98 protein-coding genes, 2 pseudogenes and 1 riboswitch (1 of these 101 running past the window's edge) are annotated in these 114,641 nt (G+C 73.0%); of the genes and pseudogenes, 49 read left to right on the top strand and 51 right to left on the bottom strand.

The window, feature by feature from the left end:
- Positions 1 to 913: the 3' portion of a hypothetical protein gene (locus tag ACF1BH_RS11895; RefSeq protein WP_391642311.1), read on the top strand. 29 nt of this gene lie to the left of the window's left edge; the window shows 913 of its 942 coding nt (coding positions 30-942); its start codon lies beyond the left edge, outside the window; it ends in the stop codon at positions 911 to 913.
- Positions 910 to 2,064, top strand: coding sequence for a cysteine desulfurase family protein (locus ACF1BH_RS11890; protein WP_391642310.1), 1,155 nt, complete (start codon positions 910 to 912; stop codon positions 2,062 to 2,064). Before ACF1BH_RS11895 ends, ACF1BH_RS11890 begins: the two co-directional genes overlap by 4 nt.
- Positions 2,065 to 2,126: 62 nt before the next feature.
- On the opposite strand, the gene metE is transcribed toward ACF1BH_RS11890, so the two are convergent.
- A complete protein-coding gene (gene metE / locus ACF1BH_RS11885) occupies positions 2,127 to 4,484 on the bottom strand; it encodes a 5-methyltetrahydropteroyltriglutamate--homocysteine S-methyltransferase (RefSeq protein WP_391642309.1) in 2,358 nt (785 codons plus the stop codon).
- Positions 4,485 to 4,659: 175 nt separating this feature from the next.
- Positions 4,660 to 4,806: riboswitch (cobalamin riboswitch) on the bottom strand.
- Between the two features lie 288 nt (positions 4,807 to 5,094).
- The gene (locus ACF1BH_RS11880; protein ID WP_391642308.1) at positions 5,095 to 5,463 is read right to left on the bottom strand and encodes a VOC family protein; all 369 of its coding nucleotides are present in this window, start codon (positions 5,461 to 5,463) and stop codon (positions 5,095 to 5,097) included.
- Positions 5,464 to 5,748: 285 nt separating this feature from the next.
- Here ACF1BH_RS11880 and ACF1BH_RS11875 point away from each other — a divergent pair, with 285 nt between their 5' ends.
- Complete coding sequence (locus tag ACF1BH_RS11875) at positions 5,749 to 6,852, top strand: LLM class flavin-dependent oxidoreductase (RefSeq protein WP_391642307.1); 1,104 nt, start codon at positions 5,749 to 5,751, stop codon at positions 6,850 to 6,852.
- Between the two features lie 56 nt (positions 6,853 to 6,908).
- Here ACF1BH_RS11875 and ACF1BH_RS11870 read toward each other — a convergent pair whose 3' ends face one another.
- The 7 genes from ACF1BH_RS11870 to ACF1BH_RS11840 all read right to left on the bottom strand — a co-directional run bounded on the left by ACF1BH_RS11870 (position 6,909) and on the right by ACF1BH_RS11840 (position 14,398).
- Complete coding sequence (locus tag ACF1BH_RS11870; protein WP_391642306.1) at positions 6,909 to 7,532, bottom strand: FMN reductase; 624 nt, start codon at positions 7,530 to 7,532, stop codon at positions 6,909 to 6,911.
- Positions 7,533 to 7,728: 196 nt separating this feature from the next.
- Positions 7,729 to 8,472, bottom strand: a complete 744-nt coding sequence (locus ACF1BH_RS11865; protein WP_391642305.1) for an SAM-dependent methyltransferase — start codon at positions 8,470 to 8,472, stop codon at positions 7,729 to 7,731.
- A 157-nt stretch (positions 8,473 to 8,629) separates the two neighbouring features.
- Entirely contained in the window at positions 8,630 to 9,004 is a 375-nt protein-coding gene (locus ACF1BH_RS11860; RefSeq protein ID WP_391642304.1) for a hypothetical protein, read from the bottom strand.
- A gap of 495 nt (positions 9,005 to 9,499) precedes the next feature.
- A complete protein-coding gene (locus ACF1BH_RS11855) occupies positions 9,500 to 10,198 on the bottom strand; it encodes a DUF4328 domain-containing protein (protein ID WP_391642303.1) in 699 nt (232 codons plus the stop codon).
- Between the two features lie 121 nt (positions 10,199 to 10,319).
- Entirely contained in the window at positions 10,320 to 11,822 is a 1,503-nt protein-coding gene (locus ACF1BH_RS11850; RefSeq protein ID WP_391642302.1) for a transferase, read from the bottom strand.
- Positions 11,823 to 11,939: 117 nt separating this feature from the next.
- On the bottom strand, positions 11,940 to 13,484 hold the full coding sequence (locus ACF1BH_RS11845) for a protein kinase (protein ID WP_391642301.1): 1,545 nt from the start codon (positions 13,482 to 13,484) through the stop codon (positions 11,940 to 11,942).
- A 329-nt stretch (positions 13,485 to 13,813) separates the two neighbouring features.
- A complete protein-coding gene (locus ACF1BH_RS11840; RefSeq protein ID WP_391642300.1) occupies positions 13,814 to 14,398 on the bottom strand; it encodes a helix-turn-helix domain-containing protein in 585 nt (194 codons plus the stop codon).
- Between the two features lie 153 nt (positions 14,399 to 14,551).
- On the opposite strand from ACF1BH_RS11840, the gene ACF1BH_RS11835 reads away from it, so the two are divergent.
- Both ACF1BH_RS11835 and ACF1BH_RS11830 read left to right on the top strand, forming a co-directional pair.
- A complete protein-coding gene (locus ACF1BH_RS11835; protein ID WP_391642299.1) occupies positions 14,552 to 15,388 on the top strand; it encodes an EamA family transporter in 837 nt (278 codons plus the stop codon).
- A 71-nt stretch (positions 15,389 to 15,459) separates the two neighbouring features.
- Complete coding sequence (locus tag ACF1BH_RS11830; RefSeq protein WP_391642298.1) at positions 15,460 to 16,173, top strand: B3/4 domain-containing protein; 714 nt, start codon at positions 15,460 to 15,462, stop codon at positions 16,171 to 16,173.
- 4 nt (positions 16,174 to 16,177) lie between these two features.
- Here the strand turns inward: ACF1BH_RS11830 and ACF1BH_RS11825 are convergent, their stop codons facing one another.
- Entirely contained in the window at positions 16,178 to 17,143 is a 966-nt protein-coding gene (locus tag ACF1BH_RS11825; protein WP_391642297.1) for an AraC family transcriptional regulator, read from the bottom strand.
- Positions 17,144 to 17,238: 95 nt separating this feature from the next.
- Between ACF1BH_RS11825 and ACF1BH_RS11820 the strand changes: the two genes are divergently transcribed.
- Positions 17,239 to 17,682: a pyridoxamine 5'-phosphate oxidase family protein gene (locus ACF1BH_RS11820; protein WP_391642296.1), complete on the top strand. Its 444-nt coding sequence runs from the start codon at positions 17,239 to 17,241 to the stop codon at positions 17,680 to 17,682.
- A gap of 56 nt (positions 17,683 to 17,738) precedes the next feature.
- Here ACF1BH_RS11820 and ACF1BH_RS11815 read toward each other — a convergent pair whose 3' ends face one another.
- From ACF1BH_RS11815 to ACF1BH_RS11785, 7 genes are all read right to left on the bottom strand, one after another.
- Positions 17,739 to 18,671 (bottom strand): phosphatidylserine/phosphatidylglycerophosphate/cardiolipin synthase family protein, encoded by a 933-nt coding sequence (locus ACF1BH_RS11815; protein ID WP_391642653.1) that lies wholly within the window; start codon positions 18,669 to 18,671, stop codon positions 17,739 to 17,741.
- Between the two features lie 391 nt (positions 18,672 to 19,062).
- The gene (locus tag ACF1BH_RS11810; RefSeq protein WP_391642295.1) at positions 19,063 to 19,986 is read right to left on the bottom strand and encodes an RNA polymerase sigma-70 factor; all 924 of its coding nucleotides are present in this window, start codon (positions 19,984 to 19,986) and stop codon (positions 19,063 to 19,065) included.
- A 41-nt stretch (positions 19,987 to 20,027) separates the two neighbouring features.
- Positions 20,028 to 20,501: a carboxymuconolactone decarboxylase family protein gene (locus ACF1BH_RS11805; protein ID WP_391642294.1), complete on the bottom strand. Its 474-nt coding sequence runs from the start codon at positions 20,499 to 20,501 to the stop codon at positions 20,028 to 20,030.
- A 165-nt stretch (positions 20,502 to 20,666) separates the two neighbouring features.
- A complete protein-coding gene (locus tag ACF1BH_RS11800) occupies positions 20,667 to 21,836 on the bottom strand; it encodes an amidohydrolase (RefSeq protein WP_391642293.1) in 1,170 nt (389 codons plus the stop codon).
- Positions 21,837 to 21,852: 16 nt separating this feature from the next.
- Positions 21,853 to 23,268, bottom strand: coding sequence for an MFS transporter (locus ACF1BH_RS11795; protein ID WP_391642292.1), 1,416 nt, complete (start codon positions 23,266 to 23,268; stop codon positions 21,853 to 21,855).
- Between the two features lie 42 nt (positions 23,269 to 23,310).
- Positions 23,311 to 23,883, bottom strand: a complete 573-nt coding sequence (locus tag ACF1BH_RS11790; RefSeq protein ID WP_391642291.1) for a TetR/AcrR family transcriptional regulator — start codon at positions 23,881 to 23,883, stop codon at positions 23,311 to 23,313.
- A 234-nt stretch (positions 23,884 to 24,117) separates the two neighbouring features.
- Positions 24,118 to 25,638, bottom strand: coding sequence for a ricin-type beta-trefoil lectin domain protein (locus ACF1BH_RS11785; protein WP_391642290.1), 1,521 nt, complete (start codon positions 25,636 to 25,638; stop codon positions 24,118 to 24,120).
- A 291-nt stretch (positions 25,639 to 25,929) separates the two neighbouring features.
- On the opposite strand from ACF1BH_RS11785, the gene ACF1BH_RS11780 reads away from it, so the two are divergent.
- From ACF1BH_RS11780 to ACF1BH_RS11750, 7 genes and pseudogenes are all read left to right on the top strand, one after another.
- A complete protein-coding gene (locus ACF1BH_RS11780) occupies positions 25,930 to 26,229 on the top strand; it encodes a WXG100 family type VII secretion target (RefSeq protein ID WP_030282407.1) in 300 nt (99 codons plus the stop codon).
- Between the two features lie 35 nt (positions 26,230 to 26,264).
- Positions 26,265 to 30,653 carry an FtsK/SpoIIIE domain-containing protein gene (locus ACF1BH_RS11775; RefSeq protein ID WP_391642289.1) on the top strand — a complete coding sequence of 1,463 codons (4,389 nt, stop codon included), beginning with the start codon at positions 26,265 to 26,267 and terminating at the stop codon, positions 30,651 to 30,653.
- Positions 30,653 to 30,934, top strand: a complete 282-nt coding sequence (locus tag ACF1BH_RS11770; RefSeq protein ID WP_391642288.1) for a hypothetical protein — start codon at positions 30,653 to 30,655, stop codon at positions 30,932 to 30,934. The genes ACF1BH_RS11775 and ACF1BH_RS11770 overlap by 1 nt, the downstream gene beginning before the upstream one ends.
- 9 nt (positions 30,935 to 30,943) lie before the next feature.
- Positions 30,944 to 32,338, top strand: a complete 1,395-nt coding sequence (locus tag ACF1BH_RS11765; RefSeq protein ID WP_391642287.1) for a hypothetical protein — start codon at positions 30,944 to 30,946, stop codon at positions 32,336 to 32,338.
- Positions 32,339 to 32,365: 27 nt separating this feature from the next.
- On the top strand, positions 32,366 to 33,100 hold the full coding sequence (locus tag ACF1BH_RS11760) for a hypothetical protein (protein WP_391642286.1): 735 nt from the start codon (positions 32,366 to 32,368) through the stop codon (positions 33,098 to 33,100).
- Positions 33,097 to 33,792, top strand: a complete 696-nt coding sequence (locus tag ACF1BH_RS11755) for a hypothetical protein (protein WP_391642285.1) — start codon at positions 33,097 to 33,099, stop codon at positions 33,790 to 33,792. Before ACF1BH_RS11760 ends, ACF1BH_RS11755 begins: the two co-directional genes overlap by 4 nt.
- Before the next feature lie 46 nt (positions 33,793 to 33,838).
- Positions 33,839 to 34,384: pseudogene (locus ACF1BH_RS11750) on the top strand (LuxR C-terminal-related transcriptional regulator); the annotation flags it as partial.
- A gap of 23 nt (positions 34,385 to 34,407) precedes the next feature.
- Here ACF1BH_RS11750 and ACF1BH_RS11745 read toward each other — a convergent pair.
- Positions 34,408 to 37,266, bottom strand: coding sequence for a BTAD domain-containing putative transcriptional regulator (locus ACF1BH_RS11745; protein WP_391642284.1), 2,859 nt, complete (start codon positions 37,264 to 37,266; stop codon positions 34,408 to 34,410).
- A gap of 502 nt (positions 37,267 to 37,768) precedes the next feature.
- On the opposite strand from ACF1BH_RS11745, the gene ACF1BH_RS11740 reads away from it, so the two are divergent.
- Complete coding sequence (locus ACF1BH_RS11740; protein ID WP_391642283.1) at positions 37,769 to 38,530, top strand: chitinase; 762 nt, start codon at positions 37,769 to 37,771, stop codon at positions 38,528 to 38,530.
- A gap of 79 nt (positions 38,531 to 38,609) precedes the next feature.
- Here the strand turns inward: ACF1BH_RS11740 and ACF1BH_RS11735 are convergent.
- Positions 38,610 to 39,632: pseudogene (locus ACF1BH_RS11735) on the bottom strand (chitinase); the annotation flags it as partial.
- 286 nt (positions 39,633 to 39,918) lie between these two features.
- Here ACF1BH_RS11735 and ACF1BH_RS11730 point away from each other — a divergent pair.
- From ACF1BH_RS11730 to hypE, 14 genes are all read left to right on the top strand, one after another.
- Positions 39,919 to 41,007 carry a hydrogenase expression protein HypE gene (locus tag ACF1BH_RS11730; protein WP_391642282.1) on the top strand — a complete coding sequence of 363 codons (1,089 nt, stop codon included), beginning with the start codon at positions 39,919 to 39,921 and terminating at the stop codon, positions 41,005 to 41,007.
- Positions 41,008 to 41,074: 67 nt separating this feature from the next.
- Entirely contained in the window at positions 41,075 to 42,859 is a 1,785-nt protein-coding gene (locus tag ACF1BH_RS11725; protein ID WP_391642281.1) for a nickel-dependent hydrogenase large subunit, read from the top strand.
- The gene (locus tag ACF1BH_RS11720; protein WP_391642280.1) at positions 42,856 to 43,395 is read left to right on the top strand and encodes a hypothetical protein; all 540 of its coding nucleotides are present in this window, start codon (positions 42,856 to 42,858) and stop codon (positions 43,393 to 43,395) included. The genes ACF1BH_RS11725 and ACF1BH_RS11720 overlap by 4 nt, the downstream gene beginning before the upstream one ends.
- A complete protein-coding gene (locus ACF1BH_RS11715) occupies positions 43,392 to 44,054 on the top strand; it encodes a DUF5947 family protein (RefSeq protein WP_391642279.1) in 663 nt (220 codons plus the stop codon). The genes ACF1BH_RS11720 and ACF1BH_RS11715 overlap by 4 nt, the downstream gene beginning before the upstream one ends.
- Complete coding sequence (locus tag ACF1BH_RS11710; RefSeq protein WP_391642278.1) at positions 44,051 to 44,722, top strand: DUF6084 family protein; 672 nt, start codon at positions 44,051 to 44,053, stop codon at positions 44,720 to 44,722. Before ACF1BH_RS11715 ends, ACF1BH_RS11710 begins: the two co-directional genes overlap by 4 nt.
- A complete protein-coding gene (locus tag ACF1BH_RS11705) occupies positions 44,719 to 46,152 on the top strand; it encodes a hypothetical protein (protein WP_391642277.1) in 1,434 nt (477 codons plus the stop codon). The genes ACF1BH_RS11710 and ACF1BH_RS11705 overlap by 4 nt, the downstream gene beginning before the upstream one ends.
- On the top strand, positions 46,149 to 46,691 hold the full coding sequence (locus ACF1BH_RS11700) for a hydrogenase maturation protease (RefSeq protein ID WP_391642276.1): 543 nt from the start codon (positions 46,149 to 46,151) through the stop codon (positions 46,689 to 46,691). Before ACF1BH_RS11705 ends, ACF1BH_RS11700 begins: the two co-directional genes overlap by 4 nt.
- A gap of 17 nt (positions 46,692 to 46,708) precedes the next feature.
- Positions 46,709 to 46,819: a DUF6893 family small protein gene (locus ACF1BH_RS11695; protein ID WP_391642275.1), complete on the top strand. Its 111-nt coding sequence runs from the start codon at positions 46,709 to 46,711 to the stop codon at positions 46,817 to 46,819.
- 157 nt (positions 46,820 to 46,976) lie between these two features.
- A complete protein-coding gene (locus ACF1BH_RS11690) occupies positions 46,977 to 47,366 on the top strand; it encodes a hydrogenase maturation nickel metallochaperone HypA (RefSeq protein ID WP_391642274.1) in 390 nt (129 codons plus the stop codon).
- Between the two features lie 4 nt (positions 47,367 to 47,370).
- On the top strand, positions 47,371 to 48,126 hold the full coding sequence (hypB, locus tag ACF1BH_RS11685; protein ID WP_391642273.1) for a hydrogenase nickel incorporation protein HypB: 756 nt from the start codon (positions 47,371 to 47,373) through the stop codon (positions 48,124 to 48,126).
- Positions 48,123 to 50,504: a carbamoyltransferase HypF gene (hypF, locus tag ACF1BH_RS11680; RefSeq protein ID WP_391642272.1), complete on the top strand. Its 2,382-nt coding sequence runs from the start codon at positions 48,123 to 48,125 to the stop codon at positions 50,502 to 50,504. Before hypB ends, hypF begins: the two co-directional genes overlap by 4 nt.
- A gap of 33 nt (positions 50,505 to 50,537) precedes the next feature.
- Positions 50,538 to 50,885 carry a HypC/HybG/HupF family hydrogenase formation chaperone gene (locus ACF1BH_RS11675; protein WP_391642271.1) on the top strand — a complete coding sequence of 116 codons (348 nt, stop codon included), beginning with the start codon at positions 50,538 to 50,540 and terminating at the stop codon, positions 50,883 to 50,885.
- Positions 50,882 to 52,006 carry a hydrogenase formation protein HypD gene (gene hypD, locus ACF1BH_RS11670; protein WP_391642270.1) on the top strand — a complete coding sequence of 375 codons (1,125 nt, stop codon included), beginning with the start codon at positions 50,882 to 50,884 and terminating at the stop codon, positions 52,004 to 52,006. The genes ACF1BH_RS11675 and hypD overlap by 4 nt, the downstream gene beginning before the upstream one ends.
- Complete coding sequence (hypE, locus tag ACF1BH_RS11665; protein WP_391642269.1) at positions 51,999 to 53,084, top strand: hydrogenase expression/formation protein HypE; 1,086 nt, start codon at positions 51,999 to 52,001, stop codon at positions 53,082 to 53,084. Before hypD ends, hypE begins: the two co-directional genes overlap by 8 nt.
- Positions 53,085 to 53,533: 449 nt before the next feature.
- Here hypE and ACF1BH_RS11660 read toward each other — a convergent pair whose 3' ends face one another.
- The 8 genes from ACF1BH_RS11660 to ACF1BH_RS11625 form a co-directional block, all read right to left on the bottom strand.
- Complete coding sequence (locus tag ACF1BH_RS11660) at positions 53,534 to 54,361, bottom strand: alpha/beta fold hydrolase (RefSeq protein WP_391642268.1); 828 nt, start codon at positions 54,359 to 54,361, stop codon at positions 53,534 to 53,536.
- Between the two features lie 181 nt (positions 54,362 to 54,542).
- Complete coding sequence (locus ACF1BH_RS11655) at positions 54,543 to 55,583, bottom strand: SDR family oxidoreductase (protein WP_391642267.1); 1,041 nt, start codon at positions 55,581 to 55,583, stop codon at positions 54,543 to 54,545.
- A 30-nt stretch (positions 55,584 to 55,613) separates the two neighbouring features.
- Positions 55,614 to 56,864 (bottom strand): beta-ketoacyl-[acyl-carrier-protein] synthase family protein, encoded by a 1,251-nt coding sequence (locus ACF1BH_RS11650; protein WP_391642266.1) that lies wholly within the window; start codon positions 56,862 to 56,864, stop codon positions 55,614 to 55,616.
- Positions 56,861 to 58,408, bottom strand: a complete 1,548-nt coding sequence (locus tag ACF1BH_RS11645; protein ID WP_391642265.1) for an aminotransferase class III-fold pyridoxal phosphate-dependent enzyme — start codon at positions 58,406 to 58,408, stop codon at positions 56,861 to 56,863. The genes ACF1BH_RS11650 and ACF1BH_RS11645 overlap by 4 nt, the downstream gene beginning before the upstream one ends.
- A 64-nt stretch (positions 58,409 to 58,472) precedes the next feature.
- Complete coding sequence (locus ACF1BH_RS11640; RefSeq protein ID WP_391642264.1) at positions 58,473 to 58,919, bottom strand: type II toxin-antitoxin system RatA family toxin; 447 nt, start codon at positions 58,917 to 58,919, stop codon at positions 58,473 to 58,475.
- A 58-nt stretch (positions 58,920 to 58,977) separates the two neighbouring features.
- Entirely contained in the window at positions 58,978 to 60,117 is a 1,140-nt protein-coding gene (locus tag ACF1BH_RS11635; protein WP_391642263.1) for a GNAT family N-acetyltransferase, read from the bottom strand.
- Positions 60,118 to 60,121: 4 nt separating this feature from the next.
- Positions 60,122 to 61,255, bottom strand: coding sequence for an acyl-CoA dehydrogenase family protein (locus tag ACF1BH_RS11630; RefSeq protein ID WP_391642262.1), 1,134 nt, complete (start codon positions 61,253 to 61,255; stop codon positions 60,122 to 60,124).
- Positions 61,252 to 62,520 carry a cytochrome P450 gene (locus ACF1BH_RS11625; protein WP_391642261.1) on the bottom strand — a complete coding sequence of 423 codons (1,269 nt, stop codon included), beginning with the start codon at positions 62,518 to 62,520 and terminating at the stop codon, positions 61,252 to 61,254. Before ACF1BH_RS11625 ends, ACF1BH_RS11630 begins: the two co-directional genes overlap by 4 nt.
- A 394-nt stretch (positions 62,521 to 62,914) precedes the next feature.
- On the opposite strand from ACF1BH_RS11625, the gene ACF1BH_RS11620 reads away from it, so the two are divergent.
- Complete coding sequence (locus ACF1BH_RS11620; RefSeq protein ID WP_391642260.1) at positions 62,915 to 63,472, top strand: GNAT family N-acetyltransferase; 558 nt, start codon at positions 62,915 to 62,917, stop codon at positions 63,470 to 63,472.
- Between the two features lie 54 nt (positions 63,473 to 63,526).
- Here ACF1BH_RS11620 and ACF1BH_RS11615 read toward each other — a convergent pair whose 3' ends face one another.
- Positions 63,527 to 65,248, bottom strand: coding sequence for a styrene monooxygenase/indole monooxygenase family protein (locus ACF1BH_RS11615; RefSeq protein WP_391642259.1), 1,722 nt, complete (start codon positions 65,246 to 65,248; stop codon positions 63,527 to 63,529).
- A 64-nt stretch (positions 65,249 to 65,312) separates the two neighbouring features.
- Positions 65,313 to 66,533: a styrene monooxygenase/indole monooxygenase family protein gene (locus ACF1BH_RS11610; protein ID WP_391642258.1), complete on the bottom strand. Its 1,221-nt coding sequence runs from the start codon at positions 66,531 to 66,533 to the stop codon at positions 65,313 to 65,315.
- A 511-nt stretch (positions 66,534 to 67,044) separates the two neighbouring features.
- Here ACF1BH_RS11610 and ACF1BH_RS11605 point away from each other — a divergent pair.
- Both ACF1BH_RS11605 and ACF1BH_RS11600 read left to right on the top strand, forming a co-directional pair.
- The gene (locus ACF1BH_RS11605; protein ID WP_391642257.1) at positions 67,045 to 68,043 is read left to right on the top strand and encodes an AraC family transcriptional regulator; all 999 of its coding nucleotides are present in this window, start codon (positions 67,045 to 67,047) and stop codon (positions 68,041 to 68,043) included.
- Positions 68,044 to 68,163: 120 nt separating this feature from the next.
- Positions 68,164 to 69,708 carry an FMN-binding glutamate synthase family protein gene (locus ACF1BH_RS11600; RefSeq protein WP_391642256.1) on the top strand — a complete coding sequence of 515 codons (1,545 nt, stop codon included), beginning with the start codon at positions 68,164 to 68,166 and terminating at the stop codon, positions 69,706 to 69,708.
- Between the two features lie 100 nt (positions 69,709 to 69,808).
- On the opposite strand, the gene ACF1BH_RS11595 is transcribed toward ACF1BH_RS11600, so the two are convergent.
- Positions 69,809 to 70,633, bottom strand: a complete 825-nt coding sequence (locus ACF1BH_RS11595) for an SDR family NAD(P)-dependent oxidoreductase (RefSeq protein ID WP_391642255.1) — start codon at positions 70,631 to 70,633, stop codon at positions 69,809 to 69,811.
- Positions 70,634 to 70,687: 54 nt separating this feature from the next.
- On the opposite strand from ACF1BH_RS11595, the gene ACF1BH_RS11590 reads away from it, so the two are divergent.
- Positions 70,688 to 71,539 carry a helix-turn-helix transcriptional regulator gene (locus tag ACF1BH_RS11590; RefSeq protein ID WP_391642254.1) on the top strand — a complete coding sequence of 284 codons (852 nt, stop codon included), beginning with the start codon at positions 70,688 to 70,690 and terminating at the stop codon, positions 71,537 to 71,539.
- A 33-nt stretch (positions 71,540 to 71,572) separates the two neighbouring features.
- Here ACF1BH_RS11590 and ACF1BH_RS11585 read toward each other — a convergent pair whose 3' ends face one another.
- On the bottom strand, positions 71,573 to 71,725 hold the full coding sequence (locus tag ACF1BH_RS11585; RefSeq protein ID WP_391642253.1) for a hypothetical protein: 153 nt from the start codon (positions 71,723 to 71,725) through the stop codon (positions 71,573 to 71,575).
- Between the two features lie 319 nt (positions 71,726 to 72,044).
- On the opposite strand from ACF1BH_RS11585, the gene ACF1BH_RS11580 reads away from it, so the two are divergent.
- Entirely contained in the window at positions 72,045 to 73,529 is a 1,485-nt protein-coding gene (locus ACF1BH_RS11580; protein WP_391642252.1) for a PucR family transcriptional regulator, read from the top strand.
- Positions 73,530 to 73,568: 39 nt separating this feature from the next.
- On the opposite strand, the gene ACF1BH_RS11575 is transcribed toward ACF1BH_RS11580, so the two are convergent.
- Positions 73,569 to 74,750, bottom strand: coding sequence for a CaiB/BaiF CoA transferase family protein (locus tag ACF1BH_RS11575; RefSeq protein ID WP_391642251.1), 1,182 nt, complete (start codon positions 74,748 to 74,750; stop codon positions 73,569 to 73,571).
- Between the two features lie 215 nt (positions 74,751 to 74,965).
- Here ACF1BH_RS11575 and ACF1BH_RS11570 point away from each other — a divergent pair, with 215 nt between their 5' ends.
- The 4 genes from ACF1BH_RS11570 (at position 74,966) to ACF1BH_RS11555 (ending at position 78,439) form a co-directional block, all read left to right on the top strand.
- Positions 74,966 to 76,129, top strand: a complete 1,164-nt coding sequence (locus ACF1BH_RS11570) for an acyl-CoA dehydrogenase family protein (protein ID WP_391642250.1) — start codon at positions 74,966 to 74,968, stop codon at positions 76,127 to 76,129.
- Positions 76,130 to 76,378: 249 nt separating this feature from the next.
- Positions 76,379 to 76,930 carry a hypothetical protein gene (locus tag ACF1BH_RS11565; protein WP_391642249.1) on the top strand — a complete coding sequence of 184 codons (552 nt, stop codon included), beginning with the start codon at positions 76,379 to 76,381 and terminating at the stop codon, positions 76,928 to 76,930.
- A 69-nt stretch (positions 76,931 to 76,999) separates the two neighbouring features.
- A complete protein-coding gene (locus ACF1BH_RS11560) occupies positions 77,000 to 77,854 on the top strand; it encodes a hypothetical protein (protein ID WP_391642248.1) in 855 nt (284 codons plus the stop codon).
- Positions 77,855 to 77,914: 60 nt separating this feature from the next.
- A complete protein-coding gene (locus tag ACF1BH_RS11555; protein WP_391642247.1) occupies positions 77,915 to 78,439 on the top strand; it encodes an ATP-binding protein in 525 nt (174 codons plus the stop codon).
- Positions 78,440 to 78,511: 72 nt separating this feature from the next.
- Here the strand turns inward: ACF1BH_RS11555 and ACF1BH_RS11550 are convergent, their stop codons facing one another.
- The 6 genes from ACF1BH_RS11550 to ACF1BH_RS11525 all read right to left on the bottom strand — a co-directional run bounded on the left by ACF1BH_RS11550 (position 78,512) and on the right by ACF1BH_RS11525 (position 86,454).
- Complete coding sequence (locus ACF1BH_RS11550) at positions 78,512 to 79,690, bottom strand: MBL fold metallo-hydrolase (protein ID WP_391642246.1); 1,179 nt, start codon at positions 79,688 to 79,690, stop codon at positions 78,512 to 78,514.
- Positions 79,691 to 79,816: 126 nt separating this feature from the next.
- On the bottom strand, positions 79,817 to 81,487 hold the full coding sequence (locus ACF1BH_RS11545) for an amidohydrolase (RefSeq protein WP_391642245.1): 1,671 nt from the start codon (positions 81,485 to 81,487) through the stop codon (positions 79,817 to 79,819).
- On the bottom strand, positions 81,484 to 83,070 hold the full coding sequence (locus ACF1BH_RS11540) for an AMP-binding protein (RefSeq protein WP_391642244.1): 1,587 nt from the start codon (positions 83,068 to 83,070) through the stop codon (positions 81,484 to 81,486). The genes ACF1BH_RS11545 and ACF1BH_RS11540 overlap by 4 nt, the downstream gene beginning before the upstream one ends.
- The gene (locus ACF1BH_RS11535; protein ID WP_391642243.1) at positions 83,067 to 83,909 is read right to left on the bottom strand and encodes an enoyl-CoA hydratase/isomerase family protein; all 843 of its coding nucleotides are present in this window, start codon (positions 83,907 to 83,909) and stop codon (positions 83,067 to 83,069) included. Before ACF1BH_RS11535 ends, ACF1BH_RS11540 begins: the two co-directional genes overlap by 4 nt.
- 208 nt (positions 83,910 to 84,117) lie before the next feature.
- Positions 84,118 to 84,819, bottom strand: a complete 702-nt coding sequence (locus ACF1BH_RS11530; protein ID WP_391642242.1) for a TetR/AcrR family transcriptional regulator — start codon at positions 84,817 to 84,819, stop codon at positions 84,118 to 84,120.
- A gap of 129 nt (positions 84,820 to 84,948) precedes the next feature.
- Entirely contained in the window at positions 84,949 to 86,454 is a 1,506-nt protein-coding gene (locus tag ACF1BH_RS11525; RefSeq protein ID WP_391642241.1) for an amino acid permease, read from the bottom strand.
- Positions 86,455 to 86,761: 307 nt separating this feature from the next.
- On the opposite strand from ACF1BH_RS11525, the gene ACF1BH_RS11520 reads away from it, so the two are divergent.
- Positions 86,762 to 87,202, top strand: coding sequence for an acyl-CoA thioesterase (locus ACF1BH_RS11520; RefSeq protein ID WP_391642240.1), 441 nt, complete (start codon positions 86,762 to 86,764; stop codon positions 87,200 to 87,202).
- A 183-nt stretch (positions 87,203 to 87,385) separates the two neighbouring features.
- Here the strand turns inward: ACF1BH_RS11520 and ACF1BH_RS11515 are convergent, their stop codons facing one another.
- Together ACF1BH_RS11515 and ACF1BH_RS11510 are read right to left on the bottom strand one after the other, a co-directional pair.
- On the bottom strand, positions 87,386 to 89,257 hold the full coding sequence (locus tag ACF1BH_RS11515) for an ABC transporter ATP-binding protein (RefSeq protein WP_391642239.1): 1,872 nt from the start codon (positions 89,255 to 89,257) through the stop codon (positions 87,386 to 87,388).
- 101 nt (positions 89,258 to 89,358) lie between these two features.
- Complete coding sequence (locus ACF1BH_RS11510; protein WP_391642238.1) at positions 89,359 to 89,481, bottom strand: hypothetical protein; 123 nt, start codon at positions 89,479 to 89,481, stop codon at positions 89,359 to 89,361.
- Positions 89,482 to 89,771: 290 nt separating this feature from the next.
- On the opposite strand from ACF1BH_RS11510, the gene ACF1BH_RS11505 reads away from it, so the two are divergent.
- Complete coding sequence (locus ACF1BH_RS11505; RefSeq protein ID WP_391642237.1) at positions 89,772 to 90,311, top strand: 2'-5' RNA ligase family protein; 540 nt, start codon at positions 89,772 to 89,774, stop codon at positions 90,309 to 90,311.
- Between the two features lie 50 nt (positions 90,312 to 90,361).
- On the opposite strand, the gene ACF1BH_RS11500 is transcribed toward ACF1BH_RS11505, so the two are convergent.
- The gene (locus ACF1BH_RS11500; RefSeq protein WP_391642236.1) at positions 90,362 to 93,040 is read right to left on the bottom strand and encodes an NACHT domain-containing protein; all 2,679 of its coding nucleotides are present in this window, start codon (positions 93,038 to 93,040) and stop codon (positions 90,362 to 90,364) included.
- Between the two features lie 310 nt (positions 93,041 to 93,350).
- Between ACF1BH_RS11500 and ACF1BH_RS11495 the strand changes: the two genes are divergently transcribed.
- The 4 genes from ACF1BH_RS11495 to ACF1BH_RS11480 all read left to right on the top strand — a co-directional run bounded on the left by ACF1BH_RS11495 (position 93,351) and on the right by ACF1BH_RS11480 (position 97,985).
- Entirely contained in the window at positions 93,351 to 95,408 is a 2,058-nt protein-coding gene (locus ACF1BH_RS11495; protein ID WP_391642235.1) for a phosphocholine-specific phospholipase C, read from the top strand.
- A 240-nt stretch (positions 95,409 to 95,648) separates the two neighbouring features.
- Positions 95,649 to 95,933, top strand: coding sequence for a hypothetical protein (locus ACF1BH_RS11490; RefSeq protein WP_391642234.1), 285 nt, complete (start codon positions 95,649 to 95,651; stop codon positions 95,931 to 95,933).
- 85 nt (positions 95,934 to 96,018) lie between these two features.
- Complete coding sequence (locus ACF1BH_RS11485) at positions 96,019 to 96,294, top strand: hypothetical protein (protein WP_391642233.1); 276 nt, start codon at positions 96,019 to 96,021, stop codon at positions 96,292 to 96,294.
- Positions 96,291 to 97,985 (top strand): helix-turn-helix domain-containing protein, encoded by a 1,695-nt coding sequence (locus ACF1BH_RS11480; RefSeq protein WP_391642232.1) that lies wholly within the window; start codon positions 96,291 to 96,293, stop codon positions 97,983 to 97,985. The genes ACF1BH_RS11485 and ACF1BH_RS11480 overlap by 4 nt, the downstream gene beginning before the upstream one ends.
- A 115-nt stretch (positions 97,986 to 98,100) precedes the next feature.
- On the opposite strand, the gene ACF1BH_RS11475 is transcribed toward ACF1BH_RS11480, so the two are convergent.
- A complete protein-coding gene (locus ACF1BH_RS11475; protein ID WP_391642231.1) occupies positions 98,101 to 98,694 on the bottom strand; it encodes a snapalysin family zinc-dependent metalloprotease in 594 nt (197 codons plus the stop codon).
- Between the two features lie 806 nt (positions 98,695 to 99,500).
- Here ACF1BH_RS11475 and ACF1BH_RS11470 point away from each other — a divergent pair.
- Both ACF1BH_RS11470 and ACF1BH_RS11465 read left to right on the top strand, forming a co-directional pair.
- The gene (locus ACF1BH_RS11470; RefSeq protein ID WP_391642230.1) at positions 99,501 to 100,592 is read left to right on the top strand and encodes a cytochrome P450; all 1,092 of its coding nucleotides are present in this window, start codon (positions 99,501 to 99,503) and stop codon (positions 100,590 to 100,592) included.
- 70 nt (positions 100,593 to 100,662) lie between these two features.
- Positions 100,663 to 101,625 (top strand): alpha/beta hydrolase, encoded by a 963-nt coding sequence (locus ACF1BH_RS11465; RefSeq protein ID WP_391642652.1) that lies wholly within the window; start codon positions 100,663 to 100,665, stop codon positions 101,623 to 101,625.
- 126 nt (positions 101,626 to 101,751) lie between these two features.
- Here ACF1BH_RS11465 and ACF1BH_RS11460 read toward each other — a convergent pair whose 3' ends face one another.
- The 3 genes from ACF1BH_RS11460 to ACF1BH_RS11450 form a co-directional block, all read right to left on the bottom strand.
- The gene (locus ACF1BH_RS11460; RefSeq protein ID WP_391642229.1) at positions 101,752 to 103,197 is read right to left on the bottom strand and encodes a glutamate decarboxylase; all 1,446 of its coding nucleotides are present in this window, start codon (positions 103,195 to 103,197) and stop codon (positions 101,752 to 101,754) included.
- Positions 103,198 to 103,291: 94 nt separating this feature from the next.
- Positions 103,292 to 104,263, bottom strand: a complete 972-nt coding sequence (locus tag ACF1BH_RS11455; protein ID WP_391642228.1) for a tellurite resistance/C4-dicarboxylate transporter family protein — start codon at positions 104,261 to 104,263, stop codon at positions 103,292 to 103,294.
- 146 nt (positions 104,264 to 104,409) lie between these two features.
- On the bottom strand, positions 104,410 to 105,075 hold the full coding sequence (locus ACF1BH_RS11450) for a DUF4232 domain-containing protein (RefSeq protein WP_391642227.1): 666 nt from the start codon (positions 105,073 to 105,075) through the stop codon (positions 104,410 to 104,412).
- Between the two features lie 254 nt (positions 105,076 to 105,329).
- Between ACF1BH_RS11450 and ACF1BH_RS11445 the strand changes: the two genes are divergently transcribed.
- The gene (locus ACF1BH_RS11445; protein ID WP_391642226.1) at positions 105,330 to 105,506 is read left to right on the top strand and encodes a hypothetical protein; all 177 of its coding nucleotides are present in this window, start codon (positions 105,330 to 105,332) and stop codon (positions 105,504 to 105,506) included.
- A gap of 111 nt (positions 105,507 to 105,617) precedes the next feature.
- Here ACF1BH_RS11445 and ACF1BH_RS11440 read toward each other — a convergent pair whose 3' ends face one another.
- Positions 105,618 to 106,163: a GNAT family N-acetyltransferase gene (locus ACF1BH_RS11440; RefSeq protein ID WP_391642225.1), complete on the bottom strand. Its 546-nt coding sequence runs from the start codon at positions 106,161 to 106,163 to the stop codon at positions 105,618 to 105,620.
- 84 nt (positions 106,164 to 106,247) lie between these two features.
- Positions 106,248 to 106,559: a helix-turn-helix domain-containing protein gene (locus ACF1BH_RS11435; protein ID WP_391642224.1), complete on the bottom strand. Its 312-nt coding sequence runs from the start codon at positions 106,557 to 106,559 to the stop codon at positions 106,248 to 106,250.
- Here ACF1BH_RS11435 and ACF1BH_RS11430 point away from each other — a divergent pair.
- Positions 106,525 to 106,692 (top strand): hypothetical protein, encoded by a 168-nt coding sequence (locus tag ACF1BH_RS11430; protein ID WP_391642223.1) that lies wholly within the window; start codon positions 106,525 to 106,527, stop codon positions 106,690 to 106,692. The genes ACF1BH_RS11435 and ACF1BH_RS11430 overlap by 35 nt on opposite strands.
- Before the next feature lie 91 nt (positions 106,693 to 106,783).
- Here ACF1BH_RS11430 and ACF1BH_RS11425 read toward each other — a convergent pair whose 3' ends face one another.
- The 4 genes from ACF1BH_RS11425 to ACF1BH_RS11410 form a co-directional block, all read right to left on the bottom strand.
- Positions 106,784 to 107,392, bottom strand: coding sequence for a hypothetical protein (locus ACF1BH_RS11425; RefSeq protein ID WP_391642222.1), 609 nt, complete (start codon positions 107,390 to 107,392; stop codon positions 106,784 to 106,786).
- 62 nt (positions 107,393 to 107,454) lie between these two features.
- Positions 107,455 to 107,931, bottom strand: coding sequence for a (2Fe-2S)-binding protein (locus ACF1BH_RS11420; protein ID WP_391642221.1), 477 nt, complete (start codon positions 107,929 to 107,931; stop codon positions 107,455 to 107,457).
- Between the two features lie 49 nt (positions 107,932 to 107,980).
- Entirely contained in the window at positions 107,981 to 110,314 is a 2,334-nt protein-coding gene (locus ACF1BH_RS11415) for a molybdopterin cofactor-binding domain-containing protein (RefSeq protein ID WP_391642220.1), read from the bottom strand.
- Positions 110,315 to 110,645: 331 nt separating this feature from the next.
- Positions 110,646 to 111,824: an aminotransferase class V-fold PLP-dependent enzyme gene (locus ACF1BH_RS11410; RefSeq protein WP_391642219.1), complete on the bottom strand. Its 1,179-nt coding sequence runs from the start codon at positions 111,822 to 111,824 to the stop codon at positions 110,646 to 110,648.
- 473 nt (positions 111,825 to 112,297) lie between these two features.
- Between ACF1BH_RS11410 and ACF1BH_RS11405 the strand changes: the two genes are divergently transcribed.
- Together ACF1BH_RS11405 and ACF1BH_RS11400 are read left to right on the top strand one after the other, a co-directional pair.
- On the top strand, positions 112,298 to 112,867 hold the full coding sequence (locus ACF1BH_RS11405) for a transglycosylase SLT domain-containing protein (protein WP_391642218.1): 570 nt from the start codon (positions 112,298 to 112,300) through the stop codon (positions 112,865 to 112,867).
- Between the two features lie 455 nt (positions 112,868 to 113,322).
- Positions 113,323 to 113,985, top strand: coding sequence for a hypothetical protein (locus ACF1BH_RS11400; protein WP_391642217.1), 663 nt, complete (start codon positions 113,323 to 113,325; stop codon positions 113,983 to 113,985).
- Positions 113,986 to 114,641 lie beyond the last annotated feature (656 nt).

The following is a 114,641-nucleotide window of genomic DNA, read 5'->3' as shown; positions in this document are numbered from 1 at the left end:
CACCCTGGCCTCCACCGAACTGGCCGCGGCGGCCACGGACCGGCGCTGGCCGAAATGGCAGACCATGGCCCTGCTGCGGACGCTGCGGCTACCCGTCCTCAACGCCTGCCTCCTGGAGCCCGGCCGCAGCGCACCCGAGGTCGGTGCCGCCGCCCGGGTGCTGGCCGCGGCGATCGGTACGGAACGCCTGATGATCCGCTCGGACGGGGGCGTCGAGAAGAAGCGGTACCACCGAGGCGGCAACACATTCCCCGTAGAGGAGATCCCGTCCCGCGCCGCCGGGCTGCTGGCGGACGGCCGGGCAGTGATACTCGCCGAGCCGACCAACCGCTTCACCAACCGCCTGACCGTCCTCGTCCGGATGGACCGGCCCGGCCCGCGGCGTACCGGCACCCTGACCCTGGAGGCCCTCGGTCCCGGCTACGACGTCGCGGACCTGACCCGCGGCCAGCTCCCGCCGCAGGTCACCGCCCACCTCGACGGTGTCGACTGGGCCCGCCACACACCGCCCCGCTGGCACGAGTGGCGGTTCACCGGCGACCGCTGCCCCGGTGGTGAGACGGCCCGCCGCCGACGCCGCCTCCAACGGCTGGCCACCCAGACCCTCGCCGACAGCGGGCAGCTGGACGGCCCGGCCGGACCCGCGCACGCCGAGGTATGGCTGCGGGAGCGCGGCTTCGGGCAGCTCTTCGGGCCCCAGCCGACCCGCGAGGCGCTGGCCCGCTACGCGCGGCGGCTGTTCGAGGACGCCTTCCTCCTCGCCCTGGCCCAGCCGAACCGGAACTGGCACTGCCTGGCCACCGCGTTCTCCGTCTTCGACAGCGCCCGCACCGTCTACTGGGACCTGGTCGACGGCGCACGCAAATACGCCGCGACGGCCCCGGCCGACCGGGACGAGGAGCGGATCGCGTGACCACCGAACCGATCTACCTCGACCACCAGGCGACCACGCCCCTGGATCCGCGCGTGCTGGAGGCGATGCTGCCGTTCCTCACCGGCGGGTACGGCAACCCCTCCAGCCCGCACGCCCTCGGACGCGACGCCGCGCGGGCCGTCCGCACCGCCCGCCGCCGCGTCGCCGAGTTGATCGGGGCCGGCAGCGAGCGCGAGATCGTCTTCACCTCCGGCGCCACCGAGGCCGACCACCTCGCGATCATCGGAACCGCCTTGGCCTCCCGTCCGTACGGCGGTCATGTCGTCACCACCGCGGTGGAGCACCGCGCGGTCCTCGGCGCCTGCCACCGGCTGGTCGACCACCACGGATACACGCTCACCCGCGTCGGCGTCGACCGCCACGGCCGCGTCGACCCCGCGGACATCGCGGCGGCTCTCACACGGGACACCGTCCTGGTGTCGGTGATGCATGCCAACAACGAGATCGGCACACTTCAGGACCTCACGGACATCGCCGGAATCACGGCACCGCGGCGCATCGCCCTGCACACCGACGCGGCCCAGAGCGCCGGTTGGCAGCTGCTGGACGTCACCGGCCTCGGCGTCGATCTCGCCTCGCTTTCCGCGCACAAACTCCACGGCCCCAAGGGGGGCGGAGCGCTCTACGTACGCGACGGTCTCCGCGTCACCGGCCTGCTGACCGGTGGCGGGCAGGAACGCGGGCTGCGGGCGGGCACCCCGGATGTCCCCGCACTCGTCGGTTTCGGCGCCGCGGCCCAGCTCGTCACCGCCGGTGTGCTGCCGCCTCCGTCCCATGTCCGGGCGTTGCGCGACCGCCTGCAGCGCAGCCTCCTGGAAGCGATCCCCGGCGCCGTCGTCAACGGACATCCGCACCGCAGACTCCCCGGAAACCTCAGTCTCACCCTGCCGGGCACCGAGGCCGCCGAGCTCCTCGACCGTGTACCGGGTGTCGCCGCGGCCACCGGCTCCGCCTGCAACACCGGCAGCGGCGAACCCTCCCACGTCCTCACCGCGATCGGGCTGACCCGCGAGCAGGCCCGCGCCACCCTGCGGCTCGGCGTCGGCCGCACCACGACCGGGAGCGACATCGAGCGCGCCGCCGGCCTGCTGGCCCGGGCCGCCCGCACCCCGCCCCCTCCCCTCCCGTAACCCACCAGGGCCGGGACACCCGCAAGCGTCCCGGCCCCTCGGGTTCGCTCGGGCCTGCCCGGTCAGAGGGCGTCCAGTTCACCGCGGACGGTGCGGGCCGCGGTGACCAGGTTCTCCAGGGAGGCGCGGGTCTCGGCCCAGCCGCGGGTCTTCAGGCCGCAGTCGGGGTTGACCCACAGGCGCTCGGCGGGGATCGCCTTGAGGCCGGTCCGCAGTAGTGCGGCGGCCTCCTCGGCGCTCGGTACGCGCGGGGAGTGGATGTCGTAGACACCCGGCCCCGCCTCGCGGGGGTAGCCGTGGGCGGCGAGTTCGCGGGCGACCTGCATGTGGGAGCGGGCCGCCTCCAGGCTGATGACGTCGGCGTCCAGATCGTCGATGGCCTGCACGATGTCGCCGAACTCGGCGTAGCACATGTGCGTGTGGATCTGGGTGTCCGGACGGACCCCGCCGGTGGTGAGGCGGAACGCCTCCGTGGCCCAGGACAGGTACCCGGCGCGGCCGGCGGCGCGCAGCGGCAGCGTCTCGCGCAGCGCCGGTTCGTCCACCTGGATGACCGGCGTACCGGCTGCCTCCAGGTCCCCGACCTCGTCGCGCAGCGCCAGCGCGACCTGGCGTGCGGTGTCGCCCAGCGGCTGGTCGTCGCGGACGAACGACCAGGCCAGCATGGTCACCGGACCGGTCAGCATCCCCTTGACGGGCCGCTCGGTGCAGGACTGCGCATACGTCGTCCAGCGCACCGTCATCGGCCCGGGGCGGGAGACGTCGCCGGCCAGGATCGGCGGCCGGACGTAGCGGGTGCCGTACGACTGGACCCATCCGTGCCGCGTGGCGAGGTAGCCGGTCAGCTGCTCGGCGAAGTACTGGACCATGTCGTTGCGCTCGGGCTCGCCGTGCACCAGGACGTCCAGCCCGGCCTTCTCCTGGAAGGCCAGCACCTCGCGGATCTCGGTGCGGATCCGCTCCTCGTACCCTTCGGTGCCGATCCGCCCGGCCCGCAGGTCGGCCCGCGCGGTGCGCACCTCGGTGGTCTGCGGGAACGAGCCGATGGTCGTCGTCGGCAGCAGCGGCAGTCCCAGGTGGGCGCGTTGGGCGGCGGCCCGCTCGGCGTACGGCTCCGAGCGGCGGGCGTCCGCGTCGGTGACGGCGGCGGCGCGGGCGCGGACCACCGGGTCACGGGTGAGGGGGGAGCGCGCCCGGGACGCCAGGTCGGCCTTGTTGGCGACCAGTTCGGCGGCGATCGCGCCGGTGCCGCGCGCCAGGCCCTCGGCGAGGGTGACGACCTCGGCGGCCTTCTGGCGGGCGAAGGCGAGCCAGCGCAGGACCTGCGGGTCGATGTCCCGCTCGGCGGTGGTGTCGAGGGGGACGTGCAGCAGCGAGCAGGAGGCCGCGACGTCGACCCGGTCGGCGAGCCCCAGCAGCGTGCCGAGGGTGGTCAGCGACGCGGTCAGATCGTTGACCCAGATGTTGCGGCCGTCGACGACCCCGGCCACCAGCCGCTTGCCGGGCAGCCCGCCGACGGCGGCGAGCGCGTCGAGGTTGGCGGCGGCGGGCCCGGTGAAGTCCAGTGCCAGCCCGTCCACCGGCGCCTTCGCCAGCACCGGCAGCGCGTCGCCGAGCCGGTCGAAGTAGGAGGCGACGAGGAGCTTCGGCCGGTCGGTGAGGGCGCCCAGCGCACGGTAGGCGCGGGCGGCGGCGTTCAGTTCGGCGGGCGTACGGTCCGCCACCAGCGCAGGCTCGTCCAGCTGTACCCAACCGGCACCGGCGGCCCGCAGATCGGCCAGGACCTCGGCGTAGACCGGCAGCAGCCGGTCCAGCAGCGTCAGCGGGTCGAAGTCCGCGGCCACCCCGGGGGCGGGCTTCGCCAGCAGGAGGTAGGTGACCGGGCCCACCAGCACCGGACGGGCCGTCAGCCCCAGCGCCAGGGCCTCCGTCAGCTCGCCCACCTGCTTGCCGGAGTCGGCCGTGAACACCGTGTTCGGACCCAGCTCGGGCACCAGGTAGTGGTAGTTGGTGTCGAACCACTTGGTCATCTCCAGCGGCGCGACGTCCTGCGTACCGCGCGCCATGGCGAAGTAGACGTCAAGGGGGCATCCCGGGTCCGGGCGGAGCGGGGAATGCGGGGAAGCGCCGGCGGCGACGGCCTCGCGGTGCCGCTCGGGGATCGCACCCACCATGACGGTGGTGTCGAGGACATGGTCGTAGTACGAGAAGTCGCCGGTCGGGACCGTGCCGATACCGGCGTCGGCCAGCTGCTGCCAGTGGGTGCGACGCAGCTCGGCGGCGGTGGCGCGCAGCGCGTCGGCGGTGACGCGGCCCTTCCAGTACCCCTCGACGGCCTTCTTCAGTTCCCGGTTCTGCCCCTGACGGGGGTAGCCGTACACGGTGGCCCGTGCTCCCGCGGCTGCGGACTCGGTGGTCACGGAGATCTCCTTCGCGAGATGAATCCCTGAGATCCCGGCGACGGGACGGAGCGCGAAGGGGTGACGGACCGGACGGAAACGACCGCGCGGTCCTCCGCCTGGTGTGTGTACGCCGACCCGCCCACGAGGTCACCGGGATGTCCGGGCACGCGGGGTGCGCACCCGGGCAGGTGGCAGGTCTTCGGACTCGCGGGCACGTCCTTCGGAGGAGGACACCTACTGGCCGTCGCTTCCCGGGCCCTGCGGACCCAGTGCGTATGACGGCGGTCGTTCCCGCTCACCGCTGCGGGGCAGTCCCGGATTCCCACCGGGTTCCCTCTTACGACGACCCGCCTGGCGGACGGGGCGAACCAGCTGCACCGGCCACCCTACGGGCCGACCGGCGCCGCGGTGGCGGTGCGTCCGCCCTCCGGACGGTGAGGTGGGACACGCCCCTCGCCCGCATGAAAAGCGCGAGGGCGGGGAAACCGCCCGCGCGTCTCCCGCCCCTCCGCCCCCGCCCCCCCCGTGCGGGCGCCTCCGTGCCGTGCCCGGTGGCGGGGGAGGGGCGGGGTGCGCCGGGGCTTCCCGGCGGGGCGGGCCGGTGCGGGTACCGGCCCGCCGGTCCTGCTCAGTGCCGCCCGGTGTCGATGACGCAGAAGCGGTTGCCCTCCGGGTCGGCGAGGACGACGAAGTCGGCGTCGTCCGGCGCGAGGTCCCACGCCACCCGCCGGGCGCCCAGCCCCACCAGCCGTTCGACCTCGGCGGCCTGGTCGGCGGCGTCCCCGGCGTAGAGGTCCAGATGGACCCGCGGCCGCTCCTGGACCGGCGTCACGCTCCGGCCCAGCGCCACCTGCACACCGTGCCCGGCGGCCGGTACGAGGACCGCCCAGTCGTCCTCGATCTCCTCGCGGGGGACGTATCCCAGCGCCTCGCCCCAGAACGCCGCGGCCCGGCGCACGTCCGAGACCCCCAACACCACGGAACCCACTGTCAGCATGGGCCGAGTCTCCCGCACCGCACGGCGCGCCGTGCGGGGGAGCGGACGGGAAAGCGCGCCCGGGCGCCGCGACCGGTCCGCGCTCGCCGCCCGCTCCGGCCCGGAATGCCGCCGTACGGGTGGCATGACACCCTGGCTGTGGCGTGGGCCCGGTGGCACGGAGGCCGGGACCGGCCGGGCCGAGGGCCGGTGTCCGGACGGTCCCGGAGACCGGGCGGCCGGTCGTCCCGCAGTACCGGGGCGGGCGGCCGCACCCTGAGTACGCAACCGAGCGAGGCGGTCACCATGGAGTTCGGCATCTTCACCGTCGGCGATGTGACGACCGACCCGACCACCGGCCGTACGCCGAGCGAGCACGAGCGCATCAAGGCCACGCTCGCCATCGCGGCCAAGGCCGAGGAGGTCGGTCTGGACGTGTTCGCCACCGGCGAGCACCACAATCCGCCGTTCGTACCGTCGTCGCCCACCACCCTCCTCGGGTATCTGGCGGCCCGCACCGAACGGATCGTCCTGTCCACCTCCACCACGCTGATCACCACCAACGACCCCGTGAAGATCGCCGAGGACTTCGCCTACCTCCAGCACCTAGCCGACGGCCGCGTCGACCTGATGCTGGGCCGCGGCAACACCGGGCCCGTCTACCCCTGGTTCGGCCAGGACATCCGCCAGGGCATCCCGCTCGCCATCGAGAACTACGCGCTGCTGCACCGGCTCTGGCGGGAGGACGTGGTCGACTGGGAGGGCAAGTTCCGCGGTCCGCTGCAGGGCTTCACCGCCACGCCCCGGCCGCTGGACGGCGTTCCCCCGTTCGTCTGGCACGGTTCGATCCGCTCCCCGGAGATCGCGGAACAGGCCGCGTACTACGGCGACGGCTTCTTCCACAACAACATCTTCTGGCCCATGTCCCACACCCAGCGGATGATCCGCCTCTACCGGCAGCGCTTCACCCACCACGGCCACGGCGCCCCCGACCAGGCCATCGTCGGCCTCGGCGGCCAGGCGTTCCTGCGCGCCAACTCCCAGGACGCGGTCCGTGAGTTCCGCCCGTACTTCGACAACGCGCCGGTCTACGGGCACGGTCCTTCCCTGGAGGAGTTCACGGAGCAGACGCCGCTGACCGTCGGCTCACCGCAGCAGGTCATCGAGCGGACCCTCGGCTTCCGCGACGCCGTCGGCGACTACCAGCGTCAGCTGTTCCTGATGGACCACGCCGGATTGCCGCTGAAGACCGTCCTGGAACAGCTCGATCTGCTCGGCGGTGAGGTCGTCCCCGTCCTCCGCAAGGAATTCGCGGCCCTCCGCCCGGCCGGGGTACCCGACTCGGCACCCCGCCACCCGGCCGTCGCGGCCCGGGAGGCGGACCCCGGCGCCGGCCCGGAGGCCACGTAGCGAGACCACCCGGCACGTACGGACCGGCCCCCCCCGCGCCGCGGGCGGCCGGTCCGTCAGGAAGCCGCCCCGCCGCCCAGCAACTGCTCCATCGGGACGACGTCCTCGAACTCGTCGCGCCGCACCCGCGCCCCGCAGCCCTGGACCAGCCGGGCGTAGTCCGCCGCCGCGGCCTCGACCCGGTTGCGCAGCGCCGTGCCCTGCTGGGCGGTGTCCGCGCCGAAATCGCTGGTCGCGGCGTAGACACCGCGGGGTGAGACGACGGCGTGCAGATAGGAGAACATCGGCCGCATCGCGTGCTCCAGCACCAGCGAATGCCGTTCCGTACCGCCGGTGGCGGCCATGAGCACCGGCATGTCGTCGAGCGTCCCCTCCGGCAGCACGTCGAAGAAGGACTTGAAGAGTCCGCTGAACGAGGCGTTGAAGGCGGGCGTCACCGCGATCACCCCGTCGGCCCGCGCCACCGTCTCGAACGCCTCCTCCAGCGGGCCGGTGGGGAAACCGGACAGCATCGCGTCCGTGATCGCCCGGCCCAGCGGCCGCAGCTCCACGAACGACGAGTCGACGTCCTGCCCCCGGTCCTCCAGCGCGGCGCGGACCGCGGCCTCCAGCCGGTCGGCGAGCAGCCGGGTCGAGGACGGCTCCCGCAGGCCCCCGCTGATGATCGCCAGATTCGTCATCGCGTCACGATCCTCCGTCCAGGGCGGCGTCGCACCGTGCCCGCGACGCGCACGCGGAACGCGCACGGACGGCCGCGCACTCCGCGCCGCCCGGCGCCGTTTCCCCCAGGCTACGGTTCGCCGCCGCACCCGGCAGGTCCACGGCCACCGGCCCGGCGGCGCGTTGGCACCCCGCCGGGCCGGGCGTGCCGCGGTTTCAGCGGCCGTCCGGGGTCCGCCGCAGGACCAGCGTGAGGAAACCCCAGGTGTCCCGGTAGGCGCGCAGCCACTCGGAGCGGCGGAGGTGCGCGGTGGCGAGCGCCTCCGCGCTGCCGGGGTCGTCGGGGTGGTCCAGCGCCCAGGCGGCGAGCGTGCCCCAGCAGGCCCACTCGTAGGCGTCCAGCTCCTGGCGGGTGCTGATGTGGCCGTCCACGGGCGTCCAGCCGTCGGCGACGACACGGTCCAACGTGGTCGCGAGGTCGGCGAAGTCCCCGAGCATCCCGACGGCCTCCGGGGACGGGGTGCGCTCCCAGAAGCCGTCGCCGATCACCACGCGGCCGCCGGGGGCGAGATGCTCGCGCGCCGCGGCCAGTGTGGGCAGCAGTCCGCCGAAGGCGTGTGCCGCGCCGACGCTCAGCACCAGGTCGAACGGTTCGGCGGAGACGAACTCCGCGGCCGGCTGCCGGTGCAGCGCGAGCCGTTCCGCGACGCCCCGCGCCCGCGCCCCCTCCCGGGCCTGCGCCAGCGCGTCCTCGGAGAGGTCCACGCCCGTGGCCGACGCCTCGGGCCGCGCCTCCAGGGCCCGCAGCAGCCACTCCCCGCCCCCGCACCCGAGGTCGAGCACCCGCTCGTCCCCCCGCGGCAGGCCCCTCGCCAGCAGCCGGTGGACGGAGGCGTCGTCGAGCGGCGACTTGACCGGGTGCTCGGCATGGGCGATCCGGGATATCTGTTCACGGTCCATCGGGGCAGCTTGGCAAAGGGAGGGGCGCGGCGCACCCCAATTTCCGGGCGGGAGACCCGGCCGGGCGACGGCGCCGGGGGCCCGGAGCACGCGGGCGCCCCCGGTCCGGGCCTGGGAGAGGTCCGGACCGGGGGCGCCGTTCAGCGCGGACCGGCCGTTACGGCTTGACGAGCAGGATCGAGTTGATCGGTGTCAGGTCCTTGTCGATGTAGTAGCCGGCGCCGAGGTAGCCCTGGCAGTCGCCGGTGCCGTTGTACCCGGTGCAGGTGCGGGCCGTGGCGCCGCCCGTCTGGTTGTTGAAGACGTAGTGCTGGCCGACCTGGTTACTGAGGTTGTGGGCGCCGTAGCTGTAGAACACCAGCGACGGACGGTCGTTGTTCCACCCGGCGTTCTGCGGGTAGACGCAGACGGCCCCGGACGGGCAGCCGCGCACCGTCCCCGCGATCTGGGCGGCGCTGGCGGTGGTCGCTCCCGCCGTGGCGAGGGCGCCGGCGGCAAGTGTCAGGGCGACGGCCTTGGTGATCTTTCGCATGTTCTCCCCCTTGAGGTCCGGTGGCGCGCCGCTTCACGGGCCCCGTCGGCCTGCGGCACGGCGGGCGTCTCGGCGACGCACCGGAAATGTCGCATGAACAGCCAAGTCCCCACCATCTCTTCGGTCATGAAACGAAACCACGTGTATGTCGTGATGAAGTGTGCTAAAAGGCCGTCCGTTCTCCGGCGTCTCCCGGAACGCGAGGAAGCCGCAGGACACCGGCCCGGGGCGGCGGCGGAAGGCGCCCGCGGAGGCCGGGCTTCCCGCCTGCGCGCGGAGCGGCGCCGGGGCGGGGGTACGGCGACGAAATCCGTACGCTGCGGGCCCCCGGAAGACGCTCCGGCGTAGGGGGCCCGCCCTCCGGCCCGCGGGGAGCGACCCGGACGTCCGCCTTCCGGGCCGGGCGTCCTCATCCCTCTTCGGTACGGCGGTGTCCGCCGGGGGTACGAGAGGCGTACGAGGCGTGCCACCCGCCCCGTACGCCCGGTGCCGCGCTCACCCCTTCCCCTGCCACCGCCACCGGTTCTGCCATGCGGTGATCCGGGTGAGGATGACGACGATCAGCACGGCGGCGGCCAGGTCGAGCGCCGCGCAGACGGTGGAGAGGGCCGCGGCGTCGCGCAGCCCCGACTCGGTGATCTTCTTGGCCAGGTAGTAGTGGCCCATGGAACGGCTGAGCAGCGTGTCGGCGACGAACAGCGCCCACCAGACGGCGATCGGGCCGCGCGGGGCCGGGCGGCGCGGGGCGCAGGCCCGCCACATGTCCGTCACGACCTGGTAGGGGAGCCACAGGTTGGCGACCGGCGCGAACCAGCCGCCGATCACCCAGCCACGGGCGCGGCGCTGTGCCGTACGGGCGCCGTACCGTTCGGCGTTGCACCGTGCCCGCCACAGCCAGACCAGGAACACCGCGCCGGCCGCGCAGTACAGCACCACCTGGGATATCGACACCCACAGGCCGAAGGTGTCGGCGGCCCGGAGGTCCGCGACCGTCGCCGTACCGGCTCGGTAGGCGTGGACGACGAGGTAGTCGCGCCAGTCGGAGACCGTGATCAGGGCGTTGGCCACGGTCGCCGCCGGGATGAGGAGGGCGGCGGCCCGGGCCGGGCCGGACACCGCCCGGAACCGCTGCGGTGGTCCGGCCGGGGCGGCGCCCGCCGTACCCGCTGTCCTGTCCTGCTGTGCACCGTCCACGTGCTCCCCCGAAGACTCGTGCGGCCGCCGGGCGCGGCCCGGGCCGGGAAAGCGTAGTGCGGGCACGCCCGTGGTGTCCCCGGTCCGGAACTCCCCGATGCCGTACGGACATCGGCCCCATTCAGCCGCCGAGGAAGCGCAGCGTGCGGTAGCCGAGCCAGGCCAGCAGGCCCAGGGCCGTGACCAGCGCGGCGCCCCGTCCCAGCGAGGCCTGGGTGGCGAGCGTGGCGCGCCAGGCCATCCGGCGGGTCCGGATACCGGTGCACGCCAGGGCTGCCTGCAGGGTGCGGGCCAGGTGGTGGGTGGGGGTGAGCGCGGCCGAGGTGCCCCGGAGGGCCCGCAGGACACCGGCCGCGTGGCGGGCGAGGGCGCCCCGCCGGGGCCGGGTGCCGGAGGCCGGGCCCACCGGGTGGACCCGGGGTACCCATCCGGGACCGAAGACGACGACCGCGGTGGTCCAGGGATCCTCCGGGACCACCGCGTCCAGCCCGGACGGGACGGGCAGATGCGCGTCCAGCCGTTCGCCGGTGCCCGGGTGACCCCCTGCCAGCAGCACCAGTTTTCCCGCGGGTTGGGTGGTCCGGGCCTGTTCCACCTCCCACCACAGCCCGTCGCCCGGCCCCAGCCGCAACACGATGAGCCGGGACACCTCCATCAGCCGCAGGATCGTGGGCTGCCAGTCGTCGAGCGGCAGATAGAACCGCGCGGCGCCCAGGCGCGGCAGCGGCTCCCCGGGCCTGCCGACCGTGATGACCGGGCCGACGGCGCCCAGCGCCCCCGCGAGCTGTTCCTCCCGCGAGTGCAGATTGACGAACGTCCCGTCGTCGACCTCGGCCGCATCGGCGTCATCGGCGAAGCTGCGGAGGTAGAGCACGGGACGGCGGCCGTCGGCACGTAACGCCTGCGCCGCGCCGCGCACCGCGCGCGGCCGGGCGTGACGCAGAATCAGCACCCCGGCGCCCAGCGCGGCCAGCCCCGCGCAGAGCAGCGTCAGCTGTGCCGCCAGCGGCATCTTGTAGCCCTGCTGCTGCGCCGTCTGCGCGCTCAGCGCACCCACCGCGAAGAGCACGTACCCCAGACCGCAGGCCACCACGTACACCGGCCGCCGCCACCACGGCTGCCGCGGTGCGAACCGGCCGACCACCTCGACGACCTCCGCCGCGCCCGCCCGCCGCCGTCGCCGCAGCCACAGCGCCGGTACGAGCAGCACCACGGCGGGCACCGCCCACCACAGTGTGGCGGCGCACGAGGCGGCGGCCGCCCGGGCGCGTTCCGCCCGCTCCCGCCGGACCTCCGCCGTCAGCCCGGCCGCCCGGGCCCGCGCCTCGGGGATCCGGCCCGCCCCGGCGGCGTCCGCGGCGGCCAGCACCGTGGACCGGCTCCGCCCGGCCGGGGCGTGGTCCCGGAACCAGGCGGCGCCGGTACGGATCCCGGCGGGCGGCGCGGTACCACCGGCCCGGTCCAGCGCGGCGGTGAAGGCGGCGGCCCGTGCCGGGACGTCCCGGAAGCGGTCCTGGTCCCGCAGCTCCGCGCCCGCGCCGAGCGCGAGGTGCAGCGCGACGTAACCGGCGACGACCGCGCCCGCCAGCAACAGCCGGGCCCCCATCCGCACCCGTGAAGACACCTCGGTACGCCCCCTTCGGCCCGCCTGCCGCCGGTCCGGCCCGGTGGCCGACGCGTTCGGCGTACGTACTCTCCACCACCGCGGCGGCGAGCGGAACAGGCGCGGGACGAAGGGGCGTCAGGGCAGGGTGAATCTCTGGGTGGTGGCGCCGTCACAGTCGTGGAGGCGGAGCGGGACGCCGTCGCGGAGCGGTCCGGCGGGCTCCAGGCAGCGGGCCGAGTCCGGGTGGAACAGGGAACCGTCGTCCTGCTGCTCCCACCGCTGCCCGTCGGTGCCGGTGCAGTCCTGCAGTTCGACGGCGGCGTCCCGGGTGGCGCCGTCGCCCACCGGGCCCAGACAGCGCCGCAGCGCCTCCAGCGATCCGCCGGGGCGGTGCACCCAGCGCTGACCGGCGGCCGAGGAGCGGCACTGCCACAGTGCCACGGTGGTGGGCCCGCCGGCCTCGCCCCGGACGTCGAGGCAGGTGCCGCCCGGCCCGGCGACCGGCCCCGGACCCCCGGCCGGGGCGAGCGTGGACGCGGAGACGGCGGGCGGCGGTTCGGGTGCGGCGTCGTCCTCGCCCCTTCCGGGGTGGGTGAGCAGGAACGCGCCGACGGTCAGGACGACGGTGAGCGAGGAGACCCCGGCGAGGACGACGGGCAGCCGGTTCGCGCGCCGCCCGGACGCGCCGTCGGGGGAGTGCGGCGCCTCCGGCGGGAGGGGACCGGCGGCGGGCCCAGGCGCCGTGGCGGTGACGGCTACCGTGCCGCCGGGCCGGGGGCGTTCGTCGTACACCGTCCGCGCCGTACCGGGCACCGCGCCGGTCCCGGACGTCTGGGCCGCGCCCGCACCGCGCCTCGCCGGGCGCCTGCCGGCGAGTACCGCCATGGCCACCTCGACACCGGGGCGTGCGGCCGGGTCCTTCGCCGTCAGCGCCGTGATCAGCTCCCGCAGCCCGCCGGTGGCGCGGGTCATCTCGGGGAGCGGGGCGCGCAGCACGGCGGAGAGGGTGTCGCTCCGGGAGTCGCGGCGGAACGGCGCCACGCCCTCCACCGCGTGGAACAGGGTCACCCCGAGGGAGAACAGGTCCGACGCCACCCCGCCCGCCCCGCCGTCGGCCCGCTCCGGCGAGGTGTACTCGAAGGACCCGACGAAGACACCGGGCGCCGTGATCGTCTCGTCCCCGAGCACCCGCGCGATCCCGAAGTCCGCCAGCAGCACCCGCCCGTCGTCGGCGAGCAGCACGTTGCCGGGTTTGATGTCGCGGTGCACGACGGCCGCGTCGTCCGCCGCGCGCAGCGCCGACAGCAGCGCCGCGGCGATCTGCGTCACATGGCCCGGGTCCAGCGGCCCGTGCGCCAACTCGGCCCGCAGGGAACGGCCCTGGACCAGCTGCATCACCGTCCACGGCACGCCGTCCTCGATCACCACGTCGTAGACGGTGACGACGTGGGGGTGGTCGGCGAGGGCGGCGGCGTTGCGGCCCTCACGCTGCGCGCGGGCCAGCACCTGCGCGCGCTCCTCGGCGGAGGAGTCCGGCAGCCGGACCTCCTTGACGGCCACCGGGCGGCCCAGCAGTTCGTCCCGGCCCTCCCAGACCCGCCCCATGCCGCCGGACCCGACCTCGGCCACCAGGCGGTACCGCCCCCCGACCAGCCGCCCCGGCGTGCCCTCCTGCGTCACAGCCCTCGCCCCTCGTAGCCGACGCAGCGCGCCTGCCGCCGCCGGAACTTGTCGTAAGAACCGCGACGATACCGACCGCGCGGGACGCCGGGGGCGGCGGCGACGCGTTCCCGCGCCCCCGGCGCTCCGGCAGGGGCCGCCGCACACCACCGGACGGTGCCGGGACCGCGCCCCGTCGTGCCGCTCCATGGGCGTGGCGCAGGAGGGGCGGGCAACGGACCACGGTGACCGGTGCGGTGCTGGGCGTGGGCGCGCCGGTCACCGCGGTGAACCTGGTACGAGCCCGGTGATGCGGCCCCGGTTCCGCGCCGTCCCCTCGCCTCCGTGTCTCACCCCGTTCCCCCGGCGCCGGGCGGCAGATGAACGGTCATGATCAGACGGCAGGTCCCGGTTCCGGCGCCGCGGTAGGCGTGCGGGGTGTCGGCGTCGAAGGTGGCGGTCTGGCCTGCGGCAACGGGATGTTCGGTGCCGTCGACGACCAGGACCATCCGGCCCGTGAGGACGGTGACCGTCTCGACGACCCGGGCCGGGTGCGGATGGCTCGGGTACTCCTCGCCCGGCTCCAGCCGCCAGCGCCAGACCTCGACCGGCGCGGGGCCGGAGGTCGTCAGCAGCAGCCGCGACTCGCCGCCGTGCGGGCCGGTCCACAGCGGCGCGACGGCGTCGGCGGACACCACCCGGACTCGGCCCTCGGGCTCCCCCTCCAGCAGGGCGGAGACCGGGACGCCGAGGGTGTCGGCCAGCCGGATCAGGGTGGCGAAGTTCGGATTGCCCTGCGCCTTCTCCAGCCCCACCAGGGCGCCCTTGCTCACCTGTGCCCGGCGCCCCAGCTCGTCCAGGGACAGCCCGGCCCGGGTGCGCGCCGCCCGGACGTTGTGCGCCAGCGTCCGCAGGGCAGCCGCCGTCCCGTCCATCCGATCACCCTTCTCCTGGCGGCCACCGGCCACGGCGCCCACCGCCTGTCACGAACGGAACGCCGCCGCGCACCCCGTGGTCGGTCGGTTGACACCCGTCGGTCGTTTGGCTGTACGGTTCGGTCGTTCCGCTGTAATAGTAAGGGAAGTGCCGTGATCGCTCTGCTGCTGGCCCTGGGCAGCTCCCTCGCCTACGGATGCGCCGACTTCCTCGGCGGTCTCGGCGCCCGGAAGGCCCATGTGCTGCGCACCGTGATGATCGCGGCGCCGGCCAGCCTCACCGTCGAACTGCTGCTGTGGCCGCTCCTCGGCGCCTCGTTCAGCCCCGGCGCCCTCGCCTGGGGCGCCGCCTCCGGGCTCGCCTCGGCCGTGGTGTTCGCGCTGCTCTACCGGACCCTGGCGATCGGCCCGATGAACGTGCTGTCGCCGGTGACCGCCCTGGTCTCCGCCGCGCTGCCGGTCGCGGTCGGCCTGCTCCAGGGGGAGCACCTGGGCTCCGCCGCGCCGGTGGGGCTGGTGCTCGCGCTGGTCGCGGTCGTGCTGGTCAGCGCAGGGCACGGCACCGGATCGGCCCGCCCCTCCCGGACCGCGCTGCTGCTCGCCTGCGGCGCGGGCGGCGCCATCGCCCTCCAACTGGTCTTCCTGCACCAGGCGCCGTCCGACAGCGGCGTCGCCCCGCTGATCATCGGCCGCGCGGTCTCCTCCGCCGTCACCCTGACCGCCGCGGGGCTGCTGCGCCACCGCCTCGGCACGGAGCGTCCCGCCTACGCGATGTCGGCGGGCGCGGGCGCACTCGACTCGCTGGCGAACCTGCTCTTCCTCCTCGCCGCCCGCAGCGGCGACCTCGCCGTCGTCGCCGTGCTCACCGCCCTCTACCCGGCCGGCACGGTCCTGCTGGCCCGCGGGGTGCTCGCCGAACGCATCCACCGCGGCCAACTCGTCGGCCTGGGCACCGCCGCCGTCGCCGTCGGACTCCTCGCCCTGGCCTGACGCGTCGCCGCAACCGGCCGCCCCTCGATTCCGCCCCCGGCACGTACCCCCGCCCCTGGAAGGACCCGCCCATGACCGTCATCCGCCTCGCCCCCGCCGTCGGCGACGCCTTCCCCGACACGTTCCTCGCCCTGGTCACCGCCACCGGGCTGCGCGGCCGGACGCCCTGGCCCGGCACCACCGCCGCGCTGGCGGAGCTGGAGCGGCGCTGCGCCGAGGGCAGCTGGCTGCCCGCCGACGAGAGGGACCCCCGGATCGCGGCGTGGCACACCGCCTACCGCTCCTTCGGCACCAACCCGCGCCGCATCCGCCCCAGCGTCGACGCCCTCGGCCGCCGCCTCGCCAAGAAGGGCGCGCTGCCGCGCATCAACCCGGCGGTCGACACGTACAACGCCGTCTCCGTCCGGCACGGCCTGCCCGCGGGCGCCTTCGACCTGGCGCGGGTCGCGGGCGACATCGCCATCCGGTACGCGGACGGCACCGAGAGCTTCACCCCGCTCGGCGCCCCCGACACGGTCGAGAACCCGGGCGCCGGCGAGATCGTCTACACGGACGCCACCGGTGTCCTGACCCGCCACTGGAACCACCGCGACGCCCACCGCACCCGCGTCACCGAGGACTCCACGGACGTCGTCTTCGTCCTCGAAACCGTCCTCGGTGCACGGGACGGCCACCTCGTGGAGACCGCCGCCGGGGAGCTGGCGGAGCTGCTCGCCCCGCACGCCGACCGGACCGCCGTGGACCACCTCGACACGTCCCGGCCGCAGGTCGCCGTCGGGCGCTGACCGGTCACCGGCGGGCGGCGGGCTCCGCGGCCCCGGCGCCGGTGGCGGAGCGCCGGAACGCACTCGGGCTGGTGCCCCGGACGCGTTTGAACGCCGCACTGAACCCGAACGGGTCGGCGTACCCCACGCTGCGGGCGATGTCCGCGAGGGTCGCCGACTCCCGTTCGACCAGCAGGTCCGCCGCGAGCGCCATCCGCCACCGGGTGAGATAGGTCAGCGGCGGTTCCCCGACCAGCTCGGTGAACCGCTTGGCCAGCGTGGTGCGCGAGACCCCCGCCCGCCGCGCCAGCGTCCCGACCGTCCACGGCGCCGCCGGTTCCGTGTGCAGCAGACGCAGCGCCGCACCCACCACCGGGTCCCGCTGCGCCGACCACCAGGCCGGGGGCGCGCCGCCGGGCCGGTCGAACCAGGCGCGCAGCGTGCAGACCAGCATCCAGTCCAGCAGCCGGTCCAGCACCACCTGCTGGCCCGGCGCATCGACGCGGAGCGCTGCGGCGATGTGGTCCAGCAGCCCGGCATCCCCCTCCTCGGCGGGCACCCGCAGCACGGGGGGCAGCGCCTCCAGCAGCCGGCGGCCGGTCCCACCGCGCAGCGGATGGGCGCCGACCAGCAGCGTCGTCCCGCCGTCCCCGACGGCCGCCCCGGCGTCGTACCAGCCGCGCCGGTGACGGGTGCCGCCCCGCTCGGGCGCCGCGCACCGCTCACCGACCACCACCGGCCGGGCCCGGGTGCCGACCTCGTCGACGAAGGTGAACGCCCCCGGCCCGCGCACCACCACCGTCTCCCGGGCGCGCAGCGGTACGGGCGGTGCCTCCTCCGGCACGATCCAGCCCGCCCCGTCCCGCAGGGTGCACACGGTCAGCGGCGCACCGTCCGCGAAGTGCAGCGCCCAGGGCGGGCAGAGCGTCGCGCTGCCGAACAGCGAGCCGTGGGCCCGTACTCCGCGGATCAGATCATCCAACACGTCCACACCGCCGAGGCTAAGGGCTGTCCCGTGGACGCATGGACAGGCGGTCCGGCTTCCGGCCTATGGGCTCGTCCCCGGCGGTGCGGTTCCCTCGATGTATGAGCAACGCCAGTTCACCGACCGCTTCCCTGACCGACGAAGACCTCGAACTTCTCCGCCGCCCGCTGCACGGAATCCTCTCCGTGGCCGCGGGCCCGCTCCCGCCGCAGCCCCGGCCGGTGTGGTTCGAGGCGACCGCCGAGGGCACGCTCCAGCTGTTCACCGGGGCGGAGACCCTCAAGGTCCGCCGGCTGCGCCGCGATCCCCGCGCCTCGCTCCTCGTCGCCGCCCCGGCGGGGGAGCGCGAGCGCTGGGTCGCGGTCACCGGACGCACCACGATCGAGACCGACGGCGCCCACGACCTCGCCGCCCGTCTGGCCGCCCGCTACTGGGGCCCCGACGCCCCGGCCCGGGCCGCCGAGACCGCCGCCGGGCAGACCGCGGAGCCGGACCTGGTACGCGTCGTGCTCCACCCGGAGCGCGTCCGCCGCTACCGGATGTGACCCCGCGTCCGGCCTGCCCGCCGCGGGGGAGCGGGCGGGCCGGACGCGGCCGGGCGTCAGGACTTCCCGGAACCCTTGTGGAAGTCGGCGGTGAACGCCTTCTCGATGCCGCCGACGATCGCGGGATCGCCGACGATGATGCCGAGTTCACGGTTGTGGTGGAGGGAATTGGCGGAGAAGTTCTCCGATCCGGCGAATACCTTCGCGCCGGCGGTGCCGTCGTCGACGACGATCGCCTTGGCGTGAATGTAATAGCCGGTGGAGCTGGTGTACGTGACGACCTTTCCGCCCGCCGCGGTGACCTTCTTCAACTGCTTGCTGTACTTCGACGACTGGTTCTCCGCGACGACCCGGACGGTGACACCGCGCTTCGCGTCCGCGACCAGCGCGTTGACGAGAGTGGTGTCGCCGAATTCCTCCTCCTGGACGTCCAGGCTGTGCTTGGCGCTCTTGATCAGCGCCAGCAGACGGCTCTGCGAGTCGGTCGGCGACCAGACCAGATCGGTGCCGTCGGAGGGGGTGACGGACTTCTTCGCGTAGTCGGCGGCGAAGACCTTCTCGATGGCCTTCACATCGGCCGTGTCACGGTCGAAGACGCCGTAGTCGCGGGAGGTCGGATAGTACCGGGTGTCGAAGTTGCCGGTGCTGATGTACGAGGTGGCGCCGTCGACGGTGATCGTCTTCTGGTGGGTGTAGACGTACTTCGAGGACGAGTACGTCACCCCGGCGCCGGCGGCGGACAGCTTCTTGTAGGCGGCGCCGTCGATGGCCGAGTGCTGCGAGTCGAAGACCACCCGCACCTTCACGCCCGCCTTCTCCTTCCGCGCCAGGTCGTCGACGAGCGTGGTGTCGCGCAGCTCGTAGATCGTCACGTCGACCGATTTCCGGGCCGAGTTGACGAAGGCGTAGATCGCGGATTCCTTCTGATCCGGCAGGACCACCAGGGAATGGGCGCCGGCGGCGTGGGCGGCGGGAACGAGGGAACTCACCGCGGTCAAGGCGCCTGCGGCGAGAGTGGTCGGGAGACTGCGGAGGGGAATCACCGGAACTCCTCACGTGGCCGAACGGCACGCAATGCGCGTAGCGGATCCAGTAAGGCACGGCGCCCGGGCGCGCTGAAGCCCGGTTCGGTGAACAACGAGGCAGGATTGGGCAAAAGCAGCACAAGAACTTATGCGGAGTCAATTGTCCCTAAAATTTGGCGCATTGGGCATCCGGCGTCGCGTTGCGGGTGCGTATTCCCGTTCGAACGGTTCGGGGAGTACGGGATTTCCGGGATTTCGGTTTCCGCTCTGGCGGAATTCCGTACGTGTGCCGAGTGTGACGCGAGAGGCGAGGGTGCCGGCCGCCCGTGTCCCGTACGGGCGGCCGGCCTCACCGTCAGCTCCGCCGCCGACGGGCCCGCCGGATCTCGCGGTCGACGCTCCAGGCGTCGGCGACCGGCCCGAGGTGGCCGAGCTTGTCGGGGTTGAGCACTCCGCGGACCGTCTGGATCCGCCCGTCGAGGATGTCGAGGACCAGGGTGTGGAGTACCTCGCCGTCCGCGGTGCGGAAGACCGCGCCCGGGTGGCCGTTGATCTCCTGCGGGGTGAGGACCACGCCGACCCGCGTCATCCAGGGGAAGACCGAACCGAGCAGCCGGGCCACCTTCTCGGCGCCGACCACCGCGCGCGCGAACTGCGGCGCCTTGCCGCCGCCGTCACCGACCATCGTGACATCGGCGGCCAGCAGCTCCTGGAGCCCGTCGACGTCGCCCTCGTGGAGCGCCGCGAAGAACCGGGACGCCAACTCCTCCCGCTCCGCCCGGACCGCGGCGAACCGCGGACGCCCGGCCGCCATGTGCCGCCGCGCCCGCACCAGCAGCTGACGGCAGGCGGCCGGCGACCGCTCCACCGCCTCGGCGACCTCGTCGAACTCGAAGCCGAACACCTCCCGCATCACGAACACCGCCCGCTCCAACGGGCTGAGCCGCTCCAGCAGGAGGAGCGCCGCCATCGACAGCGAGTCGGCCAGCTCCGCCGCGCGCTCCGGATCCTGGTACGGATCGCTGAGCAGCGGCTCGGGGAACCACGGGCCCACATACTCCTCCCGCCGCACCCGCGCCGACCGCAGCACGTCGATGGCGATACGTGTCACCGCCGCCGACAGATACGCCTTGACCGAAACGGGCCGGGTCGCCGAACCGTCGAAGCGCAGCCAGGTCTCCTGCACCGCGTCCTCCGCCTCCCCGACGCTGCCCAGGATCCGGTACGCCAGCGAGAACAGCAGCGGCCGCAGCTCCTCGAACTCCTCGACCTTGCTCACACCGATCCCTTCCCCTCGATTCCCCTGTGTCCCGGCGCGGTTCAGCGGAACTGGCCGGGGACGTAGTCTCCCGCCGGCTGCCGGGTGAGGATGTTCAGCCGGTTCACCATGTTCATGAAGGAGACGAGGAGGACGAGGGCCGTGAGGTGCTCCTCGTCGTAGTGGGCGGCGGCCCGGGCCCAGACCGCGTCGCTGACGCCGGTGGCCGCGTCCGCGACCCGGGTGCCCTCCTCGGCCAGTTCCAGCGCGGCGCGCTCCGCCTCGGTGAAGACCGTGGCCTCCCGCCACGCCGCCACCAGATGCAGCCGCACCGCGCTCTCCCCGGCGTCCGCGGCCTCCTTGGTGTGCATGTCGATACAGACCGCGCAGCCGTTGATCTGGCTCACCCGCAGCGCGATCAGCTCCTGCAGCCCGGCCGGCAGCGGCCCCTCCGTGAGCACCCGGCCCGCGGCCATCAGATGCTTGAAGCTCTTCGGGGCGTCCGTACCGGTGGTGAAGGTCAGCCGTGCGTCCATGGTGTGCTCCTCCGTGTTCGTCAGGGGGTTACACACCTGGGACGAGACGGCCGGGCCGCCTGTGACACGGACCGATGTGACCTGCGTCTCCCGGAAGGGGCCGGACCGGGCGGCCCGGCAGCTGCGCCACCGCCCGGTCCGGGGACGCGGACGGCGGCCGCGGACCTACGCGCTCCGCTCCCGCACCCCCGTCAGCAACCGCTCCCGCAGCGCCGGGCGGGCCGCGCACTCCACCCCCGTCCAGGCCATGGCGACCGCGCCGTCCAGGACCGCGCGGTCGGCGCCGGGGGAGGTCCCGGCGGCGGTGAACTCCGCCGTGTGCTGGCGGGCGCCGCCGGTGTCGTAGCCGAGCATCGGGTGGATGGCCGGGACGAGATGGGAGACGTTGCCCATGTCGGTGGAGGCGGTCCGGCAGGGCGTGCGGTCGACGGTGCGGCCCAGCTCCTCCGCCGCCGCGGCGTACAGCGCGCTCAACTCCCCGTCCTGGCGGAGTTCGGCGAAGTCGTGGCCGTGCGGGGTGATCGTCAGCTCGGCACCGGTGGCCACCGCGCCCGCCTCGAAGCAGGCACGGACGCGGCGCCGGATGTCGTGCAGCCGCTCCAGGGAGTCGGCGCGGACCTCGTAGCGGGCGGCGGTGTGCGCCGGGATGACGTTGGCCGCCTGCCCGCCGTCGGTGACGATGCCGTGGACCACCGCGTCCCGCGGCAGCTGCTGGCGCAGCAGACCGAGCGAGGTCTGGGCGACGGTCAGCGCGTCCAGCGCGTTGACCCCCTCCCAGGGCGCGGCCGCGGCGTGCGCGGGACGGCCGGTGTAGGCGATGTCCCAGGCGCAGATGGCCAGCGAGTCGCCGTTGACCTGGTCCCTGTCGTTGGCGTGCGCCATCATCGCCGCGCCGACACCGTCGAAGACGCCCGCCTCGATCAGATACGCCTTCCCGCCGCGGTCCTCCTCGGCGGGGGTGCCTATCAGCCGGACGGTGAGACCGAGTTCGTCGGCGACCGCGCCCAGCGCCAGCGCCGCGCCGGTGGCGGACGCCCCGTTGACGTTGTGGCCGCAGGCGTGGCCCAGCCCCGGCAGCGCGTCGTACTCCGCGCAGTAGGCGATCACCAGGTCGCCGCTGCCGATGCGCGCGTCGAAGGCGGTCGGCAGCCCGCCCACCCCGCGCTCCACCGTGAACCCGGCCCGCTCCGCCAGTGCGGTGATCGCCGCCGCGGACCGGTGCTCCTCGAACGCAGGCTCCGGCTCGGCGTGCAGCCGGTGGCTCAACCCGACCAGCTCCCCGCGCAGTTCACGGGCGCGCTCCGCCACCCGGCGGCGCAGTCCGTTCGTCGTCATGCTCGTTCGCTCCTTCTCATGTCCGTTCGGTGCGCAGCCCGATCGCCGCCACCGCGGCCACCGCGCCCACCAGCGCACAGACCGCCCAGGCGACGGTGTAGCCGCCGCCCTCCACCCGCCCGCCGGTGCCCGCATGGGCGCTCAGCACCGCACTCACCAGCGCGGCGCCCACGGCCCCGCCCAGCGAGAGCACCAGCTCGTTGACGCCCGCCGCGGTGGCCGTCTCGGAGACCGGTACGGCCTCCACCGCCAGCGCCCGGGTGGCCGACTGGAAGATGCCCATCGCCACCCCGGTCAGCGCCGACAGCACCAGATACGCCGTCAACGTCCCGTGGACGAGGGCCAGTCCGCCGAATCCGGCCAGCGCCGAGAGGCCGCCGATCGCCACCGTCGTACGGTCGCCGAGCAGCCGCAGCGCCCGCGGGGTGAGCAGTGAGGCGGCCACCCCGGTCGCGGCCTGCGGCAGCATCGCGAAGCCGATCGCCATCGACCCCAGCCCGAAGCCGTACCCGGCTGTCCGCGGATCGGCGCCCAGGAAGGTGGAGTTGGCGCCCAGCGTGCCGATGGTGACGAAGGAGAGGCAGAAGGTCACCAGGGACGCCAGCGTCACCCGCCGGTTGCGGAACATCCGGACGTCCACCACCGGCCGCTCGGCCCGCAGCTCCGCGAACGGCCAGGCCGCCGCGGCCAGGACGCCGACCCCGCCGCTCACCAGCGTGGCCGGGGAGTCCCAGCCCCAGGCCGGGCCCTGGGAGAGCGCCAGGGTGATGCCGACCAGCCCCAGCGACAGCAGCCCGAACGGCCCCAGCGGGAAGCCCTCCCCGGCGGGCGCCGACCGCTCGGCCGGGATCAGCAGACAGGCCACCAGGCCCAGGGCCGCCACGGCGACACCGGTCCACAGCCCGAGCACCGGACTGACCGCGGCCATCGCCCCGGCCGCCACGCCGGCCAGCCCGATGGCCGCCAGCAACACGCCGACCAGGGTGCCGATGCCGCGCCGGGCGCCCTCGTCGCCGGTCCGGTCCCGCAGGATCCCGATCATCAGCGGCATGAAGCCGACCACGCTGCCCTGGAGCAGCGCGCCCACCGCGATGCCGATCAGCGACGGCCACACCGCCATCAGCAGCGAGCCGGTCGCCAGCATCGCCACGGACAGCCGCAGGATCCTGCGGTAGCCGTGGTTGTCGCCCAGCCGGGACAGCAGCGGGGTGAACACCGTCATGCCGACCTGCTGGACCACGTAGATCCAGGACAGCTGGACGGTGCCGATCCCGTGCTGTGCGCCGACGGCGGGCAGCACGGGGTAGAGGTACTGCTGGGTGAAGCCGCTGACGGTCTCGACGACGGCCATGGAGGCGAGCATCGACCCGACCCCCAGCCGTATCTGACGCTTCGTTAGATCTGTGGGTGGAGCGGTGGTGATTTCGGGCATGGCGGCTCTCCTCGGAGCTCTTGGGAGGGGTGGCGGCCCGGCTCAGCGGCGCAGCCGGGGCACACCGCCGCGCAGCGCCAGGTCCACCAGCTCATCGGCCTGGGCGGCCAGAAAGACGTCCGAGCGCATCTGGCTGCGGAACTGGACGACCCCCGACCAGCCGTCGATCAGCAGGTCCACATCGGTGTCGGGGGGCAGGTCGCCGCGGACCATCGCACGCTGGACGGTGGCCCGGGCGTCCTGGCGGCGCGGCGCCAGCACCTCGCGGCGGAAGCGTTCCATCACCGCCGGTTCGCCCATGTTCGCCCAGAGGGCGGGCAGGACGAGCGTGCCCTCGTCCTGGGTGTCGCGGAGGATCAGTTCGAAAAGATGGCGCAGTTCGGCCCGGCTGTCGCCGAGCTCGGGCACGGTGTCCATCCGCGCATCCCGGATGAGGAGTTCGCCCACCAGCGCGGCCTTGTTCGGCCACCGGTGGTAGATGGTCTTCCGCGTCACCCCGGCCCGCTTCGCGACCTTGTCGACGGTCAGCTCCAGGTAGCCCAGCTCCGACAGCAGCTCGGCCACGGCGTCCAGCACCTTGCGCTGCACGTCGCCCGACGCGTTCTCCTTGCCCATGGCGGATCAACTTAGAGACGGCCGCCGGGCGCGTCAATGGGTTGAGGTAAACAAAGTGTTCCCGAGAGATCTTGGGACAGAGGCCGCTCTGACCAGGCACTAGCCACAGCAGGGAAACAGTGTGTTTACTTCCGGGGTGACCCGTCCTCCGTCTGCGCACGACGAAGGCCCCCGGCAGTGCCGGGGGCCTTCGACGGGGCGTGGCGCCGGTACGGGGATCCGCTCCCCGGTCCGTCACTTGCGCTGGAAGATCTCGCTGTCGTCCTTGGTGCACGGCTGCAGCTGGACACCGCCGTTGCCGCCCGGCTTGACGCACTTGTCGGCCTGGCTCGCGTACAGGGTGCCGTCACGCAGGGAGAACTGCTGGGCCGGGTTCCCGCTGCAGTTGGCGATCTGGACGGTGGTACCGGCCTCGGTCGCGCCCCCCGCGGCGTCCATGCACAGGCCCTTGGTGCGGATGGTGCCGTCCTGGGTGATGTCCCACTGCTGGTTGGGGAGGCCGTCGCAGGGCGCGAGGGCCAGCGGCGTCCCGTCGCTGCCGGCGGCACCGCTCAGGCACTTCTTCGTACCGGCGTGCAGCAGCGGCGACCCCGGGGCGCTCGGGTCGCTCGGCGGGCCCTGGGACTCCGGCGGAGCGGGCTGCTCGGGGGGCGAGTTGCCCGGATCGGGCGAGGCGGGCCCGGTGGTGGCGGAGGGCGCGGGACGGTCCGCCGCCGGGGCGGCCGTCGTCCCGGGCCGGGTGAGGAAGAAGACCAGCCCGGCCGCCACGACACAGACCGCGGCCACCACCGAGGCGAGGATGACGTTACGGCGGCGGTTGGACGACGGCTGGTCCGCCGGCACCCCGGGGACGGGACGCGCCGACGGTGCGGCCGGCCGGGGCGCCGGGGTGACCGTGACGTCCTTGACGTCGTCCGCGAGCGGCGGGGTGTTCAGCGCCGGGTTCAACGGGTGCAGCACCGGCTCGGCCAGCAGCCGGGTGTCGATCAGCCCCCGGGAGTCGATGGTGAACCGCCAGCGCGGACGGTCACCACGGCCCAGGACCACCACCGACCAAGGGGTCCGCGGATGGTCGGCCAGGTAGTGGACGCGCTCCCGGTCCCGCCCGCCGGGCATGCTCGCGAGGATGAGCACACCGCCGGCCGGCCGGGACAGGGCCTCCCCGGCGTCGGCCAGGTTCTGCACCTCGGTCGTCCCGACCGGGTCCGCGGTGCCGGGCTTGAAGCCGACCCGGACCACCTGGACACCCCGCGACCACGGGTTGGTCGTCAGCTCGCGCGTCCAGTCCTGGACGAGCGCGCGGGCGCGCCGGCTGTCGCCCTCCAGCGCGATGATCCCGCCGGAATTGGCGAGATTGAGCAGCGCGAAACCGTCGCTGTTGCTGCCGACGGAGACCAGATGCGGATACGGCTCCCGCGCCGCCTCCGAGACCTCCGCGGTCTGCACCCAGCGCAGCTGGGCGTACCAGGCACGGGCGTCGGGGTCGGCGGTCCAGCCCGCCGGGGGGCGCCCGTCGGGGGTCTTGAGGAGGAACCGCACGCTGTCGGCGCCCACGACGACCGCGTGGACCAGCGGTACCTCGCGGTTCTCCCGGGCACAGGCGGTGGCCAGCACGCGCATCACGCGGTCGACCGTCCACAGGCCGTGATCGGCGCGCAGGCCCCCCGCCAGAGGTTCGGTTTTCCGCTTTCCGAACAACCGGGTCAGCCAGTTGCCCTGGCGTTCTCGATCGGCGGGTCGGTTGGGCTGTGTCACCTTCAACTCCTCGACTGGGGCCTGCCGGACGGCGAGGGGGTTTCGCGCGGGTGCGCGGGCGGGGAGGCTCCGCACGGGTTCGCAGGCGTGAAAGGAACGTTGGCGCGCCGCGCGTGGGGGTGTCAACGCGGAGTGGGGGGTCAGCTTGGGCCCTTGGGCCCATCTCCGCCCGGCAGTTGTGGACCCTACCGCCTTTCCGTTCCTAGCATCGAGCGCGTCCGTGCCGGGGAGTACCGGCGAGTGCCGATGTGCCGTAAGACGGCTCAGGCGACAGCAGAAGGGATGTCTCTCATGGCGAACATGAACGTGACGTACGGCGAGATGCAGGACAGCGCGACCCGTATGCGCAACAACAAGTCCGACATCGACGCCAAGCTCAGCGAGTGCAAGAGCATCGTCGACAACCTGACCGCCAGCGGCTTCGTCACCGACCAGGCGTCCGGCAAGTTCGAAGAGGTGCACACCGAGTTCGTCACCTCGGCGAACACGGCGATGGAGACCCTCGACCAGCTGTCGCAGTGGCTCGACAAGGCGGTCACCGCGATGCAGGACATGGACACCCAGCTGTCCGGCTCGCTGAACAAGAAGTAACGCGGAAAGCCGGTCGGCAGCGAGAGGGAGCGGCCATGCCCATGATGATCACCATCGCCCGGGAACCGGACGTGTCGGCCGATCTGGTCGTGGACGCGGATCCCGGCACCGTCCTGCGCGAGGTCGTCCGCACACTGCTGGCCAGCGTAGGGGTGGCGGGCGGCGCCCAACTGCCCGAGGTCTACCTCGACGGGCAGCTGCTCGACCTCGACCAGTCCCTCTCGCAGAGCGGTATCCACGACGGCAGCGTCCTGTGGCTGGACCGGCCCGGCAAGGGCACCAGGAAACGGGCAGGACTGGTCACCGTCCGGGCGGTGGCGGGCACGGGAGCGGGCCAGGTGTGGCACCTGGACGCCGGTGAGCACGTGATCGGCTCCCGTGGCCGCGTCCGGCTGGGACGCGACCAACCGGCCCAGGTCGCCGTCATCCGGGTCTTCCTGGACGCGACGGTGCACCTCTCCGCCTCCACCGGCGACTCCCAGCTGGACCGCGTCCCGCTGCCCGGGCACGAGGTCCGCTGGGAGCCCAATGCGCAACTGCGCTGCGGGGACACCCTGCTGGAGGTGCAGCCGGTCCGGAGCCCGGACGCCATCGTCGACCCCTCTCCGGACGGCGAGTACCTGGACTACAACCGTCCGCCGCGGCTGCTGCCGCCCACCAAGCGCACCGAATTCCGGCTCCCCGCCGAGCCCAAGGCTCCGACACCGAACGCGCTGCCGTGGCTCGCCGCGTCCCTGCCCGCCGTCTTCGGCGGGGTGATCGCGCTGGTGTCGGACAACCCGATGTTCCTGCTCATGGCCGGTATGTCCCCGGTCATGATGATCGGCAACTGGATCTCCGGGCGGCGTCAGGGCAAGGTCGGCCACCGCCGCAAGATCGCCGAGTTCCAGCAGCAGCGGGCCGAGATCGAGCAGGAGATCGCCGACGCGCTGGACCAGGAGCGGCTGGACCGCCGCACCGCCAGCCCCGACCCCGGCGAGCTGCAGGTCATCGCGACCGGCCCGCACGCCAGGCTCTGGGAACGCCGCCGCGTCGACCCCGACCACCTGCTGGTCCGCGTCGGCATCGCCGACCTCCCCACCCAGGTCATGGTGGAGGAGGAGGCCGCGGGCGGCCGGCACCGCCGCGATCTGCGGGCCGCTCCGGACGTCCCGGTCGCCTTCTCCCTCGCCCACGCGGGCGTCGTCGGCGTCGCCGGACACGAGGAGTGGCCCCGGCAGATGGCCCGCTGGCTGGCCGGCCAGCTGGCCGTGCTGCAGAGCCCGCGCGACATGCAGCTGTACGTCCTGACCGACCCGGCGGGCGAACGGCTGTGGGAGTGGGCGGCCTGGCTGCCGCACACCCGCCCCCTGCTGGGGCAGCAGGCGCTGGCGCTGGTCGGCGCCGACGCCCAGACCCTCAGCCACCGCGTCGCCGAGCTGATCGAGCTGATCAACGTCCGCAAGCAGGTACGGCTCCAGGCCGGTTCGCAGGTCGTGCTGAGCGACCCGGACATCGTCGTCGTGATGGACGGCGCCCGGCGGCTGCGCGCCCTGCCCGGCGTGGTGACCATCCTGCGCGAAGGCCCCGCCGTCGGCGTCTACTGCATCTGCGTGGACGGCGACGAGCGGACCCTCCCCGAGGAGTGCGCCACCGTCGTCGTCGGCGGCGCGGGCCTGCCCGCGACCCTGCGGCAGCAGCGCGCCGACCAGATCGACGGCATCCTCGCCGACGAGGTCGTGGACAGCTGGTACGAGTCCACCGGGCGTCACCTCGCCCCGCTGCGGGACGTCAGCAAGAACCAGGGCGAATCCGCGCTCCCGGGCTCCGCGCGTCTGCTGGAGACCCTCGGCATGGAGGAGCCCGACGCCGCCTCCGTCGCCGGCGTGTGGCGCGGCGGCGGCCGCAGCACCAAGGCCGTCGTCGGCTACACGCTCGACGGACCGTTCTCCCTCGACCTGGTCAGCCACGGCCCGCACGGCCTGGTCGCCGGCACCACCGGCTCCGGTAAGTCGGAGTTCCTCCAGACGCTGGTGGCGTCCCTGGCCGTCGCCAACCGCCCGGACGCCATGACGTTCGTGCTGATCGACTACAAGGGCGGCGCCGCCTTCAAGGAGTGCGTCCATCTGCCGCACACCGTCGGGCTGGTGACCGACCTCGACCCGCACCTCGTCGAACGCGCCCTGACCTCGCTCGGCGCCGAGCTGACCCACCGTGAGCGACTCCTCGCCGCCGCCGGCGCCAAGGACCTGGAGGACTACCTCGACTACGCGACCCGCCGGCCCGAACTGAAGCCGATCCCGCGGCTGCTCATCGTCATCGACGAGTTCGCCTCCATGGCACGGGAACTGCCGGACTTCGTGACCGGTCTGGTCAACGTCGCCCAGCGGGGCCGTTCCCTCGGCATCCACCTGATCCTGGCCACCCAGCGGCCCTCCGGCGTGGTCTCCTCGGAGATCCGCGCCAACACCAACCTGCGGATCGCGCTGCGGGTGACCGACGCGGGGGAGAGCACCGACGTCATCGACGACGCCGAGGCCGCCAACATCTCCGCCTCGACCCCCGGCCGGGCCTACGCCCGCCTCGGGCACAGCTCGCTGATCCCCTTCCAGACCGGCCGGGTCGGCGGCCGCCGCCCGTCCGCGAACCGGTCCGAGCAGGTCGTCGCGCCGTTCCTCCAGCCGGTCTCCTGGCTGGACCTGGGGCTGCCGGCACCGCAGCGGCCGCGCGCCGCCGGGGAGACCGAAGAGGCGACCGACCTGTCGGTCCTGGTCAAGTCGGTACGCCAGGCGGGGGAGTTGCTGAACATCCCGCCGCAGCGCCGCCCCTGGCTCCCGCCGCTGCCGCTGTCCCCGGTGGTCGAACTGGCCAAGGAACCGGTCTACGGCTCCGGCAAGGACCCCGTGTTCTCCTGGGCGATCCAGGACCTGCCGACCCAGCAGCTCCAGGAACCGGCGACGGTGGACATGGCCACCTTCGGCCATCTGCACATCGTCGGCGCCCCCCGCTCGGGCCGCTCCGCGGCGCTGCGCACCTTCGCCGCCGCCGCGGCCAGCGCCTCCAGCGTCACCGATCTCCATCTGTACGGGCTCGACTGCGGCAACGGCGCGCTGCTCTCCCTGAGCCGGCTGCCGCACTGCGGCGCGGTGGTGCAGCGCACGGAGACCGACCGCGCGGTGCGGCTGCTCAAGCGGCTCCACGACGAGGTGCAGCGCCGTCAGCGGCTGCTCGGTGAGTCCGGGTTCGCGGACGTCGCCGAGCAGCGGGCGGCCCGGCCCGCCGAGGAGCGGCTCCCGCACATCGTGCTGCTGCTGGACCGCTGGGAGGGCTTCATGGGCACCCTCGGCGAGTACGACGGCGGCACGCTCGCCGAGACGATCCAGACCCTGCACCGTGAAGGCGGCAGCGCGGGCGTCCACCTCGTCATCGCGGGCGACCGGATGCTGCTGAGCGGCCGGATGGCGTCGCTCTGCGAGGACAAGCTCATCCTGCGGCTCTCGGACCGTACGGACGCCAGCCTGGCCGGGCTCAACCCGCGCAAGATCCCCGAGAACCTGCCGCCGGGCCGCGGCTACCGCGCGATCAACGCGGTCGAGACGCAGGTCGCGCTGGTCGCGGCCGACCCGTCGGGCCCGGCGCAGGTCGCCGCGGTGCACGCGCTGGCCGACCGGCTGATCGAGCGGGAGGCCGCGGTCCCGAAGTCGGCCCGGCCCAACCGCATCGCGGTGATGCCGACCGAGCTCTCCTTCGAGCAGGCCTGGGACATGGTCGGCACACCCGAGCCGATGTGGGCGCTGGTGGGCGTGGCCGGCGACGACCTCGAACCGGTCGGCGCCGACCTCCGTGGCGACCAGCCGACCTTCCTGGTCGCGGGGCCCTCCCGCTCCGGCCGCAGCACCGCGCTGGGTGTCATGACGGAGTCGCTGCTGCGCGGCGGCGCCGAGGTGGTGATCGGCGCGCCGATGAACTCCCCGCTGCGCGCCTTCGCCGGCCGGGCCGGGGTCCGCGGCGTCCTCACCGACGAGCAGCCCACCGAGCAGCAGTTCGCCGAACTGCTCGACCCGGGTGAGGGCCCGGTGGTGCTGGTGGTCGACGACGCCGAGGTGTGGCGCGACCTGATCTGCCGCGACTGGCTGAAGACGTTCGTCCGCAAGGCGTCCGGCAGCAACCGTGGCGTGATCATCGGCGGTGACGTCGCCACCGTGGGCGTGGGCTTCTCCGGCTGGCAGTCGGAGATCAAGAAGAACCGCCGTGGTGTCCTGCTGTCGCCGCCCAACCTGGGCGACGGCGACCTGGTGGGCGTCCGGCTCACCCGTGCCCAGGTGGCACCGAAGGTCGTGCCGGGCGCCGGCCTGCTGCACCTGGGCAGCGGCACCCTGATGACCACACAGATTCCGACGGCGGTCCCTCCCACGGCGGCCGCGGACAACCGTAGGGGGCAGTGATGGCAGACCTCGTGGTGAAGGACCTGGGCACCCTGGCCAGCGACCTGAGCGAACTGATCAGCCAGTTCGAGGGGGCGCTCGACTTCCAGAACGACGACAAGGGTCTCTGGGGACAGCTCAACGCCAATCTCTCGATGGGTGACTTCGCCGACAACTGGACCGTCCACCGTGACGACATGGTCAAGAGCATGAAGAGCTTCCGCGACAAGGTGTCCGAGCTCGACAAGGCTTTCGCCGACGGTGATCAGCAGCTGCTGGACACGTTCAAGAAGGACAGCTGAGGAGAGCCGATGTCAGTCAGGAAACTGGACTGGTCGCCACTGGACCGTAGTTCGGACCCCGTCCACAACGCGGACCCCGACCGGATCGAGAGCTCGCAGAAGCGCTACGAGTTCATCGCCGACACCATCGACGACGCCGTCGCCAAGCTGGAGAAGGTCGTCTCGTCCGGCAGCGACGGCCTGGTGGGCAAGTACGTCGAGGGGCTCAAGGACGACGCCAAGTCGATCAAGGAGAGTCTGGAGAAGGCCGGGGTCCGCTACCGCGACGTCGCGAGCGAGATCAAGAAGTACGAGCCGGATCTGGATCACGCCCTGAAGGAGACCGCGGCGGCGCGCACCGACGCGGAGGAGGCCAAGGGCGAACAGGCCAAGGCCAAGGGCATGCCGGATGCCAAGAAGGACGACGACGGCGAGATCTCCGCCGACGAGAAGGCCAAGGGCGACGCCAAGAACAAGGCCACCAAGGGCGCCGACGACAAGATGGCCGCGGCGAAGAAGCGGCTCGACGACGCCGTCAACGCGCTGAATGTGGCGGGCAAGCGCTTCGGCGACGCGGTCAACTGCAAGAAGTACGACGACGGTCTGACCGACTCCACCAAGGACAAGATCGATGCCGTGCTGGCGAAGATCGGTGAGATCTTCGGCTGGATCGGCCTGGTCCTCGGCGTCCTCGCGATCCTCATTCCAGGGGTGAACCTCCTGGTCTTTGCGGGAATCGCGGCGGGTGTGGTCTCACTCGTCGCCAGCTCCGTGCTCTACGCCCACGGCAAGGGCAGCCTCCTCGACGTCATCATGGCCTCCGTCGGTGTCGGTCTCGCCGGTCTCGGCGGTATCGCCTCGGTGGTGACAAAGGGGATCTCCAACACCGCCAAGCTCACCACCCTCGGCAAATGGGGCTTCCGCCCGATCGCCGGGGGCGGGAAGAACATCGAGATGGTCCCGCTCGGGCCGGGCGGGCGTGCGGTCGGGGGCGGCAGGCCGGTGCCGAACTTCTCCAGGCCGTTCGGCCCGAACAACCCGTTCCCGAACAACGCCGCCGCCAACTGGCGGAACCTGTCGGAGTGGTTCAACAACCCGGCCTCCGACTGGCTGCTGAAGAAGGGCGGCTTCCCCACCCCCGACAAGGGGTTCTGGGGTTCCACCGGGGCCCAGTTCAAGGATGTCGGCAAGTTCTGGGGCAACCTGGGCAAGAACCCGCTCACGTTCGGCAAGGACTTCGGCAGCACCATCGCCGGCATCCAGGGCGCGCGCGACCTGGCGAACATCGTGAACGCAGCCGGCCTCGGGAACATCAACAAGCTCTGGTACGTCTGGGGCGGTGTGAACGGCGCCGTCGGCCTCGGCGGAATGATCTACACCGGCGGACGCAACATGCAATGGATCCCCGATGTCAACCCGGCGTAGCGGCGACCTGAGGCGAGGGGAGAAACGATGAACGAGAAAATTTCGGCACTGACCGATGTCCCCTGGCACTGGGAATGGGTGCCCGGCGAGGTGCCGGGCGAGGGGGAGGAAGACCCCTGGGCCCGGCACGTGACGGAACTCTTCACCGAGTGGACGGCCGAAGGGCTGGACGCCGCCGCCCGGCAGTCCTGGGCGGAGGAGGTCCCGGACGACTTCCCCCTGACCGGGGAAGCGGTGGGACTCGCCATCGCCGCCTGGCTCCGCGAGCGCGCGGCCCAGCTGCCCGCCTGGTCCCGGCTGGCCTGGGGCGCGGCGTTCCTGGAGGAGGGCGCGCCGCGTTGGGCACCCGTCCCGGTCGTCGTGGAGTTCCACCGGCCCGAGGCCGACGACCCGAACTACCTCCTGGAGCTGATGGGCGCCGGCGGCGCCGAGGGGGACACCCGGCCGCCCACGGTGGAGTACGTGACCACCCTGAGCGGTGACGGGTTCCGGGTGTTCGCCCTGGGACGGACGGACGACGGCGCGGCCTACGGACGCATCGGGGCGGCACTGCGCCTCGACATCCCCCAGGGCGCCGACGGCACGGACATCGGTGTGGACGTCCTGCTGTCGACGCTGGTGTTCGACATGGGACTGATGGCCGTCATCGGTTCGGGAGTGGAGCAGTTGATGCAGCAGATCGCGGAGGAAAGTGTGCCGCAGCCCGACGGCGGCCGGGCCCGGCTCGCCTTCCAGGCGCCGCAGAACGAGGTGCGGTCGTGATCGACTTCGAACTGGTCCTGCCCGACGGCTGGGTGCAGATCCCCACCACCACGGACACCACCAAGCTGCGCGGCCGGGTCGTCGACGAGCTGATCCGCCATCACCTGCCCGATACGCTGCCGCGCGACAAGGCGGGCCCGTTCCGGCGGATGCTCCGCAAGGAGCTGATCGAGGCGACCGACGAGGCCGCCCGGCAGGGCGCCCGTTCGGTGCTGCTGCCGCTGCGCGAGTTCAACGGCGTCAAGCTGCCCGGGTCCCTGGTGGTCACCGTCATCGAAAGCGGTGAGGAGGACGAGGACGCCGAGGCCCTGCTGGCGTCCATCCTCGCCGACGCGGGGGACTCCGGGAGCTACCTGGAGATCGGCCAGGCACCGGCGGTCCGGCTCACCGCCGTCGTGGACAGCGCCCGCGCGGGACGCAAGGCGCCGTCCTGGCGGGTCTCGTACTACGTGTCCAATCCGGACGCGCCCGGGGTGTGGGGACTCCTGACCTACACCGTGCTGACCGACGGCGACCTGGAGGCCGAGCCGGTCAAGGCCGTCATGCTGCTCTTCGACATGATCGTGTCGACGCTGCGCTGGTCGAACCGGATCGACGCCCCGACCGAGGACGAAGTCCTCGCGGAACTCGACACGTTGGCCCCCGCGGCGGAGGCGGGACCACCGGCCGGCGAAGCCGGTGCACCCGCATGAGGCGGGTATGAAGAGAACATGAAGCCGCTTCCGGCACGCTGAGGATATGAGCGCCAGTGCCACCTCCTCCCTCCAGCAGAACATCGCCGAGCGGATACGCATCGCCATCGTCAGCCCGGACATCCTGGCTCGGATCAAGCAGGTCTTCGCCGACAAGAACCTCGACGTGGACATCGTCCAGATGCCGTACGTCGAGGTCGATGTCCGGCCGACGGGTGGCACCGCCGCTCCCCGGCCCGTGCTGGAGGCCGTGCCCGAGCGGCGGGCGGGCGGCATCGTCCGCCGCGGCCCGCAGGCGGCGCGGCGGCTGTGCGCGGAGTACCGGCTGAACGTGGTCGACCAGGCCGGCGACACCGGCCCGGCGACCGACCCGGGGGACCGGCCCGAACCCGCCCCGGCGCCGGAGACACCGGACCACGCCTCCGGGTCCGCGGAGTCCGCCCTCTCCCGGCGTCAGCACGAGGTGATGACCCTGGTCTCCCGCGGCGCCCGCAATGCCGAGATAGCCGAACGGCTGAGCCTCAGCGAGAAGACCGTGAAGAACCATCTCAACCGCATTTTCCGGCAGTTGGGCGCGGGCAGCCGGGTCGAAGCGGTGGTGCTGTGGCAGCGCGATCAGCGCAGCGGGGTGACGCCGCCCAGCGCCGTACAGCGGATCGGTGCCGCCGGGCCCGCGCCGATGGCGTCCAACGAGGCCACGAGGCCGGTGACGACGGCGGCCTCCGCGGTGCCCAGCTCCGCCACCTTCTCCCGCGCCTGGTCCGCCAGATCCTCGGCCGTCCGCTGGAACCCCGTCGGCCGCGCCATCCGGGACAGGGCGGAGAGAGCCAACGCCTCGTGATAGCGGTCGCCGTTGGCGGAGCACAGGGCGAGCGCGTCCCGGAAGTACCGGGTGGCCGTCTCGGTGTCGTCGAGCCCGTGTTCCGCCAGGCCCAGGTTGATCAGCAGATTCGCTTCCAGCAGCGGGTCCCGGGAGCGCCGTGCCGCCTCCAGACCGGGAACGCCGTAGCGCACCGATTCCTCGAACTCGCCGTGCGCGGCGTGCAGTCCGCAGAGGACGTCGAGGCAGCCGGACCGGTGGTACGCGGAGCCGGTCCGGCAGGCCAGTGTCAACGCCTGTTCCGCGTACCGGAGTGCCACCGGGTGTTCGGTGTCCCGCAGCGTGGCGGCCAGGTTGCCGAGCAGGCTGGTACGCAGCAGATCGTCGTCGAGCTCGTCGGCGAGCCGCAGCCCGCGCTCCAGCTGTTCCACGGCGGAGTCGTTCCGCGCCATCCGGGAGTGGGCCACGCCCAGGTGGTTGAGGAGCGCGGCCTCGGCGGTGCGGTTCCCGGTCAGTTCGGCGCTGCGCAGGCCGATCCGCAGCGTCTCGGCCCAGTCCTGGGCCTGTCCGGCCGTGGCGAAGTAGTCGAAGAGCAGGTAGGTCAGCTGCCAGGCCGCGTCGTGGCAGCCGATCCGGTGTGCCGTGCGGACGAGCGGACCGAGGTTCTCCCACTCCTGGGCGCACCAGGCCGTCATCTCCTGCCGGTCCGCGAACCTCGGCGGTTCACCGCCCGCGGGGTCGGCCTCGACGGCGAACGGCAGGGGCGGTTCGTCGAGGGTACGGCCGTGTGACAGCGTCTGCAGATGCCAGCGGAGCGCGCGCTCCAGCGCTCCGCGCCGCGAGGCGGCGGACTCACCGCCCCGGCACACCTCCTCCGCGTAGATGCGGGTGAGATCGTGCATGACATAGCGGCTGCCGGAGATTTCCAGCAGATTCTGGGCGGCCAGGCTCCGCAGCGCGTCCGCCGCGGCCGGCGCCGGGGCGTCCAGCAGGGCGGCGGCCGTCTCCAGCCGGATGCTGCCGCCCGGGAACAGGCCGAGGAGGCGGAAGGCGTGCGCCTCCTCGGCGGGGAGCTTGGCGTAGGAGCAGGAGAGCACCCCGCGGACGGAGGCCAGCTCGTCGCCGGGTATCTCCAGTGCGTCGAGCCGGCGCCATACGTCCTCCAGGTCGGCGACCAGGTCGGCGATCTGCGGTCGCGGGCCCGCCGACACCTGGTCGGCGACGATCCGCAGCGCCAGCGGCAGATGCCCGCACAGCTCCGCGAGGCGGCGGGCCGCCGCGGCCTCCTCGCCGACCCGGGACCCGCCGATCGCGTCGGAGAGCAGTTCCAGGGACTCCCCGGCGTCGAGCGGGGACAGCGTCACCCGGCGGGCGGAGTACCGGACCGCGAGACCGCCGAGCCGATTGCGGCTGGTGACGAGGGTGAAGGACGGGCCGCCGCCGGGCAGCAGGCTGTCCAGCTGATCGGCGGACTCGGCGTTGTCGAGGACGATGAGCAGCCGCTTGTTCCGCACGAGGCTGCGCCACAGCGCGATGCGCGCCTCCTCGCCCGCGGGGATCGCCCCGGCGCCGAGGGAGGTGAGCAGATGATGGAGCACGTCCGCCGGTGTGCCGGCCGGGCGCTTGGGGTCGAAGCCCCGCAGGTTCACGTACAACTGGCCGTCCGGGTAGGCATCGGCGAGCTGATGGCCGCAGTGCACGGCGAGCGCGGTTTTGCCGACGCCGCCGACCCCGACGATCATCGCGATACGCGACGCCCCGGGCGCGGTCTCGCGCGCCGCGTCCAGCACCTGCCGCACGGAATCGGCGCGGCCCGTGAACCTTCCCACACCTTGGGGCAGTTGGGCCGGTCTGACCGGCTCGGCGACCGCCGGGGCCGGGCTGGCCGGAGGGTCGGTGAGCAGCGAGGTGTACAGCGTCCGCAGCTCCGTCGTCGGATCGATCCCCAGATCGTCGGCGAGGCGTCTGCGCAGGCCGTGGTAGTGGGCGAGGGCGTCGGCGGTGCGGCCGCTCCGGTTGAGGGCCGTCATCAGCAGGGCGCTCAACCGTTCGTGGTACGGGTGGTCCGGGAGCTGCCGCTGCAACTGGTCGGCCACCCGCTCGGGTTCGCCGAGGTCCAGCAGGGACTCGGCGCGCTCCAGCAGCAGACTCAGCCGCAGTTCCGAGACCCGGGTCCGGTGTGCGGCGGCGAGCGGGCCGGGGAGTCCGCTGAGCGGGGAGCCCGGTTGCCAATGTGCCAGCGCCCGGTCGTAGGCGCTGACGGCGGCGGCCGGTTCCTGCCGGGCCCGGCTGCCGCGGGCCTGCTCCGCCAGCTGTTCCACCACGACGACGTCGAGGTGCGAGGGGGCGAGGCGGAGCGCGTAGCCCTGTCCGGAGCTGGTCGTCGGAAGCGGTGGGTCGCCGGGGCCGGCGAGTATCCGGCGGAGGCCGGAGACGTAGGTGTGGAGGCTGCCGACCGCGGTGGCCGGGGGCGACTCGCCCCAGAGGCCGTCGATCAATTCGTCACGGGAGACCGCCTTTCCGGCCCGCAGGGCGAGGATGGCGAACGTCGCGCGCTGCTTCGGGGGGCCGAGGGTCAGCTCCCGGTCGCCGGCGTACGCGCGAAGCGGCCCGAGGGTCTCGACCCTCAGTGTGTCGCCACGCGACACCGGCATGGGGCCTCCAACGGATAGTGCTGTGGTCTGGGTCTGTAGCGCCGCCGTGCGGGCATGCCGGGATCACCGCGTGCGGGAGGGAGCCGGGCCCGTCCAGTCTCCGGGCTTCCCACCAGGATGTTCAAGTCGGGACGGGGGCGAGCGGGCGCATTCGGGCAGCGGAGAGCGTGTGACGGTCATCGGTGTGCGCCGGTGGGGCGGGGCGCGGCACGGCGTACTGATGCGCTGTCAGATACGGGGCACGGTCGGAGAGTTCGCTCGTCCGTGACGCGGTATGGACGCACCCCGCGCGGCGCCTCTAGCCTGATGTTGGTCTAGACCGCAGCCGGTTCGCGGTCCTTTTCGCGTGCCGTGGTGTTCCACCCGGCCTGCGCGGCGATGCCGCCCGGCAGGCCTGCTCGGTAAGGCAATTCCCCCACAGCGGCCGCTTCCCGCCCGGTGGCCCGGAGCCCATGAGGCCCGGTGCTCCCGCCCGGCGGGCGGTCGCACGAAGGAGTTCCCGATGAGATCACGTATCGCCGCCCTGATCGGCGCCGCCACTCTCGCCGCGGGAGTGGCCGTACTGGCGCCCGCCGCCCCTGCGGGGGCCGCGCCCGGATGTGCCCCGACCGCTCTGACCTGTACGAAGGCCGCGACCAAGGCGGAGGGTTTCGTCGTCAGCGAGGCGCAGTTCAACCAGATGTTCCCGAACCGGAACGCGTTCTACACGTACCAGGGGCTGACCGACGCGCTCAGTGCCTACCCGGAGTTCGCGAACACCGGGAGCGACACCGTCAAGCGCCAGGAGGCCGCCGCCTTCCTCGCCAACGTCGGTCATGAGACCGGCGGTCTCGTCTACGTCGTGGAGCAGAACACCGGCAACTACCCGCACTACTGCGACGCCACCCAGCCCTACGGCTGTCCGGCGGGTCAGGCCGCGTACTACGGCCGCGGCCCGATCCAGCTGAGCTGGAACTTCAACTACAAGGCGGCCGGGGACGCGCTCGGCATCGACCTGCTGAACAACCCGTCGCTGGTCGAGCAGGATCCGGCCGTCGCCTGGAAGACCGCGCTCTGGTACTGGAACACCCAGAAGGGCCCGGGCACCATGACGCCGCACGACGCGATGGTCAACGGCGCGGGCTTCGGCGAGACGATCCGCGCCATCAACGGGACCATCGAGTGCAACGGCGGCAACCCCGGCCAGGTGCAGAGTCGGATCGACAACTACCAGAACTTCGTGAAGATCCTCGGGACCGAGCCCGGCGCCAACCTGAGCTGCTGACGACGCTCCCGGGACGGCGGGTCCGTCCGGCCGGACGGGCCCCACGGGGCCCGGCCGGCCGGACGGACCGCTCTCACCCGGTGGCCTGGGCGAACTTCACCGAGTAGGCGGTGAAGTCGTACGCGCCCTGCGGCACGCTGCTGCACGTACCGGAGGTGCGGCCGTTGTTGTCCGGCGGGGTGCACTCGCGGTCGCGGTTGACGGACCAGTTCGTCAGGCGCGCCATGTGGTGGGCGGTCGCGAAGTCCAGCACCTTCCGGAAGTCCTCCTGGGTGAAGTACTCCCCGGTGTCGCTGCGGCCGTTCATCTGGGAAATGCCCTCGTGGGCGTAGGCGGTGGCCTCGTCCCAGCCGAAGGTGGACCGCAGGACGTCCTGGAATTTCACCAGCGCAGCGGTCTGGGAATCGGCGCCGTCGAAGCCGCCGTCGAACGGCATGACGGAGAAGTTGTCCGGGGTGAAGGACTGGGACTTCGCCTCGTTCAGCATCTGCTTGCCGAACCAGCCGGTGCCGTCCGCCGTCCCCGCCGTGGTGACCGAGAGATAGAGCCCGGGGTTCCGCTGCTGGAGGATCTTGGCGGCACCGATCTCGTTGTGGATGGCGGCGGTGTTCTCGTACTCCGGCTCCTCCAGGTCGAAGTCGAGCGCCTTGAGGGCGTAGGTGTCGATCACCTTCTGGTACGCGGCGGCCGTCGCCTCGGGGGTGGAGCAGGCCTGTCCGAGCTTGGTGCCGCCGTAGCCGCCGATGGAGGCGGAGACGTCGCCGCCCTTCGCCCGGATCGCGGAGATCACCCCGGCGACCGCGGTGTCCGACTCCACCGGGGCGGTGCCGTCCCACGTCGGCGTACAGCCGCCGCCGTTCGGCGCCAGGACGAAAGCGAGCTGGAAGGCCTTGAGGCCGGTGGCGTCCATCACCGCTGCGGCGTCCGGCGGGTCGTTGTCGAGCGGCATGAGATAGGGCGCGGCCGCGTACCAGTTGCCGCCCAGGGCCTGTGGCGGCGGGGCGGTGGGGCGGCCCGCGGCGAGCGCCGTACCGGCGGCGGTGAGCGCGAGGCAGACCGCGGCGGTGACGGCGCCGAGCGCGCGGGGGTGACGGGTGGGCACATGACCTCCCGGAGAGTGGAGATGGTCCAGACCAATCGCTCCACAGCGTGGACCCCGCGCCGGGGCGCGTCAATACTCCGGACCGCACGGAGCGGGAGAGCGCCGAGGGCCCCGGCCCGCGCCCCGGCGGGCCGGTCCGCACCCCGTCCCCGGACTGCCGTACGGGCATCACTGGACTGCCCCGCTCGACGGCGTCACGCGGCGTGTCGGCTGCTATCACGGGCAGCAGGCACGTTATCTGCCTTATGCGGCCTTTCCTGCCCCGGACCCCAGAGGAGGCATCCTCATGGATGCAGCACCATCGGCTCCGAACGGCTCCACCGCCCCGCCCTCCGCCGGTACGGAGGAGGCGGCGCCGATCCACATCCTCTGGATCAACGCCGGTCTGAGCTGCGACGGCGACTCCGTGTCGCTGACCGCCGCCACCCAGCCCAGCATCGAACAGATCGCCCTCCAGGGACTCCCCGGCCTGCCGAAGATCGCCGTGCACTGGCCGCTGATCGACTTCGAATGCGGCCCGGTCCAGGGCGCGGACGCCTTCATCGAATGGTTCTTCAAGGCGGAACGCGGCGAGATCGAACCGTTCGTCCTGGTCATCGAGGGCTCCATCCCCAACGAGGCGATCAAGGCCGAGGGGTACTGGTGCGGCTTCGGCGACGACCCCGCGACCGGCCAGCCGATCACCACCAGCGAATGGATCGACCGCCTCGCCCCGAAGGCCCTCGCCGTCGTCGCCATCGGCACCTGCGCCACCTACGGCGGTATCCACGCCATGGAGGGCAACCCCACCGGCGCGATGGGCGTCCCCGACTACCTCGGCTGGGACTGGAAATCCGGCGCCGGCATCCCGATCGTCTGCGTCCCGGGCTGCCCCATCCAGCCGGACAACTTCGCCGAGACCCTGACCTACCTCCTTCACCAGGCGGCCGGTTCGGCCCCGATGATCCCGCTGGACGACAAGCTGCGCCCCACCTGGCTCTTCGGCGCCACCGTCCACGAGGGCTGCGACCGCGGCGGGTACTACGAACAGGGCGAGTTCGCCACCACCTACGACTCGCCCACCTGCCTGGTCAAACTGGGCTGCTGGGGCCCGGTCGTCCACTGCAACGTCACCAAGCGCGGCTGGATGGACGGGATCGGCGGCTGCCCCAACGTCGGCGGCATCTGCATCGCCTGCACCATGCCCGGCTTCCCCGACAAGTTCATGCCGTTCATGGACCCGCCGCCCGGCGGCATCTTCTCCACCACCGCCAGCGGCCTCTACGGCGGCGTCATCCGCAAGCTGCGCGAGATCACCCTCAAGACGGTGGACAAGGAACCGCGCTGGCGCCACACCGGCACCGAACTCACCACCGGCTACCGCGCCCCGTGGTGACACCCCCGTCGCAACCCGACCCGACCGACCTCCCCGTTTGACGAAGGTGAAGGGCACCGCAGACACGATGGCACCGACGACGAAGACCTCCGCGGACGGCAGCGGACTGACCGAGATGTCCTGGGATCCGATCACGCGGATCGTGGGCAGCCTCGGCATCCACACAAAGATCGACTTCAAGCAGAAGCGGGTGGCGGAGTGCTACAGCACCTCGTCGGTCTTCCGCGGCTACAGCGTCTTCATGCGCGGCAAGGACCCCCGCGACGCCCACTTCATCACCAGCCGCATCTGCGGCATCTGCGGGGACAACCACGCCACCTGCTCGGTGTACGCACAGAACATGGCGTACGGCGTGAAGCCGCCGCACCTCGGCGAGTGGATCATCAACCTCGGCGAAGCCGCGGAGTTCATGTTCGACCACAACATCTTCCAGGAGAACCTGGTCGGGGTGGACTACTGCGAGAAGATGGTCCGCGAGACCAACCCCGGCGTCCTCGACCTCGCCGAACGCACCGAGGCCCCGCACGCCGCCGCGCACGGCTACCGCACCATCGCCGACATCATGCGCTCCCTCAACCCGCTGGAAGGCGAGTTCTACCGCGAAGCGCTCCAGGTCAGCCGCTACACCCGGGAGATGTTCTGCCTGATGGAGGGGCGGCACGTCCACCCCTCCACGCTCTACGCCGGCGGCGTCGGCACCGTCGCCTCCGTCCAGCTCTTCACCGACTACCTCAGCCGCCTGATGCGCTACGTCGAATTCATGAAGCGCGTCGTCCCGCTCCACGACGACCTCTTCGACTTCTTCTACGAGGCGCTGCCCGGCTACGAGGAGGTCGGCCGCCGCCGCGTTCTGCTGGGCTGCTGGGGCGCGCTCAACGACCCCGACCACTGCGACTTCACCTACCGCAACATGACCGACTGGGGCCGGCGGATGTTCGTCACCCCCGGCATCGTCGTGGACGGCAAGCTCGTCACCAACGACCTCACCGAGATCAACCTGGGCATCCGCATCCTGCTCGGCAGCTCCTACTACGACGACTGGGCGGGCCGGGAGCAGTTCGTCACCCACGACCCGCTCGGCAACCCCGTCGACCCGCGCCACCCCTGGAACCAGCACACCATCCCCGCCCCGCAGAAGCGGAACTTCGAGGACAAGTACAGCTGGGTGATGTCCCCGCGCTGGTTCGACGGCAAGGACCACCTCGCCCTCGACACCGGCGGCGGGCCCCTCGCCCGCCTGTGGTCCACCGCGCTCTCCGGACTCGTCGACTGCGGCTACGTCAAGTCCACCGGCCACAGCGTCGTCATCAACCTGCCGCGCTCCCTGACCAAGCCGGAGACCAGCTTCGAGTGGCGGATCCCGAAGTGGAGCAACGCACTGGAGCGCAACCGCGCCCGCACCTACTTCCAGGCGTACACCGCCGCCGTGGCCCTGCACTTCGCCGAGAAGGCGCTCGACGAGGTCCGCGCCGGACGCACACAGACCTGGGAGAAGTTCGAGGTGCCCGACGAGTCCATCGGCTGCGGCTTCACCGAGGCGGTCCGCGGCGTCCTCTCCCACCACATGGTGATCAGGGACGGCAAGATCGCCAACTACCACCCGTACCCGCCGACCCCCTGGAACGCCAGCGTCCGCGACAGCTACGGCACCCCGGGACCCTACGAGGACGCGGTCCAGAACACCCCGATCTTCGAGGAGAACGCCCCGGAGAACTTCAAGGGCATCGACATCATGCGCGCCGTCCGCAGCTTCGACCCCTGTCTGCCGTGCGGCGTCCACATGTACGTCGGCGGCGGCCGCACCGTCCAGGAGACGCATCTGCCCACCGGACTGAGCGGACTGGCCGGATGAGCGCCGAGGAGACCGCCCGCCGCGTCGAGGAGGTGCTCGACCGCCTCGCCGCCCACGACGACCCCGAGGTCCCCGCCGCGGCGGAGGAACTCGTCCGCGACCTGATGGAGTTCTACGGCACCGGACTCACCCGCCTCCTCACCCTCGTCTCCACGGCGGACGGCACGCCCCCGCCCGCGCTGCTGGACGACGCCTGCGTCGCCGGACTGCTGGTCCTGCACGGACTGCACCCCGAGGACGCCCCCGCCCGCATCGCCCGCGCGCTGCGCACCGCGGGTGCCCCCGACGCCGTCGTCGAGGAGTTCGACGAGGCCACCGGCGCGCTGCGGCTGAGCCAGGAGGGCGGCGGCTGCGGCGGTACCGCCGACGCCACCCACCGGCGCATCGAAGCCGCCCTGGCCTGCCACGCACCGGAGGTGACCGGCGTCGACCTCCACCAGGCCGCCGCCGCACCGCCGCTGCTCCAGATCGGCACCCGCCCGCCGGAGCCCGTTCCGGCGGGCGCCGCCCCCGACGGCCGGACCGCGGCGCCGTGACCGCGCCGCACACCGCCCGGCACCGCCCGGGACCCGCGCCCCGCGGACTGCACCGCTTCACCCGGCCCCGGCCCCCCGCGCCGGAACGCTGCGAACTGTGCGGCACCGCCCTGGACACCGGCCACCGCCACCTCGTCGACACCACCCGGCGCTCCCTGGCCTGCGCCTGCCCGCCCTGCGCCCTGCTCTTCGACCGGCCCGGCGCGGGCGGCGGACGGTTTTGCACCGTGCCCGACCGGGTCCTCGCCGACCCCGGCTCCGCACCGTCCGCCGCCGCCTGGGCCGCCCTGCACATCCCCGTCGCCCTCGCCTTCTTCTTCCACCACTCCGGCCTCGGCCGCCCGGTCGCCCTCTGCCCCAGCCCCGCGGGCGCCACCGAGACCGAGATCGACCCCGCCGCCTGGGACACCGCCTTCGCGGACTCCCGCCTCGCCGCACTGCTCGCACCGGACGTCGAGGCGCTGCTGGTCCGGCGCACCGGCGACGCGGCGGACTGCTACCTCGTACCGGTCGACACCGCCTACGAACTGGTCGGCCGGATGCGGCTGCACTGGACGGGCTTCGACGGCGGAGCCGAGGCCCGCGCCGCCCTCGACACGTTCTTCACGGCGCTGGCCGAACGGGCCACCGGCATCCCGGAGGAGGCGGCCCACCCGTGAGCGACCTCGCCTTCACCTGCACCGGCGTCCGCGCCGACCCGTACGCCGCGGGCCCCACCCTCGTCTTCCGGCTGCGCATCACCGCGTCCGGACCCGAGCGGGTGCACGCCCTCGCGCTCCGCTGCCAACTGCGCATCGAACCGGCCCGGCGCCGCTACACCGACGCCGAGGCGGCACACCTCGGCGACCTCTTCGGCGAACGGGAGCGCTGGGGCTCCACCCTCCACCCGCTCCAGTTCGCCCAGGTCTCCGTGGTCGTCAACGGCTTCACCGGCGAGACCGAGGTGGATCTGCCGGTGCCCTGCACCTACGACACCGACATCGCCTCCGCCAAGTACTTCGCCGCCCTCGACACCGGCGAGATCCCGCTGCTGCTGCTCTTCTCCGGTACGGCCTTCCGCGGCGCGGGCGGCTTCCGGGTGCAGCCGGTGCCCTGGGACCGGGAGGCGGTCTGCCGGATGCCGGTGACCGTCTGGCGGGAGATGATCGAGCAGCACTTCCCCGGCTGCGGCTGGCTGCGCCTGTCCCGCACCGCCATGGACGCCCTCGGCGCCTACCGCTCCCGCCGCGCCCTGCCGTCCTGGGAGGAGACCGTCCTCACGCTCCTCTCCGAGGCGGGGCAGGGCGCGCACCCCCTGCCCGCACGCCCCCGGGAGGCCCTGTCATGACGTCCGCCGCGCCCGCGACGGAGGACCTGTTCGCCCACGCCCGCCAGATCGCCGACGCCGTCCTGCTGGAGGGCTATGTGCTCTACCCGTACCGGGCGTCGGCGGCGAAGAACCGGATGCGCTGGCAGTTCGGCGTCCTCGTCCCGCCGAAGTGGCCCGGGGCCGCCGCCGAACACACCCTCCAGCGCACCGAATGCCTGCTGGAGCCCCGCGGCAACCCGGTCCTCCACGCCCAGGTCCGCTTCCTGCACGCCCGGCGCCGCACCGTCCAGCGCGCGGTGCCCGACGGCACGTACGAGACCGTGGACGCGCTGGAGCTGCCGGACCGGGTCGTCCGGCCCTGGGACGAGGGCGTGACCGAGCAGGTGGACCTCACCGCCGAGATCTCCGCGCTCACCGGCGACGGGACGCGGCTGCCCTTCACCCTGCCGGCCCACGAGGAGAGCGAGCCGCTCCACGCCGGCGGACGCCTGGTGGGCCGTCAGCTCCGGCGCCGGGAGCGCGTGTCCGGGGAGCTTCACCTGAGCGCCACCGAACTGGACGGCCCCTGCCGCCTGCTGCGGCTCACCGCGACCGTCCGCAACACCGGCGACTGGAGCGGCGACGGCACCGCCGACCGGGAGGCGGCGCTGCCGCACTCCCTGCTCTCCGCGCATCTGCTGCTCGGCGTCACCTCCGGCGCGTTCCTCTCCCTGACCGACCCGCCCGAATGGGCGTCGGGCGCCGCCGCCACCTGCCGCAACACACACACCTGGCCGGTCCTGGCGGGCGCCGACGGCACCGCCCGCACCGTCCTGTCCTCGCCGATCATCCTGGAGGACCATCCGCGGATCGCCCCCGAGAGCCCCGGCGTCCTCTACGACGCCACGGAGATCGACGAGATCCTCGCGCTGCGCACCGCCGCCCTCACCGACCAGGAGAAACGCGAGGCCCGCGGTACCGACGACCGGGCCGCCGCCGTCATCGACCTCGCCGACTCGATGCCGCCCGAGGTGCTGGAGCGGCTGCACGGCGCGGTCCGCGCGCTGCGCGAGGTCACCGGCGGCGGACCGCCCCCGCCGCCCGACCGGGCCGCCGCCGCGCCCCCCGACCCGTTCGACGGCGACACGGGCGGCGCCCCCTGGTGGGACCCGGCCGCCGACGCCGCCGTCGACCCGGTCCGCGACCGCGTCCTCGTCGACGGCACGCCCGTCGGCGCGGGCAGCCGCGTCGCGCTCCGCCCCGGACCGCGGCGCACCGACGCCCAGGACCTGTTCCTGCACGGCCGCACCGGGGTGGTGGAGGCGGTGCTGCACGACGTGGACGGCGGGGTGCACCTCGCCGTCACCGTGGACGGCGACCCCGGCGCCGACATCCGCCGGGAACAGGGCCGCTTCCTCTACTTCCAGCCCGACGAACTCGCCCCGCTCGCCACCGTGGAGGACGGATGACCGCCGCCCCGCCCCGCGTCCTCGTGGCCGGCATCGGCAACATCTTCCTCGGCGACGACGGCTTCGGCGTGGAGACCGTCCGCCGCCTCGCCGCGCAGCCGCTGCCGCCGGGCACCGAACTCGCCGACATCGGCGTCCGCGGCGTCCATCTCGCCTACCGGATGCTCGACGGCTACGACACCGTCGTCCTGGTGGACGCGGTCCCCGGCGGCGGCCCGCCCGGCACCGTCCGCACCGTCGAACCCGACGGCGCCGGCCCGCCCGCGGGGCAGGTCGCCGTGGACGGCCACCACATGACCCCGGACGCCGTCCTCGCGCTGCTGGACCACCTGAGCGAGACCACCGGCGCTGGCCGGCCGCGCCGGATCCTCGTCGTCGGCTGCGTCCCGGCGAACCTGGACGAGGGCATCGGCCTCAGCGCCCCGGTGGAAGCCGCCGTCGACGAGGCCGTCCGGCTGCTCACCACCCTGCTGCACGAGGCCACCGACACCCCTGCCGGAGCACCCGGCCCCGCGGGCAGCCCCGCGGCCCGCACCTGACACCGAAGGAGCACCCCATGCGGAAGGTTCTGCTGGCGGCCGCGGCACTCGCCGCCGTCGCCGCCGCGGGCGGCGCCGTCGCCCTGCTGCCCGACATCCGGCGCTATCTGCGCATGCGGTCCATGTGACGCCTCGTCCGCCGCCGGTCCGCGCCGCCTGAACGGCCCACGGCGCGGCACCGGCGGCGGCGTGGCGCCCCGCCCGCCGCCGCCGCGCCCCCTGTAATGGCACCGGCCGCGCGGCCGGACGGCGGGCGCGGCCGGTACGCGATCCGGAGTGAGGCCGATGCACGAGATGTCCCTCGCCGTGGCGGTGGTGGAGCAGGTGGACGGCGCGCTGCGGGACGAGCCGCCCGGCACCGTCGAGACCGTCCGCCTCCAGGTCGGCGAACTGGCCGGGGTCGTCCCCGACGCCCTGCGCTTCTCCTTCACCCTCGCCTGCGAGGGAACCGCCCTCGAAGGCGCCGCCCTGCACATCGACGCCGTGCCCGGACGCGCCCGCTGCGCCCCGTGCGGCGCGGAATGGGCCACCGGTATGCCGCCCCGGCTGCACTGCCCGGCCTGCCGCTCCACCGCCGCCGCCCTCGTCGCGGGACGGGAGCTGCAGATCGTCAGCGTGCACCGGACCGACCACGGTGTCGTCCCCGCCCCCGTCCCCGCATCCGAGGAGAACTGAAGCCATGTGCCGCGTCGTCGACCTCCAGCAAGCCGTGCTCGCCGAGAACGACCGGCGCGCCCGGACCCTCCGCGCCGCACTCGCCGCCCGCGGCACCACCGCCGTCAACCTGCTCTCCAGCCCCGGCAGCGGCAAGACCGCGCTGCTGGAGGCCGAACTCACCCTCGCCCGCTCCCGCGGCGTCCCGGTCGCCGCCCTCACCGCCGACCTGGCCACCGAGAACGACGCCCGCCGCCTGGGCCGCTCCGGCGCACCGGTCAAGCAGGTCCTCACCGACGGGCTCTGCCACCTGGAGGCGGAGATGCTCCGCGGCCACCTCGACGGCTGGCTGCCGGACGGCACCCGCGTCCTGTTCGTCGAGAACGTCGGCAACCTCGTCTGCCCGGCCACCTACGATCTCGGCGAAACCCTGCGGGTGGCGCTCTGCTCGGTCACCGAGGGCGAGGACAAACCGCTGAAGTACCCGACCGCCTTCGGCCTCGCCCATCTGGTCCTGGTGACCAAGAGCGACCTCGCCGACGCCGTCGGCTTCGACGAGACCGCCTTCCGCGCCCATGTCCAGCAGATCAACCCGGGCGTGGAGACCGTCCTCACCTCCACCCGCACCGGGGAGGGCGCCGGTGTCCTGCTGGAGCACGCGCTCGCCGCCCACGGCAACGCCCCCGCCCACCGCCCCGTGATGTCCCGTCAGGCCCCACCACGGGAACACCCGCACCCCCCTCACCACCACCACGACGGTGCCGTGCCCAGCCACTCATGACCGTGTCCGGGGAGACGGTCGCGGCGCCGCCCGCGGCCGAGCGCCGGCGGGTCACCGTCCGCGGTGTCGTCCAGGGCGTCGGCTTCCGCCCGTTCGTCTTCACCCTCGCCGCGGAGCTGGGGCTGACCGGCCAGGTCGGCAACACCGGTGACGGCGTGGTCGCCGAGGTCGAGGGCGCGCCCGTGGCGGTCGCCGCGTTCTGCCGCCGGATCGGTACCGACGCGCCGCCCCTCGCCGTCGTCGAATCCGTCACCCACACACCGCTCCCGGCGGCCGGCGCCACCGGCTTCCGCATCGCCGCCACCTCCACCGGCGACCGCGCCCGCACCCTCATCGCGCCCGACACGGCCACCTGCGCGGACTGCCTCGCCGAACTGACCGACCCCGCCGACCGCCGCTACCGGCACCCCTTCGTCACCTGCACCCACTGCGGCCCGCGCTTCACCATCGTCACCGCCCTGCCCTACGACCGGGCCACCACCACCATGGCCGGCTTCCCGATGTGCGCGCGCTGCGCCCACGAGTACGCCGACCCCGCCGACCGCCGCTTCCACGCCCAGCCCATCGCCTGCCACGACTGCGGGCCCCGGCTGACGCTGCGCCGCCACCCGGGGACCACCGACGCCTGCGCCGACCCGGTCGCCGCGGCCCGCCGGATGCTCGCCGACGGCGCGGTCCTCGCGGTCAAGGGCCTCGGCGGCTACCACCTGGCCTGCGACGCGTCCCGGGAGGACAGCGTGCGGCTGCTGCGGGAGCGCAAGGCCCGCGGCGGCAAACCGTTCGCCGTCATGGCCCGCGACCTCGCCGCTGTCGACGGGCTCGTCCACCTCTCCGCCGCCGAACGCGACCTGCTCACCGGCGCGCGCCGCCCCATCGTCCTGCTCCGCCGACGCGACGCGGCCGACCGCCCTCCGCACGCCCCGCACGTCGCCGACGCCGTCGCCCCCGGCAGCCCCGACCTCGGCGTCATGCTGCCCTACACCCCCCTGCACCACCTGCTGTTCGGCCTGCCGGGCGACCTGCCGGGGCCCGAGTTGCTCGTCATGACCAGTGGCAACCGCGGCGGGGAGCTCATCGTCACCGACGACGCGGACGCCTTCACCACCCTCGCCCCGCTCGTCGACGGCTGGCTCACCCACGACCGCCCCATCCACGTACCCTGCGACGACTCCGTGGTCCGCATGATCGACGGGGCGCCGGTGCTGCTGCGCCGCTCCCGCGGCTACGCGCCCGCCGCGCTGCCGCTGCCCGTGCCCGTCACCCCCGCGCTCGCCGTCGGCGGTGACCTCAAGAACGTCCTCTGCCTGGGGGAGGGGCGCCGCGCCTGGCTGTCCGCGCACCTCGGCGACATGGACGACCTGGCCACCCTCACCGCCGCCGACCGCGCCACCGCCCACCTCGCGGATCTCACCGGCGTCCGCCCCCGCCACGTCGTCGCCGACCGGCACCCCGGCTACCGCTCCCTGGGCCGCGCCCGCCGCGCCGCCGGGCCCGACGGCGTACGGCGGGTCCAGCACCACCACGCCCACATCGCCTCCGCCATGGCCGAACACGGCCTCGACGGCAGCCGGAAGGTGATCGGCGTCGCCTTCGACGGCACCGGCTACGGCGACGACGGCGCGATCTGGGGCGGCGAATTCCTCCTCGCCGACTACGACGGCTACCACCGCTTCGCCCACCTCGCCCACGTCCCGCAGCCCGGCGGCGACGCGGCCGTCCGCCACCCCTACCGGATGGCCCTCGCCCATCTGCACGCCGCCGGTCTGCCCCACGACCCCGACCTGCCCTGTGTACGCGCCTGCCCGCCCGGTCAACTCCCGTTGCTGCAACGGCAGCTGACGCTCGGCCTGAACTGCGTCCCCACCTCCAGCATGGGCCGCCTCTTCGACGCCGCCGCCTCCCTGACCGGCCTCTGCCACACCGCCGGGTACGAGGCCCAGGCCGCCGTCACGCTCGAAGCGGCGGCCTCCCGCGCCGCCGAACCCGCCCCGCGCGAACCGCCGCCGGGCCACACCTTCACCCTGCGCCCCACCGCGGCGGGCGCGCTGGCCGCCGACCCCGCGCCGCTCCTCGCCGCCCTCGCCGCCGGGGTGCGCGCGGGCGTCCCCGCCGGGCGGCTCGCGGCCCGCTTCCACCACGCCGTGACCGCACTGGTCGGCCGGGTCTGCGCCGCCGCCCGCGACCGGCACGGCCCGGAAACCGTCGCCCTGACCGGCGGCGTCTTCGCCAACCGGCTGCTCGCCACGGAGTGCGCCCGGACCCTGCGCGCGGACGGCTTCACCGTGCTGCGCCACCGGCTGGTCCCGCCCGGCGACGGCGGACTGGCGCTCGGCCAGCTGATGGTCGCCGCCCGCCGCGGCGCGCCCCCCGCCCCCTGACCCACCCGATCCCGCAGAGCGAGGAGAACCCCCATGTGTCTCGCGGTACCCGGCAAGGTGCTGGAGATCCGGCAGCGCGACGGTACGCGCATGGCCACCGTCGACTTCGGCGGTGTCCACAAGGACGTCTGCCTGGAATATCTGCCGGACCTCGCGGTCGGGGAGTACGCCATCGTGCACGTCGGCTTCGCCCTCCAGCGGCTGGACGAGGAATCGGCCCGGCAGACCCTCGCCCTCTTCAACGATCTCGGCCTGCTGGAGGAGGAGTTCGGCGACCCGTGGGAAGCGGCCGCCGCCGAGCAGGGAAGTACCGGGAGCGACACCGGCACGCCGCCCGGCGGCCGGGCCACGGCGGACACGGTGCGGGAGGCGCAGCGGTGAAGTACCTGGAGGAGTTCCGCGACCCGGACCTGGCGCGGCGGCTGCTGGACGACATCCGCGCCACCGTCACCCGGCCCTGGGCCCTGATGGAGGTCTGCGGCGGCCAGACGCACACCATCATCCGCCACGGCATCGACCAACTCCTGCCCGACCAGATCGAGTTGATCCACGGCCCGGGCTGCCCGGTCTGTGTCACCCCGCTGGAGGTCATCGACAAGGCCCTGGAGATCGCCTCCCGCCCGGACGTGATCTTCTGCTCCTTCGGCGACATGCTCCGGGTCCCCGGCACCGACCGCGACCTCTTCCGCGTCCGCAGCGAGGGCGGCGACGTCCGCGTCGTCTACAGCCCGCTGGACGCCCTCAAGGTCGCCCGGGAGAACCCCGGCAAGGAAGTCGTCTTCTTCGGCATCGGCTTCGAGACCACCGCACCACCCAACGCCATGACGGTGCATCAGGCCCGGCGCCTCGGCATCCGCAACTTCAGCCTGCTCGTCTCGCACGTCCGGGTGCCCCCGGCCATCGAGGCGATCATGCGCTCCGCCGACTGCCGCGTCCAGGGCTTCCTCGCCGCCGGGCACGTGTGCAGTGTGATGGGCGTGGACGAGTACCCGGAGCTGGCCGACCGCCACCGGGTCCCCATCGTCGTCACCGGCTTCGAACCGCTCGACATCCTCGAAGGCGTCCGCCGCGCCGTACGCCAGCTGGAGCGCGGCGAACACCGCGTGGAGAACGCGTACGCCCGCGCCGTGCGGCCCCGGGGCAACCCCGCCGCCCAGGCGATGATCGCCGACATCTTCGAGGTCGCCGACCGCTCCTGGCGCGGCATCGGCACCATCCCCGACAGCGGCTGGCGGCTCTCCCCGCGCTACCGCGAGTACGACGCCGAGCACCGCTTCGCCGTCACCGGCATCACCACCGAGGAGCCCGCCGCCTGCCGCAGCGGTGAGGTGCTCCAGGGCCTGATCAAGCCCCATGAGTGCCCGGCGTTCGGCACCGACTGCACCCCGCGCACCCCGCTCGGCGCCACCATGGTCTCCAGCGAGGGCGCCTGCGCGGCCTACTACCTCTACCGCCGCCTCGGCACCCCCACCGCACCACTGGAGGCGACCCCCGTTGTCTGACACCACCCTGCACACGGCCGCGCCCCCGGCCCCGGACTTCTCCGGCTGGACCTGCCCCGCCCCGCTCCGCGACCACCCGCGGATCGTCATGGGACACGGCGGGGGAGGGGTGCTCTCCGCCGAACTCGTCGAGCATGTCTTCGCGCCCGCCTTCGGCGGCCCGGCGCTCGCCCCGCTCGCCGACTCCGCCGCGGTCACGCTGGGCGGCGCCCGGCTGGCCTTCTCCACCGACTCCTACGTGGTGCGGCCGCTGTTCTTCCCCGGCGGCAGCATCGCCGACCTCGCGGTCAACGGCACCGTCAACGACCTCGCCATGAGCGGTGCCCGCGCCGCCTACCTCTCCTGCGGCTTCATCCTGGAGGAGGGCGTGGAGACCGCGCTGGTCGCACGGGTCGCCGAGGCGCTGGGCGCCGCCGCGCGGACCGCGGGCGTGGAGATCGCCACCGGCGACACCAAGGTCGTCGAAGCCGGTCACGGCGACGGCATCTACCTCAACACCGCCGGGATCGGCCTCATCCCGGACGGCGTCGACATCCGCCCGCAGCGCGCCGCCCCCGGCGACGTCGTCCTCGTCAGCGGGCCGATCGGCGAACACGGCATCGCGGTGATGAGCGTGCGGGAGGGCCTGGAGTTCGGCGTCGGCGTGGAGAGCGACTGCGCGGCGCTGGGCGGGCTCGTCGAGGCGATGCTCGCCGTCACCCCGGACCTGCACGTCCTGCGCGACCCCACCCGCGGCGGACTGGCCACCGCCCTCGGCGAGATCGCCGCCGCCGCCTCGGTCGGCGTGGTCGTCGACGAACGGAACCTGCCGGTCCCCGACCCGGTCGCCAACGCCTGCGCGGTGCTGGGCCTCGACCCGATGTACGTGGCGAACGAGGGCAAGCTGGTCGCCTTCGTCCCCCGCGCCGCCGCCGACGCCGTACTGGCGGCGATGCGGGCCCACCCGCTGGGCGCCGGCGCCACCGTCATCGGTGAATGCGTCACCGACCACCCCGGCATGGTCGTCGCCCGCACCGGCCTCGGCGGCACCCGCGTGGTCGACCTGCCGCTGGGGGAGCAACTGCCGCGGATCTGCTGAGCGCCGGGACGCAGGGCAGGAAGGACCGGGCGGTACGGGCCGGGACACGCCTCCTGGCCCGTCCCGCCCGGCCGGGTTCCGGTACCGGCTCCTCGTCCGGATCCGGGGGCCCGGGGGGCGGAGGCATCGGACCCCGGGGGCCCGGAGGTGGCGGGCGGGGTGCGTCCGGGTCCGGCTGGAGCGGCGGTTCGCGGGGCGGGGTGGGCCACGGGGACGGCGCCGGCTGCGCCGGGTCCGCGGTGAGCAGGACGGGCAAGGTGAGGCGCATCTCTCCTCCTGTCCGGGACGGTCTGCACATGTGCGGGGCACCAAACCGCGTACGCGTCACCGGAACGGCGGCCTCCGGCGCGCCCGGGCGGGCCCACTTCCCACTGTGCGGCACCGGGTCCGGGCCCGCGACAAGGGCGCCCCGCACCGGTACCGGGCGCGGTCGGAGGCTGCGGGGCCCGTCACCTGGCGAGGAAGTCCAGCAGCTCCGCGGTGAACTTCTCCTTGTCCCCGGGGACGAGCGCGATGCCGTGCGAGCCGCCCTCGTAGACCGTGAGCGTGGCGCCGGGGATGAGCCCGGCGGTTTTGCGGCCGGTCGCGTCGAGGGGCACGATCTGGTCGTCGTCGCCGTGCACCACGAGCGTGGGGATGTCGAACCTCTTCAGGTCCTCGTGGAAGTCGGTGCCCCCGAAGGCGTCCACGCAGGCCACTCCGGCCTCGATCGTCTGCTGCATCGCCATGTACCAGAAGGCGTCCTTGTTGCCCTCGGTGACCTTGTTTCCCGGGCGGTTCGCGGAGAAGAAGCCGACCGCGGTGTCCTTCCAGAACTGCGAGCGCTCGTGGCGGATGCCGTCCTTGAGGCCGTCGAGCACATGCTGCGGGACGCCCTCGGGGTTCTCGGGCCCCTGGCGCAGCAGGGGCGGGATCGCCGACAGCAGCACGGCGGAGCGGATCCGCCCGGTGCCGTGCCGGCCGATGTAGCGGGCCAGTTCGCCGCCGCCCATCGAGTGTCCGACCAGCGTGACGTCGCGCAGGTCGAGCCGGGTGAGCAGAGCGTCGAGATCGTCGGCGAAGGTGTCGAAGTCGTAGCCGTCCCACACCGGGCTGGAGCGGCCGTGGCCCCGCCGGTCGTGGGCGATGCCCCGGAAACCGGCGTCGGCCACCGCCTTGAGCTGGTCCTGCCAGGCGTCGCCGCTGAGCGGCCAGCCGTGGAGGAAGACCACCGGGCGGCCCTGCCCCCAGTCCTTGTAGAAGATGTCGACACCGTCGCGCGTCGTGCAGACAGGCATGGTTACGTCCCCTCGGACGGACGGACGGACGGACGGACGGACCGGGCGGACCGAATGGACCGGGCGGCGTCACACCGCCGCCGCGGCTCCGCGCCGGTGCGGGCGGGAGGGCGCTCCCCTCCCTCCCCGCCATACTGCGAGCGGACCACGGCGACGGCAAGAGGAGGAGCGGAGCCCGCGGCTACGCCCCGTCCCCGCTCCCGACCAGGGTCCACGGGCTCGGACTCGCCAGCGCCTGCCGGGGCCTGCTGCGGGCCCAGTGGCGTACGGAAGCGGCCATCACCTCACCCGGGTCGCGCACCGGGCGGGTGGGGGAGAAGGGCTCGGTCATGCTGGTGTAGCTCTGGAACATCGCGAGCAGATCGACCGCCTGCTGCTGCACCGGCGAGAGCCACTGCCGCGCCATCGGCAGGAAGAAGCGGTTCCAGCTGTCGGTGGAGACCGTCGGCGGGACGGCGATCGGGACGGCGCCGTGGGCGGTCCGGACCTCGTTGACGGTGGCGCAGCTGATCCCGACCAGGTCGCTCAGCCGCAGCGCGGCCGCGCCCGCGGCGAGGGTCTCGGTGCGCGGCGCGTCCGGCGCGGGGCCCAGGGCCGCCGCCACGATCGCGTCGGCGACCTCGTCGAGCGGGCTGATCTCCGCGTAACCGTCCGGGTCGCCGACGACGACGGCGGCGAGACCGGAGACCAGGGCGGGGAAGAGGGTGTACGGGCCGGAGAAGCGGGAGATACGGCCGTCGGCGCGGTTGCCCATGATCAGCGGCGGCCGGATCAGGGTCACCGGGCCGCGGTGTTCGGTGGTGACGATCTCCTCGCAGACGGCCTTGGACCACTCGTAGCCGTTGCGGTAGCCCTCGAACTCCGGTCCGCGCAGATCCTCGGGATTGCGTACGCCCCCGACGTAGGCGGTGGAGACATGGACGACATGGGTGCCGGGCCCGGCCAGCTCCAGGACCGCGCGCAGGGGGCGGATGTTGGCGTCGGCCGCCTCGGTGCGGGAGAGCGTCCAGCGGGTCGAGGCGGCGGTGTGCACGATGACGTCCCAGGGACCGGCCAGCTCCGGCGGCACCGCTGCGGCGCCCATGTCCCAGCGGACCAGGGGCCCGGGGGCGTGGCGGCGGGCGGTGCGGACGAGGTCGGTGCCGCGGGGCGCGGTGGTGCGCAGGCGGTCGGTGACCTCGGTGCCGACTATGCCGGTCGCCCCGGTGAGGAGGATGCGCATGCCAGGTCTCCTAGGCGAGGTGATGGGCGGTCAGATCCCGGGGGTCAGTACGAGGCAGGCGTTCTGCCCGCCGAAGCCGAAGGAGTTGGAGAGCACGGGGGCGAGCTCCACCCGCCGCGGCGCCCCGGCGACCACGTCGATGCGGTCGGCCTCGGTGCAGTGGGTGAGGTTGGCGACCGGCGGTACCGTACGGCGCCCGGCGCAGACGAGGGCGACCGCCGCCTCCAACGCCCCCGAACCGCCCATGAGATGGCCGGTGACGCCCTTGATCGACGTCACCGGCGGCGCCTGCCCGGCGAAGGCGCGGTCGACGGCGGCGGCCTCGGCGCCGTCGTTGAGCCGGGTGGCGGTGCCGTGCGCGTTGACGTGCCCGATGTCGCCGGGACGCAGTCCCGCGTCGGCCATCGCACCGGCCATACAGGCGGCCGCGGCGGTCCCCTCCGGATGCGGTGCGGCGATGTGGTACGCGTCGGAGTTGGTCGCGTACCCGGCGACCTCCCCGTAGATCCGCGCACCACGGGCGAGCGCCGCCTCGCGCCGCTCCAGGACGAGGAGGGCGGCGCCCTCGCCCATCACGAAGCCGTCGCGGGCCGCGTCGAAGGGGCGGCTGGCCCGGCCGGGCGCGTCGTTGCGGAGCGACAGGGCCCGCATCCGGGCGAAGCCGCTCAGCACGACGTGGGTGATCGCCGAGTCGAAACCGCCGGTGACCACCGCGTCCAGCTCCCCGTACTGGATCCGGCGCAGCGCCTCCCCGACGGCGTTGGTGCCGCTGGCGCACGCCGTGGTGTGGGTGAGGCACGAGCCCCGGAAGCCGTACCGCATGGCGATGCGCGCCGCGGCGGAATTGGCCATGGTCCGCGGGACGGTGTGGACCGGCATCCCCATCGGATCGGCGCCGTGGTCGAGAGCGGTGGCCTCCATGGTGGGCAGCCCGCCCAGACCGGCGCCGAGGTGGACACCGACGCGGTCCGGCGGCAGCGGCGGCAGCTCCGCGTCCCGTACGGCGTCGGCCGCGGCGCACAGGGCCAGTGCGGTGGGCCGGTCGATCTGCCGCAGTTCGCGGAGGCTGAGGGAGGACTCCGGGTCGAACTCCGGCACCCGGCAGGCGAAACGCACCACCGCCCGCTGCTCGACCAGGACGCCGACGGGGGCGGCGGCGGTGCCCGCGGCCGCCATGACGGTGGAGACCACCTCGTCGAGGGTGTTCCCGGCCGGGGTCCGGACGCCGATACCGGTGACGACGGCGCGGCGGCGGCCGGAGGGATCCGGGGGAGGCGTCACCGGTCGGCCGTCCGCTCGGTCAGGAGGGCGATGGCGTGGCCGACGTTGTCGGCGCGCATCAGGTCCTCGGGCGAGATCTGCACGCCCAGGGCCCGTTCGAGCTGGGCGCCGACGGCCATCAACTCCAGGCTGTCGACGCCGTGATCGGCTTCCAGATCGGTGCTGTCGGAGATCTCGTCGGGTGTGGTGCCCAGGACGTCGGCGATGGTCGTACGGACGATGTCGGCCAGTGAGCGGCCGGGGGCGTCCGGGGTACGAGGGGCCTGCGGGTCGGTCACGTCGTTCTCCTGATCGGGTCGGTCTGCGGCGAGGATGCGGCCCGCGTCGTCGAGGGCGGAGTCGAGAATGTCCAGGGCCCGGTCCAGCTCGGCGGCCGTGGTCGTCAGCGGGGGCAGCAGCCGGACGGTCGTGGGGCGGCTCAGACAGGGCGAGACGAGCAGGTCGGCGTTGGCCAGCCCGACGACGACCTCCCCGGCGGCCTGCGGCGCGGTGAAGTCGATGCCCCACAGCAGCCCGCGGCCCCGGAACCCGCTCATCACCCGCCCGTGGCGCGCCTGGAGGACACGCAGCCCGGCGGCCAGCCGGTCGGCCAGCATCCGGCCGTGACCGGCCAGTTCCTCCACCGCGGCCAGCGCGGCGGGCAGCGCGGCGCAGCTGAGCGGGTGCCCGCCGAACGTCGCCGAGTGCAGGAACGGGTCGGCCGCCAGCGGCGCGTACAGCTCCTCCGAGCAGACCATCGCGGAGAGCGGTACGACACCGCCGCCGAGCGGCTTGCCGACGAGCACCGCATCGACGGGAAGCCCCTCGGCGAGGGCCACCGAACGCTCACCGCAGCGCCGCAGACCGCACTGGATCTCGTCGGCGATCACGAAGGAACCCTGCGCCTGCGCGTCTTGCGTCCACCGCCGCAGCACCCCGGGGGCGAGCGGCACGGCACCGTTCTCCCCCTGGACGGGTTCGAAGACCAGCGCGGCGAACGGCCCCCGGGCACCCTCCCGGCGCACCGCGTCGGGGTCGTCGGGGTCGAGGTGGACGACGTCCGTGGCGCAGCCGCGCAGCCCGGTACGGAACAGCGGGTGGTGGGTGAGCGCCAGCGCGCCGAGCGTCTTGCCGTGGAAGCCGCCGCGCACCGCCAGCACCCGGTCCCGGCCGGCGGCAAGACGGGCGAGCTTGACCGCGATCTCCACGGCGTCGGCCCCGTTGAGCCCGAAGTAGACCTTGGGCAGCGCCCCGCCGAAGTACGCGACGAGCACGGCGGCGGCCTCGGCACTCACCGGGTTGGCCAGGCTCCGGGTGGAGGTCGGCATCACCGCCAGCTGCCGCTGGACCGCGGCGACGACCTCGGGGTGGCGGTGGCCCAGCAGCGTGACCGCGTACGAGCCGAAGTCCAGGGCCGAGCGGCCGTCGGAGAGGGTGACCCGCGAGCCCGACGCGGCGGTTTCCACGGCGCCCCGGCCGGCGAACTTGCCGGTGAGGGCGAGCTTGGGGGACTGATGCCGGCGCAACCGCTCGAACACCGCGGTGGCCTGGGACGGATCGGTCATGTGCGGCCTCCTGGGCGGGGACGGGCGAGCGGGTGGTGCCGGTCGGAGGGGGCGGCGGTGCGGGTCACGCGGCGTCGGTCAGGCGGCGCTCCAGCGCCCTGAGCATCTGCTCGGCGTTCTCCCGCAGCGCGGTGGCGGCGACAGGGTTGAGCATCTCGGCGAGCAGCGGGATCCCGATGTCGAACTCGACATGGAGGGACACCAGGCTGCCGCCGTCGTCGGCCGGACGGATGGCCCAGTGGCCGACGAAATGCGCCAGATCGCCGCTGACCTGGTGGAAGTCGAAGCGGCGGGCCTCCTCGTCGATCCGCTCGGCCTCGGTCCATTCGAGGACCGACCCCTTGAGCCGTACCGACCAGGCGGTGACCCGCTCCCGCGGCCCGCGCTGCTCGACGACGGTGATGGACCGGACGCTGTCCATGCACGCGGGATAGCGCTCGACATCGACGACCGCCTCCCAGCTCCGGTCCGGCGGGGCGGCGATGTGCAGCTCTACTGCGACGCGGGGCATGAGGACCCTTTCCGGGAGAGGGAGGCGAGCGGGCGGGGCCGACGGCGCGGCGGGGCGCTCACGACCGGGGCGCGAGCGTCCGGGCGAGCGCCGAGCCGAGCGCGGCCGGGAGCAGCCGGCGCAGTACCGCGCGGGGCAGCGGACGCACATGGGTGAGGGCGTAGCGCTGCTCGACCAGCGCACAGCCCAGCTCCCGTTTGGGCTCGTAGGCGGTCTGCGCGAACCGGATGTGGCGGCACCCGCGGGCGATGGCCAGCTCGATGGCCGCGTAGTGGACGTGGTGGTAGAGATGCGCCCCGTGGGCCAGCCGGTAGTCGAGACCGATACGCGCCCCGATCGCGCCGTCCCCGCGGAAGAGGCAGAGCAGAAAGGCGACGAGACGGTCCCCCTCGAAGCAGGCCACGAGCCGCTGCTCGGGACCGTCGGGCCGGTGCAGCGCGCGGAGGAAGGACGCGTCGAGGACATCGAGTGTCTGGTCCGCCCGCGCCATCACCTGCCCGTACAGCTCCAGCATGTCGGGGACGAGGGAGACGAAGTCGGCCAGCACCTCGATCCGCAGATCGTCCCGGGCGGCGAACTTCCGCACCTTGCTGCGGACGTTACGACGCGCCTTCGCGGGGAGCGCGGCGACGTACTCCTCGAACGAGCCGTACCCCAGGGCGAGTTCGGTGTCGGGCATGCTCACCACCTCGAAGAAGCCCGCCGCCTCCAGGGCCGGCCGCAGAGGCGCCAGCTCGTCCGGGGCGAAATCCTTGAAGACGACGGTGCCGAGCCGGTGGCGCCGCGCATGGGTGAGCACCGTCCGCACCAGCAGCTCGGCGACCGGCTCCGGCAGCGGCTCCCGGCCCAGGACGTGACCCTGCCCCAGGAAGTTGCCGCAGAACAGCATCGGCACGCGCAGCAGGCCGGGGCACCACCGGCCCACCGGGGCCAGCATCCGGCGCTCCCGCTCCCCGACGATCCGGTCCAGCCGCAGCCCGTGGACCGCGGCCAGCGGCAGGACCCCGAGCGTCCGGCCCGCCTCGCGGACCACCGCGTATGCATAGCCGTCCGGGCCGATGGCCCCGCGCTCCATCGCCACGAACACCTCGCGCCCCCACATCGGGTCGTGCGGCGGGGCGAGGGCGTCCCAGGTCTCGGCGGGGACGGCGTCGACACCGGGCAGGATCTCGACGGTGGGGCCGGTCGCTGCGCTCATCGCGTCACCCCACCCGCAGGGCCTGGCCGTCCAGGGCCGCGCACAACGCCTCGGCCGTCCTGCCCCGGGACGGCGGGTGGAAGGCGAGACCGGTCGCGGCGGAGGCGAGATAGGTGCCCTCGGTGGAGCCGATGAAGGACATCCCGCCCAGCGCGCCCAGCGCGACCGGCGTGGCGCGGGCGATGGCGTCCTGTGCGGCATAGCGCGCGGTCAACGCCCTGACCAGCAGCGGCTCACCCCATTCGGTGCTCTCGCCCATCTCCCGGGCCACCGCCTCCACCGCCAGCATCGCGGCGTCGAGTTCGGTGACGAGCAGGGCCCGGTCACCGGCCGACCCCCCGCCGCGCCGCAGCGCCCGCTCCGCCAGCGCACTGGCGGTGCCCAGATACCCGGCCGTCATCAGCAGCTCGAACCAGAGGAACCCCGCGATGTGCAGGGAGTCCAGCGCGGAGCCGGCGGTCACATCGGTGGCGACCACCATCTGCGGGTCCAACGTGACCTCGGTGAGGACCACCTCCTCGCTCTCCGCGCCGGCCAGCACGGAGTTGCCCCAGAACGGCCGGACGGAGACCCCTTCGGTCCGGGCGGGCACGATGGCCACCGCCAGCCGCTCGGTGCCGTCCTTGTCGGCCATCGTCACGGAGGCGGTGAGGACGTCCATGGAGCGGGCGAGACTGCACGGCTTCTTGCTGCCGTTGAGCACGACATGGTCGCCGCGCCGTTCGGCGGTGATGGCCGGACGCAGCACGGACTGCCCGGTGCGGCCCTCCGCGAAGCCGGACGCCAGCAGCAACCGGTCACCGACGACGGCCTCCAGCAGCATCCACTCGAATCCGGCACCGTGCCTGCCGGCCTCCACCAGCCCGGCCACGGAGAAGTGGTGCATGGTGGTGGCGACGGCCAGCGACGGACAGCGCGCGCCCACCGCCCGCTGGAGCCGGACGGCCTCCAACGGGCTCGCGCCGATACCGGCATGCTCCTCGGGCACCAGCAGTCCGGTGCCCCCGGCGTCCCGGAACGCCGCGAGGGCGGGGCTGCCGCGCCGCTCCAGCTCGGCCAGCGGATGCGCGGCGAGCGCCGCATCGAGACCGGGCAGCAGGCGTGCGAGCACCTCGCGCTCGGGGTCCAGAAAATTCATGCGGCGGCCTTTCCGGAGAGCTTGACGGACGGGGCGGCGGCGGGACCGTGACCGACGGGCAGGTCCTCGAAGACGCGCAGGCTGAACGACTCCCGGCGCACCGGATCCCCGGCGGACGCCAGACGCGGAAAACGGGCCAGCAACCGGCGCAGGGCCACCGCGCCCTCCAGCCGCGCCAGGGCGGCGCCCAGGCAGTAGTGCGGCCCGCTGCTGAAGCTGAGCACCCGGGTGCCGGTGCGGGTCACATCGAAGCGGTGCGGGTCCGGGTGGAGCGCGGGGTCGCGGTTGGCGGCGGTCAGCACGGTGGTGACAACGGCGCCCGCCGGAACCGGCACCCCGCCGATGATCCCGGCCCGCCCGGCGATGCGCTCGGTCATCTGGACGGGCGAGTCCCACCGCAGCGCCTCCTCGACGGCCTGCGGTGCCAGCCCGGGGTCGGCCGCCAGCCGGGCCAGCTGCTCGGGGTGGCGGAGCAGGGCGTGCACGGCCATCCCCAGCAGCCCGGTGGTGGTTTCGAAACCCGCGACGAACACCAGCAGCAACGTGTCCACCAGTTCGTGTTCCGTCAGCGTCCCCGCGTCCTCCGAGGCCAACGCGGTGGCGAGGTCATCGGCGGGCTCCTGCCGCCGCCGCTCGGTCAACTCCAGGAAATATTCCCGGAGTTGCTCCACGGCGCTGTCGGCCCGCGCCCAGTCCTCCGGGGTGCGCACCGGCTCCAGCAACCGGCTGGCGTCACTGCCGAGCGCCCGGAACCGGTCGCTGTCGGCCTCCGGTACACCGATCAGCTCGCCGACCACGGCCATGGGGAGCGGATAGCCGACCAGCTCCTGGAAATTGGCCGTGCCGCCGTCCGAGGTGGCGTCGGCGAGGTTGTCGAGCAGGCTGTCGGTGATCCTCTCGACGGCGCCCCGCAGCGCGGTCACCCGGCGCGGGGTGAGGCCCTTTCCGGCGAGCCGGCGCAGCCGGGTGTGGTCGGCGCCGTTGGCCCGCAGCATCGAGGAGTGGAAGAAGTCGGCCGCCGGGTGCTCACGCCAGTCCGGCAGGTTCTCCTCGCACCAGGTCAGATCCTGGGTGCGGTTGGCGGTGTCGGTGAGGACGGCTTGGCAGTCGGCGAAGCTGGTCAGGAAAAAGGTGTCCAGGTCCGGGTCGTGGTACACGGGCGCGATCCGCCGCAGGGCCTCCAGCGCGGGATACGGATTCTCCCGCCCTTCCGGTGTGAACAGCGAGAAGAGCAGCGCCTGTGCCTGCGGTGCCGGGGAGTTCACGATGGCGTACCTCGGTGGTCGGTGCATACCTCGGTGGGCGGCGGACGCGGCACGGTCGGACAGCCCCCATGGCGTGGATCCACCGCCTCGGACGGGCGTGGATCTTCCCGTGTCCTCAAGTGACGCTATGGCGCTCAGTGACGGAGGGACAAGGGCGTGAAGCGGAAAGGCGCACCCCCCGGGGCGCCCGCTCCGGCGCGCCCGGCGGCGGACGCGCTCCCGTCCCGGCCGCCGGGGGCGCCGCCGCACCCCGCTGCTCGCGGCGGGCGCGCTCGGCCTGGCGACGGGCCTGGCGCTGGTGGTCACCGCGCGCCCCGCACCGGTACGGGGGCGGCCGGGCCGAGCCCGAGGGGCCGACGCCACCTCACCGACACCGCACAGGAAGGATGAGCGCATGCCACACGACACATCGGGGAATCCCCCCAGCACCTCCTCCACGCCCGACCTCCGGACGACCGCTCTTGAGCAGTACACGCCCGACGACCTGAGCGGTATCTCAGGAGGCGACCCCGACCCGTTCGAGGTCGCCCACCTGGGCCTGACCTGGCGGGCCAAGGAGCACCACCTCGGCATCACACAGGGCGAGCGCCTGGTGGCGCACGCCGGGTGGGTCTCCGTACCCGTCCGTGTCGACGGCTCCCCGATGCGGGTGGCGGGTCTGGGCGGGGTGATCGTCTCGCCCGGGCTGCGGGGGCACGGCCTGGCCCGGCGGGTCGTGGCAGCCACCGCGGCCCACGCCGCGGAACAGGGCTTCGGCTTCGCCCTCCTGTTCTGCCTACCGGACCGCGTACCTGTCTACCGGAAAATGGGGTGGACCCGGCTGGCCGCCGACGTCGAGGCCGAACAACCGGGCGGCACCCTCACCATGCCGCTGCCCGCCATGTGGCTCTCCCTCGGCGGCGACGCGCCGTGGCCTCACGGGCCGGTCAGCCTGCTCTCGTTGCCCATGTGACCGCGGGGGACGCCGTCCGGACGCCGGTGTCCGGACGGCCCCGGAGGAGCCCCGTCACAGATCCGGATGCTTCGTCGCCACGTGGTAGTAGCCCGAGTGGAAGACCAGGGGGGTGCCGCCGTCGGACTCGTACTGTTCGACCTCGCCGAGGAAGATGATGTGGTCGCCGGCGTCGAGGCGTTGGACGGTGCGGCACTGGAAGCGGGCCACCGCGCCGTCCAGCAGCGGCGTTCCGGCGATGCCGGGGGTGGTCGGCGTGCCGCGGAACTTGTCGTCGGACGGGGTCGCGAACTGGCGGGAGAGATGGTGCTGGTCGGCCGCGAGGACGTGGACGGCGAAGTGCGAGGCGTCGGTGAAGTCCGGCAGGCTCGGGCTGTTCTTGCCCGGGCACCACAGGACGAGGGGCGGGTCCAGGGAGACGGAGGTGAAGGAGTTCGCCGTCATGCCGACGTTGCGGCCGTCGGGGGCGCGGGCCGTCACCACGGTCACGCCGGTCGCGTACTGGCCCAGCGCGCGGCGCAGTTCCCGGCCGTCGAAGCGGGCGGCGTGCTGGGCGCGCTTCTCGGCGAGGAAGCGCTCCGCCTCGCCCTGCTCGAACCACCAGCGGTAGAGGGTGCGCGGGTCGTCGAAGCCGGCGGCGACGGCGCTCGCGACCGACGGGATCTCGGCCGCCGCCGCCAGGATCTCGCGGTGGTGCGGCCCCAGCTCCGTCAGCAGCGAGTTGGTCCAGCCGACGGCCCACTGGGCCCAGCCGCGCCAGAAGTTGTCGAAGGTCCGCTGCATCCACTGCGGGGTGAACTCCGCGGCGCCGTGCCGCAGGATGCTGTCGAGGTAGTGGGACGCGGCCTGGGCCGCGTTGTTCGACCCCTGCCCGGTGATCGGGTCGTTGAGGACGACGGCGTCGGCCATGCCGAGGACGTGCCGCCCGGAGGAGAGACGGGCCACGGGCTGCCGCACGGTCGGCGTGACCCGGCCGCGCAGCACACCGCCGTTGTCGGTGAGACGGGAGTCGCGGTGCCGCTCGAACTCGTCGGGGAAGAACCGGTGGAGGATCTCCAGGGACCGGGTGAGGTGGGCCTCGGGCGTGTGGACGTCGTCCCAGCAGTCCATCGGGCCACCGGGCACCCCCTCGAAGACCATGATCTCGCAGGGCCCCGTCGTGGTGAGGGCGGGGAACGAGAAGAACTCGCCGACACCGGGGACCAGCCGGTAGTGGACGGCGGCCGCCCCCTCCCGCGGTTCCGCACCCGTCACGTACGTCAGCGCCAGCGCACGGCGCGGCCGGTCGTACGGGGAGAGTTCGGAGTTGCGCGGGAAGAGGCGGCTCAGCTCGCCCTTGCCGGTGGAGACCACGACGAGATCGTGCGTACGGGCGTACCATTCCAGGTCGCCCACGCCCGCCTCGTGCAGCACGATCTCGCCGTGGCCGTCCGCGAACTGCTCGATCCAGGCCGCGCACTTGACGCGCTGGTCGACGGAGTGCGCGGGCCCCTCCAGCGGGGCGCGCCAGGTGAGGTCAGGGGTGCCGTGCGCACCGATGAGGGAGAACGCGATGCCGGAGATGTCCGGGGCCTGCTCCGCCCAGTGGTGCAGGCCGAGTTCGCGCTCGCTCTGGAGCGCGGTGTCGAACATGCACTGACTGGACATGACCGGGCCCCGGCGTATCTCGTCCGGGCTGCGGTCGGTGACCAGGGTGACGTCGTAGCCGTGCGCCTGGAGTCCCAGGGCGAGTTGGGCACCCGCCTGCCCGGCGCCGATCACCGCGATCCTTCTCATGTCCTGCTGTCCTGCTCTCGTTACCTGGCTGTCGCTGTGCTGGTGGGGTGCGCCCGGCCTGCGGTCAGGAGCTGACCGAGGCCAGGTAGTTCTGCGCGGCGACCGGGTCCATGAACCAGTGGAAGAAGTCGCGCGGGTCGTCGAAGCCGTTGACGAAACGGGAGGCGACACGGGGGTTGACGCTCGCCGCGCCGAACAGCTCCAGGACGTGCTGGGGCGGGGCGCCCAGCATCGCGTTGGTCCACGCGGTCGCGGACTGCGCGTTGTCCCAGAAGCGGCCGAAGGCCAGCTCCATGAAGGCGGCGTCGTAGGGGCGGTCGCCGTGGTCGAGGATGCTGGCGAGGTAGGAGGCCGCGCACTTCGAGGCGTTGTTGGAGCCCTGGCCGGTGACCGGGTCGTTGAGGACGAGCACGTCGGCGAGGCCGAGCACCTGCGCGCCGGAGGGCAGCGTGGCGACGGGCCTGCGGACGGTCGGCGCGAAGCGGCCCGCGAGGGTGCCGCCCGCGTCGGTGAGCGCGAGATCGGTGCAGCGCTCGGCCTCCCACGGGACGTACGTCCGCAGCAGCTCCTGGAACGTCGCCAGCTGCTGCTCCGGGGCGAGCCCGTCGAAGCGGTCGAGCGGACCGCCCGGGATGCCCTCGAAGAACATGATGTCGCAGGGGCCGGTGGTGGTGAGGCTGGGCATGGTGAAGTACTCGCCCACACCGGGGATGACGTTGAAGCTGACGCCGGTGCGGTGCGGCAGCGGCGTCATGCCGGTGACGTACGTCAGGGCCAGCGCACGCTGCGGGGCGGCGAACGGGGAGCGCTGCGCGTCCCGCTCGAACAGCCCGGCGATCGAGCCCTTGCCGGCGGCGACGATCACCAGGTCGGACTCGGCGGCGTAGCGCTCCAGGTCCGCGATTCCGGCCTCGCGGATCTCCAGCCGGCCGCCGCGGCGCGCGAACTCGCCCATCCAGAGCGGCATCTTGACGCGCTGGTCGATGGAGCGGGCGGTGGCGTCCAGACGGGCGTCGAAGGAGAGCGCGCGGCCGCCCTGACCGTCGGCGATGTTCACGCCGAGACCGGCGATGGCCGGGCAGGCGTCGCCCCAGAAGTCGAGGCCGAGGTCGCGCTCGTGGGCGAGCGCGGTGCCGAACATGGCCTGGCTGGACATGACCCGGCCCTCGCGGATCTGCTCACCGGTGCGGTTGGAGACGACGGTGACGTCGTAACCGTGGTCGATCAGGCCGATGCCGAGCTGGAGCCCGGCCTGACCGGCTCCGACGATGGTGATCTTGCGCATGAGAGGGGACCTCCGGGGGTTCGGATGTTGCGGTGGTGAGGGTGCCGTGCGAAGCCGTGCGCGGGACGGCACGGCGACGCGGCGGCGGTGGGGACAGCGGTGCGGAAGGCGGCTGCCCGCCGGCGGGGGGTCCGGCGGGCAGCCGCGGGAAGCCGGTTCACCCGTGGGACCAGGGGAGAGGTCCGGGGCACCCGGCCGGCTACAGGGTCCCGGCCGGCACGGCGGGCCGGGGCGACGGCAGGGGCGCAGCGGAGTGCGGGGGTTCGGCGTCGTCGGGGCCGTCGGCGCTCGCGCGTGGGGCGCGCGGCGTACCTGCGGCGGGCCGTCCGCCGGTCGCGGCATCACCCGTGGCGGGCACGGTCCGGCCCGGCACTCCCTGCATCGTTGTTTCCCTGGTCTCTTCTCGGGGCCGCGGCGGTCGGGGACCCACCTTGGTATGGCAAGATCGTCTGCGCTATCCGGATCACGCGGGTCGCTGTCCCGATCGCGCATCTCGGCGGGGGAGGTTTACATGTCCGCTGATGAGCCCCCGCTCGCAAATCGCCAGCTGTTTCACACAGCGGACATCTGGGAAGCCCGCGCCGAGGTCGGCCGTGCCTTCTGCCCGCACGATCTGCGCATCGTGCAGCGCTCGGCGACGCTCGACGCCCGGCTGCACGGTGCCCCCTTCGAACGGACCGGTCTGTACTACCTCGATTACGGCACGGAGGTCCGGATCACCCCGGGCGACCTGGAGAGCTTCTTCCTGGTCCAGATACCGCTCGCCGGTTACGCGGAGATCACCTGCGGCCGCGAGGAGATCATTTCCTCCCCGGAACTCGCCTCCGTCCCCTCACCGGCCGGAAAGCTGGACATGTGCTGGGGCAGCGGCAACCCGCAACTGATCGTCTGGCTCGACCGGGCGGCCATGGAGACGCACCTGGGGAGCCTGCTCGGCCGCACGGTGCGCCGCCCGATCTCCTTCTCGCTCGGTATGAACCTCACCACACCGGGCTCCCGCTCCTGGCTCAACATCGTCGACCTCATGCGCCGGGAGGCGGAGGGCCCGGGCGGGATGACCAGCCGGCCGATCGTGACGAAACAGCTCGAATCGCTCCTGATGACCCAGCTGTTGATGGCCCAGCCGCACAACTACACCCCGGCGCTCCACGGTGAGCAGCCCCGCGTCGCCCCGCCCGCGGTCCGCCGCGCCATGGAGACCATCGAGGCGCACGCCGCCGAGCCGCTCACCGTCGCCGAGATCGCGGAGTGCGTCGGCGTCGGCGTCCGGGCCCTCCAGGAGGGCTTCCGCCGCCACCTCGACACCACACCGCTCGCCTACCTGCGCGAGGTCCGCCTCGATCACGTACGCAAGGAACTCCGGGCCGGCGACCCGGGCACCACGACCGTCACCGCCGTCGCCGCCCGCTGGGGCTTTCTGCACCCGGGACGCTTCTCCGTGGCCTACCGTCGGCAGTTCGGCGAGTCGCCGTCGGAGACGTTGCGGCGGTCCGGGGCCCTGCGGCCCTGACAGGCCGAAGCCCTACCATCGTTCGACATTTCGCCGGCGGGCACCGCGCCCGCCGGCTGTATCCGCCGCCCCACGCTCCACGCCCCGACGGGGGAGCCGGGCACCGAGAGAGGAACGTCCATGCGCGCCCGGAGCATCGGCGCGGTCGCCGCCACCGCAGTGGCAGTGGTGGCCGCCCGCGACCTCATGCAGAAGAAGCACGCACTGCTCAGGAACTTCCCGGTGATCGGGCACGCCCGGTACCTGCTGGAGACGATCGGTCCGGAGCTGCGGCAGTACATAGTGACCTCCAACGACGAGGAGCGTCCGTTCAGCCGCGATCAGCGCACCTGGATCTACGCGTCGTCGAAGGGCGAGAACAACTACTTCGGCTTCGGCACCGACAACGACGTCGAGCACATGCAGGGGCACGCCTACATCAAGCAGCGCACGTTCGCCGGCGCGCTGCCCGACCTGCACGACCCGCAGGTCCCGCTGCCCTCGGCCAAAGTGCTGGGCGGCCCGCGCGGCCGGGCCAAGGCGTTCCGCCCGGCGAGCGTGGTGAACATCTCCGCGATGAGCTTCGGATCGCTCTCCGGCGCGGCGATCACCGCGCTCAACGAGGGCGCGGGGCTGGCCGGGACGATGCAGAACACCGGCGAGGGCGGCCTCTCGCCGTACCACCGCAACGGCGGCGACCTGATCCTCCAGATCGGCACCTCGTACTTCGGCTGCCGCAACGACGACGGCACCTTCAACCTCGACAAGCTCAAGGAGGTGGTCGCCGGCGCCCCGGTCAAGGCGCTGGAGATCAAGCTCTCCCAGGGCGCCAAGCCGGGGCTCGGCGGCATGCTGCCGGGCGCGAAGGTGACCCCGGAGATCGCCGAGATCCGGGGCATCCCGGTCGGTGAGGACTGCGCCTCGCCCTCGCGGCACACCGCGTTCCACGACGTCGACTCGATGCTGGACTTCGTCGAGCTGCTCGCCACCGAGACCGGGCTGCCGGTCGGCATCAAGAGCGCGGTCGGCGAGATGGATTTCTGGCAGGAGCTGGCCGCGCTGATGGCGCGCGGGGACCGCGGCGTCGACTTCGTGACGATCGACGGCGGCGAGGGCGGCACCGGCGCGGCGCCGCTGATCTTCTCCGACTCGGTCTCGCTGCCGTTCCGGATGGGCTTCTCCCGCGTCTACGGCACCTTCGCCGAGCGCGGGCTGACCGATGACATCACCTTCATCGGCTCGGGCAAGCTCGGCCTGCCCGAGAACGCCGCCGTCGCCTTCGCGCTGGGCGTCGACATGATCAACGTCGCCCGGGAGGCGATGCTGTCCATCGGCTGCATCCAGGCCCAGAAGTGCCACACCGACAAGTGCCCCACCGGCATCGCCACCCAGGACCCGTGGCTGATGCGCGGCCTCGACCCGGCCTCGAAGGCCACCCGCGCCGCCGTCTACCTGCGCACCCTGCGCAAGGAGCTGATGAAGGTCTCGTCGGCCGTCGGTGTCGCCCACCCGGCGCTCATCACCGCCGCCGACATCGAGGTCATGAACGGCGACTACGAGGCCCGCACCCTGGCCGGTGTCTACGGCTACAAGGACGGCTGGGGCGAGCTGGGACCGCACCTCGCCGAGGAGATCACGGCCCTGATGACGGCCGGAGCGCAGCCGTCCGGGAAGCCGGGCGCCTGACACCGGGCGGGCGCCGGGCGTGCGGCACCCGCGGGCCCGGCTCCGCACCGCACGGAGCCGGGCCCGCTGCGGGCGCCGGGACGGCCCGGCGCCCGCCGTCTCAGGCCCGCATCCCGCCGTCCACCCGGAGCACCGTGCCGGTGACGTACGAGGCGCGGTCGCTCAGCAGCCACGCCGCGGCCTGGGCGACCTCCTCCGGGTCGGCGGCCCGGCCCAGCGGGGTCAGGGAGTTCAGCTGGGCGATCGTGCCCGGGGACTCCGCGTCCCACTCCCGCAGCATCTCGGTGAGCGTGGTGCCCGGCGCGACCGCGTTGACGCGGATGCCCTCCGGACCGTACGTGGCGGCCGCCGACGCGGTGAGGCTGTTGACCGCCGCCTTCGCCGCGCCGTACACGGGCAGCTCCGGGTTGGCCATCAGACTGCCGACGCTGGAGGTGTTGACGATCGCGCCGTGCCCGGCGGTGGCGCGGATGGCGGCGATCTCCGCGGCCATGGCCACCCACACCCCCTTGAAGTCGACGGCGGCGACGGAGTCGAACTCCTCCTCCGGCAACCGGTCCAGCGGACCGGGCGTCTGGCCCGCCGCGCCGTTGTTGAAGGCCACGTCGAGCCGTCCGTACCGCTCCACGGCCCGCTCGACGGCGGCGCGGACGCTCCCGGGGTCGGCCAGATCGCACCGGACGTGGTCCGCGGTGCCGCCCTCCGCGCGGATCTCGCCGGCCACCGCCGCGAGCTGATCGGTGCTGCGGGCCGCGAGGACGACCCGGGCGCCTTCCCGGGCGAAGAGCCGGGCCGCCGCCGCGCCGATTCCGCGGCCGGCACCCGTGACGAAGGCGACCTTGTCCGCGAGCAGACCGGAAGCCGGGGGAGAGGTGAGCGTGGTGTGGTTCATGCCGCTGAGCCTGGCCCCGGCGGCCGGACCCATCCAGGCACCGGTAGTACCTGGCTGGGCGGACCGCCGCCCGCGCACACTGGACGGGTGGACCGAAAAGAACTGGCAGGCTTCCTGCGCAGCCGGCGCGAACGCCTCCGCCCCGCCACCGTGGGCCTGCCCGCGGGACCGCGCCGCCGCACCCCGGGGCTGCGCCGCGAGGAGGTGGCGCAGCTCGCGTTCATCTCGACCGAGTACTACACCCGGCTGGAACAGGCCCGCGCCCCCTCCCCGTCCCGTGAGGTGCTGGCCCAGCTGGCCCGCGCGCTGCGCCTGACGGACGCCGAACGCGACCACCTCCACCACCTCGCCGGCGCCCCGCCCGGCCCGCCGCCCGGGCCCTCGCGGGAGGTGCGGCAGAGCATCGTGGACCTGCTCGCCCGGCTGCCGGAGACCGCCGCGCTGGTCCTCTCGGCGACCTACGACGTCCTCGCCTGGAACGACCTGGCCGCCGCCCTGATGGAGGACTTCTCCGCCCTGCCGCGCCGCGACCGCAACCTTCTGCGGCGCGCCTTCCTCGGCCCGCACCCCGAGGGCCGGCGGCTGTACGGCCTCGGGGACACCGACACCTTCGCCCGGTCCGCGGCCCGGCATCTGCGGACCGCCGCGGCGCGCTACCCGGACGCCCCGGAGGTGACCGGCCTGGTCCGCGAACTCCGCGACGGCAGCGCGGAGTTCGCCCGGATCTGGGCGGCCCACGACGTCGCCGCCCGGCCCGCCACCTGCGCCGCCTTCGCCCATCCCCTCGTCGGACCGGTGTACGTCACCTGCGACATCCTGGACATCGCCGACCGCGACCAGCGCGTCCTGCTCTACACCGCAGCCCCCGGCTCGGCGTCGCAGGAGTCGCTGCGGCTGCTGTCGGTCATCGGCACCCAGCGGTGGGACGTGCCGGGCTGAGCGGCCGGCGACCGCGGGGGCCGGGGAGCCGCCTCACGGCTGCGACGCGTTCCCCAGGCGCAGATCGACGCCGGCGACGTCCCACTTCCCGTTGACCTTGAGGGTGTGCACCGCGGCCCGGAAGCTGTTCCGGTCCACGCCGTGCGAGCGGGACAGGATGATCGCCCGCAGCGGCTTCCCGTTCACGACGATCCTGGCCGTCGGGACGGTCGCCCTTGGGGGTGGGCGCGTTGGCCTGCACCCTCGGCTGTCCGGAGGCGTCCGGCGGGGTGAACGCCTCGTTCAGGGACTGCAGCCCGGGTGCCGTCTTCTCCAGCGTCGCCGCATCGCACTGCATGGCCACCGCCTGCGCCGGCGACACACCGCCGCCCGGTGAGACGGAGAGCCGGCAGGCGCGCCGCGCGTCCTTCGCGATGACCGGCTCGCCGCGCCTCCCGCCCGCCGGCACCCCGTCCACCCGGGCCCCCGTTCCGGCGCCGGCCCCGCCCTGGTGGACAATCGCCGCGTGCCTGTCTCCATCGCGGATCTGCTCGCCGAACCGACCCTGCGGCTGTGGGCGCTGAGCAGCCACTGCCACGACGCCGACCGGCGGATCGGGTGGGTCTCCACGACGGAGCTGCCGGATCCGCTGCCGTTCCTGCGCGGCGGCGAGCTGGTGATGACCACGGGAATGCTGGAGCGCGACGACGCCGGGTGGACCCGGCTCCTCGAACGGCTGGCGGAACTCCCCGTCGCCGCGCTCTGTTTCGGCACCGGGCTGGTCCACCAGGAGGTGCCGCCCGCCGTCGTCGACACCGCCGAGCGGACCGGGCTGGCACTCGTCGGCTCCCCGGTCGAGGTGCCGTTCGTCCAGATCAGCCGCTGGGTCGCCGACCGGATCTTCGCGGAGCGGTACGACGCGGTGCGGTCGGCCGCCACCCTCCAGGACCAACTGGTCCGCGAACTCCTCTCCGGCCACGGGCTGCGCGGTATGCTCCGGCGGCTCCACCGGGAGCTGGGCGCGGGCCCGGTGGCGGTGGTCGAGCCCGGCGGCCGCGTCCTGGCGCGCCACCCCGCCCCGTCCCGCCGGGCGGACGCCGAGGAACCGGAGCGCGCGGGTACGTCCGTACCGGTCCTGGTGGACGGCGTACCGGTCGCGGAACTGCGCACCCGGCGCCCCACCCCGCGACAGGACATCCTGTCCTTCGCCACCAGCATCCTCGGCCTCGAAGTGGCCCGCCATCAGGCCGTGCTCACCGGACGGCGGGAACTGCTCGGCCAGGTGCTGGAGGACGTGCTGCACCGCACGGTCTCCGACGGCGACGCCCGCCGCCGGCTGGCGTCGTACGGACTCGCCGCGGACGGCCCCCACACGGTCGTCGTCGCCCGGGTCGGCGGCGACCCCGCGCGGCTGCGCAGCCTGCCGTGGACCCTGGGCCCGCTCCTGGAACGGGCCCACGACCGGCTGCCCACCGCCCTGGTCGACGACGCGGTGATGGTCGTCGTGCCGGACACCGTCGACGCCGGGGCCGCCGCCGGGACGGTCGCGGACCACCTCCGCGTGGTGGATCCGCGGGTCCGTGTCGGCGTGGGGGAGCCGCGGCGCGGGGTGACCGGGCTGCGGCTCGGCTACTTCGAGGCCCGCCAGGCCGCCCGGTCCGGCCCCGGCGTCCACCGGGCGGCGCCGCTGAGCATCGCCGGTCTGCTGATGGGCAATCTGGACCTGCCGCTGCGGGAGCTGGGCCACGCGGTGCTCGCCCCGCTGCTCCACCACGACGAGGCCCACCGCGCCGAACTCGTCACCACCCTGCGGTCGTACCTCTCCCACGACTGCTCACCCGCCGCGACCGCCCGCGCCCTGACCCTCCACCGCAACAGCCTGCGCTACCGCCTCCAACTGATCGAGCAGCTCACCACCCGCGACCTCACCCGCCTCGCCGACCGCATGGAGCTGTGGCTCGCCCTGACCGCCCTGGACGCCGACCCCGCGGGGGCGCCGGCGGAGGAGTGACGGGAACGGCCGGCGGGGAGGCCGTCCGGGGACTGCGCCTCACGCGCTCCCGGTCCCCGGAAGCCACTGCTCGACGATCTCCTCGGCATGCTCCCCGAGCGCCGGACTCGGGGCCGTCGGCGCGGCCGCCTCCGCCGTGGCGCCCGCCGGGGCAGGCGCCGCGTCCCCGAAGTGCGCCGGTTGCCTCAGGAACGGGGTGCGGCCCAGGACCGGATGGTCGAACTCGCCGATCAGCCCGCGCTGCCGGATCTGGTCGCTGTGCACCGCGTCGGTCAGCTCCCACATGGGCGCGGCGGGCACGCCCGCCGCCCGGGCGAGCGCGAGGGCCTGTTCCGTCGTGACGCCGGTGGACCACTCCTCGGTGATCTCCCGGACCTGCTCGACATGGCGCGAGCGGGCGGTGTCGTCGGCGAACCGCGGGTCGGACGGCAGATCGGGCCGCCCCACCAACGTGGCGAACCGCGCGAACACCGCATCGCTCGCCACCGCGATCGCCACCAGCCCGTCGGCGGTGCGGTAGGTGTCGAACGGGGTGGAGACCGGATGCCGGTTGCCGACCCGCCCCGGCAGGCTGCCGGCCGCGGTGAGCAGACTCATCGCGGTCACCTGCAACGACACCAGTGCGTCGAGCATGGCGACGTCGATGTACCGCCCCCGGCCGCTGCGCTCCCGGTCGTACAGCGCCGTGCTGATCGCCCAGGAGGTGAACAGCCCGGCCAGCAGGTCACCGACCGACTCGCCGACCCTGGTCGGCGGCCCGTCGGGCGTGCCCGTCCCGGCCATCAGCCCGGACATCGCCTGCACGATCAGGTCGTAGGCGGGGTGCTCCCGCATCGGACCGCTCTGGCCGAAGCCCGAGATGCTCGCGTAGACCAGGCGTGGGTTGGCCGCGGCGAGCGTCGCGTGGTCGATGCCCAGCCGCTGTGTCACGCCGGGGCGGAAGTTCTCGACGAAGACGTCCGCGCGGGCGGCCAGCCGGAGCAGCAGCGCGTGGTCGTCGGGGTTCTTCAGATCGAGGGCGATGCTGCGCTTACCGCGGTTGAGCTGCGCGAAGTACACGCTTTCGCCCTCCCGGAACGGCCCGAGGCGGCGGGCGTCGTCACCGGCGGGCGGCTCGACCTTGACCACATCCGCCCCCAGATCCGCCAGCAGGGCGGTGCAGTACGGGCCCGCCAGCACCCGGCTCAGGTCCAGCACCCGCAGCCCTCGGAGCACGGTCATCGCTTCACGCCTTTCGGTCGGGGAGTTCGCATCCGGCCTGCGGAACGTATGCGCGCCTCCACCGCGGCGTCGATGTGCGGCCGCACGAACTCCGTGCGTATCTCGGTGCACCCGCACATTGGCGCGGCGCATCCCCCTGCGCCGGAATGGAACCGGGCCGCACCGACCGTGCGACCCCCGCCCCTGCCGATCCCGCCCCCGTGAAGGACGCCGCCATGACGGACCACGCCACCACGCCGTATCTGCTGCCCGAGATGTACGACGAGTTCCGGGCCGCGGCCCGGGCCGTCGCCGAGAAGGAGCTGGGCCCCCGGGCCGCGGAGGCCGACGCGCGGGGCGGCTTCCCGCACGACGCCTACGCGACGCTCACCGCGGCCGGGCTGCACGCGCCCGGTATCCCCGAGGAGTACGGCGGCGACGGCGTCGACGCCCTCGCCGCGGCCATCGCCGTCGAGGAGGTCGCCCGCGTCTGCGCCTCGTCCTCCACCATCCAGACCTCCAACAAGCTCGGCGTCGTCCCGCTGCTGCTGGCCGGTACGGAGGAGCAGCGCCGCCGGTACCTGCCCGAAGTCGCCGAGGGCGCGGCGCTGATGGCGTACGCGATCAGCGAGCGGGAGGCCGGCAGCGACGTCGCCGCGATGCGCTGCCGGGCGGTGGCCGACGGCGACGGCTGGGTGCTGGACGGCGTGAAGACCTGGATCACCTCCGCCGGGGTCGCCGCCTACCTCATCGTCTTCGCGGTCACCGACCCCGACGCCGGATCCCGCGGTATCTCGGCCTTCGTCGTCCACGCCGACGACCCCGGCATCAGCTACGGCGAGCCCGAACGCAAGATGGGCCTGAAGGGTTCGGTCACCCGCGAGGTGTACTTCGACGGCTGCCGGATCCCCGCCGACCGTCTCCTCGGCGAACGGGGGAGGGGACTGCGGGTGGCGCTGGGGACCCTCGACCACACCCGCGTCTCGGTCGGCGCCCAGGCCCTCGGCATCGCCCAGGGCGCCCTCGACCTCGCGGTCGGCTATGTGCAGGAGCGCCGGCAGTTCGGCACGGCCCTCGCCGACTTCCAGGGCGTCCAGTTCATGCTCGCCGACATGGGGATGAAGGTGGAGTCGGCCCGGCAGATGGTTTACGCGGCCGCGGCCCGCAGCGCCGCGGGCGCCGCCGATCTGACGTACTTCGGCGCGGCCGCCAAATGTCTGGCCTCCGACGTCGCCATGGCGGTGACCACCGACGCGGTGCAACTGCTCGGCGGCTACGGCTACACCCAGGACTTCCCCGCCGAGCGCATGATGCGCGATGCGAAGATCACCCAGATCTACGAGGGCACCAACCAGATCCAGCGGATCGTGATGGCCCGCAAACTGCTGCAGAAGCGGTAGGCCCGCCACGGGCCCGGCACATCCGCCCGGGACCCGATTATTCCGATCGGCGGCCCGGTTCATCACTTGGGTGGAACCTCTCCGGCGCTTCTGTCCGGCCCGACCGGCCGCCCCGACACTGGTACGGGACGCCGGGATCACCTGATCCGACCAGGTGCGTCCCCCATGAACAGAAGGGGGAAAGCGATCCGTCACAGGAGATTTCACCTCAGTGTTCTCGCCGTACTCGCCTCGCTGGCCGTCGGGGGCATGTCGGCACCGCCACCCTCCGCGTCCGCGCGCGGCGAGCACGCACCGCCGGGGCTCACCCCGCGGGTCACCGCCGCGGAGGCGGTGCCGGGCCTCGCACCGCCCGGCGCCGGGGCGACCGCGGTCTACCGGGACCGCACCGGCCGGGTGCTGGACATGCCCGGAGCCGAGCGCGCGGGCCTGCCCTGGCAGGCCGCGGCGTTCGGGTGCACCCCGGTCAGCGGCCGGGACAACCCGCACCGCTCCGGTACCGGCGTGGCGGCGTCCGGGCACGGCTGGTGGAAGAAGGGAAACTGCAGCAACGACCGTGCCAAGGTGTTCAACTGCCTGTACGAGTGGTATACGGACAACAGCTGGCGCCAGCAGGCGTGTTCCGCCACCGAGACGCTCAAACCCGGTGGCGGGAGCACTCACCGCACGGCGGCCCGGCGCGACTGCCGTGACACACAGCGGACGTCGTGGCGCAACCATGTGGACGTCGATGTGATCGGCGAGATCGACACCGCCGAGAAGCCGATGAACCAGGCCGATGTGGACTGCCGGGTGTACTGAGAGATCCGGGACGGCCTGCCTCTTCCCGGGGCAGGCCGTGGAAGCTGCAGCAGAACCACGGAGGACGATGTGTCGGAACAGGATGCCACCGCACGGCCGGGCATCGTGCCCACGGCTCTCCGCACCGCGGGCACCCTGTTCGCCGCCCTTTACGGTGAGTTGACCCCGCACTCCTGGCACGACCCCCGGTCCGAGCACGACGCCTACCAACTGTTCCACCAGCGCTCACTCGCCATGGGCTGGCTCGACGACCGGGCCGGCGCCGTGGCGGAGGCGGACCCCGTCAGACGCGCGGCCGTCGCCCCGGGGCTGTGGGCCATGAACGACGCCGGGTGGAGTCACCCCCTCGCTGCCCCCGAGCCGCACCTGATCTCGTGGTTCCAGGTCGAGGCCAGCGCGGTCGCGGCGGACCGGCCGCTCCCGGTACAGCCGTTCCTGCGCTGCGCCGAGGACACGACGGCGCGGATCGGGACGGTGCGGCTCGCCGCGGTACAGCTCCTCCTGCCGGTCCAGGGGCTCGACCCCGCGGCGCGCCCGCCCTCCGCGCAGGTGCCGTCGCTGCAGACGGTCGACTGGTTCGGTGAGGAGGACCCGCGGACACGGACGCCGGTGAAGGTCCGCATCGACAGCGGGCGCTCCCCGGTGCTCCCCTCGGTCGCGGCGCAGCTCGCCGAGGGCCTCGGCCGGCGGGAGCAGGGCGTCTTCGCCTGCGGTGCCTCCGAGCTCGCGGACCCGGGCGGTGCGCCGGTGCCGCCGTTCGACGACAGCTTCTGGAACGGCCCGCCGCAGCACGGCGCGACGCTCACCGGTGACCTCGTGGAGTGGTCGTGCGAGGCGATCGGATGGCTGGCCGAGGCCGTCGCCGACTCCGCCGCCGCCCTCGGCGTCCGGACGCCGCTGCTCGTCACCGTCACCCGGACCTGAGCCGCGCGGATCTCCGCGAACGGTGGTCCCCGCGGGCCGTACGGCGCTACCGTCGGGCCCGTGATCGTATGGCTCAACGGCACCCACGGTGTGGGCAAGACGACGACCGGCGCACTCGTGCAGCAGCTGATCCCGGATTCCCGGGTCCTCGATGCCGAGAAGGTCGGTGTGACCCTCATGGACATCACGCCGGGGCTGCCCTGGACGGGTAACTTCCAGCACTGGCCGCCGTGGCGGCCGCTCGTGGTCGAGACCGCCCGCCACGTCCTCGACTACACCGGCGGCACGCTGGTGATGCCGATGACCGTCCTGGTCGAGCAGTACTGGCGCGAGATCAGCGAGGGCCTCGCCCACCACGGCATTCCCGTACGCCACTTCGTCCTCCACGCCGAGGAGGAATCCCTCCGTGAGCGGATCGCGGGGGACACCGTGCTCGGGCCCGATTCCCCCTTCCGCCTCGACCATCTGGAGCCCTACGCCGAGGCGGCCCGCACCTGGCTGCACGCCGAGGCCGAGGTCGTCGACACCACGCACCTCACGCCTGCCGGGGCCGCCGAGCGGATCGCGGCGGCCGTCCGCAGCTGAGCGCCCGGGGCCCGGCGGGGAACGGCGCCAAGCATCGGAGGAAGCAGCGCAGGGCGCCCCGGCTGCCGCAGGTCACCGCCGGGCCAGCGGGATCCGGTCCAGGTCGTTGCCGACCACCACCCGGCCGTCGAAGCCCCGCTGGGCCCGGCGCTGCCAGGAGCCGTGCGGGACCTGGAAGGTGTCCGGCGGGGCGAAGTGGGTGAGGACCAGGGTCGACACCCCGCAGCGCCGGGCGAGCGGTCCGACCTCGGTGACGTCGGTGTGCGCCGCCGCCATGTGGTGCAGCAGCGCTTCGCCGTACCCGGTGCCGTTGCGGTAGAAGTCGAGGTCGATCACCTCGTGGACGAGGATGTCGGCGCCCCGGGCCAGCCGGACCATGTTGTCGGTCGGCGCGGTGTCTCCGGAGAAGACCACCGAGCCGTCCGGGGTGTCGAAGCGGTACGCGAAGCACGGGAAGACCAGCCCGTGGGGGACGAGGACCGCGCTGACGCGGACCGTTCCGTCGTCCATGACCAGGAACGGTTCCATGTCCGGCGCGGTGTTCCCGAGCGGATCGGCGCCCGCCGCGGACGGCAGCGGTATTTCGTGGACGTCGATGTGCGTGTGCGGGTCGGCGGTGCCGGACTCGCGCATGAAGATGTTGCTGCTGTACGCGGTGGCTTCGAGGGACTTCTCCGTCAGGGCCCTCAGGCCCGGTGTCGGATCGGCCGGGCAGACGGTCCCCACCGGCCCGCCGCCGTAGGCGTCCGGCAGCGCGCCCGCCGGACCGGGCCCGTAGGCGTCGAACGGGCACCGCACGCCGTCGCCCCCGCCGTGTGCGGCCAGCAGGACGAAGTTGGCGTAGTCGGCGAGGTGGTCGATGTGCAGATGGGTGACGAAGACCGACGCCAGGTCCTCGAACCGCAGCCCGCTCCGGCCGTACTGGGTGACGGCGGAGCGCCCGCAGTCGACGAGGTACACCTTGCCGCGGACGGAGAGCGCGGAGGCGGTGCCCGCCCGGGTGGCGACCGGCGGGGGACCCCCGGCGGTGCCCAGCAGGAACAGTTCGGTGCCCTCCCGGGAGGGGCGCGCGGGAGCCGGTGGCGACGCGGCGGCCTGAGCCGGGTCCGCGCCGAGGACGGCCCCGCCCGCGGCGAGGGCCGCGGCCGAGGCGCCGAGCAGCCGACGGCGGGAGAGCGGGCCCTCCGCGGCGCGGGGCCCGTCCTCGCCGGACGGGTCGCAGTGGTCACGGCGGCGTTGAACAGGCGTCATGGAACGATTCCTCGGGGCGTGGAGGAGACGGACGCGTCGAGCATATGGATAGTTAAGCGCTTAGGGAAGATGAGGAGTTGAACGGAGAATGCCGCCTGTCTTTCGGTGCTGGTACGTCCGCCGGACTCAGCCTCCGGACGTCACGAGACCGTGCGGATCGTGGGACGGGTGGCCGCCGACGAGCGTGGCCAGAACGCCGATCGCCCCGATACGGTCGGGGGCGCAGGTCGTCGGGTCGGCGTCGAGCACCGTGAGGTCCGCCGACAGCCCGCGGACCAGCCGGCCCTTGCGGTCCGCGGCGCCGGTGGCCCGGGCCGAACCGACCGTCCAGGCGCGCAGCGCCGTGGCGGCGGGCACGCTCTCCTGCGGTCCGAAGGGCGCGCCGGTCTCCGTCAACCGCTCCACCATCGCCTGCATCGCGGCGAGCGGCGCGCCCGGTGCGACGGGCCGGTCGGAGCTGCCCGGCACGGTGAGCCCGAGGTCGAGGAAGGAGCGCAGCCGGTACGCCCAGCCGGCGCGGCGCTCCCCGAGCCCGGTGGCCATGCTCTCGCCGAACGCCGGGATGAAGTTGTGCTGCGGTACGGGCACCACCCCCAAGGACGCGAACGCCGCGAGCTGGTCGGGGCGGACCACCCCCGCATGCTCGACACGGTGGGTCACCCCCGGACGCGGCGCCTCCCGCTGCGCCCGTGCGTACGCCGACAGGGCCAGATCGACGGCGCGGTCACCGATGGCGTGCGCGGCCACCGTCCAGCCCGCCCGGTGCGCGGCGACGACCGTGTCGGCCATCGCGTCCGGATCGTCCTGGAAGTAGCCGGTGTTCTCGTGCGGGCAGCCGCAGAACGGTTCGGTGACGGCGGCGGTCCGCCCGAACAGCGAGCCGTCCAGGAAGATCTTCACCGGCCCGACGGAGAGGGTGTCGTCCCCCAGCCCCGTCCGTATGCCCAGGTCGAGACCGAGCGCGATGCCGTCCTGCGGATGCGCGGTCAGCGGGTGCAGCACATCGGCGGCCACCATCAACTGGGCCCGCGCGCGCAGCCGCCCGGTCTCCCGGGCGTGCTGATAGGCGGCGAGTTCCACGGGGGTGTGGCCGATCCAGCCGCCGCCGATCCCCGCCTCCGTGAAGCTGGTGATGCCCTCGGTGAGGTAATGGCCGGTGGCGCGGTCGACCGCCGCGGCGACCGTCTCCACGGAGTACGGCAGCACCTGGTCCTGGACGAGGCGCTGTGCGGTCTCCTCCAAAAGCCCGTCCGGCCGTCCGTCCGCGTCCCGCGCCACGACCCCGCCGGGCGGATCGGCGAAGCCCGGCTCCAGGGCGCCGGCCGCCCGCAGGACCGGCGAGTTGACGATACAGCCGTGCCCCGAGGCGTGCTTGAGCCAGACGGGCCGCCCGCCCGCCGCCCTGTCCAGCGCGTCCCGGTGGGGCCGGCGGCCGCCCGGGGCGCCGGGGACCAGACCCGCGCCGACGACCCACGCCCCGGCGGGCAGCTGCGCCGCGTGCGCCGCGACCGCCGCGTACACCTCATCCGGATCGTGCATCCCGGACAGATCGAGCTGACCCAGCGTCATCCCGAACCAGGCGGTGTGGCAGTGCGCGTCGTTGAAGCCCGGGACGACGGTCGCGCCGCCGGCGTCGAGCACCCGGGCCGCGGCGAGGTGGGCCACCTCCTCGTCGAGTCCGACGACGCGGCCGTGCAGCACCCCCAGGGTGCGGGCCGTGGGCCGCCGGTCGTCGAGGGTCAGGATGCGCGCGTTGCGCACCAGCAGATCGAGCAGCACGGGGTTTCCTCTCCTCACCGCCACACCTTGTCCTGGCGGTCGTACGTCCGCCCCGCGGGTGCGGGGCGCTTGCGGAGTTCGCCCTTGGCGACGCGCTCCGACGGGGTCATCGGGAGCCGGTCGCGCAGCTCCCAGTAGCGGGGCACCTTGAAGGCGGCCAGCCGCTCGCCGCAGTGGGCGGCCAGCTCGTCCGGGCCGGGCGCCGGACCGTCGCCGTCTGGCACGACGTACGCCTTGATCTCCTCGCCGCGCAGCTCGTCGGCGACCGGGACGACGGCGGCCAGCCGGACCCGTGGATGCGCGGTGAGCACCTCCTCCAGCTCGGCCGCCGCGACGTTCTCACCGCTGCGCCGGATCATGTCCTTGAGCCGGCCCCGGAAGTGGACCCGGCCCTCCCCGTCCAGATGGCCGAGGTCCCCGGTGTGGAACCAGCCGTCGGCGAACGCCGCCGCCGTCTCGTCCGGGCGGCCGAGATAGCCCGCCATCATGCCGGGGCCGCGCAGCTGGATCTCGCCCACCGTGTGGGCCGGGAGCGCGGCGCCGTCCGGCCCGGCGATCCGGACGGAGCGGTGGCGCAACGGCCGTCCGATGCAGCCGCTGCCCACGGCCGCATCGTGGTCCGCGGGCCCGACGCGCAGATCCGCACCGGTCTCCGTCATCCCGAACGCCTCGTACCACGGGACGCCCCAGCGCTCCTCCAGCCGGGCGTGGAGCGCGGGCGGGATGGCGGAGCACTGGACGGCGCGGACGCGGTGGGCGCGGTCCTCGGGGTGCTCCGGCATCCGCAACAGCAGCGCGGGCATCAGGCCCAGGCAGTAGAAGTACGTGACGCGGTGCTCCCTGACCTTCTGCCAGAAGGTGGTCGGGTGGAACCGGTCCAGGACGACGAGACGGCTGCCCGCGAGGAGGGCCGCGGCGACGTTCCACTGCGGGTCGATGTAATGGAACGGCTGACAGGTGAGCAGTGTGTCCTCCGGCCCCAGGTGCGGGAACTCGGTGACCAGGCTGCCCGCCAGCGACAGCCAGTAGCCGTGCGGCAGCAGACAGCCCTTGGGGCTGCCGGTGGTCCCGGAGGTGTACTGGATGTTGACGAGTTCACCGGGCCCGGGCGGACCGCCGGGCGATACGGGGGCCGGCACGGCGGGCGGTGCCGCCCCGTCGACGTACCGGACGGCGCGCAGCGTCGGCACGGATACCAGCAGCTCCTCCGCCATCGGCCGGAACTCCTCGCTCGTGACGAGGAGAGGGGCGCCGGAGTCCCGCAGTACGTGCTCCGCGTCGTGGCTGCGGTAGGCCGTGTTGACCGGCACCATCGCGGCGCCGAGGGCGGCCAGGGCCAGCCAGGTGAGCGGGAACTCCGGGCGGTTGCGGAGCAGCACGGCGACCCGGCCGTCCCGGCCGACACCGGCCGCGCTCAGCTCCGCCGCCGTCCGCCGGACGCCGCGCGCGACCTCGGCGAAGGTGACGTCCTGCCCGTACTCGTCGAACGTCCAGGCCACCCGGCCGGGCCACCGGGCTGCCGCCCGCTCCACGAGCGTCGCCAGATCGGGCACGGACTCCGGCGGCAGACCCGCACACCCCGGGGCGTCGTACCGGCTCATCGTCCGCCCTCCCGGACCGGCGCGGGCGCCTGGGCGAACGCCTGCCGGGGGCGCTCGTGTTCGCCGCTCTCCCCGGTGAGCTGGGCCGCCGACACCTCACGTGTCAGGGCCTGGTCGACGGTGCCGTCCAGCCCCTCGTCGATCAGCTGCTTGGCGAGCGCGAGCGCGAACGGCGGCCGCGCGGCGAGGGCGGACGCCAGCTCCGTCGCCACGGCCTCGTGCCGCCCGGGCGCGCTGACCCGGGTGATCAGGCCAAGCTGCTGCGCCTCCCGGGCGTCGAAGTGCTCGCCCAGCAGCACGAGTTCCTTCGCCTTGACCGCGCCGACGGCGGTGGTGAGCAGCCGGGAGACGCCGCCGGTCACGCTGAGCCCGACGCCGACCTCCGGGAAGCCGAAGCGGGTGTCCTCCGCCGCGACGACCAGATCGCAGGAGAGGGCGAACTCGCAGCCCGCGCCCAGCGCATAGCCGTGCACGGCCGCCACGACGGGGAAGGGGGCGTTCCGGATCAGCCGGGTCACGTCCTGGATGCGCTCCAGCCGGGCGCGGGTGCCCGCGGCGTCCGTCCGCGCGGGCTCGGCCTTGAGGTCGTGACCGGAGCAGAAGGCCCGGCCCGCGCCGCACAGGACGGCTGCGCGCACACCGTCGTCGGCCGCCCGGCGCAACGCCGCCAGCAGATCGTCGACGAGCTGTCCGGTCACCGCGTTCAGCCGGTGCGGCCGGGAGAGCCGGATGCGCGCGATGCCGTGGTCGAGGACCGTGTACGCGACGCGGGGATCCCCGGCGCCGTCGGCCGGCCGGGCGCTGTCCGCCGTACCGGTGGGGATGGTGTCAGTAGCCACAAGGTGCTCCTCGGGAGTCGCCGAACAGCGCGCACGTTACTCTATCGATCGGTCGATCGATAGAGTCGGTTGTGCGGAAGCGCGGCCCGGTGGACGGATGGATGCACGGCGTCCGAAGCGGGGCCGTGGCGAGCGAGGGCGCGGCCGTACGCCGCTGCGCGAGGTGCCGTACGGAAAGGGGCGGCGCGGAAGGTGAAGAGACGGCCCGTCAGGCCGTGGTGGGCGCGCTTGCGCCCAGGCTGACCTGCCAGATCTCCTCCACCAGCGCCCGCGCCGCCTGGATCTCGGCGGGCTCGGGGCGCGGCATCGTGTGCGCCGGGACGCCGAGCAGCTGCAGGGCCAAGCGCGCATGGGCCGTCGCCACACCGTCGAGGGCGATCGAGCCGTCGGGGGAGTACCACTTGGCCACCCCGGAACACATCTCCAGCAACGCCATGCGCGCGAAGGTCCGGTCGGGCACCGTGAACAGCCCGGAGGCGCAGCCGTTGGCGATGGCGCGCCGCCAGTGGTCCTCGTACGCGTCCCGGAGCGCCACCATCGCCGTACGGCGCTCGGGCCCGAGCGCCTCCAGCTCGTTGTCGACCACGGCGGTCTCCTCAGGGCGCAGCGCATGCGTGAGCACATGGACGTGCACCAGCCGCACGATCTGCGCCTGCGGGTCGGCCGCGTCCGCGGTGACCCGGCCGGCGGCGTCGTTCAGCCGGTCGAGGCTGGCCCGCATGATGGCGGCGAGCAACTCCTCCTTGGTGCCCATGTAGTGGTAGAGCGTCGCGGACGACATGCCCGCGCCCTCGGCCAGCTCCCGGATGCCCACACCGTGGAAACCTTTCGCGGCGAACAGCCGGATCGCCGCGTCCCAGACCTGGCGACGTGCCTGCGCGCCGGCGCGTGTACTGGGGGCCTTGGCCACGGGACGATCCTTCGCTCGGAGCGGGCACGCTGGACGGACGGCCCCAGTTTACCGCGCCCTATCGGCCGATCGATCGGCAAGCGGCGCAGCGGACGGCCCCGGGAGGGGAGCCCGCCGCCCCGGACACCGCTACCGCGCGGCCTCGGCGCCTCTGCGCGCCCGCCGTTGCCGCACCACCCCCACGCCGGCCGCCGCCACGGTGACCGCCAGCGTCAGGAAGAGCGAGCGCTGGGTGGTGGCGTCGAAGGCCAGCAGTACGAGGACCGCCGCCAGGGCCGTGACGACCGTCCACGACAGATAGGGGTAGGCCCACATCCGTACCGCCGGCGTCCGCCCGAGGCGCTCCGCCCGCATCCGGCTGCGGATCTGGCACGCCGCCACGCACAGATACATGAGCACGATCACCGCCCCCGTGGAGTCCAGGAGGAAGGTGAAGATCGTGGCGGTCCCGGCGAAGTACTTCGAGGCGAGGGTGAGCAGCCCGGCCAGCGCGGCGACGAGCACGGCGGGTACCGGCACGCCGCGTGCGTTGGTCCGCGCGAAGAGGCGCGGCGCCTCGCCCTTCCGGGCCAGCGCGAAGAGCATCCGGGACGCCGTGTAGAGCCCGGAGTTCAGACAGGACGCCACCGCGACCAGGACGATCAGGTCCATGATGCGGCCCGCCTGCGGCACGCCCAGCGCGTCGAGCGCCGCCGAGTACGGGCTCGCGGTGACGCTCGCCCGGTCGTACGGCAGCAGCGTGACGATGACCCCGATGGAGCCGATGTAGAAGATGAGGATGCGTGCGGTGGTGGAGCGGATCGCCTTGCGCACGGCCTCCGCCGGGCGCGGCGCCTCGCCCGCCGCGATGGTGACGACCTCGGCGCCGCCGAACGCGAAGATCACGGTCAGCACGCTCGGCAGCACCGCGTACCAGCCCTCCGGGGCGAAGCCGCCGTGCCCGAGGAGGTTGGCCGTGCCGGGGGAGTCCGTACCCGGCAGCAGCCCCGCGACGGCCAGTAGGCCCAGCCCGATGAAGGCGACGATCGCCACCACCTTGACCAGGGCGAACCAGTACTCCGCCTCGCCGAACGCGGCCACATGGATCAGATTGGACGCGGTGAGCGCGGCGAGCAGCACCAGCGACGCCACCCAGGCGGGGACCGCCGGTACGAGATGATGGGCCAACTCCCCGCCGATGACCGCCTCCAGGCCGACCGTCACCCACCACGAGTAGGCGTAGAGCCAGCCGATCGCGAGCCCGCACCAGCTGCCGAACTCCCGCGAGGCGTAGTGCGCGAACGAGCCGGTGCTCGGGTCCGCCACGGCCAGTTCGGCGAGCATCCGCATCACGAGGATGACCAGCAGTCCCGCGATGGCGTACGAGAGCAGCGCCGCCGGGCCGGTGCTGCGGATGACCGTGCCCGACCCCACGAACAGGCCCGCGCCGACCACCCCGCCGATGGCGATCATGCTCATCTGCCGGTTCCGCAGGCCGCGCTTGAGCCCGGATTCGCCGTCCGGCTGCCCGGCGGCCGTACCGGAGCCTCCGGCGGTCGGCCTTCCGGTGTCCGGACGGGTCGTCGCCGTGGCGAGGGGGCGGGGCGCGGCCTCGGGCGGTGGTGCCTGTCGGGGTGCTGCGGAGTCCCGGGTCATGACCTCTCCCTAGCTCGATCGATCGATCGATTGATTTGCGACAAGGTAGGGCCGGAACCGGGCCAGGACAAGACTTCTCACCGAGGCGATTCCCCTAGGCGCCCCACATGCCCTGGTCATCCCGTGATCGCCCGGCCGCGGAGGCGCCGGTGGGGCGAGGCGGGGCAGTGGGAGCCGGTGCGGCGGAAGCGTTGCGCCGCATCGGATCGGCGCCCTAGGCTATCGAACGATCGAGTGGGGGAGCCGGACGCGCACCCACCCGTACGCCCCCGCCACGAGGCAGTGAGCGGCCAGCCGGAGGAGCACCGTGGACGTCCCGCATCTCACCCACACCGCGCCGGTGCACTTCGACGAATTCGACGCCAACGGCCATCTGCACAACGCGCGGTACGCCCTGTACGTCGAACGCGCGACGACCGTGGCGTTCGCCGGGGCCGGATACGACACCCGGAGCGCCGTGGAGCGCCATCCCGACCTGCGTTACGTGGTACGCCAGTTCGCCATCGAGTTCCAGGCCCCGGTCGACAGCACGGACCGGCTCGCCGTCGACCTGTGGCTGACGCGTCTGGGGCGTACGAGCATGGTGTGGCGCTTCCGCGTCCGGCAGGGCGACGACCCGCCGCCCCGGGCCACGGGCACCCGAACCCTCGTCAAGGTCGGCCCGGACGGACGGCCGTCCCCGTGGTCCCCCACGATGCGGGGCTGGTACGAGGAGCTGTGCGCGGGCCCGGTGCCGACGCGCGCCTGACGCCTCCCCGGAGCCCGGGGAGGCGGGGCGGACGACCGCCTGGTGCGGAGGCGGGGCGGAAGCCGTCCGGTACCGGCGGCCCGTGAGGAGCGGGCCGCCGGTACCGGGAGCGTCAGCGACGCCGTCGCGGGCGAGGCCACGGGCGGGCCGTGCCGGGCCGGTCTCCCGCCGCCCCGGGGCGGATCACGCGGGCGCCTCGTGCCGGTCGTCCCCGCCGCGCGCCGAGTCGGAGGTGATCTGGCAGGCCAGCAGATCCCGGAACAGCCCTTCCTCTGCGGCGAGTTGCCCGTAGGTGCCCTGCTGGACGATCCGGCCCGCGTCGAGGACGACGATCCGGTCGGCCACGGCCAGGTTGGCGAGCCGGTGGGTCACCAACAGGACCACCTGGTTCCGGGCGAGGGCCCGCAGCCGCTGGAAGATCCGGAACTCGGCCAGCGGATCCAGATTGGCCGTCGGCTCGTCGAGCACCAGCAGTCCCGCCTCCCGGAAGAACGCCCGCGCGAGGGCGATGCGCTGCCACTGACCGCCGCTCAGCTCCTCCCCGTTGAGCCATTCACGGGCGAGCAGCGTGTCCAGCCCCGAACCGAGCGCCTCGACGACCTCGTCGGCACCGGCGGCCGCGCAGGCCTCCCGCACCGCCGCGTCACCACGCGGTGAAGGCTGCCCCAGCGTGACGTTCTCACGTGCGCTCAACGGCCACCGCGCGTACTCCTGCGGTACGAGGGCCACCTGCCGCCACAGCGCCTGCGGATCGGCGTCGCCGGTGGCGAGACCGTCCCACCGGACCTGCCCGGACGTCGGCAGACACAGGCCGCTGACCAGCTTCGACAGCGTCGATTTCCCCGAGCCGTTGAAGCCCACCAGCGCCGTCACCTCGCCCCGGCGCAGGGTGAGGGAGACGTCGGAGAGGGCGGGACGGTCCTTGCCGGCGTAGTGGTGGGTGACCGACGCGATCTCGATCCGCTCGGGCGGTCCGGGACACCTGTCACCCCGCCGCATCCGGAAGCCGCCGGCACGGTCGAGGAAGCCGCTCCAGTCGTCCATGTAGAGCCCGGTGCGTACGGCACGGGCGCCCACGCTCACCAGGCCGCGGACCGCCTGTCCCACCGTCTGCAGCGCGAAGACGGCGGTACCGGCGTGCCCGACGCTGATCCGCCCGGTGGCCAGCAGGAAGACGACCGCCGCCCAGACCACCGCCGAGCCCACGCCGCCGCACACCGCCCCGACCAGGGACATCCGGGCCCCCTTGTCGGCCGCGGTCCGGTCCTCGCGGTTGATCCGGGCAACCGTGTCGCGGTACCGGCCGGACAGGAACGCGGCCATGGTGCCCGCCCGGATCTGATCGGCGGCCTCCCGCGTGAAGATGTGCCACCGCAGCACGGAGAGCATCCGGTTGGCGCCGTTGCTCCGCAGGTTCGCCAGGTAGCGGACCCGGGCGGCACTGACCTGCGCCAACGCCTGCGGGAGGCTGGCCGCCACCAGCAGCGGGAGCAGCACCGGGTGCACCCCGGCCAGGACGACGGCCCCGGCGAGGAACGAGGCCGAGGAGGCGATCAGGTCCTGTCCCTCGTCGATCAGATCGCCGGTGACCTGGGCCCCGCGGTCGGCGGCCTCACGGTCGCGGTTGAAGGTGGGCTCGTCGTACGCGCACAACTCCACCTCGGCGCAGGCCGCCAGCAGCATCTGCTCGGCCTCCCGCGACATCAGCGGCCGCAGCCGCGAAGAGAGCCAGGTGACCGTGATCCCGAGGAGCGCGCGGACGCCGGAGGCGCCTGCCAGCAGGGCCACCGACGGCCATGCGCCGAGCAGCCGCTGGTAGACATCGCCGCTGGTCAGCAAGGCGGTGAGGGTGCCGCTGATGGCGACCAGCCCCAGGGCCTGCATCACCCCGGCGACCGCCTGGCACACCAGGAGGCCGACGGTCGCCGCACGGTCGACGCGCCAGGCGAGCGCCAACGACCGGCGCACCAGCCGGGGCAGCCGCCGGGCCATGTCCCGCATCCGGATCGACCGCCCGGCCGCTTCCCGGCTACCGGTCACGTCCACGTACCGCATCGTCGCCCCGGGGCCGGCCTCCGCCGCGGGCGGTGCCCCGCGACCGGGCGGGGCGGTGCGCGGCCCCGGAACCTTCTCCGCCGAACCATCGCCGGACCCGCTCACGCCGCCCACCCCCGATCCGGGCGCGCGGAAGCGCCGGTGCCGTCGGTGCCGTACGGGGGTGTGGTGAGCCGCTGTCCGCGCAGCAGAGGGTGGTGTGCGGGGCGAGGGGTGGGGTGCATCGTGGCTCCTTCGGGCCGGGTACCGGTCTGTCACGGCGTCCAACGAGATGACCCGGCATTTCGAACACATGTGTTTCGGACGCCGCGAGAACCCCGTACCGGAGCGAAAAGATGTTCGTTCCGCCTACACCGACCCTTGGCGGACGGGGACCGCCCGCGGCAGCGACGTGACCGAAACGCCGAGGGTCCTGCTCCCGCTCCGTCGAAGAGCTACGCGTTCCGTCGTGGCAGCTGCGGGAGCACAGGGCCGTGAGCGCAGACAGCGGTGGGGGCTGGGAGGATGCTGTGTCATGGCGGACAACGGTGCGAGTACGTTCCAGGCGGGTCGGACAGGGCTCATCGTCAGGATCCCGGAAGCGGAGCCGGTCGTTCGGAGCTGGCGCGAGCGGTGCGATCCGTCGGCGCGGGCAGGGGTCCCGGCTCATCTGACGGTGCTCTTCCCGTTCCTCGACGAGAGCCGGACGGACGGGCGCGTCCGCTCGGCGCTGTCGGACATCCTGGGTCGGCATCGCGCCTTCGACCTGCGGTTCGAGAGCTTGGGACGGTTTCCCGGATGCCTGTTTCTCCGCCCTGAGCCGGATACGCAGTTGCGCCGGCTCACCGAGTCGGTCGTCGGGCGGTGGCCCGAGGCGCCTCCCTACGGCGGCCGGTTCGCCGAGGTCGTCCCGCATCTGACCGTCGCCGACGGCCAGGACGATGCGGTCCTGGAAGAGATCGAGGCGGACCTCTCCGGCGAACTCCCCGTCGCCTCCCGCGTCTCGTCGGTCGACCTGATGGCGTACGACGGCGCCGCCTGGCACCTGCGGGAGTCCTTCGCGCTCCGCGGTTGAGCGGCGCCGTGACGGCGAGGGGAAGACGGGTCAGGCCCGCCCGTCGCTGCCTACGGCCCCGGTGGCCCCAGTGGCTCCGGGTCGTCCCGGTGGGCGAAGACGATCTGCACGGAGTCGGGGATGGTGTGGGCGTCGAGCGGGTGGGGTGGGTTCGGGAGGACGAGGGTGCGGAGGCGGGGGAAGCGGGCGAGCCAGTTCATGCTGCGGAAGACGGTGGTGTAGCCCTCCCGCAGCCACAGGTGGGTGAGCCGTTCCGGGGACAGGTGGGAGGCGAGGTCGCCGGGGTGGTGGGTGCCGAGGATCTGGATCCGGGCCCGGCCGCCCATCGCGCTCAGCGCACGGAGGTGTTCGGTGCTGGCGGCGGTGAAGTACAGCTCGTCGTCCTCCGGGAGGTGGGAGATGATCTCCTCGGCGTAGGCGGCGCAGTCGAAACGGTGCCATGACCAGGCCAGTTGACGTCGCACGGCCAGGGAGGGATGCGTCCGGAAGCCGGTCAGATAGGCGATGGCGGCGTTGGAGGCCAGCCGGGTGGCGGTGATGACGCAGGCCTCTGCCTGGTCGTCGTCGAGGTTGTCCGGCCCGGGCAGCATCGCGATCATGTTCGGTCCGCCGTACTCGGCAAGTCGCCGGGCGGCCCCGGGGGAGCCCGGCGGCAGCAGGTCGCGGGTCAGAAGCATGATGTTCGCCTGGAGCATCGAGTCCACCTCGGGGGCATGGTCCAGGCAGGACCGCGCCAGCAGGACGCGGCGCAACGGCAGCCGTCGCCCCTTGAGGGGCTTCGACGCGGGAGCCTTGCGGGCCCGTTGGAAGTGGAGTTGGGGACGCCCCGAGCTCGCGCCCTCGGGGGGCTGGGTGTCGTCGAGGACAGGGACGATCCCGCGCAGGATGCGGGCCCGTTCGTCCGGCCGGCCGTGCGCCACGGCCATGCGGATGACGTCCTCCCACTGGGGGTTCTCGGCGTTGTTCTCCAGCCACGGGAAGTCCCGGGCCTCGACGATGGCCTTGGCGGCCAAGTAGTCCTGGAACGTGCGGTGGATGAAGTCCACCGTGTCGGTCGTGGGCTGCCGCAGCACCCCGCTGCGGTCCAGCAGGTACCGGAGCACGCTCTCCGCATCGGCGTCGATGTGCGTCATCGACGGCAGATGGTCGGCGAGGATGGCGTGTGCGTCGTCCCGGCCCATCTCGGAACGGTCGTTGCGCACCATCCAGTGGGCGATCCGCTGCAACAGCGCGATCTGCGGTTCCTTCCCGATCCGCAGATCGCCCGGGCGGTGCATTCCGCGTTCGAGGTCGCGGCGTTCCAGCAGCATGGCGAGGGCGGCGTCGTAGAGCTCCTTACGGTCCTCGGGCAGAAACCCGTGGCGCTCGCGGTGGAGGGCACACAGCAGGCCGCACATCAGGGGGTTGACGGCCAGTTCTCCCAGATACGGCTTGGTGCGGACGGCCATCAGCAGGGCCTCGGCCCTTTCGTCCCCGGCGCGCGCCGCCGTGTGCCAGCGCCGGATGAACGCGGTGATGTCCTCCTCCGTCATGGGCATCAGGGACAGTTCCTCGAACGTGTCCGACCGCAGCCAGTCGTCATGGACCGCGGAGGGCCGCGTCGTCACCAGCCACAGATTCCGCTCGGGGAAGGAGGCGATGAGTTTGTGCAGCCACTGCCGGGCGGCCTCGCGCATGTGGCGGGGGACCTCGTCCACCCCGTCGACGAGCAGCAGCCCGCGGCCGGCGGTGAGCACCCGCTCCGCCCACCCGTCGGGGTCCGTCAGGGGGAACCCCACCGAGGAGAGGAATTCCGCCGGACGGGGCAGCTTCCCCCGGGCGAGGGTCCGCAGCGGGAGGACGAACGGGACCCGGCCGCGCAGCGCCCCCAGCTCGTCCGGGAGTTTCTCCCGGGCGGTGGAGACGGCCAGCCACTGCAGCAGCGTCGTCTTGCCGGAGCCCGCCAGACCGCGCAGCAACACCCGGTCGCGTCCCGCGAGGATGCGTTCGGTGGGGACGGGCACCGCCGGGCCCTGCCGGGTCTCCGTCTCCAGGGAGATGTAGGCGGTGTCGAGCTGCCATTCGCGGGCGTGGCGCAGATCCAGCCCGTAGATCGTCAGCTCGCTGTGGCGGCGCACGAGGTGTTCCGCGTACCGGGCCTCGAACTCCGCGTCCCGCGAATCGACGCTGGGGAGGCGGTCCAGCAACGTCGACGTGTCGGAGCGGATGAGCCCCTGCCGCCGGGTCTGCTCCACGAGGGTGCGGGCCACGAAGGTGGAGCGCTGGGTGAAGAAGTGGAGGATGTGCCGGCAGGCCACGCGCAGGACGGCGTCATGGAGGACCACGGCGTCCTGCGACAGGAACAGGAAGGTGGCGGGAGGGACGTGTTCCTTCAGGCGGTCCGCCAGTTTGCCCTCGCCCAGCTCGACCGCTTGGACGTCATCCATGTCCAGGTCGCCGAGCGCGTGCAGGGTGAAGGCGAGGGCGTGCGCGGTGGCGGCCGCTTCGTCCGGGGCGGGCCGGTCACCGGACGGCAGCGGCTCGACCGCCCGCCGTACCAGCTCCGACGCCAGTTTGTGCAGATCCTTCTCGCTCAGCCGCTTCTTCTCACCGCGGAAGGAGAGCCACCCCGACATCCGTACCGGACGCTCCACCACGCCCGCGCCGGGCCCGTCCGCGACGAGCAACTTCCGTACCAGCGGCTGGAGTGCGGCCGTCCCCAGCCGCGTGGCGATGACCGACGGATCCATCAAGCAGCCCCTCCCGTACGCCGTGCCGTGTCCGGCCGTGCGGGTCGAGTATGGCGGATCTTCCGCGGCGGATCTCCCGGCCGAGGGAGCCCGGGGCTGCTGGGGGATCAGCGGCCCCCGGGCAGCCGCGCCGCTCCCTCGGCCCCGCCTCCTCCGGATCCGCCGCCCCCCCCGGACACCTCCCGGCAGCCTTGCCCTCTTCCCGGCGCCCGTACCTCTTGGAACACTCGCCTCTCGGTCCTGTCCCGCACCGTCTGCCACCACGCCGCCCGACCACGGCGTACGTCCCCCACACCAAGAGGTCCAGGCCATGCCAGAGCTCAACCGCCGCAGGTTCCTTCAGATCGCCGGCGCGACCGCGGCGCTCTCCGCGCTGTCGGGCAGCATCGCCCGCGCCGCGTCCATACCGGCCCGCCGCAGCACCGGAACCCTCAAGGACGTCGAGCACATCGTCGTACTGATGCAGGAGAACCGGTCCTTCGACCACTACTTCGGCACGCTGAAGGGCGTACGCGGCTTCGGCGACCCGCGCCCGGTGACGCTGCCGAGCGGCAAACCCGTCTGGCACCAGTCCGACGGCACCACGGACCTGCTGCCCTACCACCCGGACGCCGAGGACCTCGGCATGCAGTTCATCCAGGGCCTCAACCACGACTGGGCGGGCGGCCACCAGGCGTGGAACGGCGGCGGATACGACCGGTGGATCGCCGCCAAGGGCACCGGAACGATGGCCCACCTCACCCGGAAGGACATCCCCTTCCACCACGCCCTCGCCGACGCCTTCACCGTCTGCGACTCCTACCACTGCTCGATGATCGGAGCCACCGACCCCAACCGCTACTACCTCTTCTCCGGCCACGCCGGGAACGACGGCAAGGGCGGCGGCCCGGTCCTCGGCAACGAGGAGGCCGGATACGGCTGGACGACCTACCCGGAGCGGCTGGAACAGGCCGGAATCTCCTGGAAGGTCTACCAGGACATCGGCGACGGCCTGAACGCCGACGGCGGCTGGGGCTGGATCGACGACGCCTACCGCGGCAACTACGGCGACAACTCCCTGCTCTACTTCACCAGATACCGCGACGCCCAGCCGGGCGACCCCTTCCACGACAAGGCCCGCACCGGCACCGACGCCAAGAACGGCGACGGCTACTTCGACCACCTCAAGGCCGACGTCCAGGCCGGAAAGCTGCCGCAGATCTCCTGGATCGCCGCCCCCGAAGCGTTCAGCGAACACCCCAACTGGCCCGCCAACTACGGTGCCTGGTACGTCTCGCAGGTCCTCGATGCCCTCACCTCCAACCCCGAGGTGTGGAGCCGAACGGCGCTGTTCCTGACCTACGACGAGAACGACGGCTACTTCGACCACGTCCTGCCGCCCTTCCCGCCGGCCTCCGCCGACCAGGGCGCCTCGACCGTCGACACCGCCCTCGACCACTTCCCCGGCAACGCCACCTACGCCGCCGGCCCCTACGGGCTGGGCCAGCGCGTCCCCATGCTCGTCATCTCCCCGTGGAGCACCGGCGGGTACGTCTGCTCCGAGGTCTTCGACCACACCTCCGTGATCCGCTTCATGGAACGCCGCTTCGGCGTCGGGGAACCGAACATCTCCCCCTGGCGGCGCGCCATCTGCGGCGACCTGACCTCCGCCTTCGACTTCTCCCTCCAGGACACCGCCCCCGCCGCCCTGCCCGGCACCGGCGCCTACGAACCGCCGGACAGGGACCGCCACGACAGCTACGTCCCGCACCCGCCCGCCACCCCGGCCCTCCCCGAGCAGGAATCCGGCTCCCGCCCGGCCCGTCCGCTGCCCTACGCCCCGCTGGTGGACGGCGCCGCCGCCCCCGGCACCGGTAAGTACACCCTCACGTTCAGCGCCGGTGACGACGCCGGGGCGTGCTTCACCGTCATCGCGGGCAACCGCACCGACGGCCCGTGGACCTACACCACCCACGCCGGCGCGCGGCTCTCCGACACCTGGAACACCGCCTACTCCCACGGCGTCTACGACCTGTCGGTCTTCGGCCCCAACGGCTTCCTGCGCACCTTCAGGGGCACCGGCACCACCACCGGCCCCGAGATCACCGCCCGGCACGACGCCACCACCGGCAACCTCACTCTGACCCTCACCCACCCCGGCGCCACCGACTGCCACCTGACCCTCACCAACGCCTACGACGACACCACCGCGACCCTCACGGTCCCCGCGGGCGGCAGCCTCCGGCACACCGTGGACCTGCGTGCCGGAAAACGCTGGTACGACCTGTCCGTCGTCTCCGACTCCGACCCCGCCTATCTGCGCCGCCTCGCCGGGCATGTGGAAACCGGCGAGCCGGGCGTCAGCGACCCGGGGCTCCTCACCGCTTGAGGAACGGGAGCGATGCCGCCGGGCTGACGCACCGACGGGGCGTCAACTCGGCGGTCTCACGGTGCGGATGAGGGCGTGACCGCGGCCGGGACGCGGGTGCGTGTCATACCTGGGTAGCGCCCGGCGTCCGCGCGGAGTCTGATCACGGCCGTCGGAGTGAAGTCCACGGGGTGATGCGCCGTCCCGTCCCGGTACGCGATCGTCGTGGCGATCACGGAGACGACCGGAAGGAACGGACCCGTGCGCACACGACGCTGGGCCCCTCTGCTCGCCACGGGCGCCCTCGCCGTACTGGCCCCCGCCCCGCCGCCCGCGCAGGCATCCGCGGCGGACCCGCTCTACCGCTTCCACCGCCAGCGCCCGGCATGGCACCGCTGCGCCGCCGCGACACCCGCCGCCTTCTGGTCCGTCGTCCGCGGCGACACGGCCTGGCCCCGCGACCTCGCTCAGTACCGGCGCGCCGCGGCCCGCGACCTCATCTGCGAGGCTCCCGGCGCCCCCGCAAGGAGGGCACCGGCACGCTGACGCCCACCGGCGGCCCCCGCCGCCGGCCGTGCGCCATCTCCTCCGCAAAACACCGATCGTCAAGGTTTTGACTGCGGTAGCGGGAATGGGCACCATCGAGGATGTGTCGGGTTTTACTGAGGAAGAGCATGAGCTCGCGGCGGCGGTCGAGGCGCTGAAGGCCGCCGAGGAGCGTGTCGCCGCCGCTCTGCGGGGCTATCTTGCCCGCGATCCGGTGACCGGCCGTCCGGTGCACGGCCGGATCGGGCGGGCGGCGCAGATCACCGGCTGGGGCGAGCAACGGGTGAAGGAAGTCGTCACCCCGGAACTGGCCGAACGACGCCGCGCCCGGCGCGCCGGTACGGAGGTGGCGGAGCGATGAGCGACTTCGAGGCCATCGACTCCCTGCTGGCATCCCTCGTCCCCGAAGCCGGCCTTCCCGACGCGGCGGCCCGCCGGGCGCTGCGCGAACAGGCCGGACTGTCGAAAGCGCAGGTGGCCCGTGCGCTGGGCGTGAGCCCTTCCACGGTCACGGGCTGGGAGACCGGACGCGACCCGGCCGGGCAGACCCGCGCGAAGTACGCCTACCTCCTGGACGGCCTGGCCGCGAAGCTCACCCCCGGGGCGGACGCCTCACCCGTCCCCGGACCGGACCACCCGCTCACCTCCGAGCAAGATGCTCCGCCCCGGAGGGGCGCGCCCGCCGAGGACGCCACGGCGGCGCCCGCCGGCGGCCATGGCGAAGCCGGCACCGCCGAGCCCGGGGGCACCGAGCACACCGAGGGCGGCGGGCACGGCGGCCAGGACGGCACCGGTGACGAGGTCGAGAGCCTGACCGTGCCGGAGCCGTGCGTCCTGTGCGGGCGCCCGGCCGTCCACCGGGTGGCCGGCTTTCCGCAGCACCTCAGCGCCGCCGACTGCCAGGGCACCTCAGGCGCTCCCACCGCCGAGCAGAGCCCGCCGCCCGCGGCGGAACCGGCTCCCGCGGCGGAACCGGCTCCCGCGCCCGCGCCGCAGGCGGGTGGCCCGCGCCGCGCCCCGGGCGCCCGGCACTCCGCCGCACAGCCCGGCAAGTCCCCCGCCCGACGCGCCTTCCGCTCCCCGTCCGAACCTTCCGATGTCATCGGCAACGCGGTCCGGGCCGCCCTCGCCGATCACCACGGCGACACGGAAGCGGCAACGGCGGCGCTGGTGAGAAAGGCGATCCCGGACGCGATGGCGCTGCTGGACGAAACCCGTAAAGGCGCTCGTTACGACATCATCGCCCACCCCTGGATGCCCGACATCCTCAAGAAGCAGAGCTCCCGCGGCCCCGACCACATCTGGGAAGCCCGCCCCAAATGGACCTGCGGCGAACTGCCCCCGGGCGAGCATCAGGTCACCGCACTCGACATCAACGGTGCGTATCTCTCGGCGCTCAAGACCCATCTGCCGATCGGTCAGCTGGAGCACTCCACGGGCTTCGCCCACGATCGGCGCCGCGCCGGCGTCCACCTGATCACCCCGCCGCACTGGGACCACGAGCACACCCTGCCCAACCCGCTCGGCCGGCGCGACGAGCCCGGACCGCTGTGGGTCACCGAACCCACCTTGCGCCTTCTGCAACGCCTTTCCGGGCCCCGGTACGGACTGTGCGACCCGCCGGAAATCCACGAGTCCTACACCTCGGGCGCCACCGAGAATCTCCTGGAGAAATTCCGTACCGTCCTCAAGGACGCCCGCGATGACGCGCTCGCCGCCGATGACACGGTGACCCTCGAATACGTCAAGGCGATGTACGCCAAATTCGTCTCCACCATGGGCGAATCGAATTACAACCGCCAGTTGTACCGCCCCGACTGGATGCACCTCATCCGCTCCCAGGCCTTCGCCAACCTCTGGATGAAAGCGCTCAGGGCCCATGAGGAAGGTCTGACCGTCGTACGCGCCATGGGCACCGACGAACTCCACCTCATCGGCGACTGGCGCCGCGTCTTCGCCGAAGGCCGCGCGGTGACCGAAGTGAAGGTCAAGGACGTCTACACCGTCGGAACCCCCGTCGAGGCGGCGGGCGACGCGGGGGAGGGGGAATAGCCCAACCGTTCCGCCCCGGGCGGTGAACCGCCGACGGGACGGTGCCCGGCCGGTCCGGCGTTCTCCCGCCCGGACGGCCGGCGCACCGCTCCCGCCTGCACCGCTCGGCGGTCGGTCAGCGCGCGGTGGCGAAAGCCGGGGCGTCGCGCCAGATGTCCACCACCACGTGACGGCCCTTCAGACGTGCTGCCGAGGCGCCGCGGGCGTAGTTCTGGTCGACCTGGGCCGCTTCGGTGGCGTCCGGCTTGTCGTTGGTGCACGAGGGGCCCGGGCCGTGGCCGGACATGATCTCCGAGCACGGACCGTCGTAGTCGTCGGGCAGTCCGAGGATGTGCCCGGTCTCGTGTGTCGCGACGCGCGCGAGATCGTAGCCCTCGGTCACGGCTTCCTCGCCGAGCTGCACTTCACCGCTGCCGCCGGGAAACACCGGCCCCAGCGTCGACTGGGGCCAGCCGCTGGTCGCCTTGTAGACGAAGTCCGCCGAAGCGGCCGAACTCGCGGGCTGCAAATGCACATTGTGCACCGCAGCATTCCAATTCTCCGCGGCCTTCTTGATCGCATCCGCCCACTTCCCGGCCCCGCCGGCGTCATAGGTCAGTGTGACGACCTCCGCCGACGCCTTCGGCGTAGCCTGCGCCGGAACGCTCCCGGCCGTAGCGCCCAGCATGGCCGGGACCAGAGCCGCCACCGCGACAATTCGATTGATCATGAGCCTCGTCCGCCTCCTCAAGCATCAGTTGCCTTGCAAGCGGTAAGGCCACCACGCAGGAATCCACCGCCACAAGTCGGCAACCGGCCGCTCTCCCGACCGTAATTCCGCTGCACATGAGGAGAGTTCGGCAAATATTTCGCTCTATGGAGGCTCGCGCACCGGATGCCCCGGCATTTCGCCCACGAGCGGGTTCCTGGCCGGATGCCGTGGCACACCGGACCCCTGGACGCCGACCTGGGTCGTCTTCGCCGTCCTCATCGTCTTGGTCGTCTTCGCCGTCATCGCCGACGGCCGACGGCGGAAGGGCGCCGTGCGGGCAGTGCCGGCATGCCCGCGTGATCATCGAGGTTGACAGACTGTAGCCGCTTCGAAGGCGGCGTTCCCGGGCCCACGTTCACCCACCGCGGTGAGCGTGCTGTACCGCGCATTCCCCGCGCGGACGCCCCCGCGTGCGTGCTGTCCCTCTCTTCCGAGCCGCGAACGTGGTCACCGGTCTTCCCGTGAAACCGTTCCCTTCCCCCGCCGCGCCCTGGGTACTGACCCCCGTCGTGCCCGGCGCCGGGCGATGAAGGGCGCGCGGGCAGCGGCGGCGCACGCACGGAGCGGAACCGGGGCAGCCGCGGCGCACCGTCTCAGCCTTCGCACCCGCTGATCCCCGCGCGGGGAGCCCCGGCCGGCTTCGGCTGCCGGAGGCACCCGTGCCCGCCCGCCTGCCGCAGTCCGTCACGAGCCCCAAGGGCCCCGTGACGGCCCCCGCAGGCGGCCGCTGGCCCAGCACGCCCCGACCACGAGGAGAGATACCGGTGCCGCAGACCACGATTCCCGACTTCCCTCTCGACCGCGCTCCCGGCTGCCCTTTCGACCCACCACCGCACCTCGCCACCCTGCGCGCGCAGGCCCCGCTCGTCCGGGTACGGATCTGGGACGGGCAGACCCCCTGGCTCGTCACCCGTTACGAAGACCAGCGCGCCGTCCTGGCCGACCCGCGCTTCAGCGCCGACCCGAGCAGGCCCGGCTTTCCCGCGCCGACCGAGGGCTTCACCACCCAGGGCCACCAGGAGGCGCAGGCCCTGAGCATGCAGGACGATCCGGAGCACGCGCGGCAACGCCGCATGCTCATGGGGCGCTTCACGGTCAAACAGGTCACCGCGATGACTCCGCGGCTGGAGCGGATCACCGACGACCTGCTGGACCGGATGCAGGCCGCCGGGCCGCCGACCGACCTGGTCGAAGCCTTCGCGCTGCCCATGCCCTCCCTGGTCATCGGCGAACTGCTCGGCGTCCCCCGGCAGGACCACGCCCTCTTCCGGCGCGCGGCCTGCACGATGGTCTCCCGGGAGAGCACCGCGCGGGAGTTCACCGCCGCCCGCACCGAACTCGCCGACTCCCTCGGCCACCTGATCCGGCGCAAGGACCACGACCCGGGCGACGACCTGCTCAGCTCCCTCGCCGTCACCCGCCTGCGCACCGGCGAACTCACCCCCGCGCTCCTCGTCGAGATCGCGATGACGCTGCTGATCGCGGGGCACGAGGCCACCACCAACCAGCTCGCCCTCGGAACGCTGTTGCTGCTGCGCCACCCCGACCGGCTCGCCGTCGTCCGGGACAGCGACGACCCCGCCCGGGTGGCGTCGGCCGTCGAGGAACTGCTGCGCTACCTGACCAAGGAACTCCGCGTCGCCTACCCGGCCCTGTTGTGCCGCTTCCCCGGATTGCGCACCACCCTCCCCGACGAGGACATCCGCTCCGCACACGACATGCTCGTCCACGGCGTCCACGCACTGCCGGTCAGCGGTGATCCGGATCCTGCCGCCCCGTCACCGGCACCTGCCGCCGCACCGCCCCCACCCGTCCGGAAAGGAACCCATGAACCTCCGCCCCGCACCGCACGATGAACCGCAACAGATCCCCGCGACCGCCGGGGCCCCAGCAGCTCCGGCGGATCAGGAAGACCGGCCCGCACCCGTGCCGTTCGACCCGGAAGCAGCGATCGTCCTGGACGGGCTGGGCGCGCTGCGCGACGCCGAGCCGTCGTCACCCGCGGACGTACCCCGGTGGCGTGCCCACCTCGCCACGGCCGCTCCTGACCCCACGGAGGACGAACTGTGCGACGGCGGGCGCTTCGAGGTGGTGGAGCGTGCGGTGCCGGGACCCGACGGAGCCCCGGACGTCCCGCTGCTGATCGCCCGCCCGGCGGGACTGCCCGACGGGGCGCCCGTCCTCTACCACCTGCACGGCGGCATGATCGGCGGGAGCTGCCGTACCGGTATGCCCGGCATCCTGCGTGAGTGGGCCGCACCCCTCGGCCTCGTCGTGGTCTCCGCCGACTACCGCCTGGCTCCCGAGCACCCCTACCCGGCGGGCGTCGAGGACTGCTACGCGGGCCTGGTGTGGGTGGCCCGGCACGCCGCGGAGATCGGCGGTGACCCGGAGCGGACCGTCGTGGCGGGCGGCAGCGCGGGCGGCGGGCTGACCGCGGCCCTCGCGCTCATGGCGCGCGACCGGGGCGGACCACGTCTCGCCGGTCAGCTGGCCATGTGCCCCATGCTCGACGACCGCAACGACACCCCCTCCGCCCGGCAGATGGCCGGCCACGGCGTGTGGGACCGGCGCGCCAACGAGGCCGGCTGGACGTCGCTGCTCGGCGAGGCCCGCGGCACCGACCGGGTACCGCCGTACGCGGCGCCCGCCCGCGCCACCGACCTGTCCGGCCTGCCCCCGGCCTACCTCGACGTCGGCGCCGCCGAGACCTACCGCGACGAGTGCGTGGCCTACGCCACCGGTATCTGGCGAGCCGGAGGCGATGCCGAACTCCACGTCTGGTCGGGCGGGTTCCACGGTTTCGACCAGATCGCCCCCGACACCGCCGTCGCCCGCGAGGCCCGCAAGGCCCGCGTCCGCTGGCTGCGCCGCATCCTCCACCGGTGACCCCACGCCCCGTCCCCCATCGAACGTGGGGCGGCGGGGCGGCAGAGGCCCGGACCCGTCCACGTGGTGTGGCCGGTCCGGGCCTCCGCCGCGCCGAAGTGGCTCGCCGGGGAGGAGCCGGGCCGGTCAGGTGTGGGCGAAGCCGGATCCGGCCTCGTGGGCGGGCGGGGTGGTGGTGAGCCGGTCGACGGCGTCGCCGAGGGCGGTCAGGAGGGACTCCGCGAGGTCGCGGCCGAAGCCCTCGCGGACCACGATGCGCAGAACGGCGATCTCCTCGGCGTTCGGCGGCATGGTGTAGGCGGGCACCTGCCAGCCGTGGCGGCGCAGTTCGTCGGAGACATGGAAGACCGTGAACCGGCTCGCGTCCTTGAGCTTGAACGACACCACGGGGATGTCCGTGCCGTCGCTGATCACGTCGAAGACGCCCAGTTCCGTGATGCCGCCGGCGAGGAAGTGCGCGGTGTTCCGCAGGCCGGTCATGACCTTCGTGTAGCCCTCCCGCCCGAGGCGGACGAAGTTGTAGTACTGCCCGACGACCTGGTTCCCGGGGCGGGAGAAGTTGAGGGTGAAGGTGGGCATGTCCCCGCCCAGGTAGTTCACATGGAAGATCAGCTCCTCGGGCAGCTCCTCGGCCGCGCGCCAGACGACGAAGCCTATGCCCGGGTAGGTGAGGCCGTATTTGTGGCCGGAAACGTTGATCGACTTCACCTGCGGGAGCCGGAAGTCCCACTCCAGTCCGGGGTGGAGGAACGGCGCGACGAATCCGCCCGACGCGGCGTCGACATGGATGGCGATATCGGTTCCGTGCTCGGCGTTGTAGGCCACGACCTTGTCGTGGATCGCCTTGATGGGCTCGAACTCGCCGGTGTGGGTGGTCCCCAGGATCGGCACCACCCCGATCGTGTTCTCGTCCACGTACGACATGGTCTCGTCCGCGTCGACGGTGAACCGGTCGGTGGCCACCGGCACATAGCGGGGCTCGACGTCCCAGTAGCGGCAGAACTTCTCCCACACCACCTGGACGTTGGAGCCCATCACCAGGTTCGGACGGTCGGTGGAAAGGCCGGCCGCCGCACGGCGGGCGCGCCACTTCCACTTCATGGCGAGACCGCCGAGCATGACCGCCTCGGAGGAGCCGAGGGTGGAGACACCGACCGCATCGCCCTGCGTGGGCGCGTGGAAGAGCTCCGCGACGATGTTGACGCAGCGCCGCTCGATCTCCGCGGTCTGCGGATACTCGTCCTTGTCGATCATGTTCTTGTCGAACGTCTCGGCCATCAGCTTCTCGGCCTCGGGGTCCATCCACGTCGTCACGAACGTCGCCATGTTCAGCCGCGAACTGCCGTCCAGCAGCAGCTCGTCATGGATCATCCGGTAGACCGCCTCGGGCGCCGCCTCCTGGTCGGGCAGCCTGTTCTTCGGAACCTGCACGCTTCCCAGACGCCCGGTGTAGGCCGGATCGACCAGCGATTCACTGCTGTCATGACGGTGCACCACGAGAACTCCCACGTCGGTCGGGTCGCTGCGCGGGCCGGTCGGCCCGCCGCGTCCGAGGGCTCCGAGCCCGGACACGCCGATGCTGCCAGGCCCGCTCTCCGCCATGAGGACGATCGGGAAATCGCAACGGTTCACTCCGGTTGCCGCTGCGTCTCGCCGCGCTGCCCCGCTACGGCTTCTGCCGGCGTTCCGGCCGTCGCCCCGCGCGCGAGGGCGGCCGGGGAAGGGTGCGGCACAGGCCGTACGCGGCCGGGAACCAGGCGGCTACGGCGATCCACAGCAGGACGTGGCCGAGGGTGCCCAGCCACGGGACGGTGGCCGCCCTCGCGGTGGCGAGGGCGGCCACCGCGGTCATGGCGAGGGGGAAGACCGTGGACCAGCGGCGGACGTCGTACACCGGGCGCGGCCGGACGAACTCGCCGCACAGCAGCACCGCGTACCAGGCCAGGGCCAGCGCGAGCAGGACGAAATCCGCCGCCCGCAGGACCGTCGCCGCACCGCCCGACCACGCGCCGGAGGCGAGCAGCTCGGCCCCGGCGAGCGCCGAGATGGCCAGGGCACCGCCCGCGATCCAGTGGTCGCCCGCGCCCGTCACCACCTGACGCAGATCGAACCGCGCCAGCACCACCGCGTACAGGACGAGCCCCAGCACGAAGGCCGCCAGCGCCGGCCGGGCGAGCCGGCCGCCGACCGCCGGTGCGAGCACGGCGGCCAGCACCGCGAGCCCTTGGGTGGCGACGCAGAGCAGGAACATCGCGCCCGGCGCCCGCCGCGGCAACCGCCGCAGCACCGGGACGAGCAGCCCCGGCCACAGCACGGCGGCGAGCAGCAGCAACGCGGCGGCGAGCGGGACGGCGCCCAGGAGCGCGCAGCGCACCCCGAGGACCGTCGTGGCGGCGACGGCGGTGAGCGCGGGCGGTGTGCCGGCCTTCCCCCGCCAGTGGTCCCGATGCCTCAGGAACAGCGCCGCGAACCCCCACGCGAGGAACAGCCACACCGCGGTGGCCAGCCCGAACGCCACCAGGGAGAGCACGGGGAAACCGGTCAGGCGCAGGCCGACCGAGAGGGTGCCCGTGGCCATCACCGCGGCTCCGGTCGCCGGCGGCAGGTCGGCCCACCAGGGGGCGCGGTGCTCCGTCATGCGTCCATCACAACGGGATCGGCGCGGCAGTGCCAGTACGCCTGCCCGGGGAGCGCGGCCGCGAGCCGCACGCGACGGTGCCCCGCAGCACGCCGCTTCCCGGACCGGCCGCCGACGGAGCGGAGGCGGCCGCTACCGCACTCCCGTCAGAAGTCGTAAGGCTTCTCGGCGTTCCAGTTCAGGACGTCGGCCTCGTTGTACGTGAACTGCGGCTTCTCGCCCTTGACGTCGACGGAGTAGGCGGGCTTCTCCTGGCCGTCCCGGCCGCGCAGCGCGACGGAGAGACCGGAGCCGGTCCGGTTGTCCTTGCCGTAGTCGAAGAGGTTGACCGCGCTGTAGACCTTGCCGCCGGGCCGCACCGCGATCTCCTGGTGACCGCCCTCCGCCTTCTTCGACAGCGGCAGCGTGGTGCCCTCACCGTTGATCTTGACGGACGGGTACGACGTGATCAGGCACGGCTTGTCGCTCTTGTTCACCGCGGTGAGCAGCAGGTGGTCACCCTGCTGGTCGGCGAGCCGGTGCTCGGCGGTGACCAGCAGTTCATCGCCGACACACTCCTCGACGCCCGACGCCTCACCGCCCTTGCCCGCGGAGGCGCCGGCGCCGCTCGACGCCGACTCCGTCTGCCCCTTCGCGTCCGTGCCGTTGGCCTTGGCCGAGGAACCGTTGGCGTCCGCACCGGACGCGGACCGGTTCTGGCCGGCGGCGTCGTCGCTCTTCGCGCCGTCGTTGCCGCCGCAGGCGGTCAGGCTCAGGGCGAGGGCGGCGGTGGCGGTCGCCAGGACGGTGGCGCGGATGCGGGAAGTGCGCATTTTTCAGGTCCCCTGTGGTCGTGTGCGGGACTTCTCCATCTCGTTCCCGCGGTGTGGACACCACTTTCACCGGGGCCGCTGACGTTCTGGAAACGCTTCACTTACGTCCCACGGGCAACGGCGCGTGAACGGTGCAGGGCAACGGAGCCTGCGACACGGTGCGCAACGGCGCAGCCAAGACGTCCGGCGGAACGCCGGAGACCGACAGGGGCCACGCTGCTACTGTCGATGGACCGACAACTGGGGGGTAGCACATGACCATGCGCTCCGGACCGCTGGCCAAGATCGTGGCTTTCCTGCTGCACGGCCTCCGCGCCCGACTCACCCACGCCGACGCGCACCGCTCCGCCGCACCGGCCAAGTACGCCGGCCTCGCCATGCACTACCGGCCGACGTCGCCGGGGCACTACGGGAGTTCGAGGACTCCGTAAGTTCCGGCCGGCGTCCGTCCCGGCCCCAGGGGACCGGGACGGACGCCGGCTGCTCGGCCCGTCCACCGAGGGCATCACGGGACCGGCCGCGGACCCTCGGGCGCGGTCCCGTCACCACGACGCGGGCTCCGCATCCGTCGCCAGTCGCGCATGGAGTTCCACGTCGAAGCGGACACCGTCGTACTCGAGCTTCTGCCGTTGCCGCCCTTCCACCGTGAAGCCGGCCGCGCGTGCCACACCGCAGGAGGCGGGATTGTTCACCCGGTGCCCGAGTTCCAGCCGGAAGAGCCCGGCCTCGTCGAAAGCCCAGCGGGCCACCGCACGGCAGGCGCAAGACGCCACGCCCTGGCCGCGAGCGGTCGCCGTCGTCCAGTAGGACACCCATCCCAGGGCATGACGCCGGTCCACCGAGCCGACACACACCTGGCCGAGAACGTGGTCACCACCGTCGACGACGGCGAAGGAGTAGGCGGAACCGGCATCCCACCGGTCCCCACGGTCCGCTGTCCACCGCGCGGCAGCCGCGACGGAATCAACGGGCTCAGTGGACTGCCCACGCATGAGCGGATCCGCGAACGCGGTCGCCACCGCCCCGGCGTCCTCGGTCCTCCAACGGCGCAACACCAGTCCGGAGGGAGCGTCTTCACGATCGCGCACGACGCAATTCTTGCGCGGCGCGCGGCGCCTGTCACGCCCGTTCCGCCAGCAGCCGGACGGCTCGGCCCCGTCTAGCCCGGCCCCCTACGACGTGTGGGCGGCCGGGGAGGCGCGGAAGGTCCTGCGGTAGGCGGACGGGGTGGTGGCGAGGGTGTCCCGCATGTGCTTCCGCAGGGTCGTCCCGCTGCCCGGACCGGACCTGGCGGCGACGTCGTCCACGGGCAACTCGGCCGACTCCAAAAGATGGCGGGCGTGCTCCAGCCGCGCCGAGGTGCGCCATGCGGCGGGGGAGAGGCCGGTCTCTGGCCGGAACCGCCGGGTGAACGTCCGCACGCTCAGGTCGCAGTGCACCGCGAGGTCCTTGAGGGAGAGCCGCCGGTCCAGGTGTGCGGTCATCAGCGCCCGCGCCCCGGCCGTCCAGGTCCCCGGCGCCGCCCACGGCTTCGACCTGCTCTTCCCCCAGGCCCGCATCAGCGAACGCAGCCTCACCGACCAGGTGCGGGCCCTGCGCGAAGCCCTCCACCCCTGACGGGGCGGCCCGCCCCCGCGTGGCCGTGCCCGGGTGACCGACCGCAGACGGTGCGGGCAGGGCCTGCTGCCGGGGCTGCTCGGCGAGCCGATCACCTCGGGGCGGAGAAGGACCGCAGGACGACTTCTTGCCGCGCCCGCTGCTCCAGCCACCGGTCGGCAGGGTCGGCGAGCACGACGCCGTACCGAACCCCCTCGTCGCCGGTGAGGACGCGGTCGAGGACGCGCCGTGGGCCGAGCTTCGGGCTCGTGTAGGCGTATTCGAGTTCCGCGGCGGCAGCCTTCCCGGAGCCGGTCTTCTCCAAGCGGATGCGCCGGTACCCGGGTTGTCCCGAGAGACTTCGGTCCGCGCTCTTCAACGCGTCGTAGGGCGTCTCATCCGGGGCGGTCATACGGAAGATCTGGATGAGGCTCGTCTCCCCCGGGGACTGGTAGAAGACTCCGCCGGTCCGCTGCGTGCGCCGCCAGCCCCGCGGAACGTCCACGGTGAAGCCCGCCGCATCGTGCACCCGCCGGTATCCGTCCGGTGTGTCCGGCCCGGCGGGTCCCGAAGGCGCGACCGTGCCTGCCGGGGGCGCGGGGCGGAGGAAGGGGGAGGAGACGATGGTCGCCGCGCAGTGATCGGGGGCGAAGTCGTAGTTCCTGAGCAGCGCGCCCCTGCCGCCGATCTGGGGGCAGCCGGAGAAGAACGGCCTGCGCACGCAGCCCCGGGAACTCCCCGGGAACTCCCCGGGACCTCACGGGGCCGCGGACGCTCGGCGGGTCACATGTGCGCGGCACCCGCTTTGATCGCCTCGCGTATGCGGTTGTAGGTGCCGCAGCGGCAGATGTTGCGGATCTCGTCGAGGTCCGCATCGCTGATCTCGTGGCCGGCGGCGCGGGCCTGCTCGACCTTGGCCACCGCCGCCATGATCTGCCCCGGCTGGCAGTAACCGCACTGCGCGACGTCGTACTCGATCCAGGCTTCCTGCATCGGGTGCAGGTCCGTGTCCACGGTGTCGGCCAGACCCTCGATCGTGGTGATCTCGTCGTCCGCCTTCACGTCCTTGACCCGCACCGAGCAGGGGTTGAAGGCCTTGCCGTTGAAGTGGGACGTACACGCCTTGCAGACGTTGATGCCGCAGCCGTATTTCGGTCCGGTGACGCCGAGGACGTCACGCAGGACCCACAGCAGCCGGACGTTGTCGTCGACGTCGACGCTGACGGGCTTGCCGTTGAGGATGAAGGTATGGGTGCTCATGCGAGGTCCTGGAGGGTGAGGGGAGGGAGGGAGAGCATGTGCGGCGTCCTCAGTAGGTGTGGCTGAGGCCGTCCGTCGGCGATGCCGGAACGGGCGGGACGAACGGCTTGACGTCGAAGGACACCGTGCCGTGGTTGATGGGGAACCGCGTGGGCACCGTCCCCGTCGCGCGGGCGTACGCGCAGGCGACCGCCGCCACGGACGCCGCCACACCCGCTTCCCCCGCGCCGCCGGGCTGCCGGGAGTCCGACGGCATCACGACGCACTCGAATGCGGGGGGAGTGTTCCACTGGCGGGTGTAGAAGTAATTGTCCCAGCTGGCTTCGAGGAAGTGCCCGTCGCGCAGGTGCAGACTGCTGGTGAGGGCGAGGGCGATACCGTCCGAGACACCGCCCATCATCTGGGCCTCCAGCCCCTTGGGGTTGATCACCAGCCCGGCGTCCACCGCGATCACCGCCTTGGTCACCCGCGGACCGGTCACCGCGTCACGGATCTTCCGGTTCACCGTCTCGGGCCGGCAGTCGATCTCCACCAGCACCGCGGTCGCACCCTTGTACTCACTGTGGACCGCGATGCCCTGCGCCGTCCCGGCAGGCATCGCCCTGCCCCAACGCCCCACCTCGGCGACCTTCTTCAACGCCGCCTTGACCCGCTCCTTCTTCAGGAACGCGAGACGGAACTCCAGCGGGTCCTTGCCCATCTTCGCCGCGAGCTGATCGATGACCAGTTCATTGGCGCACGCCACGTCCGGTGAGTAGATGTTGCGCATGCTCCCCGTGTTGAACCGCCCGTCGGCCTCGCTCAGCAGCTGGGTGACGAGGCCGAAGTGGTAGGGGAGTTCCTGGGTGAGCGTGAAGACGGTTTCGGAGAGGGCCAGGCCGGTCAGCCCGCCGGGCAGCCGGTCGACCGTCGCGGTGATCATCTCTCCGAGCCCGTGACCGAAGTCGGTGACCACGCTCGTGTGCCGCTGCTCGAACGTCAGCACCTGCCCGCCCAGATGGGTCGCACGGATCCGGGACGTCGCCATCGGATGCACCCGGCCCTGCCGCGGCTCGTCCGCGCGGTGCCACATCAGCTTGACGGGCTTGCCCATCGCCTTGGACACCTTGGCCGCCTCGACAGCGGCATCCCCGAAGAGCTTGTGTCCGAACGATCCGCCTCCGGTGACCACATGGACCTTCACCGCGCCCATCGGCAGCCCGACGGCCTTGGCGATGTCCCCCTGCGCGACGATCGGCGACTTCAGCCCCGCCCACACCGTCGCCCGGTCCGCCCGCACATCGGCGATGGCGCAGTTCGGCTCCAGCGCCGCGCTGCTGCGGAACATGAACGTGAAGTCCGCCTCCACCGTCTTGGCCAGCGCCGGAACCGCGGGAACCGCCAGCGGCAGCTCCGCCTTCCGCAGCCGCGCCAGGACCGTCGCGTCGGACTCGCCCTCGACCGAGCCCGCAGCCCACTCCACGTCCAGCGCCCGCACCGCGTCGATGCACTGCCCGAACGTGGCGGCCCGCACCGCGACACCGGTGTCGACCAGCGCCACGTCCGTCACGCCCGGCAGGGCCAGCACCGCCGCCTTGTTCCGGACGGAGGTGGGCGACCCGTTGAGCGTCGGAGCCCGGCACACCATCGTCGGCAACGCATCCGGTATCTGAAGATCCATCACATATTTCTTCTGCCCGGTCACCGCGAGCCGCGCGTCGTCCCGGCCGTGCGGCTTGCCGATCACCGAGTACCGCGACGCCGGCTTCAGCTCGGTCTCCACCGCCTTCACCTTGCGGCCGGCAGCCTTCGACGCCAGCACACCGTACGATCGTGACGATCCGTCAGGCGCCGATATCACCCCGGCCTTCGCCGTCAGCAGGGTGACCGCCGCACCCAGCTCGATCGCCGCCGCCTCCAGCAGCGCCTTGCGTGCGATGGCTGCGGCGACCCGCACCGGCGTGAACATCGAGACCGTACTGTTCGACCCGCCGGTCATCTGGTTCAGCAGCAACTCCGGCCGCGCCGGCGCCAACGTCACCCGCACCTTGTCGACCGGCAGATCCAGCTCCTCGGCGATGACCATCGCCATCGAGGTGGTGATCCCCTGCCCGACCTCCATCCGCGGAAGCTCGAACGACGCGGTGCCGTCCTCGTGCAGCACGATCTTGATCAACGCGGCGGTCGGCAGCGCCGCGTCCGTCTGCAGATCCTCCAGGTCGTACACCTCCGGAATCTGCGGCACCGAAGGCACCGCGGCCTGCGCGGGCGTACCCAGCCGGAGATCGGCGGCGACGGCAAGCGTCGCCCCGGCCAGCACGTATCCCATGAACGCCCGGCGCCCCACCGGCGCCCGCTCACCGCGCCTACTGCTGTGTCCACCCTTGGCGGGGACGTCGCTCATCGGCGTTCCTCTCTGATCCCGGTCAACCTTCGCACCCCAACTTCCCTCCGACGCACGGCCGATGACGGCATCGCCGGCGCCGGGCGGGACAGATGCGGGGGACCATCATGCTTGATCCACCGAGGGGCGGTACGCCGGGTTGCTCCTCGGTGGATCGGCTCACGGACCGACGGCCCGGACGAAGCCCGGCCGGTCGGTGCATACCGGGCAGCCGCAACCGCGGCGGCATGACCGAGGACATCGCCCTGGGCCGCTTCGCCCGACACCGCCACATCACCAGTGCGCCCCGCGCCGCGCCCGCACACGGTCACGACGGACAAGTCACACGTGATCAGCGGGCCGAGGCGAGTTCCGCGACGGCCTCGACGGCGCGATCGATCTCCTCCTCGGTGTTGTAGTAATGCGGCGAGAGCCGCACCAGCGGATGGACGTTCCGGTCCTCGGTGTCGAACTGCGTCTGCACCGGATCGGTGACGCTCACGTTGATCCCGCGCCCGGCGAGCGCGAGCGCGACCTCGTCCGCGGCCATCCCATCGACGCCGCACGTGACGATCGCGCACCGCTGCCGGCCGAGATCACGGGTGGTGACACCGGGAACGGCCTCCAGCCCGTCACGCAGACGGGCACCAAGGGCGAAGGCGCGTCGGCCGATCTCGTCCATCCCCAGGTCCCACGCCTGCTGGGCAGCGGCACTCAGCCCCAGCACATTCGCGTAACTCATCTCCCACGTCCCGAAACGCCGCGCACCGTCGTGCCAGGAAAAACCGCGATTTCCGTCCCAGGTCGCCGCGGCGACCTCCACCACATGCGGCTCCAAACAGGCAAGCGCCCCGGACCGCACCCACAAAAATCCCGTACCCCGCGGACCGCGCAGAAACTTGCGCCCGGTAGCAGTGAGCATGTCGCACCCCAGCTCACCGACATCCACCGGAAACTGCCCCACGGACTGGGTGGCGTCAAGGAGAAAGGGAACGCCGGCGGCACGGGCGATACGGCCGATCTCGGCAACCGGATTGACCAGCCCACCGCTGGTGGGAACATGGGTGACACCGACCAGCTTGGTGCGTGCGTCGATCAGATTCGCCAGGGCAACGGTATCGAGCTGCCCGTACTCGTCATTCGGGACGACGACGATCTCCACTCCGGTGCGCTGCGCCATCTGGAGATAGGCAAGGACGTTGCTGCCGTATTCGGCCCGGCCCGTGAGAATACGATCACCCGGCTTGAACGCCATGGCGAAGAATGCGGCATTCCAGGCGCGGGTGGAATTGTCGAACAGCGCGACCTCCTCGGCCCGACCACCCACCAACCGGGCGAGATGCCCGTACGTGGCGTCGATACGATCTCGCTCCTGCCCCGCGGCCTCGTAACCACCGATCGCGGCCTCCAGCTCCAGATGAGAGACCACGGCCTCCAGCGTCCGCCGCGACAGCAGCCCCGCACCGGCATTGTTGAGATGAATCCGATTCCCGGTCCCCGGAGTGCCCCGGCGTAGCACGTCAATATCCATGCGCTTCCTCTCCCCACAACGCGGCGTACCTCTGCCTGCCTCCTACGTGTCCACATAGGTATCGGTTCACGCGCGGGTTGGTAGCTGTGGGGTGGTGGGTGTGGGACTGATGGTTACTTCACCTGGTCTGGTGTGTCCGTATTTGTCCCGTATTTGTGAGGGTGGGCACGGGATGTGCGTCACCTTGGAGGCTTGGTAGTAGGAGGGATCCGCGTCGCAGTCGCCCTGTCGTCGTTGCTGCGTCGTTTTCTGCTATTTGTGGTCGTAGGTCACATGTTTGCGTGGGGCGGTGGTTCTCTCGCAACGTGGTGGACGTACCGGGGAGCCGAGCGCCGGACCGGACGGACGACCACTCCGCCTGTGCCTGACCCGGCCCCACGACGCGACAGCCGCGTCGAGCGCGCACCCAGCGTGCGTGCCGCCGACCTCCTGTCGGCCTCCCCACGAGATGTCCCCGAATGGAGAGGTTCACCATGACTGCCACCACCGCTGCCCGCTTCCGCACGTTCACGATTGCCGGCCTCGTCACCGCCGGTGCTGCGGCCGCCGCGACGCTCGCCGCGACTCCGGCTCATGCCGCTCCGGTCCCCGCTCATGCCGCGGTTCCCGCTCACGCTGTGGTTTCCGCTGCCGCTGTGGCGGAGCAGGCGGGCAAGGCTGATGCGAAGAGCGCGGATGCTCAGCAGGTCTCCGAGCTGGTTGAGCAGGGCAAGGCGAAGCATGGTGACAATCTCGACGGCTGGATCCGTACCGCGCTCGATGTCATGGATGCCAAGAACATTCCCGGTTCCTATAACGGCGTGAAGAAGAACATTCTCCGTGAATCCGGTGGTAACCCTCAGGCGCAGAACAACTGGGATGTCAATGCCCAGAACGGTGTTCCTTCCAAGGGGCTGCTGCAGGTGATCCAGCCGACCTTCGACTCCTACCACGTGGAAGGCACCAAGGACTCGCTCACCGACCCGGTGGCCAACATCGTCGCAGCCTCCAACTACGCCGCCGACCGCTACGGCTCCATGGACAACGTCAACTCCGCCTACTGACCCGGTCACCGGCGGAGCGCACACGGCCCGCCTGAGCCCTGGGGGCCGGTCCCGGCCAACGTCCGTAGCCCCGGCCCTGGCAAAGGCAGAAGGCGGCCAGGCCGAGGAGTACGGGTCCGGTGAGCCGGGACACCATCTCGGTGTAGGTGCCGCCGAGGGGCAGGTCTGGGCCGGAGGACCGCAAGACGCCCGAGCTCGCCACAGAGCGCCCCGAACCAGAAGCCCATACCGACTCGGCGGAGGCGATGGCGGATGGCGCGACGCTCCCGCCAGACACCATGCCGACTCGGCGGAGATGACCGGCGGATGGTGCGCGCCGACGCTCCCTTCGGCATCCCCGGATGCGTTCGGCAGCGAAGCCCACACGGCGCGGTGCCGAGGAGAGCGATAGCCGGACGCCGAGTGAGCCCACAAAAAGCCCGGCGCTCTGTGCTTTGGCAGATAGCGTGACCGGTATGTCCGAAGGCATCGCCTGGATAGGCGCACACAGCACCACGAACGCAGACACCGCCCTCCCCGGAATGCTCGGCGGCATTTCACTGACCGCGGCCCGAGGAGTGGAGCCCGAGGAGTTCCTCGTCGCACTGGGCGCCGACCTCGACGAACTCGCCGCGCGCACCCCGTACAAGGAGCTTGTCGTACCGGTGGGGCAACCGGGCAAGCCTTCGCCCCGCGCCAATGCGGCCATGTACGGGACGTGCGGTGAGTGGGTGTACGTCCTGGAGGACTGGGGGATGGCAACGTGGTCCACCGGCTACCGGGGCGTGACGTCGATGCAGCCCTACCCGGACGAGGAAATTGTCTGCCTCACGATGAACTGGTGGAGCCCACCGTGCCTGATCATCCACGCGCCCGGGGACGGCCGGGTGCGGCGGGCCGAGTTCGGTACGGACACCGGCGAAGGATCTGCCCTGGATACGGCGCTGCAGGAGGCGGGCGCGGTGTTCCCGGTCGTGCCGGACGTCAGTGCAGCCGAACAAGCCGCGCACCAGGAAGAGTACGGCGAACGGCTGCCGCACGCGGTGTTCACCGCTGTCGGCGCCTATACCGGCCTGTCGATCGACCGGGCCGCCGTCGAGGCCGGCGACTTGCCATCGGTACTGATCCCCCAGGTGTGATCGATGCCCAGCACAGGACCGCCCCCGCTTCGGGACGCGGCCAGTCCGCTTCGGCGGGTGGCTACCACGGCGGCGCCCGATCCCTCCCTCCAGGAGTCCGGCCGACGCCTCCCGCAGAGGCGTCAAGGTCTGCCCTGCGCCAGGACCGCATCCTCAACGAGGCAGCCGAAACTGCGGGCCGGGCCCCTCAGCTGATGAGGCGATGGAGCCGAGGCGAGCGTCCAGATCCGCGAGCCCTGCTCATCGGTGATGTCTGCGTCAGGGCGTCGGCCGTCACTGCACGACGGTGAGCTGCCGTCACCCCTCATCGACATCGACGCCGATAGAGAAGCGAGCGTGGCGGCGTCGAATGGACCGCGTACTGAGAGAGCGCCCCGAACATCTCCGCCAGGGACCGGTCCGCGCTCGCTAGGGACCGGTCCGCGGGGTTGGCCAGGCGCTGCTCAAACTAACGGGCGAACGAGGTGCGGGGAGATGGACCTGCGGTTCGGCCTCGCCGGCGTCCTCTTTTGCAGCCGATGCAACCACGGGGCGAGGTCCATGAGGTGCGCTGACACGACTGCAACCGATCCCGCGGCTGATCTGTTTGATGCCGGCGTCCAGAGGAATTCGGTGTTCCCAGCCCGCTGGTGTTCTCGTTCAGTGCTCGTTCAGTG

Source organism: Streptomyces sp. NPDC014733, assembly GCF_043083385.1.
Lineage (GTDB): Bacteria > Actinomycetota > Actinomycetes > Streptomycetales > Streptomycetaceae > Streptomyces.
This window is presented reverse-complemented; position numbering and strand designations above follow the sequence as displayed.

Bases quoted from the DNA above. Each gene is read 5' to 3' on its own strand.
- ACF1BH_RS11830 (WP_391642298.1), top strand. From the start codon at position 15,460: ATGACCGTCATCCGCCTCGCCCCCGCCGTCGGCGACGCCTTCCCCGAC.
- ACF1BH_RS11860 (WP_391642304.1), bottom strand. From the start codon at position 9,004: ATGCGAAAGATCACCAAGGCCGTCGCCCTGACACTTGCCGCCGGCGCC.
- ACF1BH_RS11505 (WP_391642237.1), top strand. From the start codon at position 89,772: ATGGCGGACAACGGTGCGAGTACGTTCCAGGCGGGTCGGACAGGGCTC.
- ACF1BH_RS11880 (WP_391642308.1), bottom strand. From the start codon at position 5,463: ATGCTGACAGTGGGTTCCGTGGTGTTGGGGGTCTCGGACGTGCGCCGG.
- ACF1BH_RS11800 (WP_391642293.1), bottom strand. From the start codon at position 21,836: ATGACGACGAACGGACTGCGCCGCCGGGTGGCGGAGCGCGCCCGTGAA.
- ACF1BH_RS11595 (WP_391642255.1), bottom strand. From the start codon at position 70,633: ATGGGTCCGGCCGCCGGGGCCAGGCTCAGCGGCATGAACCACACCACG.
- ACF1BH_RS11675 (WP_391642271.1), top strand. From the start codon at position 50,538: ATGTGTCTCGCGGTACCCGGCAAGGTGCTGGAGATCCGGCAGCGCGAC.
- ACF1BH_RS11455 (WP_391642228.1), bottom strand. From the start codon at position 104,263: ATGACGGAGCACCGCGCCCCCTGGTGGGCCGACCTGCCGCCGGCGACC.
- ACF1BH_RS11725 (WP_391642281.1), top strand. From the start codon at position 41,075: ATGGCACCGACGACGAAGACCTCCGCGGACGGCAGCGGACTGACCGAG.
- ACF1BH_RS11525 (WP_391642241.1), bottom strand. From the start codon at position 86,454: ATGACCCGGGACTCCGCAGCACCCCGACAGGCACCACCGCCCGAGGCC.
- ACF1BH_RS11635 (WP_391642263.1), bottom strand. From the start codon at position 60,117: ATGAGCGCAGCGACCGGCCCCACCGTCGAGATCCTGCCCGGTGTCGAC.
- ACF1BH_RS11655 (WP_391642267.1), bottom strand. From the start codon at position 55,583: ATGCGCATCCTCCTCACCGGGGCGACCGGCATAGTCGGCACCGAGGTC.
- ACF1BH_RS11765 (WP_391642287.1), top strand. From the start codon at position 30,944: ATGTCAGTCAGGAAACTGGACTGGTCGCCACTGGACCGTAGTTCGGAC.
- ACF1BH_RS11695 (WP_391642275.1), top strand. From the start codon at position 46,709: ATGCGGAAGGTTCTGCTGGCGGCCGCGGCACTCGCCGCCGTCGCCGCC.
- ACF1BH_RS11795 (WP_391642292.1), bottom strand. From the start codon at position 23,268: ATGCCCGAAATCACCACCGCTCCACCCACAGATCTAACGAAGCGTCAG.
- ACF1BH_RS11805 (WP_391642294.1), bottom strand. From the start codon at position 20,501: ATGGACGCACGGCTGACCTTCACCACCGGTACGGACGCCCCGAAGAGC.
- ACF1BH_RS11515 (WP_391642239.1), bottom strand. From the start codon at position 89,257: ATGCGGTACGTGGACGTGACCGGTAGCCGGGAAGCGGCCGGGCGGTCG.
- ACF1BH_RS11630 (WP_391642262.1), bottom strand. From the start codon at position 61,255: ATGAATTTTCTGGACCCCGAGCGCGAGGTGCTCGCACGCCTGCTGCCC.
- ACF1BH_RS11740 (WP_391642283.1), top strand. From the start codon at position 37,769: ATGAGATCACGTATCGCCGCCCTGATCGGCGCCGCCACTCTCGCCGCG.
- ACF1BH_RS11540 (WP_391642244.1), bottom strand. From the start codon at position 83,070: ATGAGCCGGTACGACGCCCCGGGGTGTGCGGGTCTGCCGCCGGAGTCC.
- ACF1BH_RS11495 (WP_391642235.1), top strand. From the start codon at position 93,351: ATGCCAGAGCTCAACCGCCGCAGGTTCCTTCAGATCGCCGGCGCGACC.
- ACF1BH_RS11875 (WP_391642307.1), top strand. From the start codon at position 5,749: ATGGAGTTCGGCATCTTCACCGTCGGCGATGTGACGACCGACCCGACC.
- ACF1BH_RS11775 (WP_391642289.1), top strand. From the start codon at position 26,265: ATGCCCATGATGATCACCATCGCCCGGGAACCGGACGTGTCGGCCGAT.
- ACF1BH_RS11760 (WP_391642286.1), top strand. From the start codon at position 32,366: ATGAACGAGAAAATTTCGGCACTGACCGATGTCCCCTGGCACTGGGAA.
- ACF1BH_RS11640 (WP_391642264.1), bottom strand. From the start codon at position 58,919: ATGCCCCGCGTCGCAGTAGAGCTGCACATCGCCGCCCCGCCGGACCGG.
- ACF1BH_RS11480 (WP_391642232.1), top strand. From the start codon at position 96,291: ATGAGCGACTTCGAGGCCATCGACTCCCTGCTGGCATCCCTCGTCCCC.
- ACF1BH_RS11770 (WP_391642288.1), top strand. From the start codon at position 30,653: ATGGCAGACCTCGTGGTGAAGGACCTGGGCACCCTGGCCAGCGACCTG.
- ACF1BH_RS11790 (WP_391642291.1), bottom strand. From the start codon at position 23,883: ATGGGCAAGGAGAACGCGTCGGGCGACGTGCAGCGCAAGGTGCTGGAC.
- ACF1BH_RS11410 (WP_391642219.1), bottom strand. From the start codon at position 111,824: ATGGATATTGACGTGCTACGCCGGGGCACTCCGGGGACCGGGAATCGG.
- ACF1BH_RS11510 (WP_391642238.1), bottom strand. From the start codon at position 89,481: ATGCACCCCACCCCTCGCCCCGCACACCACCCTCTGCTGCGCGGACAG.
- ACF1BH_RS11445 (WP_391642226.1), top strand. From the start codon at position 105,330: ATGACCATGCGCTCCGGACCGCTGGCCAAGATCGTGGCTTTCCTGCTG.
- ACF1BH_RS11620 (WP_391642260.1), top strand. From the start codon at position 62,915: ATGCCACACGACACATCGGGGAATCCCCCCAGCACCTCCTCCACGCCC.
- ACF1BH_RS11420 (WP_391642221.1), bottom strand. From the start codon at position 107,931: ATGAGCACCCATACCTTCATCCTCAACGGCAAGCCCGTCAGCGTCGAC.
- hypF (WP_391642272.1), top strand. From the start codon at position 48,123: ATGACCGTGTCCGGGGAGACGGTCGCGGCGCCGCCCGCGGCCGAGCGC.
- ACF1BH_RS11405 (WP_391642218.1), top strand. From the start codon at position 112,298: ATGACTGCCACCACCGCTGCCCGCTTCCGCACGTTCACGATTGCCGGC.
- ACF1BH_RS11415 (WP_391642220.1), bottom strand. From the start codon at position 110,314: ATGAGCGACGTCCCCGCCAAGGGTGGACACAGCAGTAGGCGCGGTGAG.
- ACF1BH_RS11610 (WP_391642258.1), bottom strand. From the start codon at position 66,533: ATGCGCAAGATCACCATCGTCGGAGCCGGTCAGGCCGGGCTCCAGCTC.
- ACF1BH_RS11780 (WP_030282407.1), top strand. From the start codon at position 25,930: ATGGCGAACATGAACGTGACGTACGGCGAGATGCAGGACAGCGCGACC.
- ACF1BH_RS11605 (WP_391642257.1), top strand. From the start codon at position 67,045: ATGTCCGCTGATGAGCCCCCGCTCGCAAATCGCCAGCTGTTTCACACA.
- ACF1BH_RS11565 (WP_391642249.1), top strand. From the start codon at position 76,379: ATGTCGGCACCGCCACCCTCCGCGTCCGCGCGCGGCGAGCACGCACCG.
- ACF1BH_RS11500 (WP_391642236.1), bottom strand. From the start codon at position 93,040: ATGGATCCGTCGGTCATCGCCACGCGGCTGGGGACGGCCGCACTCCAG.
- ACF1BH_RS11435 (WP_391642224.1), bottom strand. From the start codon at position 106,559: ATGACCGCACACCTGGACCGGCGGCTCTCCCTCAAGGACCTCGCGGTG.
- ACF1BH_RS11870 (WP_391642306.1), bottom strand. From the start codon at position 7,532: ATGACGAATCTGGCGATCATCAGCGGGGGCCTGCGGGAGCCGTCCTCG.
- ACF1BH_RS11550 (WP_391642246.1), bottom strand. From the start codon at position 79,690: ATGACGCCTGTTCAACGCCGCCGTGACCACTGCGACCCGTCCGGCGAG.
- ACF1BH_RS11575 (WP_391642251.1), bottom strand. From the start codon at position 74,750: ATGACCGTGCTCCGAGGGCTGCGGGTGCTGGACCTGAGCCGGGTGCTG.
- ACF1BH_RS11485 (WP_391642233.1), top strand. From the start codon at position 96,019: ATGGGCACCATCGAGGATGTGTCGGGTTTTACTGAGGAAGAGCATGAG.
- ACF1BH_RS11745 (WP_391642284.1), bottom strand. From the start codon at position 37,266: ATGCCGGTGTCGCGTGGCGACACACTGAGGGTCGAGACCCTCGGGCCG.
- ACF1BH_RS11720 (WP_391642280.1), top strand. From the start codon at position 42,856: ATGAGCGCCGAGGAGACCGCCCGCCGCGTCGAGGAGGTGCTCGACCGC.
- ACF1BH_RS11700 (WP_391642276.1), top strand. From the start codon at position 46,149: ATGACCGCCGCCCCGCCCCGCGTCCTCGTGGCCGGCATCGGCAACATC.
- ACF1BH_RS11820 (WP_391642296.1), top strand. From the start codon at position 17,239: ATGAGCAACGCCAGTTCACCGACCGCTTCCCTGACCGACGAAGACCTC.
- ACF1BH_RS11840 (WP_391642300.1), bottom strand. From the start codon at position 14,398: ATGGACGGGACGGCGGCTGCCCTGCGGACGCTGGCGCACAACGTCCGG.
- ACF1BH_RS11705 (WP_391642277.1), top strand. From the start codon at position 44,719: ATGACGTCCGCCGCGCCCGCGACGGAGGACCTGTTCGCCCACGCCCGC.
- ACF1BH_RS11475 (WP_391642231.1), bottom strand. From the start codon at position 98,694: ATGATCAATCGAATTGTCGCGGTGGCGGCTCTGGTCCCGGCCATGCTG.
- ACF1BH_RS11400 (WP_391642217.1), top strand. From the start codon at position 113,323: ATGTCCGAAGGCATCGCCTGGATAGGCGCACACAGCACCACGAACGCA.
- ACF1BH_RS11600 (WP_391642256.1), top strand. From the start codon at position 68,164: ATGCGCGCCCGGAGCATCGGCGCGGTCGCCGCCACCGCAGTGGCAGTG.
- ACF1BH_RS11570 (WP_391642250.1), top strand. From the start codon at position 74,966: ATGACGGACCACGCCACCACGCCGTATCTGCTGCCCGAGATGTACGAC.
- ACF1BH_RS11730 (WP_391642282.1), top strand. From the start codon at position 39,919: ATGGATGCAGCACCATCGGCTCCGAACGGCTCCACCGCCCCGCCCTCC.
- ACF1BH_RS11865 (WP_391642305.1), bottom strand. From the start codon at position 8,472: ATGGACCGTGAACAGATATCCCGGATCGCCCATGCCGAGCACCCGGTC.
- ACF1BH_RS11690 (WP_391642274.1), top strand. From the start codon at position 46,977: ATGCACGAGATGTCCCTCGCCGTGGCGGTGGTGGAGCAGGTGGACGGC.
- ACF1BH_RS11450 (WP_391642227.1), bottom strand. From the start codon at position 105,075: ATGCGCACTTCCCGCATCCGCGCCACCGTCCTGGCGACCGCCACCGCC.
- ACF1BH_RS11660 (WP_391642268.1), bottom strand. From the start codon at position 54,361: ATGCCTGTCTGCACGACGCGCGACGGTGTCGACATCTTCTACAAGGAC.
- ACF1BH_RS11645 (WP_391642265.1), bottom strand. From the start codon at position 58,408: ATGACCGATCCGTCCCAGGCCACCGCGGTGTTCGAGCGGTTGCGCCGG.
- hypB (WP_391642273.1), top strand. From the start codon at position 47,371: ATGTGCCGCGTCGTCGACCTCCAGCAAGCCGTGCTCGCCGAGAACGAC.
- ACF1BH_RS11615 (WP_391642259.1), bottom strand. From the start codon at position 65,248: ATGAGAAGGATCGCGGTGATCGGCGCCGGGCAGGCGGGTGCCCAACTC.